Genomic DNA, 114,511 nt, shown 5'->3' on the forward strand with positions numbered 1-114,511 from the left:
GATCGTCGACCTCGATGAGCAGCGCGCTGAGCAGCTCGCGCAGGACCTCGCCGAACGGCACGCGACTGCAGCAGGCGGACCCCGCATCCGAGGCGGGAGCGTGGGCGCACTGCCAGAGCTGCTCTCGACGGCAGATGGAGTCGTGCACTGCACACCCGTCGGGATGCACGACCACCCCGGGATCCCCTTCCCCGCCGAGCTGCTCCGACCCGAGCTCTGGGTGGCCGACATCGTCTATCGCCCGCTCGAGACGCAGCTGATCCTCGCGGCGCGAGCACTCGGGTGCCGCACGCTCGACGGCGGCGCTATGGCCGTCGGCCAGGCGGTCGACACCTTCAGCCTCGTGACGGGCAGGGATGCAGACGCCACCCGGATGCACCAGCACTTCCAGAGCCTCGTCAACGACGAAGAGGCACGATCCGAGACATGGAGGTCTCAGAAATGACCGAAACCACGACCGCCAAGCGGACCCCCGTGAAAGCTGCCGCGGCCAGCTTCATGGGCAGCGCCGTCGAGTACTACGACTTCTTCATCTTCGGATCCGCGGCCGCGCTGATCTTCCCGATCATCTTCTTCCCGGACGACGACAACGCCGCACTCGTGATGTCGCTCGCCACGTTCGGCTTCGCCTACATCGCGCGCCCGATCGGCGCCGTGGTGCTCGGCCACTTCGGTGACCGGATAGGACGCCAGCGGGTCCTCATGTTCACGCTCGTGCTCATGGGCCTGTCGACGTTCATCATCGGCTGCCTGCCGACCTTCGACCAGATCGGCTGGTTCGCGCCAGCCCTGCTGGTGCTCTGCCGCCTCATGCAGGGGCTCTCCGCCGCAGGCGAGCAGGCCGGCGCTGCGTCGCTTTCACTCGAGCACGCTCCCGACAACCGCCGCTCGTTCTTCACCTCGTGGACGCTCACCGGAACCCAGGGTGGACAGATCCTCGCCGCCCTCGTGTTCATCCCGGTCCTGAGCCTCCCCGACGAGATCAAGTACAGCTGGGGCTGGCGCGTCCCGTTCTGGCTGAGCGCCGTCGTCGTCATCGTCGCGTTCTTCATCCGTCGCACCCTCCATGAGACGCCGACGTTCCAGGATGCGAAGGCGCAGGGCGAGATCGCCCGGATCCCGCTCATCCCGCTCATGCGCGACCACTGGCGCGACGTCCTGCGCGTCATCTTCTGCGCGTTCATCGCCGCCGTATCGACCGTGTTCGGCAACCTCGCGCTCGCCTACGGCAAGGAAGTCGGGCTGGCGGAGAACCTGACGCTCTGGCTGGTGGTGGTCGCCAACATCGTGGCCCTGGGCACGCAACCGCTCTTCGCGATCCTCGCCGACCGGATCGGACGCAAGCCCGTCTTCGTCTACGGCGCGATCTCGTCCGCCGTGGTCATGCCGTTCTACATGCTCTCCATGTCGTCGGGGAACACCCTGCTCACCTTCGGGCTCGCCATCCTCGTGTTCTCGTTCGGCTACGCAGCCGCCAACGCCGTCTGGCCCTCCTTCTACGGAGAGATGTTCAGCGCCCGCGTCCGCTTCTCTGGCATGGCGATCGGCACCCAGCTCGGCTTCCTGATGGCCGGCTTCGCCCCCTCGATCGTTGCGGCCCTCGGCGGCGTGCAGGAGGGCGGCTGGGTCGTGATCTCGGCGTTCACCGGCGTCATCTGCCTCATCGCCGCGATCTCGGCGCTCACCGCGAAGGAGACGAAGAGCGTGCCGACGGACACCCTCGGCATCCGCGTCGTGGCATAGGCGCTGCCCCCGGAGCGGCTCAGATTCTCGCGAACACACCTTGACCACAGTCTCACGACGTACGGTCACGGAACCAGCGAGGTCCGGGCACGCTCCGGGCGCCGCACTCTGAAGGAGGGAACTGACATGCACAAGGAAGTGCAGACCGAGCCGAGGCCCGAAGCCAGGGGAGCCGGGCTCATCGCAGAGCCGACAGTGCCTGGCGAGACCTTCTCGAGGGTCGCATTCACCCAGGACGCGGTCGACATGATCTCATCGCTCGGGCGCCGCCACGGTCCGCTCATGTTCCACCAGTCCGGCGGCTGCTGCGACGGCTCATCGCCGATGTGCTACCCGGCGGGCGACTTCCTCACGGGCGACGCCGACGTGCTCCTCGGCACGACCGAGATCCCGGATGCGGGCAACGTGGAGTTCTGGATGTCGCGAGAGCAGTTCAGCTACTGGCGGCACACGCGCCTGACGATCGACATCGTCCCAGGACGGGGCTCGGGCTTCTCGCTGGAGGCACCGGAGGGCAAGAGGTTCCTCATCCGGTCCCAGCTCATGAACGAGGACGGCAGCGACGCGACCTCGCTGGCGGCGTCCTGATCCGAACTCGCCAGGGAGCACAGGCGGCGACTCGCCGCGAAACTCGGGGGAACTCGCCGCGCGCGGCACTTGCCTCCGCTTGACCTTGCCGACTAGGCTGACAGAGCACTTTTCTGTGTGCACGTATCCGTATTCCCGGATGAACCCCGTTGCCCTTGGCTTCACGCCCCGAGCAGCGCATCCGGGCCGACTTATAGCCCACCTGGAGCATTACCTACATGACCACCACCACGACCGAAAAGGCAACCAAGCAGGTCGCCATCAACGACATCGGATCTGCTGAGGACTTTCTTGCCGCGGTCGAAGAGACGCTGAAGTTCTTCAACGACGGGGACCTCATCGAGGGCACCGTCGTTCGCATCGACCGCGACGAGGTCCTCCTCGACGTCGGTTACAAGACCGAGGGTGTCATCCCCTCGCGCGAGCTTTCGATCAAGCACGACGTCGACCCCACCGAGGTCGTTCAGGTCGGCGACACCGTTGAGGCACTCGTTCTCCAGAAGGAGGACAAGGAAGGCCGTCTGATCCTGTCCAAGAAGCGTGCTCAGTACGAGCGCGCTTGGGGCGACGTGGAGAAGATCAAGGAAGAAGACGGCGTCGTCACCGGCACCGTCATCGAGGTCGTCAAGGGCGGTCTCATCGTCGACATCGGCCTCCGCGGCTTCCTCCCGGCCTCGCTCATCGAGCTCCGCCGTGTCCGCGACCTCACGCCGTACCTCGGTCAGGAACTCGAGGCCAAGGTCCTCGAGCTCGACAAGAACCGCAACAACGTCGTCCTGTCGCGTCGCGCTCTCCTCGAGCAGACGCAGTCCGAGACCCGCTCGAACTTCCTCAACAACCTCCAGAAGGGCCAGGTCCGCAAGGGTGTGGTCTCCTCGATCGTCAACTTCGGTGCGTTCGTCGACCTGGGTGGCGTTGACGGCCTCGTGCACGTCTCCGAGCTCAGCTGGAAGCACATCGAGCACGCTTCCGAGGTCGTCGAGGTTGGCCAGGAGGTCACCGTCGAGATCCTCGAAGTCGACCTCGACCGCGAGCGTGTCTCGCTGTCGCTGAAGGCAACGCAGGAAGACCCGTGGCAGGTGCTTGCTCGCACGCACGCCATCGGCCAGATCGCACCGGGCAAGGTCACGAAGCTCGTTCCGTTCGGCGCGTTCGTCCGCGTCGCAGACGGCATCGAGGGCCTCGTGCACATCTCGGAGCTCTCCAGCGGACACGTCGAGCTCGCCGAGCAGGTCGTGTCGGTCGGCCAGGAGCTGTTCGTCAAGATCATCGACATCGACCTCGACCGTCGCCGCATCTCGCTCTCGCTCAAGCAGGCGAACGATGGCGTCGACCCCGAGGGCACCGAATTCGATGCTGCGCTCTACGGCATGGTCTCCGAGTACGACGCCGAGGGGAACTACACGTACCCCGAGGGCTTCGACCCCGAGACCAACGAGTGGAAGGAAGGCTTCGACACGCAGCGCGAAGCCTGGGAGCAGGAGTACGCTCTCGCCCAGACTCGCTGGGAAGCGCACAAGAAGCAGGTCGCCTCGGCAGCCGAGATCGAGCAGAACGTCAGCGCAGTCGCGCCGTCGAGCTCCTCGAACTCGTTCACGAGCGAAGCAGCTGGCGCAGGAACGCTTGCCGACGACGAGTCGCTTGCAGCCCTCCGCGAGAAGCTCGCAGGGAACTAGTTCCCAGCAGCCTCACTGCACCGAAGGCCGGTCCCATCTCTGGGGCCGGCCTTCGGCCGTTCCGGCGGCGCCGCGACGTCGGCTTCGTCGTGCTGCGCAGAGACCTCTGGCCCGGCTGGTTCTCCAGCCGGGCCAGAGGTCTCTGCGAGCGTCAGGCAGAGAGGCCAGGGGCCGGGGGAACTGGGGGAGCGGCTGGCCTGGTCCGCGCGGCGCGCGCATCCCGGACTCGTTTGAAGCTGCGGAAGAGCACCCAGGCCAGCACGCCGATCAAGGCGAGCATGACCACGACGAACAGCGGCACGAGGATCGCGGAGAACAGCAGCCCGACGCTGAGGGCGTCCTCGCCGACGCTGAGCACCGGTGCGGCGGCTCCCGCGGTGACGACATTCGCAGCGGCTCTCGTGCCGCTCTTCGTGAGGTGGGTCACCAGCGCCACCCCGATGCCGATGACCACGGGAACCCACGCATTGCTCGTGAAGAACGATGCAGGGTCCTGGATGGCAGCGGTGGAGCTCGCAGTGCCTGCACCGAAGACGATCCCGCCGGAGGTGGGGCGGATGACCGTCTGGATCCAGTCGTTGACGTGGTCGAGTGCCGGGACCTTGTCGGCGACGAGCTCCAGCACCAGGAGCACGCCCACGATGATGAGCACCCAGTCATTGCTGAGCCACGCCCAGCCCGCCGGCAGCGCGATGAGGTCGGTGAATCGGGCGAGGAGCCCGATTCCCAGGAGCGGGATGAACGCGTTCAGTCCGCTGGCCGTCGCGAGCCCGAGACCGGTCAGAATTTCAAGCATGATGTGAGTGCCTCCTGGCCCTCAGTCTGGCATGCGGATGGGTCGAGCGCGGCTTGGGGAGAGCGCACTGCGCTCGCTGCCTCAGCGCAGTAGCGTTGGCTTCACGGCAATGCCCGCAGCGGGTATCCGCAGATGAGAGGACGGCACATCATGGTCACCATCGCTCTGACCGGAGGCATCGGCTCGGGAAAGACGACCATCGCCAAGCGCCTCGAGGAGCTCGGCGGCGTGATCCTCGATGCGGACGTGTTCGCGAGGGAAGCCGTGGCGATCGGCTCGCCGGCGCTCCGACAGATCGAGGCTCGCTTCGGACACGGTGTCATCCTCGACGATGGTGCCCTCGACCGCCCTGCCCTCGGCGCGCTCGTCTTCGGCGACGACGAGGCCCGCGGCGCCCTCAACGACATCGTGCACCCGGAGGTCCGTCGCCTCACCGGCGAGCGACTCGAGGAGGTGCTGCGCGATGACCCCGCCGCTCTGGTCGTCCACGTCATCCCACTGCTCGTGGAGTCGACGAGCAACTACGACTACGAGGAGATCTGGGTCGCGGATGCCCCCGCGGCTGTTCGAGAGGAGCGGCTGGTCGAGAGCAGGGGGATGTCCCTTGCCGAAGCCAGGGCGCGCATCGCCTCGCAGGCGAGCGACGAGGAGCGGCGGAAGATCGCCGACGTGCTCATCGACACGAGTGCGCCGCTCGATCAGACGCTCGAGCAGGTCGACGAGGAGTGGAGACGCCTCGCCGCCGTCGCGCTGCGCGCACCGGAGACGCAGACCTACGGGGTCTGATGCGCTGACGAGACAGGGCGGGATGCGGTCCCGGATGCCCCCGTCGTCGGTGCCTCAGCTCAGGTCGACCCATTCGGTGCCGAGCGGGACGAGCGTGCCCTCACCAGCGGTGATCGAAGCGACCTCGGAGGCGAGGCCGCGTCTCGCATCCGCCGCGTCGGGAACGGCGAGGCTCAGCAGTGCCGTCGACCCCGCATACTCCGTTCCCGTGACGAGCACTCCGCGAGTTCGGAGCTCGTTCTCCCACCGGCCAGCGGTGGCGTGCGGCGCCTCGAGCCCGAAGATCGCCCTCGATTCGCGCTTCGCGAGCGGAGCCAGCTCGAGCGTGGAGGACACGGACTCCGAGTAGGCGCGCACGAGCCCGCCGGCCCCCAGCAGCACACCTCCGAAGTACCGCGTGACGACAGCCACGACGTCACTCAGGTCCGCTGAATCGACCTCGCCGCGCACTCGCTCGTGGAGCACGAGGGCTTCGAGCATGGGGACGCCCGCTGTTCCCGAGGGCTCACCGTCGTCGTTGGATCGCTGCACGCCTCGGCGGGCGCCGAGCACAAAAGCGCTGCAGTGGTGGCGGGCAAGACGATGCGCGGAGCGACGGTCGGCGATGACCTGCCTGGCCTGCTCTTCGCTCTCGACGCGCTCGAGGCGGCAGATGAACCTGGACCGACGGATCTCGATCTCGTGGTCGATGGGAGTCCGTGCCGCGAGGACCCCGTAGCTCGGTGCAGCCGAGGAACCCAGCTCGTGCAGCTGGGTGCCCTCGGACTCTTCGCGGCGCATCGGGGCAGTCTACGTCCGTCCTTTCGCCGACCCGCACGTCTTCCGACCAAACGTTCAGACCGGGCTGACAGTGTTGAGCATCCCGCAACGAACGGGACTCACTGATCGGGAGACGCGCGACGCGCTCCCAAGAGAGGACTGACATGACCACGACAGCCTCAAGCCAGCACACCGAGAACGGCGAGTACACGGTTCCCGGACTCTCGCTCGACAAGGGACACGAGATCGGCGAGCTGCTCCAGCTCCGCCTCCACGCGCTGAACGACCTGCACCTGACGCTCAAGCACGCGCACTGGAACGTCATCGGGCGCGACTTCATCGGCGTGCACGAGATGCTCGACCCCCAGATCGAGCTGGTCCGCGGCTACGCTGACGAACTCGCAGAGCGCATGGCAGCTCTGGGCGTCCCCCCGAACGGGCTCCCCGGAGCACTCGTCGAGGCCCGCACCTGGGGCGACTACGAGGTCTTCAGGGCCGGCACGCGCCAGCACCTCGAGGCGCTCGACCACGTCTACGTCGGCGTCATCACCGACCATCGCGAGGCGATCAAGCGGCTGGACGACCTCGACCTCGTGACGCAGGACCTCGTCATCGGCCAGGTCTCCGAGCTCGAGAAGTTCCAGTGGTTCATCCGGGCGCACCTCGAGAACACGCAGGGCGTGCTCTCGAGCGAGGACTAGTCCGCGCCGGCTGCACCTCGCTTCGGGGCCTCCGTGATCGCGCAGAGCGCATCACGGAGGCCCCGAAATGTCGCAGCCGCCACGTACACTTGTTCTATGCAAGCAACACGCAGCGTACGTCCCTTCGAAGTCGTCAGCGAGTACACCCCAAGCGGCGACCAGCCGAAGGCGATCGCAGAGCTTGCCAGCCGCATCAACGCGGGCGAGCCCGACGTCGTGCTCCTGGGCGCCACGGGAACCGGAAAATCGGCAACGACGGCCTGGCTCATCGAGAAGCTCCAGCGCCCCGCGCTCGTCCTGGCCCACAACAAGACGCTCGCCGCGCAGCTCGCCACCGAGTTCCGCGAGCTCATGCCGAACAATGCAGTCGAGTACTTCGTCTCGTACTACGACTACTACCAGCCGGAGGCGTACGTCCCCCAGACCGACACCTTCATCGAGAAGGACAGCTCCGTCAACGAGGAAGTCGAGCGCCTGCGCCACTCGACCACCAACTCGCTGCTGAGCCGACGCGACGTCATCGTCGTCTCGACGGTCTCCTGCATCTACGGACTCGGCAAGCCTGAGGAGTACTTCAACTCCATGCTCGCCCTGCACGTCGGCGACCGCATCCCGCGGCAGGAGCTGATCCGCCGCTTCGTGACGATGCAGTACCAGCGCAACGACGTCGCGTTCCAGCGCGGCACCTTCCGCGTCCGCGGCGACACGATCGAGATCATCCCCGTCTACGAGGAGCTCGCGATTCGGATCGAGATGTTCGGCGACGAGATCGAGGCCCTGACAGCGCTCAACCCCCTCACGGGTGACGTCGTCAGGTCCATGGACTCCGTGAGCGTCTTCCCGGGTTCGCACTATGTCGCGGGAGCCGACGCCATGCAGCGCGCCATGGGCCAGATCCGCGACGAGCTCGATGACCGCCTCGGCGTCTTCGAGCGCGAGCAGAAGCTCCTCGAGGCGCAGCGGCTCCGCATGCGCACCTCATTCGACCTCGAGATGATGGAGCAGATCGGCTTCTGCTCCGGCATCGAGAACTACTCGCGCCATATGGACGGCAGGGCGCCGGGTGAGGCTCCCCACTGCCTCATCGACTACTTCCCCGACGACTTCATCACGGTGATCGACGAGTCCCACGTCACGGTGCCGCAGATCGGCGCGATGTACGAGGGCGACGCCTCGCGCAAGCGCACCCTCGTCGACCACGGCTTCCGCCTGCCGAGCGCTCTCGACAACCGCCCCCTCCGCTGGGACGAGTTCAGCGACCGGGTCGGCCAGACCGTCTACCTCTCGGCGACTCCCGGCAAGTACGAGCTCGCTCAGGCGGACGGCTTCGTCGAGCAGATCATCCGCCCGACGGGTCTCGTCGACCCGCAGATCGTCGTGAAGCCCTCGAAGGGTCAGATCGACGACCTCCTCGAGGAGATCCGCCTCCGCGCGGATCGCGACGAGCGTGTCCTCGTCACGACGCTGACCAAGAAGATGGCAGAGGAGCTCACCGACTTCCTCGGCGAGAACGGCGTTCGCGTGCGCTACCTGCACGCAGACGTCGACACGCTGCGACGAGTCGAGCTGCTCTCGGAGCTGCGCGCCGGGCTCTACGACGTCCTCGTCGGCATCAACCTGCTGCGTGAGGGACTCGACCTGCCAGAGGTGTCGCTCGTCGCGATCCTCGATGCAGACAAGGAGGGGTTCCTGCGCTCCAGCACGTCCCTCATCCAGACCATCGGCCGCGCCGCCCGAAACGTGACGGGCGAAGTGCACATGTACGCCGACCGCATCACCGACAGCATGGCGAAGGCGATCGAGGAGACCGACAGGCGCCGAGACCGGCAGCTCGCCTACAACGCGGAGCACGGCATCGATCCGACGCCGCTTCGCAAGAAGATCGCCGACATCACCGAATCCCTCATGCGCGAGGGGCAGGACACCGAGAAGCTCCTCGCCTCCCGCGGCAAGGGAGACAACAAGCGTCAGACGACACCTAAACTCAAGCGCGAGGGCCTGGCCGCCTCCGGCGCCCGGGAGCTCGAGAACCTCATCTCGGACCTCAACGCGCAGATGCTCGATGCGGCCTCAGAGCTCAAGTTCGAGCTCGCGGCGCGTCTGCGCGACGAGCTCTCAGCGCTGAAGCAGGACCTGCGAACCATGGAACGTGCCGGTCACGTCACCAAGGGCTGAGCACGGCCGCCCGCCGATGACGGGCGCACAGAGCATCCACACGAAGAGAGAACCCGAAAGAGCTATGGCCGTCCTTCCTCCCACTTCGCAGCTGCGCGTTCAAGGCGCACGCGTGCACAACCTCAAGAACGTCGACCTCGAGATCCCGCGCAACAGCCTTGTCGTGTTCACGGGCCTCTCCGGTTCGGGCAAGTCCTCGCTCGCCTTCGACACGATCTTCGCCGAGGGACAGCGACGCTACGTCGAGTCCCTTTCCGCGTACGCGCGCCAGTTCCTCGGTCAGGTCGACCGGCCGGACGTCGACTTCATCGAGGGCCTGAGCCCTGCGGTCTCCATCGACCAGAAGTCGACCAACCGCAATCCGCGGTCCACCGTCGGCACGATCACCGAGATCTACGACTACCTGCGACTGCTCTGGGCACGCATCGGCGTCCCCCATTGCCCCGTCTGCGGCGAGGTCATCCAGCGACAGACGGTCCAGCAGATCGCCGACCACCTCATGGAGCTCGAGGAGGGCACGAGGTACCAGGTGCTCGCGCCCGTCGTGCAGCAGAAGAAGGGCGAGTTCGTCGACCTCTTCCAGTCGCTGTCCGGACAGGGCTACGCTCGGGCGATGGTCGACGGAGAGCGCGTCCAGCTCACCGAACCGCCGAAGCTCAAGAAGTCGTTCAAGCACGACATCTCGGTCATCGTCGACCGTCTGGTCGCGGCCGAGGACGTGCTCGGTCGACTCACCGACTCGCTCGAGACCGCCCTGCGCCTCGCCGATGGTCTTGTGCAGATCAACTTCGTGGATGCGGAGGGAGACGACGCCTGGACCACCTTCTCCGAGCAGCTCTCCTGCCCCAACAACCACCCGATCGCGCTCACGGAGATCGAGCCGAGGACGTTCTCGTTCAACGCCCCGTTCGGCGCCTGCCAGACCTGCGACGGCCTCGGCACGCGCATGTCCGTCGACCGTGAGCTCCTGATCGGAGACCCGCTCGCCTCGATCGCCGACGGGGTCATCCTGCCGTGGAGCTCGCAGGGCAAGAGCCTCTACCAGTACTACGAGCGGCTGCTGCTCGGCCTGTCCGAGCAGATCGAGTTCAAGCTCACGACGCCGTGGAAGAAGCTCCCGGAAGAGGTGCGCGAGGCCATCCTCGAGGGGCGCGAATACGAGGTCAGGGTCAAGTACCGCAACCGCTTCGGCCGCCAGATGACCTACAGCTCCGGCTTCGAGGGCGTCATGCCGTACATCGAGCGGCAGTACGCCGAGGCCGAGACCGACGCGACCCGGGCACGCTGGGCCCAGTACCTGCGCGAGATCCCCTGCTCGGCCTGCAACGGCGCGCGTCTGCGCCCTGAAGTGCTCGCCGTCAAGGTGCACGGTCGCTCGATCGCCGACGCGACGACGCTCAGCCTCGCCGACTGCCTCGACTTCATGAACACCGTCGAGCTCACCGACCGCGAGGCGAAGATCGCGGCGCAGGTGCTGCGCGAGATCCGGGCTCGGCTCGACTTCCTCATCGAGGTCGGCCTCAGCTACCTCGACCTCGCACGCGCGGCTGGCACGCTGTCCGGCGGCGAGGCTCAGCGCATCCGACTCGCGACGCAGATCGGATCCGGGCTCACCGGAGTGCTCTACGTGCTGGACGAGCCCTCGATCGGGCTCCACCAGCGTGACAACCGCAGGCTCATCGAGACGCTCGTGAAGCTGCGAGACCTCGGCAACACGCTCATCGTGGTCGAGCACGACGAAGACACCATCCGCACCTCGGACTGGATCGTCGACATCGGGCCAGGCGCAGGCGAGCACGGGGGAGAGGTCGTCCACAGCGGATCCGTCGCCGACCTCGAGAAGAACACCAGATCGATCACCGGCGACTACCTCTCGGGACGCATGGGCATCACCACACCCAAGAAGCGTCGCAAGTACGACAAGAAGCGCGAGCTGACGGTCGTGGGTGCCAGGGCCAACAACCTCAAGAACGTCCAGGTGAGCTTCCCGCTCGGCATCCTCACCGCAGTCACTGGCGTCAGCGGCTCCGGCAAGTCGTCCCTCGTGAACGACATCCTCTACCGCGTCCTCGCCGCCAAGCTCAACGGCGCACGCGCCGTCGCGGGCAAGCACACGCGCATCACCGGGGTCGACCAGCTCGACAAGGTCATCCACGTCGACCAGAACCCGATCGGCCGCACCCCGCGATCGAACCCCGCGACCTACACGGGCGTCTTCGACCGCATCCGCACCCTCTTCGCCGAGACGAGCGAGGCCAAGGCGCGCGGCTACCTCCCCGGTCGCTTCAGCTTCAACGTCAAGGGCGGCAGGTGCGAGGCCTGCTCTGGCGACGGCACGCTCAAGATCGAGATGAACTTCCTCCCCGACGTGTACGTCCTCTGCGAGGTGTGCGGCGGGTCCCGCTACAACCGGGAGACGCTCAGCGTGCACTACAAGGGCAAGAACATCGCAGAGGTCCTGCAGATGCCCATCTCGGAGGCGGCTGACTTCTTCGAGCCCATCACGGCCATCCACCGCTACCTCTCGACCCTCGTGGAGGTCGGCCTCGGCTACGTGCGGCTCGGGCAGTCCGCCACGACGCTCTCCGGTGGTGAGGCGCAGCGAGTGAAGCTCGCGACCGAGCTGCAGCGGCGCTCCAACGGGCGCAGCGTCTACGTGCTCGACGAGCCGACCACGGGCCTCCACTTCGAAGACGTCCGCAAGCTGCTCAAGGTCCTCGGCGGCCTCGTCGACAAGGGCAACACCGTCATTGTCATCGAGCACAACCTGGATGTCATCAAGTCCGCGGACTGGCTGATCGACATGGGCCCAGAAGGCGGCTCCGGCGGAGGAACCGTCGTCGGCGTCGGAACCCCGGAGAAGATCGCCGGTATCTCCGACAGCCACACGGGCCAGTACCTGAAGGAGATCTTCGAGCGGGAGGCAGCTGCGCGCTGATGGCGAACGTCCTGCCATATCGCCCCGCGACGGGCGACATCCCCACGAGCCCCGGGGTCTACAGATTCCTCGGGGACGACGACCGCGTGCTCTACGTCGGGAAGGCGAAGAACCTCCGCGCGCGGCTCAGCAACTACTTCGCACCGCTCGAGCGCCTGCACGAGCGAACACGGCACATGGTGACGACGGCGACCCGCGTCGAGTGGACCGTCGTCCGCACGGAGACCGAGGCCCTGCAGCTCGAGTACACCTGGATCCAGGAGTTCTCGCCGCCCTTCAACGTGAAGTTCAAGGACGACAAGAGCTACCCGTTCATGGCGGTGACGCTCGGCGACGAAGCGCCCCGCGTGCTCGTGACCCGGAACCCCCGCATCCGCGGGGCGCGCTACTTCGGGCCGTATCCCAAGGTCTGGGCGGTGAACGAGACCATCGACCTCATGGTCAAGGCCTTCCCGATCCGCACCTGCAACGACTCGAACTACAAGCGAGCCATGCAGAGCGGCCGACCCTGCTTCCCCGGGCAGATCGGCCGCTGCGGGGGACCCTGCAGCGGACGCGTCACGATCGACGAGCACCGTGTCATCGTCAACGAGTTCGTCCGCTTCATGGAGAGCTACGACCGCAGCCTCCTGACGACCCTGCAGGACGAGATGAAGCTCGCGGCCACCGAGATGAGGTTCGAGGACGCGGCGAAGCTCCGTGACCGAATCGGCGCGCTCGAGAACGTGCTCGAGAAGAGCGCCGTCGTGCTGCCCGACAACGTCGACCTCGACCTGTTCGGCATCGCCGAGGATGAGCTGAGCGCCTCCGTGCAGCAGTTCACCGTGCGGGGCGGACGCATTCGCGGAGTCCGCAACTGGGTGCTCGACAAGGAACTCGACACCGACATCGGCACGATCATCGACCAGACGATGCAGCGCGTGTACGGCAAGGATGGGCTCTTCCCGCCAGGCGAGATCATCGTGCCGGCTCTGCCAGAAGACGCGGACGCGCTCTCCGAGTGGCTCGAGTCCACACGGCAGGCCAGAGTCAAGCTGCGCACCGCGGTGCGGGGCCCGAAATCGGAACTGCTCAAGACCGCGACGATTAACGCCATGGGAGCACTCGCGCAGTACAAGCTCAAGCGCAGCAGCGACTACGTCGCGAGATCCGACGCGCTGACCGAGCTGCAGAACGCGCTCGGTCTCGGCGAGGCCCCCCTGCGAATCGAGTGCTACGACATCTCCCACCTCCAGGGCACCGGCATCGTCGGCTCCATGGTGGTCTTCGAGGACGGACTCGCACGCAAGTCGCACTACCGTCGCTTCAACATCGCCTCGTCGACCGACGACACCGATTCCATCCACCAGGTGCTCACGCGCCGACTGGCCTACCTCCGCGACGACGCCAGTCCCGCCGAGATCGTGGAAGACACTGCCCTCTCCGCGGGCCCCGTGAAGGCGGCCGCCCAGGAGTCCACTCGAGCCAAGTTCGCCTACCGGCCTCAGCTCCTGCTCATCGACGGCGGCGTCCCGCAGGTCAACGCCGCGCAGCGGGCCCTCGAGGAGTCGGGGGTTCGCGGCATCGCCGTCGTCGGCATCGCCAAGCGCCTCGAAGAGCTGTGGCTGCCAGACGACGACTTCCCGGTCATCCTCCCGCGCGGCTCTGAGGCGCTGTTCCTGGTGCAGCGACTCCGCGACGAGGCGCACAGGTTCGCGATCCGCCACCAGCGCTCGAAGCGCAAGGCAGACATCGGCACGGTGCTCGCGGACATCCCCGGCCTCGGGCCGACCCGGGTCGCCGCACTGCTCAAGAAGTTCGGCTCCGTCAAGCGGCTGCGCGCGGCGACCGTCGAGGAGCTCACGACCGTGCAGGGCATCGGCGAGGCGACGGCCGGTGCGATTTCGGAGCGGTTCGCACTCGATCAATCGACAGAAGCGTGAGAGACGCACGCTCGGGCTATGTAGGCTGGTGTTTTAGTCCATGGGAGGTGACCTGCGCATGAGTTCGGCGGAGATCGACGGCGAAGGACGCCAGCACATCATGATCGTCACGGGCATGTCCGGTGCAGGGCGATCGACAGCTTGCAAGGCGTTCGAAGACCTCGACTGGTTCGTGGTCGACAACCTTCCCCCGCAGATGATCCGGCCCCTCATCGAGGTTGCCGGCAAGGCTCGGGACTCCCTCCCGAAGCTCGCCGTCTCGGTCGATGTGCGCGGCGGTCACCTGCTCGAGGAGTTCACGGCTCTCGTCGGCGGACTGCGCGAGACGCACGAGGTCGACGTGCTCTTCCTCGATGCGACAGACGGCACCCTCGTCCGGCGGTTCGAGGCAGTGCGGCGCCCGCACCCGCTGCAGGGCAACGGGACGATCCTCGACGGAATCGCTCGAGAGCGCAGCCGCCTGCAGGACATCCGCGAGGCGAGCGACATCGTCATCGACACCTCGGAGCTGAACGGCCACCAGCTCGTGACCCGCATCGTGAAGCGATTCGGCGAAGCCGACCAGAACAAGGTCGCCGTGACCGTCCAGAGCTTCGGCTTCAAGTACGGCATCCCGACAGACGCAGATCTTGTCGTCGACATGCGCTTCCTCCCGAACCCGTTCTGGGAGCCGGAACTGCGCGCGTTCAACGGTCGCGACAAGCGGGTCTCCGACTACGTCTTCGACCAAGAAGGTGCGGACGAGTTCCTGACCCACTACATTGAGATGCTTGACCCCGTCCTGCGGGGCTACGAGCGGGAGAACAAGCGGCACGTGACGCTCGCCGTCGGATGCACCGGCGGCAAGCACCGCTCGGTCGCCATGACCGAGCGCATCGCGAGCCTGCTCCGCGAACGCGATGACACGATCATCAGCGTCCGGCACCGCGACCTCGGTCGCGAGTGACGCTCGTTCCATCTCGCACTCGCGACGACGATTCGTCGCGCCCACTCACTCTGATCCCTGGAGGTACCCCGGTGACGCTCACCGCCGATGTCAAGCACGAGCTTCTGCGCACTCGCGCGGCCACAACCCAAGCTCGTGCTGCCGAGGTCGCGTCGCTCCTGCGCTTCGCGGGCGGTCTGCAATTGATCTCCGGACGCATCGCGGTCGAGGCTCAGCTCGATTCGGAGATGCTCGCGCGTCGTCTGGGCCGCGAGCTCCTCGAGCTCTACGGCGTCCGGGCGAAGATCTCCATCGTCGCCGGCTCTGGGGCCCGCCCGGGGGAGAGCTACCTCCTCCGCGTGCTCGAGAACGGCGAGACGCTCGCCCGCCAGACTGGCCTCATGGATGCGCGCCGGCGAACCGTCCGCGGTCTCCCGAACCGTCTGACGACGGGCAGCCAGGACGACCTCACCGCCGTCTGGCGTGGCGCGTTCCTCGCCGCTGGCTCACTGACCGACCCGGGCCGGTCCGCGTCGCTCGACATCATCACGCCGAACTCGGAGACCGCGATGGCCCTCGTCGGAGCGGCCGGACGCCTCGGGGTGTCCTCCAAGGCCCGCGAGGTCCGCGGCGTGCACCGTGTCGTCATCCGAGACGGCGACGCCATCAGCGCGATGCTCACCGTCATCGGTGCCCACGCGACCGTGGAGAGCTGGGAGAGCCTCCGCCAGCGTCGTGAGACCCGCGCCACCGCCAACCGTCTCGTCAACTTCGACGACGCGAACCTGCGTCGTTCCGCCCAGGCCGCTGTCACGGCCTGCACCCGCGTCGAGCGTGCGCTCGAGATCCTCGGAGAGGGTGCGCCCGACCACCTCAAGTACGCCGGGCAGCTTCGCCTCGCGCACCGGGAAGCCTCACTCGACGAGCTCGGCCGCTACGCGGACCCGCCCATGACGAAGGATGCGGTCGCTGGCCGCATCCGTCGCCTGCTGGCTCTCGCCGACAAGCAGGCCTCTGACCGTGGCATCCCGGGCACGGAGTCCAATCTGCCCGTCCTCGACGAGCTCTGATCCCCACGCCGAACAGCTCACCCCATTTGGTCACCTGGGCGCACGCCCATGGGACTAGGCTGACGATGTTGAACGGGCTCGCCGAGCAGACCGTTCCCCCGAACTCGGTGCGATGGTGCACCCGGCCCTCCAAGGCCACACAGTCCTGTCAAATCGGAGAAACAACAGGAAAAAGGAGCATCACGTGACGAAAATCGCCATCAACGGTTTCGGACGCATCGGACGCAGCTACGCACGCGCACTGCTGCAGGATGACAACAACCTCGAGCTCGTTGCAATCAACGACCTCACCGACAACAAGACGCTTGCACACCTCCTCAAGTACGACTCCACGGGTGGCAAGCTGAAGAACGACATCTCGTTCGACGAAGACGCCATCTACGTCGACGGCAAGAAGATCACGGCGACCGCAGAGCGCGACCCCGCGAACCTGCCGTGGGCCGAGCTCGGTGTCGAGATCGTCATCGAGAGCACGGGTCACTTCACGGACCCCGACAAGGCTCGTGCGCACATCAGCGCAGGCGCCAAGAAGGTCATCCTCTCGGCACCGGCCTCCGGACCGGCACCGACCTTCGTCTTCGGCGTCAACCACACCGAGTACGACCCCGAGAATGACGACGTCATCTCGAACGCATCCTGCACCACGAACTGCCTCGCGCCGCTCGTGAAGGTCTTCAACGACAAGTTCGGCATCGAGTCGGGTCTCATGACCACGGTTCACGCCTACACGTCCGACCAGAACCTGCAGGACGGCCCCCACAAGGACCTCCGCCGTGCGCGCGCAGCAGCGCTCAGCATCATCCCCACCTCGACGGGTGCGGCGAAGGCCATCGGCCTCGTCATCCCCGAGCTGGCGGGCAAGCTCGACGGCTTCGCTCTGCGCGTCCCCACCGAGACTGGCTCGATCACCGACCTCACGGTCGTCTCCAAGACGCCTGTGACCGTCGAAGAGGTCAACGCCGCGTACAAGGAAGCTGCTGAAGGCGAGTTCAAGGGCCTCCTCATGTACAACGAGGAAGACATCGTGTCGCGCGACATCGTCGGGGAGAACCACTCCTCGATCTTCGACGCACCGCTCACGAAGGTCATCGGCAACCAGGTGAAGCTATCGTCCTGGTACGACAACGAGTGGGGCTACACGGTCCGTCTCGTCGACCTGACCGAGTACGTCGCAAGCAAGCTCTAACCACTTCGGCAAAAGAGGAAGGAACGCCAACATGGCGCTTCGCACAATCGAGACCCTTGGCTCCCTCACGGGAAAGAAGGTCATCGTTCGCTGCGACCTGAACGTGCCGCTCAAGGAGGGCGTGATCACCGACGATGGTCGGATTCGCGCCTCCCTCGGTACGCTCCGCCTCCTCCTCGACCAGGGTGCGCAGGTCATCGTGATCTCGCACCTTGGTCGGCCCAAGGGGGCACCAGAACCGCAGTACTCGCTCGCGCCGGCAGCTGCCAGGCTCGGCGAGCTGCTCGAGATCGATGCCCCGCTTGCAGCCGACACCGTCGGCGAGGATGCAGAACGCCGTGTTGCCGGGCTCGAGAACGGCCAGCTCGTCGTCCTCGAGAATCTGCGTTTCAACCCGGGGGAGACGAGCAAGGACGACGCTGAGCGCCGCGCCTTCGCAGAGCAGCTCGCGAACTTCGCGGACGCATTCGTCTCCGATGGCTTCGGGGTCGTGCATCGCAAGCAGGCTTCCGTCTACGACCTCCCACAGATCGTGCCGAGTGCCGCGGGACTCCTCGTGGCGAACGAGCTCGAGGTCCTCGAGCGGCTCACTTCCGCGGTCGAGCGCCCTTACGCGGTCGTGCTCGGCGGCTCGAAGGTGTCCGACAAGCTCGGCGTCATCGAGCACCTCCTGCCGAGGGTCGACTCGATCCTGATCGGCGGGGGAATGCTCTTCACGTTCCTCGCCGCTCAGGGACACAAGGTCGGCGCCTCCCTGCTCGAGGTCGACCAGCTCGACACTGTCCGTCGGTATCTGGCGGACGCCCAGGAGCGTGGCGTCTCGATCGTCCTCCCGACGGACATCGTGGTCGCCGCCTCGTTCTCGGCGGATGCCGATCACGAGGTCGTCCCCGCCGATGGCATCGAGGGCAGCGCGTTCGGCGCAGACGGAATCGGGCTCGACATCGGCCCGGAGACGGCCACGGCATTCGCCGCGGCCATCCGCGAGTCGAGCACCGTGTTCTGGAACGGCCCCATGGGCGTGTTCGAGTTCCCCGCATTCGCGGAAGGCACTCGCACCGTCGCTGAGGCACTCACCAAGGTTGACGGCCTCTCGGTCGTTGGCGGCGGTGACTCCGCGGCAGCCGTGCGCACGCTCGGCTTCGCTGATGACGAATTTGGCCACATCTCTACTGGTGGTGGTGCGAGCCTCGAGTTCCTCGAAGGCAAGCAGCTGCCCGGATTGCAGGTTCTCGGATGGTAACGACTCGCACCCCGCTCATGGCGGGCAACTGGAAGATGAACCTGGACCACCTCCAGGCCATCGCGTTCACGCAGAAGCTCGCTTGGGCGCTGAAGGACGCGAAGCACGACTTCGACGACGTCGAGGTCGCTGTCTTCCCGCCCTACACCGACCTCCGCAGCGTGCAGACGCTCGTGGACGCCGACAAGCTGTCGCTCAGCTACGGTGCCCAGGATGTCTCGGCGCACGACTCCGGTGCCTACACGGGGGAGATCTCGGGAGCTTTCCTGAGCGCTCTTGCCTGCAAGTACGTCATCATCGGTCACTCCGAGCGACGCACCCTGCACGCGGAGACCGATGAGATCGTCGGCAGCAAGGTCAAGGCGGCGATCAAGCACGGTCTCGTGCCAGTCCTGTGCGTCGGTGAGACGTCCGAGGACCTCGAGAAGTTCGGCGCGAGCGCCGTTCCCGTGGCTCAGCTCAAGGCAGCGTTGGAGGGCATCGAGGGAACACCTGACCTCGTCGTCGCCTACGAGCCGGTCTGGGCGATCGGTTCCGGCCAGGCGGCAACGCCCGAGCAGGCGCAGACCGTCGCGAACGCTCTCCGCGTCGCGCTCGAAGAGCTCCTGGGCGAGTCCGTGGCGTCAGCCACGCGCATCCTCTACGGCGGCTCGGTCAAGTCCGACAACATCGCCGGCTTCATGCGCGAGCCCGACGTCGACGGCGCACTCATCGGCGGCGCGAGCCTCAAGGTTGACGAGTTCAGCGCCATCGCGCGGTTCCGTCAGCACGTCGGTTCCTAGTCGCAAACGCGAACCATCTATACTCGGACGTGGCCTGTTCACTCAGGCCACGTCCGAGTCCGTTCATCTGAGAGGGATTCCGTGGATATTCTCCTCGTCATCCTGCAGGTCGTGCTGGCCATCACCAGCGTCCTGCTGATCCTGTTCATTCTGTTGCACCGCGGACGAGGCGGCGGACTCTCCGACATGTTCGGTGGCGGCATGGGCTCCAATCTGGGCGCTTCCGGCGTCGCGGAGAAGAACCTGAACCGCATCACGGTGACCCTCGCGGTCATCTGGCTGCTCGCTATCGTCGCTATGGGCATCATCACCCGCATTCAAACGGTTGTGGTGAGCTAATGGCCCAGGGGGGATCTGCGATCAGGGGATCGCGTGTCGGTGCCGGTCCTATGGGGGAGACAGATCACGGGGTGCACGCTGCGCGCGTGTCGATCTCGTACTGGGACGCGCACGGCAACGAGACCGTCAGGCACTACTCCGCGGAGATCGCGGAGGACGACATCCCCGATCTCATCGACTGCCCGATCTCCGGCCTTCCTGCCGGACGTGACCGGGAGAATCCGCCGGCAGCCGTAAAGGTCGCGCCGTACAAGACGCACCTGGCGTACGTCAAGGAACGACGCACGGCCGAGGAAGCGGAACGCCTCCTCGAGGAAGCCCTGTCGAAGCTGCGCGAGCGTCGCGGCAAGACGACTTCGAAGTCCTGAGCACCGCAGCTTCACACGGCTGAGCAACGAACAACGGCCCCGTCCGAGAGTCTCCTCTCGACCGGGGCCGTTGTTCGTGCGCCGAACTGGCGCCTAGCCGAGTGCCTCTGCGGCTGCGGCATCAAGCAGCAGCAGCGTCTCGAGGCGACCGGTCGCGGCGCCGAGTGGTGATTCCTTCGCGATGACTCCCTCGGTGGCGGCGAGGCGAACGGCGTCTGCCTTCTCGGCACCGGTGACCACGGCCCAGACACGCGCGGATTCGCGGATGGCCGGGAGGGTGAGCGTCACCCGTTCGGGAGGCGGCTTCGGCGAGTCACGGATACTGTCGACAAGCGCCGAGGTCTCCTCGAGTCCCTCCGTTCCGGGGAAGAGCGACGCGGTGTGTCCGTCTCCGCCAGCACCGAGCAGCACGAGGTCGAGCGACGGGATGCCGCCGGGGACCCCGTCTGCCGGCGGGACGAGTGCACGCAGCTCGGCCTCGTAGGCTGCGGCGGCATCCTCGAGGGACTCTCCGCTGTCGCTCGCGAGCGTCGCGTGCAGGCGTGCCTGCTCGAATCCGGCCGCGCCCTTCAGTGCCTCGGCGACCGCGACGACGTTCCGCTCGTCGTGGCCCGTCGGAACGAATCGCTCGTCGGCGAACCAGACGTGCACGCGCGACCAGTCGAGGCCCGCGCGCTCCACCGCGGCGACGAAAGCGGGGAGCACTTTCGTCGCGACGGAGCCGCCGCTCACGGCGATGTGGAGCTCCGCCGTCGTGGAACCCAGCAGCCGCGCGAAGCGCTGCGCCGTGTGCTCGGCAACCGCCGAGACGGAGGGCTCGACGTGCCTGCTTCGAGCGGCCTGTGTCATGCCTGCACTCCCTCGTTCTCCGCCGACTCGTCCGTCGTGGAAGCGGTCTCTGCGACCGCGAGCTCCCGGGCTTCCGTCTCGGCGGCCTCGGCGAGCACCTCGCCGAAGACGCGGTCGGGGCCGAGCGAGCGGAGCTCCTCTGCAAGGACATCCGGGAGGTCCCTCACGGGCATCGGGATCTTCTGCTCCGGCTGACCCGGCTGCGTGAGCACGACGGCGGAGTCGCTGACCCGCTCGAACGTGACCACGCCGCTCGGGCGGGTGAGCTTGATCGCACGGAGCTGAGCTCGGCCGAGCTCTCGCTCAGTTGCCTGGGCGAGCCGGACCGGGACCTGCAGCGCCAGCTGCAGCCAGGCCGCCATCAGGAGGGTCGACGTGTGCGAGGGACGCCCGATGACCTCGACTTCCTGGATGGGCTCGTACGGGGGCTGGTCGAGCACCGCGGCGATCTGCGCGCGCCAGCTGGTGAGCCTGGTCCACGCGAGGTCGCTGTCGCCGTCGCAGAAGCCCTCTGCGAGCTTCGTGACGGTCTCACCGCCGTTGCTGGCGCTGCCGGAGTCGACGATGCGCAGCTGGGCGATGCGACCGAGCGACGAGGCGCTCGGGGCGCCGAGCGCGGAGTCGGGCCACCAGGCGACCACCGGGGCGTCCGGCAGAAGCAGTGCCTGCACCAGGGTCTCGGGATCGTCCGCCGCGGGTCCGGAGACGTGCAGCACGATGACCTCACTGGCCCCGGCGTCTCCGCCGACTCGGATCTCCGCGTCCATGTTCGAGGTCTTCGCGGTGCGGTCGACGACGTGGATGACGATGACGCGCATGGGGTGCTCGCCTGAGGCGGAGTTGGCTGCGGCGATCGCGGCCTCGCCTCGCCGCTCGCCGGTCGAGATGACGAGCGTGAGCACGCGCCCGAGCGCGACTGCTCCGCCTTCTTCTCGCATCGACACGAGCCGCTTCGAGACGGCTGAGGTCGTGGTGTTGCCGAGTTCGATGATCACGGGCGCCTCCAGGTGCGGCCATCGCGGGCGAGGAGGGCCGTGGCCGAGGCCGGACCCCAGCTGCCGGGTTTGTAGAGTTCGGGTTGTCCCTGCGTCGCCCAGTACTCCTCGACGGGGTCGAGGATCTTCCAGGAGAGCTCGACCTCCTCGTGGCGCGGGAAGAGGGGCGGATCGCCGAGCAGCACGTCGAGGATGAGTCGCTCGTAGGCTTCCGGGCTCGACTCGGTGAACGCGTGGCCGTACCCGAAGTCCATGGTCACATCGCGGACGTGCATGCCGGACCCTGGAATCTTCGAGCCGAAGCGGATGGTGACGCCTTCGTCCGGCTGCACGCGGATCACGAGGGCATTCGGCCCGAGCGACGTCCGCTGCGCCTCCTCGAACAGGTACAGCGGACCCTGCTTGAAGGTGACGGCGATCTCCGTCACGCGGCGGCCAAGGCGCTTGCCCGTCCGAAGGTAGAACGGCACCCCGGCCCAGCGGCGGGAGTCGAGTTCCACGCGAAGGGCGGCGTAGGTCTCCGTGGTCGACTGCGGGTTCATGCCGTCTTCCTCGAGGAAGCCACGCACGAACTCGCCACCCTGCCATCCGGAGCCGTACTGGCCTCGGGCGGAGGCGAGCGACAGGTCGCGGGGGAGCCGGACCGCTGCGAGCGCCTTCTCCTTCTCCTGGCGGAGGTCCTTGGCGTTGAAGGAGAGCGGCTCTTCCATCGCGGTGAGCGCGAGCAGCTGCAGGAGGTGGTTCTGGATGACGTCGCGTGCGGCGCCCACTCCGTCGTAGTATCCGGCGCGACCGGACACGCCGATGTCCTCCGCCATGGTGATCTGCACGTGATCGACCGTGTTGGCGTTCCAGAGCGGCTCGAACATCGAGTTCGCGAAGCGCAGCGCGAGGATGTTCTGCACCGTCTCCTTGCCGAGGTAGTGGTCGATGCGGAAGATGGCGTCGCTCGAGAAGACCGACTCGACGATGCTGTTCAGCTCGCGAGCCGACGCGAGATCATGCCCGAAGGGCTTCTCGATGATGACTCGGCGCCAGGAGTCCTCTCGCTCATCCGCGAGTCCCGAGCGTCGCAGCTGGGTCGTGACCTCGGGGAAGGATCGCGGCGGGATCGACAGGTAGAAGGCGTGGTTGCCTCGCGTGCCCTGGTCCTCGTCGAGCTCGTCGAGCACTGACTTCAGCGAGTCGAAGGACTCATCGTTGTCGAACTCACCCGAGACGAAGCGCATGCCCTTCGCGAGCTGCGTCCAGACCTCCTCGTTGAACGGGGTCCTCGCGTGCTGCTCGACGTTCTCCTTGACGAACGCACGGAACTCGTCGTCCGACCAGGGCCGGCGCGCGAAGCCGACGAGTCCGAACGAGGGGGAGAGGAGTCCGCGGTTGGCCAGGTCGTAGACCGCTGGCAGGAGCTTCTTGCGGGACAGGTCGCCCGTTACTCCGAAGATGACGAGGCTCGACGGTCCCGCGATGCGGCGGAGTCGCCCGTCGTCGATGGACCTGAGGGGGTTGTTGTCAGCGCTGATGTCGACTGGCGTCACAGCGTCGCCTCCTTTTTTGTGTAGGCACGAGTGTTCTGTTCTCCGGGGAGACCCGGAGACGGGGCGGGGACGCGAGGGGTCTCGCATCCCCGCCCCGATGATCGATCAGCGCGAGATGGCTCCGAGGAGCGCGTCGAGCCCGTGTCCGCCTTGCCCGAGGTCGATCCGCAGGACTGGCTGCGAGTGCGACTCGAGCACGGAGGCGTCGCCGGCAGCCTGCGCGGAGATGAGCGTCCCGAAGGTGAAGGGGCGCTCTGGGATCTCCAGGTCCTGCGGCTCAGCCGAGGTGATCTGGAGGAACGCCCCGACCTTCGGGCCGCCCTTGTGGAACTGGCCGGTGGAGTGCAGGAAGCGAGGGCCCCAGCCGAAGGTCACGGGGCGGCCTGAACGCTGCGCGAGCTCGTCGCGCAGCGCCTCGAGTGCCCCGAAGCGGTTCCGATCGACGTAGGCCTGAACCGACAGGTAGCCGTCCGACGGGATGAGCTCCACGAGGGCGTCGATGGCGCCGCTCAGCGTGCTCTGCCCCTCGACGACGGACTGGGTGCCGCGCACCTCGACGCCGTCGACCGCGAAGGCCGCCGGAGTCGGCTCCGGCGTCGCCTCGAGCAGACCGCGTGCTGCGACCTTGGCCGATTCGACATCGGGCTGGTCGTACGGGTTGATCCCGATGACGGCTCCCGCGACGGCGACTGCCGTCTCCCACAGGACGAACTGGCCGCCGAGGGTGCCGGAGACGGCGATGTCGTCGCCGCCAGCCGGGGTCGCCTCGGCGTCGCCGACGACCCGAACGAGCTGCAGGTCAGCGGGGCGCGCGGCGACTTCCGGCGCGCGGGAGGTGAGGACCACGGGGAGGATCCCGAGGTCGTCTTTCCCCGTCGACTCGGCGATGAGCTGCTCGACCCAGTCGCCGAAGCCGACGATGGACGTGCCGTCGTCGAGGACGCCGAGGAATCGCTTGGCGGCGATCGCCGCGCCGAGGACGAGCGCGGGGTTGCTCTCGTCGTCGACCGAGACGACGGTCGCCGCGACGCCTGCGTCGTCCAGGAGGCCGGCGATGTCGACGCCCGCGAGCCCGGAGGGGACCAGGCCGAACGCGGTGAGTGCCGAGAAGCGGCCACCGACGTGAGGGTCGGCCAGGAACACCCGGTAGCCGGCCTCACGTGAGGCGGCTTCCATGGGCGAGCCCGGGTCGGTCACGATCACGATGCGGCTGGCCGGGTCGATGCCCGCCGCCTCGAAGGCGTGGGCGAACGTCCGGCGCTGCGAGTCGGTCTCGACCGTCGAGCCGGACTTCGAGGAGACGATGATGGCCGTCTTCTCGAGGCCATCCTCGACGGCGGCCCGGACCTGAGCCGGGTCGGTCGAATCGAGGACCACGAGCTCGACGCCGGCGGTGCGCGTGATGACCTCCGGAGCGAGCGACGATCCGCCCATTCCGCAGAGCACGAACCGCGTCACGCCGGCGTCCGCGAACTCGGCCTTGAGAGCCAGGATGCCCTCAACGAGGTCTCGGGAGACCTCGTGCGCGCGAGTCCAGCCGAGTCGAATCGCGGATTCGGCCTCAGCAGCGGCTCCCCACAGGGTCGCGTCCTGCGCGAACAGGCGGGAGGCGAAGCGATCGCCGACGAGAGCGCCGACCTTCTCGGCGGCGGCAGCGGAGGCCGCGCCCGAGGTGCTGACCTTGATGCCCACGGCCCGGACCTACGCCTTCGCCGCTGCAGCCTGGAGCTGCGAGTCGACGGTGGCCTTGAGCTCCTGCCAGGAGACGATGAACTTGTCGACGCCCTCGGTCTCGAGCTGCTCGGTCACCTCGACGTAGCTCACGCCGATCGACTCGAGCGCGTCCAGCGTCGTGTTCGCGGCGTGCGCGGTGCCGGCGACGGTGTCACCGGTGATGACGCCGTGGTCGGCGACAGCCTCGAGGGTCTTCTCCGGCATGGTGTTGACGGTGTCGGCCGCGACGAGCTCCGTGACGTAGAGGGTGTCGGGCAGCGCGGGGTCCTTGACACCGGTGGAGGCCCAGAGCGGGCGCTGCTTGTGCGCACCTTCCTCGAGCAGGAGCTTCGCGCGCTCGCTCGAGAATTCCTCCTCGAAGGCCGCGTAGGCGAGGCGTGCGTTCGCGAGAGCCGCGAGGCTCTTGAGCGCGATCGCGTCGTCGGTGCCGATCGCGACGAGACGCTTGTCGATCTCCGCGTCGACACGCGACACGAAGAAGGAGGCGACGGACCGGATCGTCGACAGGTCGTGTCCACGCTCACGCGCCTGCTCGAGCCCGGAGAGGTACGCGTTGACGACCTCCCGGTACCGGCTCAGGCTGAAGATGAGGGTGACGTTGACGCTGATGCCCGAGGCGATGACCTCGGTGATCGCGGGCAGGCCCTCGACGGTGGCCGGGATCTTGATCATGGCGTTCTTGCGGTCGACCGTGGCCCAGAGTCGCTTGGCCTCGTCGATGGTCGCGTCGGTGTCGCGAGCGAGCTCGGGGGAGACCTCGATCGAGACGCGCCCGTCGAGTCCGTTGCTCGCCTCGTAGATCGGCAGGAAGAGGTCGCAGGCCGAGCGCACATCGTCGGTCGTGATGTCGAAGATCGCCTCGTCGACGCTGGCACCGCGGGCCTGGAGCTCGGCGACCTGCGCGTCGTATGCCTCGCCCTTGCTGAGCGCGCCGGCGAAGATCGTCGGGTTCGTGGTCACGCCGACGATGCCCCGCTCGGCGATGAGACGCTCGAGGGCGCCCGACTCGAGGCTGGAGCGGGAGAGGTCGTCGAGCCAGATGCTGACGCCGGCCTCGGCGAGTGCTGCTGTTGGTGTTGAAGTCATTGCTGGTGTTCCTTCGCGTTGCTGGTGAAGAAGTGCTGGGTACCTCTGCATGGGCGAACGGTGTGCCGCCCGTGGACGGCTAGCGCGCGAGCGACTCGAGCGCCGCGTCGACGACGGCGTCCGCCGTAATGCCGTAGGCCTTGTAGAGCTCGGGCTGGTCAGCGGATGCGCCGAACGTCTCGATGGAGACGCTGCGGCCCTTGGGGCCGACGAACTGGAGCCAGGGGAGTGCGAGGCCTGCTTCGATGCTCACGCGAGCCTCGACGGCCGACGGCAGCACGTGCTCCCGGTAGGCGTCGTCTTGCTCGGCGAACCACTCGAAGCTCGGGACGGACACGACTCGCGTCGGGTGTCCCTGAGCCTGCAGGGTCTCGCGGGCCTCGAGTGCGTACTGCACCTCGGAACCGGTGGCGAGCACGATGACCTCAGGCGCTCCGCCGGCAGCCTCCGCGAGCACGTAGGCGCCGCGCTTCGTGCCAGCAGCCGAGCCGAACTCCTGCTCGTTGGCGTCGCCGGAACCGCGTGCGATGACGGGGAGGTCCTGACGCGAGAGGATGAGGCCGGTCGGGCCGCCTCGACGGCTCACGACCTCGAGCCAGGCGGCAGCCGTCTCCGGGCCGTCGGCTGGGCGAACGACCGCGAGGTTCGGGATCGCGCGGAGCGCGGTCAGCGACTCCACAGGCTGGTGCGTCGGCCCGTCGCCGCCGAGGGCGATCGAGTCGTGCGTCCAGACGAAGATCGACGGGATGTTCATGAGCGCGGCGAGACGCACCGAAGGGCGCATGTAGTCGCTGAACATGAGGAAGGTGCCGCCGAAGGCGCGCGTCTTGCCGTGCAGGGTGATCCCGTTGAGGATCGCGCCCATGGCGTGCTCGCGGATGCCGAAGTGCAGCACGCGGCCGTACGGGTTGCCCGTCCAGCTGGACGTCGAGAACTTCTCGGGGATGAACGACGCGGCCTTGCTGATGGTCGTGTTGTTCGAGCCGGCGAGGTCGGCGGAGCCACCCCACAGCTCCGGCAGGTGTGCCGCAAGCGCGTTGATCGCCTCACCGGAGGCCTTGCGGGTCGAGACCTTGGCGACGCCCGCGAAGTCGGGGAGCGCATCCGCGATGCCCTCTGGCAGCTCATCGGCGTCGAGGCGCTCGAGGAGCTGCGCGCGCTCCGGGTTGGCGCTCTTCCAAGCGTCGAAGCTCTGCTGCCACTCCGCACGAACGGGCGCGACGCGGTCGGCGAGACCGCGGGTGTAGGCCAGCACGTCGTCGGCGACCTCGAAGCTCTGCTTCGGGTCGAACCCGACGAGGCTCTTGACGGCCTCGAGCTCGGTCTCACCGAGCGCGGAGCCGTGGATGCCGCCCGTGTTCTGCTTGGTCGGGCTCGGCCAGCCGATGATGGTCCGGAGCACGATGATCGAGGGGCGGCCCGTCTCGGCCTGCGCCGCGAGCGTCGCGTCGTGGAGAGCCGCGAGGTCCTCGTGGTACTGCTCTCCAGCGGTCCAGTCGACCGTCTGCACGTGCCAGCCGTAGGCCTCGTAGCGCTTCGCGACGTCCTCGGTGAAGGCGATGTCGGTGTCGTCCTCGATGGAGATCTGGTTCGCGTCGTAGAACACGATGAGGTTGCCGAGCTCCTGGTGTCCGGCAAGCGAGGATGCCTCGCTCGTGACACCTTCCTGGAGGTCGCCGTCGCTCGCGATGACGTAGACGCGGTGATCGAACGGGCTCTCCCCGACCGCGGTCTCTGGGTCGAACAGTCCGCGCTCGAAGCGCTGCGCGTAAGCGAACCCGACGGCGGATGCGAGTCCCTGGCCAAGTGGGCCGGTCGTCATCTCGACGTGGTCGGTGTGCCCGAACTCGGGGTGCCCAGGCGTCTTCGAGCCGAACTGGCGAAGCTGCTTGAGGTCATCGAGCTCGAGGCCGAAGCCGCCCAGGTACAGCTGGCAGTACTGCGTCAGCGAGGAATGCCCTGCGGACAGGATGAAGCGGTCTCGACCGATCCAGTGCGGGTCCTTCGGATCGACCCGCATCACGTGCTGGTAGAGCAGCGTCGCGAGGGGAGCAAGGCTCATCGCCGTGCCGGGGTGTCCACCCTTCGCCTTCTCAACTGCGTCTGCCGCCAAGATCCTTGCTGTGTCGACTGCACGTCGATCGAGCTCGGACCACTCAAAATTCGTCACACTGCGTCCCGTCGTCGTTGGGAAAGGGCCGCCTCACAGCTTATCGCCACGACGGGTCCGCGCGGGGGGAACGTCGTTCAGTTCTCGGTCATGTTTCTCCGTGCGACGAGCCTCACAGCGCTTTCAGCCGGGTGTGAGGCTGGCCGCACCCAGGAAACGGGACGGCTTCTGGGCAAGAGCAGATAGAATTGCCAGCAGATTTCGAGCGAAGAGGAATTGGTGGCTTTGTCTGTCGATGAACTAGTGGCCGTGGCACCCCCGGAGCGGAAGCCTTTCGGGCGCAAGGTACGGGCCTACGTGGCGCTGACGAAACCTCGAATCATCGAGCTGCTCCTCATCACGACGGTCCCGACGATGTTCCTCGCCCACGGTGGCGTCCCGAACCTGTGGCTCGTCCTCGGCGTGGTCCTCGGCGGAGCGATGTCCGCGGGCAGCGCGAGCGCCTTCAACTGCTACATCGACCGCGATATCGACCGCCTGATGAAGCGCACCGCCAAGCGTCCGCTCGTCACGGGCGAGCTCTCAGACCGAGAGGCTCTCGTCTTCTCGTTCGCCCTCGGCATCCTGTCGATCGTCGTGCTCTGGCTCGTCGCGAACCCGCTGACTGCAGCGCTCTCGCTCGGCGCGATCCTGCTCTACGTCGTCTTCTACACGATCGTGCTCAAGCGCCGCACGGAGCAGAACATCATCTGGGGTGGCGTGGCTGGCTGCATGCCCGTCCTCATCGGCTGGGCCGGCGTCACCAACTCGCTCAGCTGGGCGCCGTTCGTGCTCTTCGCGATCATCTTCCTGTGGACTCCGGCCCACTACTGGCCGCTCTCGGTGAAGTACCGAGACGACTACGCCAAGGCGAGCGTGCCGATGCTGTCCGTCACGGAGGGCGAGCTCTCGGTCTCGCTGCAGACCGTCCTCTACGCGTGGGCGACGGTCATCTGCTCGCTCCTGCTCGTGCCGGTCGCGGGGATGGGCTGGCTCTACACCTCGGTCGCGCTGCTGTCGGGCGGCTGGTTCCTCTACGAGGCTCACGTGCTCTACTACCGCACGATCACCGGCAAGGGCGGCAAGCCCATGAAGGTCTTCCACCTCTCGATCACGTACCTGACGCTCGTCTTCGTCGCGGTCGGCATCGACCCGCTGATCTCCTAGATCACGGTTGGCCGCGAGGTCAACACCCAGCCCGAGGTCAACACTCAGATCGCTCGCGACCGCGTGCGATCGCGCAGGAAGCGACCACGGCGAGCAGGCCGGGTTCTCGCGGTGGTCGCAACACCGTGGTGCATCAGATCGATTCCAGCAGGCGCCCGGCTTGGAGTCTCCCCACCGCCGGTGGGAACTGGTCGCCCTCGCTCCTCGTCCAACGAGCCTCGCCCTCGACCCACCCCTCTCGGGACACCCACGCATCCCGCCCTACCGCCCTACCGCCCTTCATCCGCTCGCCCAAAGCGGAGTTGTGGTCGTGAAGACTTGCTCAAAGCAACCACAACTCAGCTCTCGACCGACTGCTGGGGTGCGGGCGCGGGCCCGGGCCCGGGCCCGGGCCCGGGTGCGGGCGCAGGGTTGTGGCCAGGTGTTGTTGCCACTTGCCCCGACCGCGTTTCGCCACAACTCTGCGCGCTCCCGCCGGGTTTGGAGGCGCGCCCGCGGGGTGCACGGCGCGGCGCGGCGGGCAGCTTGCGGGCGGCGGGGACATGCAGCGGGGACATGCAGCGGCCCCGGCGAGCAGTGCTCGCCGGGGCCGCTGCATCAGCCGATCCCGATCAGACGCGCACTGGGCGTCCTTCGCGACGGATGGTGGCGACGGCGGTCGTGGCGACGGCGATGGTCGTGACCGAGAGCACCATATGGACGATGACGAGCGTGATGGGAAGTCCGGTGCGCGCCTGCCAGATGCCGACGGCCGCTTGCGCGACGATGAGGCACAGCAGGCCGATCGAGACTCGCCGCGTCGCCGCGAAGCCCCGAACCGAGGCGACCACGACGAAGATGAGCGAGCAGGCGAGCAGGATGTAGGCCGGCCAGGAGTGCACGTGCTGCATGATGACCGGATCGAGGCCGTTCCGCGAGGCGGCCGAGTCTCCGGCGTGGGGCCCAGAGCCAGTCGTGAGTGCGCCGACGAAGACCGTCACCCACACCCAAACGTTGACGACGACGCTGATCGTGAGCACGAGGCCGGCGCGGCTGACATCGAGCCGGGTCCCCACCTCGGGGACGGGCTCGCCGCTTCGCACGCGGAACAGCAGCACCGCTGCGATGGCGCAGATGAGGCCGGAGATGAGGAAGTGGAGGCCGACGATGTCGGGGTTGAGCCCCGTGAGCACCGTGATGCCGCCCACGATCGCCTGCAGGATGATGAGGAGACCGATCGAGAACGCGGGGACGGCGAGGCGCATGCCGCGGGGGCGCACGCGCAGCACGGCGAGGAACAGCAGCAGGGCGATGATGCAGAGGATGCCCGTCAGCAGGCGGTTGCCGAACTCGATGACGCCGTGGATGCCCATCTCGGGCGTGTTGATGAGCGACCCCTCCGTGCAGTACGGCCAGGTCGGGCAGCCGAGGCCGGAGCCGGTGAGTCGCACGAGTCCGCCCGTGCCGACGATGGCGATGTTCGCGACCAGGCTCGCCCACGCCAGGAAGCGCGTGTACCGGGTGATGCTGGTCGGCAGCAATCGCGCGCGGAGGTCATCCGCTCGTGAGGGACGGACGGGAGCGACTTGCGCGGTCACGAGTTCCTTTCAGACGCCTGGCATGTCTGGCGTAGGATAGAAGTTGTTGTCTTCGCTCGGGACGTGCGCCCGAATCGCGGCGCAGGGAACAATGGAGGCCCCTCGCGGGTTCCATTCTACGAGAGGTAGACGCACGCCGTCTGCCCGAGCGACCGCGGGCCCACCGGCCGAAGACCCCACACGCGAGACGATCGACGGCGACAGGCCCCAGAAGCAGCCGCGTGTGGAGAACGACTTCAGAGATGAGAGAGACGAGGCAGACATGTCAGATGTCCTGATCGATCGCCCAGAACTCGAGGGCCTCGGCCGCTATGAGTTCGGCTGGTCCGACTCCGATGTTGCGGGATCGTCCGCGAAGCGAGGCATCAGCGATGCCGTCGTCGCCGACATCTCGCAGCTGAAAGACGAACCCGAATGGATGCTGAAGACGCGTCTCAAGGGCTACAAGATGTTCGAGCGCAAGCCGATGCCGAACTGGGGAGCTGACCTCTCCGGCATCGACTTCGACAACATCAAGTACTTCGTGCGCTCGACGGAGAAGCAGGCGCAGACCTGGGAAGACCTCCCGGACGACATCAAGAACACGTACGAGAAGCTCGGCATCCCCGACGCAGAGCGCCAGCGCCTCGTCGCGGGCGTCGCCGCGCAGTATGAGTCCGAGGTCGTGTACCACCAGATCAACGAGGAGCTCGAGAAGCAGGGTGTCATCTTCATGGACACCGACACGGCGCTTCGCGAGCACCCGGAGTTCTTCGAGGAGTACTTCGGCACCGTCATCCCCTCTGGCGACAACAAGTTCGCCGCGCTCAACACCGCCGTGTGGTCGGGTGGCTCCTTCGTGTACGTCCCCAAGGGCGTCCACGTCGAGATCCCGCTGCAGGCCTACTTCCGCATCAACACGGAGAACATGGGCCAGTTCGAGCGGACGCTCATCATCGCCGACGAGGGCAGCTACGTGCACTACATCGAGGGCTGCACGGCTCCCATCTACAAGTCGGACTCGCTGCACTCCGCGGTCGTCGAGATCATCGTCAAGAAGAACGCGCGAGTCCGCTACACGACCATCCAGAACTGGTCGAACAACGTCTACAACCTCGTCACGAAGCGCGCAATCGCCGAAGAGGGCGCCACCATGGAGTGGGTCGACGGCAACATCGGGTCCAAGGTCACGATGAAGTACCCGTCGATCTACCTCGTCGGCGAGCACGCCAAGGGCGAGACCATGTCCGTCGCGTTCGCAGGCCCTGGCCAGCACCAGGATGCCGGCGCGAAGATGATCCACATGGCGCCGTACACGCAGTCGTCGATCACGTCGAAGTCCATCGCGAGGGGCGGCGGTCGAGCCGGTTACCGCGGCGAAGTGCGCATCGACGCGAAGGCGCACCATTCCTCGAACAGCGTCGTCTGCGACGCGCTGCTCGTCGACACGCAGTCGCGCTCCGACACGTACCCCGCGATCGACATCCGCGTCGACGACGTGCAGCTCGGCCACGAGGCCACGGTCACGAAGGTGTCCGAGGAGCAGCTGTTCTACCTCATGAGCCGCGGGCTCCCGGAGACCGAGGCGATGGCCATGATCGTGCGCGGCTTCATCGAGCCCATCGCGCGCGAGCTGCCGATGGAGTACGCGCTGGAACTCAACAAGCTCATCGAGATGAGCATGGAAGGATCGGTCGGCTAGATGACGACGCAGGTGACGAGCGAGCAGATCAACCCGCTCGGTCTCAACAAGCACAGCCACGGGCCTGGGTCCGAGGTGCCGGTGCAGACGAGGTCGGAGCGGTTCACCTCCTTCGACTTCGCCGACTTCGCGCCGCTGAGCGGTCGCGAGATCGAGTGGAAGTACACCCCCGTCGCGAAGCTCGATGGTCTCATCAACGGCGAGCTCACGGGCTCCCGTTCCGAGCTCGAGTTCTCGGAGACCGAGGGTGTCGCAGTCAGCTGGATCCCTCGCTCGGATGCGCGGATCGGATCCGCGGGCAAGCCGGAGGACCGTGCCTCGGCGAACGCCTGGTCGAACTTCGAGGAGGCGCTGCTCGTCGAGGTCTCCGGTGAAGACGACAAGCAGTTCGTCCTGGACCGCAAGGGCTTCGGCAGTGCTGCTGTCGCCGCCCACGTCGTGGTCGACATCAAGCCGCACGCCAGGGGCCTCATCATCCTGCGCCACACCGGCGCGGCGACGGTCGCGGAGAACGTGGAGATCCTCGTCGGCGACGGGGCGAACGTCACGATCGTCTCCATGCAGGAGTGGGAGGACTCGGCGCAGCACCTCTCGTCGCACTTCCTGTCTGTCGGGCGCGACGCCTTCATCAAGCACATCGTGGTCTCGCTCGGCGGCGGCATCGTCCGCCTCAACCCGACGCTGCAGCTCAACGCGCAGGGCGCTGACGGCGAACTGTACGGCCTCTACTACTCGGACGCGGGCCAGCACCTCGAGCACCAGGTGTTCGTCGACCACAACGCGCCGCACACGCGCAGCCGCGTCAACTACAAGGGCGCACTGCAGGGCGAAGGCGCGCGTGCCGTGTGGATCGGCGATGTCCTCATCCGCCGGAACGCACCGGGCACCGACTCTTACGAGCAGAACCGCAACCTCGTCCTCTCCGAGGGCACACGCGCCGACTCGGTCCCGAACCTCGAGATCGAGACGGGCGACATCGAGGGCGCCGGCCACGCTTCGGCTACCGGACGCTTCGACGACGAGCAGCTCTTCTACCTGATGAGCCGAGGCGTCTCCGAAGCCATGAGCCGCCGCCTCGTGGTCCACGGCTTCCTCAACGAGATCGTCCAGCAGATCGGCAACGAGGAGATCGCCACCCACCTGCGGGATGCGCTCGAACGCGAGCTCAACGAGGGCGCAAGCCCCCTGCTCGTCGCCGAGCGATGACCTCGGTGCGTCTCTGCGCGGCAGATGACGTGAAGGTCGAGTCGCCGCAGCGCTTCGAGATCGAGGGCCAGGCCATCTGTCTGGTCCGAGACTCGGCCGGTGAGCTCTTCGCTCTCGGCGACCGGTGCTCGCACGGAGACATCTCGCTCGCCGAGGGCTTCGTGGAGGACGACTCGATCGAGTGCTGGGCGCACGGCTCCCAGTTCTCGCTCAGGACCGGCTGGCCACGCACCCTCCCCGCCTACGAACCAGTGCCCGTGTACCGCATCCAGGTGCAAGCGGGCGACATCTACATCGACCCCACTCCAATCTTCGAGGAGAAGAGCTAGCACATGTCCACGCTGCAGATATCCGACCTCCACGTCACGGTCGAGACCGACCAGGGCACCAAGGAAATCCTCCGCGGTGTCGACCTGACGATCAACAAGGGCGAGATCCACGCCATCATGGGGCCGAACGGCTCTGGCAAGTCGACCCTCGCCTACACGATCGCGGGCCACCCCAAGTACGAGGTGACCAGCGGCTCGATCACGCTCGACGGCGAGGACGTCCTCGAGATGTCCGTCGACGAGCGCGCCAAGGCTGGCCTCTTCCTCGCGATGCAGTACCCGGTGGAGATCCCCGGCGTGACGGTCGCGAACTTCCTGCGTACCGCCAAGACAGCGGTCGCCGGCGAGGCTCCGCCCCTGCGCCCGTGGCTCAAGGAGGTCAAGGCCTCCATGGCGGCGCTCCGCATGGACCCCGTGTTCTCCGAGCGCAACGTCAACGAGGGCTTCTCCGGTGGAGAGAAGAAGCGCAACGAGATCCTCCAGCTCGAGCTCCTCAAGCCCAAGTTCGCCGTGCTCGACGAGACCGACTCTGGCCTCGACGTGGACGCGCTCCGCATCGTGTCGGAGGGTGTCAACCGCGTCAAGGAGAACACCGGCCTCGGTGTGCTGCTCATCACGCACTACACGCGCATCCTGCGCTACATCAAGCCTGACTTCGTGCACGTCTTCGTTGCGGGCAAGGTCGCAGACCAGGGTGGACCCGAGCTCGCCGATCGCCTGGAGAACGAGGGCTACGACCGCTACCTCGCCCAGCAGGTCGAGGCGTAGGATCTCGCCATGGCACTGACGACACTCGAAGCGACACGCTACGACGAGATCGAGGAAGCGCTCAAGGAGGTCGTTGACCCGGAGCTCGGCGTGAACATCGTCGACCTCGGGCTCATCTACGACCTCAACTGGGACGACGACTCCGACGCGCTCGTGATCTCGATGACGCTCACCTCGGCGGGCTGCCCGCTGACCGACGTCATCGAGTCCGAGACCGCCGAGGCACTCGAGGGTGCTGTCGAGCGCTTCGTCATCAACTGGGTCTGGATGCCGCCGTGGGGTCCTGAGAAGATCACGGACGACGGCCGCGACATGATGCGCGCGCTCGGGTTCAACATCTGAGCTCGGTCCCGCAGTGAAGAGCCCCGCCCCGGCGGGGCTCTTTCGCGCCTCGTCTAGACTGGGCAGGTTGTCGGCTATGGGGCCAGGCTCGGTTCACGCCGCGACCTGGCCCCGCACCGTTTCCCGACAGACCACACGACTCACCCCGAACGCCCGCACTTCACCGAATGGAATCACTTCTTGCTCGCCGTACATGACCTCGAAATCACCATGGGTGCCCGCACCCTCATGTCGGGAGTCGACTTTCGTGTTGCCGCTGGCGACAAGATCGGCCTCGTCGGCCGCAACGGCGCGGGCAAGACGACGCTGACGAAGATCCTTGCGGGCGACACGCTCCCGACGGCCGGTCGGATCGAGCGTCGCGGCGAGATCGGCTACCTGCCGCAGGACCCGCGGAGCGGCGACCCCACGCAGACTGCCCGCACCCGCATCCTGGACGCCCGCGGGCTCGGCGAGCTGCGTCTCGGCATCGACGAGGCGACCATGGCGATGGCCGAGGGCACCCCTGCTGAGCAGGAGTCCGCGATGAAGAAGTACTCGCGCCTCGATGACCGCTTCCTGGCGCTCGGCGGCTATGCCGCAGAAGCCGAGGCGGCGGCCATCGCCAGCAACCTCAAGCTGCCTGACCGGATCCTCGACCAGGAGCTGCAGACGCTCTCCGGAGGACAGCGCCGACGCATCGAGCTCGCCCGCATCCTCTTCTCGGGTGCCGAGACCATGCTGCTCGACGAGCCCACGAACCACCTCGACATCGACTCCGTCATCTGGCTGCGCGAGTTCCTCAAGGGGTACGCGGGCGGACTCATCGTCATCTCCCACGACGTGGAGCTCGTGGGGGACACCGTCAACCGGGTCTTCTACCTCGACGCGAACCGCCAGGTCATCGACGTCTACAACATGGGCTGGAAGCACTACCTCCGCCAGCGCGAGGCAGACCAGGAGCGCCGCAAGAAGGAGCGCGCGAACATCGAGAAGAAGGCCTCCGTCCTGCAGCAGCAGGCGGCGAAGTTCGGCGCCAAGGCGACGAAGGCCACAGCGGCGCATCAGATGGCCAGGCGCGCCGAGAAGATGCTCTCGGGTCTCGAGGAGGTCCGAGTCGCGGATCGCGTCGCGAAGCTGCGCTTCCCGACGCCCGCGGCGTGCGGAAAGACGCCGCTCCGCGCATCCAACCTCTCGAAGTCGTACGGCTCGCTCGAGATCTTCACCGCCGTCGACCTGGCTATCGACCGCGGGTCCCGTGTTGTCATCCTCGGCCTCAACGGTGCAGGCAAGACGACGCTGCTGCGGATGCTCGCCGGCGTCGACGAGCCCGACACCGGCGCGCTCGAGCCCGGGCACGGCCTCAAGATCGGCTACTACGCGCAGGAGCACGAGACCCTCGACGTCGCGCGCAGCGTGCTGCAGAACATGGTGAGCGTGTCCAGCCATCTCACCGAGACCGAGGCACGCAAGGTGCTCGGCTCGTTCCTGTTCTCCGGCGACGACGTGCACAAGCCAGCCGGTGTGCTCTCCGGCGGCGAGAAGACCCGCCTCGCGCTTGCGATGCTGGTCGTGTCGAGCGCCAACGTGCTGCTGCTCGACGAGCCCACGAACAACCTCGACCCGCTCAGCCGCGAGCAGATCCTCGACGCGCTCGCGCACTACGAAGGCTCTGTCGTGCTGGTCAGTCACGACGAGGGGGCCGTCGAGGCGCTCAACCCCGAGCGCGTGCTCATCATGCCGGACGGCGTGGAGGACCACTGGACGCCCGATTACTTCGACCTCATCACGATGAACTAGGCAGGCGTCCCAGCAGCAGGGTCGCTCGCTGCAAGGAAGAGCGCATGCTCCCAGCCGGGGGCATGCGCTCTTCGTGTTTGCGGATCCTTCGGCGATCAGCCGCCGGCGCGATCGAGGATCTCGTCCTCGATCTCGGCGTCGGTCTTGCGGCGTCGTCCAGCGCGCTCTCGCTCGCGCGAGATGGCCTCGCGCACCTTCGGGTCGTCCGGGTTGCGGTCGCGGTACTCGGCCCGCAGGCCGAAGATGAGGCCGAGGAGCGCGATGATGGCGAAGATGATCCACTGGAACGCGTACGAGAGGTGGTTGCCCTCGCTCAGCGCGGGCTTCGTCGTGAGCGCGCCCGTCTCAGCGTTGGGCCGCTCCGCCGAGAGGAGTCCGTACGCGCCCGTGTAGACGCGGTCGGTGCCGAGCTCGTCGGCGAATTGCGGCAGGTGGATGGTCGCGATCTGTCCCGCGGGCGCCGTTCGTCCGGGGATCTCGGGTTCGCCGGGCTTGAGGCGAGCGACGATCGTCGCCTCGCCTTCGGGGGCAGCCGGGATGTGGTCGGGGGAGTCCTGCGCGTCACCCGTCGGAATCCAGCCGCGGTTGACGATGAACACCCGCCCGTCGTCGGTCTCGAATGGCGTGAGGATCTCGAATCCCGGCAACCCGTTGTGGGGCCGCGACCTCGCGAGCAGCTGCTCGTCGGTGAGGTACCGGCCCTGCAGGAGCACGGGAGTCCACTCCTGGTCGATCGAGAAGTCGTCGAGCGCCGGGATCTCGCTCTCGAGGGGAACCGGCTCCCGGTCGAAGTTGCCGGTGATCCGCGCGTTCTCAGAGACCCGCTCGTCGCGCCGCTCGAACTGCCAGTGGCTCAGGAAGCCGCACGCGATCGCGAAGACGATCAGCAGGCCGAGGTAGCCGAGCCAGCGCTTCGAGAAGGCGAAGCGCCAGCGACGCTCGCCGCTCACGCGCGCCCGTCCACATCGTCGTCGAGCTGCCGGGCCGAGATGGCCGTGGCTGTCACCGGGAAGTCACGCTGGCGGAGGAAGTCTGCGAGGTAGCCGGCGTGCTCGTCGCAGGCGAGCCAGATCTTGCGACGCGCCTCGTCGTGGATGCGCGGATTCCGCCACACGATCCGGGTCGTCGCGTCGGAGCTGCACCCGGCCCGCGAGCATCGTGGCTCGGCTTCGGCGGCATCGAGCCCGCCGTTCTGGAGCGCGCCGAGCAGGTCGAATCCCTCACGCATCCGGCTTGCCTCGTCGCTGCAGGAAGCTCGGCCGTTCCACCTTCCGCGTGCGCCGCTGCGTGGCAGCGTTCGCGATGACGACAGCGAAGTAGGGGAGGAAGATCGCTCCGGCCGCGAAGACGAACATCCACGGTCCGCGCACCCAGATGAGCGCGACGAAGCAGGCCACCCTGATGAGCATCATGATGGTGTACTTCCTCATGCGGGCAGCGCGCTCGTCGTACTCGCTGTCCCCCATGGAGGTGACGTTCGTGGTGTGTGATCGCACGGTGGCAAGTGCTCCTCTCGGCGATCTGCTCAGCTTACTCCTCGCCCCTAGACTGGAGCGAACCGTCTCAAGGGAGCAGCATGACCCAAAGAACCGTCCTCGTCACGGGAGGAAACCGCGGCATCGGCTACGCCATCGCCGCACACTTCGTCAGCCTGGGCCACCGCGTCGCGGTGACCTCGCGCTCGGGGGAGGGCGGCCCTGAGGGCGCTCTCACCGTTCGGGCGGACGTCACCGACGCTGCGAGCGTCGACGCGGCCTTCACAGCCGTGGAGGAGCAGCTCGGGGCCGTCGAGGTGCTCATCGCGAACGCCGGCATCACGAAGGACAACCTCCTGCTCCGCATGTCGGAGGACGACTTCCAGCAGGTCATCGACACGAACCTGACCGGCGTCTTCCGCGTCCTCAAGCGCTCCTCGAAGGGGATGCTCAAGGCTCGCTTCGGCCGGGTCGTCTTCATCTCGAGCGTCGTCGGGCTCTTCGGCTCGCCCGGCCAGATCAACTACTCGTCCGCGAAGGCCGGCCTTGTCGGCATGGCCCGCTCCCTCACCCGCGAGCTCGGCTCGCGGGGCATCACCGCGAACGTCATCGCCCCGGGGTTCATCGAGACCGAGATGACGGCGGTGCTTCCCGAGGAAACCAAGAAGGAATACCTGTCTCAGATCCCGGCTGCCCGCTACGGAAGCGTCGACGAGATCGCCAAGACCGCCGCCTGGCTCGCCAGCGATGACGCCGGGTACATCTCAGGCGCCGTCATCCCGGTCGATGGCGGCCTCGGCATGGGGCACTAGCAGCACGTCGTCGGCCCGACGCCGAGAGACCATCGAGCAAAGCGGGCCGAGCGGATCTGAATCCGCTCGGCCCGCTTTGCTCGTGGGTGTCTCTGCACTCGGTAGTCGCCCTGTTCGGTCGTCAGCCCTCGAGGCCAAGGGCTGCGAGCACCTGCCGCATGTCGCGATCGGGGAGGCTGACGTGCGCCTGTTCCCGGACAACCGGCTTCGCGTCGAACGCGATCGAGAGACCAGCAGCCGACATCATGCCGAGATCGTTGGCACCGTCGCCGATCGCGACCGTGCGGGACGGGTCGATGCCGAGCTCGTGAGCCCACTCGAGCAGCGTCTCGCGCTTCGCCTCGCTCCCGATGATGGGCCCGGACACCTTGCCCGTGAGCTTGCCGTCGACGACCTCGAAGCGGTTCGCGCGCCAGCGGTCGAGGCCGAGCCGCTCTGCGAGCTCGTCGAGGATCTCGTGGAAGCCTCCCGACACGGCCGCGATGGAGCCGCCGGCCGCGTGCACGCCGTCGATGAGCTCTGGGACGCCGTCCGTGACGACGACCCGATCCACCACCGACGCGACATCCGCCGAGGAGACACCCTCGAGGAGCGCAACGCGGTGGCGCAGGCTCTCCTCGAAGTTCAGCTCACCCGCCATGGCTCGCCCGGTGACCTCGGCAACCTCATCGGTCACCCCGGCGTAGTCGGCGATCAGCTCGATGACCTCGTCTTCGATGAGGGTCGAGTCGACGTCGAGGACGACCAGGAAGGGGGACCGGGGGGACGTGCCCGAGGTCACGGCTCGACGATCCCGAACTTCTCCACGACCGTGAGGCCAGAGTCGGTGACCGTGAAGCCGCGTCGGAGGTCGTGCTCACGGTCGACGCCGACTGAGGCGCCTTCCTTGACGATGACGTTCTTGTCCAGGATCGCGCGACGCACGACAGCACCAGCCTGCACGTTGACTCGGTCGAAGAGGATGGAGTCGACGACTGCGGCTCCGGACTCGACGTTGTCCCACGGACCGAGCACGCTCCGCTCGATGTGCGCACCGGAGATCACCGAGCCGAGCGAGATGATCGAGTCGATCATCGTGCCCGTGGACCCGCGGCTGTCCCGCACGAACTTGGCCGGGGGAGAGTTCAGCTGCTGCGCGAAGATCGGCCACTTCTCGTTGTAGAGGTTGAAGATCGGCAGCGTGGAGATGAGGTCCATGTGAGCGTCGTAGAACGAGTCGATCGTTCCCACGTCGCGCCAGTAGTCGCGATCGCGTTCCGTCGACCCTGGGACGATGTTGTCCTTGAGGTCGTAGACCCCGCAGTCGCCCTGATCGACGAAGCTCGGGATGATGTCTCCACCCATGTCGTGCTTGGAGTCCTCGAGCGTCGAGTCGCGGATGACGGCTTCGACCAGCTTGTCGGCCGTGAAGACGTAGTTTCCCATCGAGGCGAGGATCTCGCCCGGGCTGTCCGGCAGCCCCTGAGCGTCTTCCGGCTTCTCGAGGAACTCGCGGATCAGCGTTCGGTCGTCCGGGTCGACGTCGATGACGCCGAACTGGTCCGAGAGCGAGATCGGCTGGCGGATCGCGGCGACCGTCGCGCTGCGCCCGGAGGCGATGTGCGCCTCGATCATCTGGGAGAAGTCCATGCGGTAGACGTGGTCCGCGCCGACGACGACCACGATGTCCGGGGACTCGTCGTTGATGAGGTTCAGGCTCTGCCGGATGGCATCTGCCGAGCCAGAGAACCACCGCTTGCCGAGTCGCTGCTGCGCTGGCACGGAGGCGACGTAGGAGTTGAGCATCGCGGGGAGACGCCACGTGTGCGACACGTGACGGTCGAGAGAGTGGGACTTGTACTGCGTCAGGACGACGATCTTGTGGAGCCCGGAATTCACCAGGTTCGAAAGCGCGAAGTCGATGAGTCGATACTGGCCTGCGAAGGGCACAGCGGGCTTTGCCCGGTCTGCGGTGAGCGGCATGAGCCGCTTCCCCTCACCACCAGCGAGAACGATGCCGAACACCTTTGCCTGTGACATGACTCGAGCTTAGGGGTTCCCAGCCCCGCTGTACTACCGTGGAGACCGTGAGAGTTGATCTGGTAACACGCGAGTATCCACCGGCCGTCTACGGCGGGGCCGGAGTCCACGTCACCGAGCTCGTCAAGGCGATGAGACGCGACATCGACGTCAACGTCCGCTGCTTCGGAGAGGCGCGCGACGAGCAGCAGACCTATGCGTACAACACGCCCCCTGCCCTCCGATCCGCGAACCCGGCTCTCGGCTTCCTCGGCACCGACCTCGAGATCGCGAACGACATCGCGGGTGCCGACCTCGTGCACTCGCACACCTGGTACGCGAACGCAGCGGGCCACGTCGCGAAGCTGCTGCACGACATCCCGCACGTCATCACTGCGCACAGCCTCGAGCCGCTCCGCCCCTGGAAGGCGGAGCAGCTCGGAGGCGGCTACTGCCTCTCCAGCTGGATCGAGCAGGTCTCCTACGAGCACGCCGACCGCATCATCGCCGTGAGCCACGGGATGCGCGCCGACATCCTCCGCGCCTACCCGAACCTCGACCCGGAGAAGGTCGAGGTCGTCTACAACGGCATCGACCTCGAGACCTGGCAGCGCGTCGAGGACCCTGAGGCTGCACGGGCCCTCGGCATCGACCCCGACCGCCCCGCTGTCGTCTTCGTCGGCCGCATCACTCGGCAGAAGGGTCTCCCGTACTTCCTGCGCGCCGTGCGCGAGCTGCCACCTGAGGTGCAGGTCATCCTGTGCGCCGGCGCCCCGGATACCCCCGAGATCGAGGCAGAGGTCGCAGGTCTCGTCGAGCAGCTGCAGACCGAGCGCGATGGCGTCCTCTGGCTCGCGCGCCACCTCAGCAAGCGCGAGATCATGACCGCGCTCTCGGCATCGACGGTCTTCGCCTGCCCCTCGATCTACGAGCCGCTCGGCATCGTGAACCTCGAGGCCATGGCCTGCGGCACAGCCGTGGTCGGCACGGCGACCGGCGGCATCCCCGAGGTCGTCGACGACGGGGTGACCGGACGCCTCGTGCCGATCGAGCAGGCAACGGACGGCACGGGAACCCCGCTCGACCCAGACAAGTTCGTCGCCGACCTCGCACGAGTGCTCACCGAGGTCGTCAGCGACCCCGAGACGGCCGCTCGCTACGGCAAGGCGGGGCGCGAGCGCGCCGAGCGCGAGTTCACCTGGCGCCGCATCAGCGACGAGACGATCTCCATCTACGAGCAGCTCGTTGGCTGACGCGGTGCGCCGCCGAAGCCAGCGCACGAGCCGCGTCTAGGCTGGGGCATATGGCAACGGTTCTCGAATTCAACGACGCTACGGTCGTTCGCAACGGTCGTCCGATCCTCGACCATGTCACCTGGTCCGTCGACGAGACGCAGCGCTGGGCGGTGCTCGGCCCGAACGGTGCCGGGAAGTCGACGCTCCTCTCGCTCGCCTCGGCGACGCAGCACCCCACGTCAGGAGAGGTCGACGTGCTCGGGGAGCGCCTCGGCCGGACCAACGTCTTCGACCTTCGTCCTCGCATCGGCGTCGCGTCGAGCGCGATGGCGAGGCGCATCCCCGAAGACGAGCGAGTCATCGACGTCGCGCTGACCGCCTCCTACGCGGTCACGGGCCGATGGAACGAGGCCTACGAGGAGATCGACGAGCGCCGGGCGCAGCGTGTCCTCGAGGAATGGAACCTCGGCGAGTTCGCTGAGCGCGACTTCGGCACGCTCAGCGACGGCGAGCAGAAGCGAACGCTCATCGCACGGGCGATCATGACCGACCCCGAGCTGCTCCTCCTGGACGAGCCCAGCGCGTCCCTCGATCTCGGAGCTCGCGAGAACCTCCTCGCTGCGCTCTCCAGCTTCGCGCAGAGCGAGTTCGCGCCCGCGATCGTCATGGTCACGCACCACGTCGAGGAGATCCCAGTGGGGATCACCCACGTGCTCCTGCTCCGCGAAGGCAAGGTCGTCGCGGCTGGCCCGATCTCCGAGGTGCTCACGAGCTCGAACCTCGAGACGACCTTCGGGCTTCCCCTCCACGTCACCAACGCCCAGGGCCGGTACGCCGCCCGCGCGTCGAACTGACACCCACGGGCTCCTATCTGCTAAAGTTGTCCTTTGGCTCAGGACCCGTGGTCCGATTCTGCTCACCAAACTCGTTGAAGGAACCCTTATGAAGGCTGACGTCCACCCCACCTACAACACGGTGGTGTTCAACGACCTCGCATCGGGGGAGAAGTTCCTCACCCGTTCCACGGTCTCGAGCGCCAAGACGATCGAATGGGAAGACGGCAACACGTACCCAGTCATCGACGTCGAGATCTCCAGCGCCTCGCACCCGTTCTACACGGGCAAGCAGCGCATCATGGACTCCGCAGGTCGTGTTGAGAAGTTCAAGAACCGCTACGCCAAGTTCGGCGGCGGCAGCAAGTAGTCCATTGCTCCACGAAAGGGCGGCACCGTTTCGGTGCCGCCCTTTCGCGCGTCTGCTGGGTGCCTCACCGAGGCCCGTCGCCGGTCAGGGAGCGCTGCGCACCGGCCACGCGCCGTCGGCGGTGAAGTCCGGGTCTCGATTGGCGCGCATGTACGCCTCGAAGTCCCTGGCCTGGTCCGCCGCCCACGTGACCTGCTTCGTGTGCAGCTCCTGGAGCGGCAGCCCGAGTTCCGCGGGATACTTGGCCGCCAGTGCGAGCGCAAGCTGGCCCGCGGCGACGGCGTCGTCACCCGCGGAGTGCGCGTCGATCAGTTCCACGCCATAGAAGAGGGCGGTGTCGGTGAGCGTGCGCTTGCCCTTGCGGTACTTGTCGAGCGCCCGGTCGATGACGAGCGGGTCGACGACCTGCTCGGCGAAGACGATCTGCTCTAGGCCGTGACGCGCGCACTCCCGAGCGAACAGGGTGAGATCGTACGGCGCGTTGTAGATGACCAGCGGAACACGGTGCCGGGCGATCCAGTCGAGCGCAGCCCGAAGCTCCCCGACGACCTCGCCTGCCGGCCGCCCCTCGGACTGGGCGATCTCCGTGGTGATGCCGTGCACAGCCGCCGCGCGCTCGGGGATGGGGACGCCCGGGTCCGCCAGCCAATCCGTGCCGCGCTCGATCGTGCCATCGCCATCGATGAGCCCGACGAACGCCGTCACGATCCGGTCGTTCTCGACATCGATGCCGGTCGTCTCGAGATCGAACACCGCGATCCGCTTCGTCCACTCGGTCATTGCTTCCTCATCCCGCCTCGGCGTCCTCTTGCAGGCACTTCCACCGCGCATCGCACGGGAGCGCCTGAGCACGGCTTCCCGCCCTGCTCGGTACACTCTTGCACGATGCCTTCCTCCGCTCTTGCAGCCACTCCCGAGTCCCCGTCGCTCGCCCGCACAGCGCGTGTCCTGGGCTCCGAATGCGCCTGGTGGGAGATCGGCCCATTGGCCGGCGACGCCCGCGCGACGGTTGTGCTGGTCCACGGCTTCCGCGGCACCCACCACGGGCTGCTCCCCGTCGTGGAACGGCTCCCGGACGTTCGCTTCCTCGCACCCGACCTGCCGGGTTTCGGGGAGTCGCGGCCACTCGCAAGCGGACACACGCTCGACGACTACTCGGCCTGGCTCGAGGCGTTCCTCCATGAGGTCGACCCGAACGGGACCGCCATCGTCCTCGGCCACTCGTTCGGCTCGCTCGTGATCGCCCGGCGCCCCGCCGCGATCGGCGATCGGCGCCTCGTGCTCGTCAACCCCATCGCCGCGCCCGCCCTGGAAGGCCAGCAGGCGATCCTCACGAAGCTCGCGATCTTCTACTACTGGCTCGGCTCGAAGCTGCCAGAGTCGGCGGGCAGGATGCTGCTCTCGCATCCGCTCATCACACGCGTCATGAGCGAGGTCATGGCCAAGACCACCTCGAAGCCGCTCCGAGCCTGGATCCACGCCGAGCATGAACGGCACTTCTCGGACTTCTCCGACCGCGACACGCTCCTCGCCGCGTTCCGTGCATCCGTCTCCGACTCGGTTCTCGCCCATGCACACGAACTGCCAGCGTCCACCGCGCTCATCGCTGGCGCGCTCGACGACATCGCGCCGCTCGAAGCCCAGCTCGAACTCGCGAGGCTCGCCGAGCTGCCGCTGCACGTGATCGCCGGCACGGGACACCTCGTGCACTACGAGACGCCGATCGCAGCCGCCCGCCTGCTCTCCGAGTTCATCGACGAGAACTCCACACCCGACGATGCGGAGCGCAGCCGGTGAAACTGCTCTTCGACTGCAGGTACGTTCGGATCGACCGCCACGACGGCATCTCGCGGTACTCGGCTGAGCTCGTGCGTGCGCTCTCCGAACTGCACCCGGTCACCATGCTCATCTCCGACGAACGACAGCTGCCCATGCTGCCGGACCTTCCGCACGCGCTCATCAGCGCGCCGACGTCGCCAGCGGAGCCGTTCGTCGCTCGCCAGATCAACGCGCTGCGCCCCGAAGTGGTCGTGAGCCCCATGCAGACGATGGGCTCGCTCGGGCGGCACTACGGGCTCATCCTCACGATCCACGACCTCATCTACTACGAGCACCCGAAGCCCCCGCAGTTCCTCCCCTGGTACGTGCGCGCGCTGTGGCGGGTCTACCACCTGTCCTTCTGGCCGCAGCGGCTCCTCCTCGCCGGTGCGGACCAGGTCGCGGTGGTCTCGGCGACGACCCGCGGGCTGCTCGAGTCCAAGAAGCTCACCCGCCGCCCCATCCCGCTCGTGCCCAACGCGCCAGATCGCGCGTTCGTCGCGCCGGCGAGGACCGAGCCGCCGAGCGAGCCCAATCTCGTCTACATGGGCTCCTTCATGCCGTACAAGAACGTCGAGACGCTGGCGCGCGCCATGCGCGACCTGCCTGGCTGGCGACTCCACCTCTGCTCGAAGGCGGATGCGCGCACCCTGGCGGCGCTCGAGGATCTCGCCCCCACGGGTTCGATCGTCGCCCACCAGGGCGTGAGCGATGAGGAGTACCGCGCGCTGCTCGCCAACGCCACCGCCCTCGTGACCGCGTCGAAGAGCGAGGGCTTCGGGCTGCCGCTCGTGGAAGCCATGTCCGCAGGCACACCCGTTCTCGTGAGCGACACCCCGATCTTCCGCGAGGTCGGGGGAGCAGCAGCCGGGTACTTCCCGGCCGATGACGCGGCGCTGCTCGCGACGAAGGCGAGGCAGCTCGACGGCAGCGCGCAGGCGTGGGCCGCCGCCTCAGCTGCTGGCGTGGCGAGGGCCGCCGAGTACGCGTGGGAGCGATCCGCCGCCTCGCTGCTCAGCGCCTGCCAAGAGGTGGCAGAGCAGCGACAGCGCTGACGGCTTCCGGCCGGCCTCGGGGTTCTGGGTCGGCCTAGGAATCCGACGTGAGCCGGGCCGCGAGGTCGGCGAGCGACTCGGAGGTGCCGCCGTCGACGTAGACGAAGGCCAGGTGCTCGATCGCGGCCCCGCCGCGGTTGAACAGCACGACCGGCTTGCCAGCTGCCACGGCGCGATGCACGAGCCTGCGTCCAGTGTTGACGACCAGGGACGTACCGGCGACCAGGAGCGCGTCGGACCCGTCGACGAGGTTGCGGGCACGCTCGGCGACCTCGGGACGAACGACGTCACCGAACATCACGACGTCCGGTTGCAGGATGCCCCCGCAGACCGGGCAGCTCGGGAGCTCCTCGATCTCCGCGCCGCTCGCCTCGGCGTCACCGTCTGGGCGGCTGCTCGCGTCGGCCGCCAGCTCGGCGATGCCGGGGGAGGACTCGATGATGTCGGCGAGCAGCGAGGCCCGTGAGACCTCGTGCCCGCACTGCGTGCAGCTCGCGGTGCGCATGCTGCCGTGGAGCTCGACGACGTTGCGGCTGCCTGCGCGGAGGTGGAGGCCATCCACGTTCTGCGTGGCGACCCCCGTCGTGGCGCCGTGTCGCTCGAGCTCGGCGAGTGCCAGGTGGCCCGCGTTGGGCTCCGCTCCGGAGAACCGTGCCGCACCGAGCGCGGCGCCGGCCCAGTAGCGCCTGCGCGTCGCCTCGTCGGACATGAACTGCTGGATCGTCATGGGCGAGATCCTCGGCGCCTTGCCGTCCCCGCGGTAGTCGGGGATGCCCGAGTCCGTCGAGAGCCCGGCTCCGGTGAGCACCGCGAACGCCCGATCCGCCAGCACATCCGCGGCACGTGCAAGACCCTCAGCTCGCGACCGCTCCGCCATGGCACCGCCCGCTTCTGACAGGATTGCCTCCATGCGCCTGACCCCTCTCCAATCGACCGATTGGCCACGTGCGGCCCCATCCGTCCGTTCACTCGAACAGTCTGGACTCGACGACTATTCCCGCCTGACCGACGTGGCCCTCCGCCGTCGCCTCGAGCCGGAAGGTGGCCTCTACCTCGCCGAGTCGCCGAAGGTCATCGAGCGGGCGCTGCGAGCCGGCCACACGCCCCGTTCCCTCCTCCTCATGGAGCAGTGGCTCCCAACCGTCGAGCCACTGCTCGAGGCGTTCCCCGACGTGCCCGTGTACGTCGGTTCCAGCGAGCAGCTCGAGCAGCTGACCGGCTTCCGCATGCACCGGGGAGCCCTGGCCTCGATGCACAGGCCCCCGCTGCTCGACCCCGCAGACCTGCTCGCGACGGCGAAGACCGTCGTGGTGCTCGAGGATCTCGTGGATCACACGAACGTCGGCGCGGTGTTCCGGGCTGCTGCCGGTCTCGGGGCCGACGCGGTGCTCGTCACCCAGGAATGCGCCGATCCCCTCTACCGGCGCAGTGTGCGGGTCAGCATGGGCACCGTCTTCCAGGTGCCGTGGACCCGGCTGCCGGTGTGGCGGGAGGCAGCCACGCTGTTCGCAGACGCCGGCTTCGACGTCGCAGCGCTCGCCCTGGACGACGACGCCGTCTCGCTCCGGGACTACGCCGCGGACCGTCCCGAGCGCGTCGCGATCCTGCTCGGCACGGAGGGGGACGGCCTGAGTCGCGGCGCCCTCAGCGCTGCGACGACGACCGTCACGATTCCGATGCTCCACGGCGTCGACTCGCTCAACGTCGCTGCGGCGAGTGCCGTCGCGCTCTACGCGCTCACCGGGTAGGGCTCTGCGCGCTCACCCGAGAGGGGAGTCGATGTCGGTGCCGAAAGAGAAGGGCTCGGCGAACGGACGCTTCGCGATCACGTTGTCGCCCGATGACTCGTTCCTGAGGCGACGCAGCACCCACGGAACGAGGTGCTCTCTCGCCCACACCATGTCCTGCGCGCGGGCCTCGCGCCACCGAGAGGGACGGGCCGGTGCAGGCTGCATCGCCACGAGCTCGTTCTCGACGTTCAACGCGGCGAGCACCATGCGAGCCACCTCGTGGTGCCCGTAGGCGTTGAGGTGCAGGCGGTCGCTGACCCACATGCTGGGGCGCTGGATGGAGCGAAGCGCCCACTGGTCGGCGACGATGCAGTCGTGGTACTCGGCGATCCCGCGGATGTGCTCGTTGTAGATGGCGATCTTGCCGCGCATCGATGAGAATACCGGCGCGAACTTCGTGTCCACCCCGGTGAACACCACGACGGTGGCGCCGCTGGCACGCAGCGAGCCGACGAGTCGCGAGAACCGCGCGGCGATCGCGTCCGGGTCCGCGCCCGGGCGGATGATGTCGTTCCCACCAGCGGAGACCGTCACGAGGTCGGGCTTCAGCTCGAGCGCCGGCCCGAGCTGCTCCTCGGCGATCTGATCCAGCAGTCGGCCGCGGATGGCCAGGTTCGCGTAGGCGAAGTCGGAGCGGTGTGCGGCGAGTTCCTCTGCCACACGATCGGCCCAGCCGCGGAGACCGCCTGGAGCGGTCGGCTCAGGGTCGCCGACGCCCTCGGTGAAGGAATCGCCGATCGCCACGTAGCGGCTCCAGGGTATGAGTTCGGGTTCTGACATCTCGCCGTTTCTCTCCTCGATCGGAACTGAAGACTAGACCGTCACAGACGCTGACGTGGTCATCGAGGTCGAAGCCGTGACGAGTACCGTGGTGGACATGCCAGCTTCAGACCCGAGATCCATTTTGGCCGATGACCTGCTCGAGGTGCTCAATCAGCGCGCGAGCCGCCACGACGCGGAGAACTCCTTCCCCGCGGACGACCTCGAGGCGCTCCGCGAGATCGGCTACCTGCGGCTGCTGGTTCCTCGCGACTTCGGCGGCACGGGAGCATCCCTCGAGCAGGCCGTGCGATGCCAGGCACGTCTCGCGGCCGCGGCTCCAGCGACGGCCCTCGCCGTGAACATGCACCACGTGGTCGCCGGCATCGCCCGCGCGAGGCACGAGGCGGGCGAAGGGGCCCTCGACTGGATGCTGCGCGAGATCGTCGCGGGGGAGACCTACGCGCTCGCCATCTCCGAGATCGGCAACGACGCCGTCCTCTACGACTCGAATGTCCGTGCCGAGCCGGAGGCCGACGGCGGCTACCGGCTGCACGGCATGAAGATCTTCACCTCGCTCTCTCCCGTCTGGACGAGCCTCGTGACCTTCGGCCGCGACGACACCGGAGCGGAGCCGGCTCTCGTCCACGGAGTGCTGCGACGCGGCGACGACGGCGTGCGCATCCACGATGACTGGGACACGCTCGGCATGCGGGGGACGCAGAGCTGCTCCACCTCCCTGGACGGTGCCCGTATCCCCGCCGAGCGCGTCATCGCTCGGCTCCCGGTCGGACCGAGCAGCGAACCGCACATCTTCGCCGTTCACTCGAACTTCCTCCTCCTCGTCGCCTCGTGCTACGTCGGGATCGGCGACCGCGCGCTCGAGCTGGCGATCGAGGCCGCCGAGCACCGGACGAGCTCGACGCAGGGCGGGATCCGTCTCGCCGACGACGTGCAGGTTCGAGAGGAAATCGCCAGGATGAGCATTCGACAGCTCGCAGCGCGTACCCTCGTTGAGTCCATCGCTCGCGATGTCGACGAGGGGGTGCCTCACGGCGACGCCTGGTTCGCGCGCCTGACGATGGCGAAGTACGAGGCGGTGGCCGCCGCGGCGACCACGACGCAGGACGCGCTCGGGATTGTCGGCGGCAGCGGCTACCGTTCCGGACATGAGCTCGCGCGACTGCTGCGCGACGTGCTCGCAGGCGGTTTGCACCCGTCGAACGAGCGAGCCGTGCGCCGGCTGCACGCCAGCCACCGACTCGGACCAATCCAAGACCCACCCGCACGGCGCTGACCGGGCGACTGCCCTGAGAGGAACTCGACGCAGCCATGACCGAACGCGAAGCCGTCCAGGAAGCTCATCCCTCCAGCCACGACGGCTCACGCTACGGTCACCAGGTCGGCACCTTCGCTGCCGAGCACCTCTCCCCGTCGTTCCCGCAGCGAGCGCCGTGGGGCACCGCCGGGAGGCTGCGTGCCTGGCAGGCTGAGGCGCTCGACGTCTACTTCGAGTCCGAGCCTCGAGACTTCCTCGCCTCCGCGACGCCAGGCGCTGGCAAGACGACCTTCGCCCTGCGACTCGCCACCGAGCTCCTCCAGCGCCGCTCCGTCGATCGCATCACGATCGTCGCGCCGACCGACCACCTCAAGACGCAGTGGGCGGAGGCTGCCGCTCGAGTCGGCCTTCGCATCGACCCGCGCTACGGCAACAACCAGGGCATCCACTCACGTCAGTTCCACGGCGTGGCCGTGACCTACGCGCAGGTCGCGATGAAGCCGAGCGTGCACAGCCACCTGACGGCCTCCGGACGCACGCTCGTCATCCTCGACGAGGTGCACCATGGCGGAGACGCGCTGAGCTGGGGAGACGCGATCCGCGAGGCCTTCGGACACGCCGACCGCCGACTCTCGCTCACGGGAACGCCCTTCCGCTCCGACTCCGCGCCGATCCCGTTCGTCACCTACGCCCCGAATGAGGACGGCATCCGCACATCCCTCACCGACTACTCCTACGGGTACGGCCGTGCGCTCGAGGACGGCGTCGTGCGCCCAGTGCTCTTCATGTCCTACGCCGGCAACGTGCGGTGGCGCGACACGCAGGGGGAGGAGATGTCAGCGGGCCTCGCGGAGGACAACACGAAGGACATCGTCTCCCAGGCGTGGCGCACCGCCCTCGACCACGAAGGGCAGTGGATCCCCCAGGTCCTGCAGGCGGCCGACCAGCGCCTCAGCGAGGTCCGCCAGGAAGTCCCGGATGCCGGCGGCCTCGTCATCGCCACCGACCACGCGGCGGCAAAGGGCTACGCGGCGATCCTGAAGACCATCACGGGAACCAAGCCCGCGCTCATCCTCTCCGACGACAAGGGCGCGTCCGACCGCATCACCGAGTTCTCCGCGAGCGACGAGCGGTGGATGGTCGCCGTCCGCATGGTGTCGGAGGGCGTCGACGTGCCTCGGCTCGCTGTGGGCGTCTACGCAACCAACGCGTCGACGCCGATGTTCTTCGCACAGGCCATCGGCCGCTTTGTGCGCGCCCGCAAGAAGGGCGAGACCGCGACGGTCTTCGTGCCGAGCGTGCCGCAGCTCACGAAGCTCGCGCACGCGCTGGAGATGGAGCGCAACCACGCGCTCGATCGGCTCGCTGACGCCGACGACTCCCGCGCTCCGGAAGAAGACATGATGGCCGCCGCCGAGCGGCCGGACAAGACCTCGGACGAGCTCGGGAAGTTCACGTTCGAGGCGATCTCGAGCGAGGCGCTGTTCGACAAGGTCCTCTACGACGGCGGCGATTTCGGCTACGCGGCCGAAGTCGGCAGCGAGGAGGAGCTGGAGTTCCTCGGGCTGCCCGGGATCCTCGACGCCGACCAGGTGCGGTCGGTGCTGTCCCAGCGCCAGGCGAAGCAGGGGCGCATCCAGGAGTCGCGCGTGAAGGCAGGCCCACCGGCTCCCGCGCCGCCCCAGGCGCTCCACCGAACCCTGAAGGAGCAGCGAACGCTGCTCAACAGCCTCGTCTCGGTCTACGCGAAGCAGTCGGGGGAGCCGCACGGCATCGTGCACGCGGAGCTGCGACGCAGCTGCGGGGGGCCAGCGGTGGGACAGGCGACCGTGTCGCAGATCCAGGCGCGTATCGACGTGCTCCGGCGGCGCATGCGCTCCTGAGCCGTCAGCCGACCTGAGCGCGCGCGCCTTCAGGCCGAGTGGCCGCCGCGGTGCACCCGCCCGCGGATCTTCACGACCAGGAACCAGATGATCGCGCCTCCCACGAGGGCGTACACGAGGTACTTGAGCGCGTCTGCGTAGATGAGGATCTGCTCCCAGGAGTCGCCGAGCAGGTAGCCGGCCATCACGAACACGGTGTTCCAGATCGCGGAGCCGGCGAGCGTCAGCAGGCCGAACTGGAGTGCGGGCATCCGCTCGATGCCGGCCGGTATCGAGATCAGACTCCGGAAGATCGGCAGGAACCGGCCGAAGAAGACGGCCTTCTTGCCGTGCTTCTTGAACCAGTTGGTCGTCTTGACGACGTCGGCCGCGTCGACGAGAGGGATCTTCCGAGCGAGCCACACCATGCGGTTGTGTCCGAGCCAGCGACCGAGCCAGTACAGGGCATAGGCGCCGACCACCGAGCCGATCGTGGTCCAGATGATGGCCTCGAGCACGGAGAACTTGCCCTGGTGCGCTGCCAAGCCCGCCAGCGGAAGGATGATCTCGGACGGGATAGGCGGGAAGAGGTTCTCCAGCGCGACGGCGATGCCGGCGCCAGGAGCCCCGATGGTTCCCATGATCTCGATCGCCCAATCGGAGATGACCCCGAAGATGCCGCCGGTCGCCTCATCGACGGCGCTCCCTCCTGAGCTGGCGGCGTGGAGGAGTGTCGTGGCGAGGCCAGGCATGGTTCGAGGAGGTCCTTCTCGGTCTGGGAGCGTGGAGGCAGTTCATGCGCCAATCGCTCGTCACAGTGCTGCGCTCCCAAACTACCCGACCGCTCCACGGCCCCCTCTCAGCTGTGCGGGGCGCCGAGCTTTCGCCACACGCGATTGCGGTAGACGACCCCGTCGTCCTCCAGCGGGGCGCCAGCGCTCCCATCCCTGGCCTCGACGATGTCCAGGACGACAAGAACCGCGCCGTCCACGTCGAGCGTGCTGCGGACGCTGCCACGCGCCCAGCGCGTGACGGCCCTGTAGTGCGGTTCTCCGCTCGGCAGATAGCCCCAGCTGTCTCGGTCTGCGAAGCGGTCGATACCGCTCGTGGCGGCCACCTGGGCCACCGCGAGCGACGCCTCGTCGATGAAGTGCACGAGCACGCTGGACGATCCCAGGATTCCGGGCGTCGCCGACGAGGCCTTCGACAGCGAGAAGGCGACAAGCGCGGGGGAAGCGTTGACCGACGTGAGCGAAGTGATCGTCATCGCGACCGGACCGGCTTCGCTCTCGGCCGTGAGCACCGCGACACCCGAGGGGTGCTGGCGGAACAGCGAGCGGAAGCTCTCGGAGAGCTCGGTCTGATCGATCTGCGTGTGGTTCGCGAGCGACGTGGTTTCAGCGGGCACTGGTGCACTCCTGGGATGACGGTGGATGGGCCTCATCGAGCGTCACCCGCAGAGCGTGTCCTGGCAAGCCAACGTTGCCGAGTGTTTCCCTCCGCGCCGTCTCACTACGCAGTGCGTCAGGAAGCGAATCGCAGATGACCTGAGGGACGAAACAGGAAGCTGCGGCAGGGAACACGAAAGGCCCGGGAGAAAACTCCCGGGCCTTTCAACCTGTGCGCGAGGGGGGACTTGAACCCCCACGCCCTAATACGGGCACTAGCACCTCAAGCTAGCGCGTCTGCCATTTCCGCCACCCGCGCAGGTTGTGCTGTTGAGCACGAGGAGAAACATTACCAGGATTCCGGCGAAACGCTAATCGAGGCCGAAAAGCGTGCATCCCGGGCGCGTCGCAGGGACTATCTGGGGGACTCCGCGGCGGTAGCGTTGGGGCATGGCTGACTCCCTCGAACTCGATCCGACCGTCACGACGACCCAGGACCTCATCCGCCTCGACACCACGAACTACGGCGAAGGCCGCTCCAAGGGCGAGACCGAGGCTGCGCAGTACCTGGAGGCGCGGCTCCAGGCTCTCGGTCTGGACGTCACGACGATCGAGGCGGCCCCAGGACGCCCGAGCATCTTCACGCGCATCCCGGGGCGCAACCCGGAGAAGCCGGCGCTCGTCGTGCACGGACACACTGATGTCGTCCCGGCGGAAGCTGGCAACTGGAGCGTCGACCCATTCGCCGGCGTCATCAAGGACGGCCTCCTGTGGGGGCGCGGTGCCGTCGACATGAAGAACATGGACGCCATGATCCTGACCGCCGTCGAGGAGATCCTCGGCGCGGGCGAGCTGCCGGAGCGCGAGCTGGTCCTCGCGTTCTTCGCCGACGAGGAGAACGGCGGCCAGTTCGGATCCGAGCCCATCGCCCGCGACCATCCGGAGCTCTTCGCTGGCGCGACGCAGGCGATCTCCGAGGTCGGCGGCTACTCGATCACGGTCGGCGGCAAACGCGCCTACCTGCTGCAGACGGGGGAGAAGGCGCTCCTGTGGCTGCGGCTCCACGCCAAGGGGAGGGCGGCTCACGGCTCACGGGTCATCCCTGCTGAGGAGAACGCCGTGACGCGCCTGGCCCAGGCCATCGCGAAGCTCGGCTCCCACGAGTGGCCGGTGCTCCTCAACGACACGACCTCCTCGATGATCACGGAGCTCGCTCGCCTCCTCGAGGTCGACCCGCAGGAGACCACGCCGGGTGCAATCGTCCTCGCGACCGGCAGCGCGTCTGGGTTCCTCACGGCCAGCCTCCGCTCGACGACGAACCCAACGATGCTGAACGCCGGCTACAAGCACAACGTCATCCCGGAGTCGGCGAGCGTCGCCATCGACGCGCGGCCCTTCCCCGGAGCCGAGGACGAGCTCCTCGCGGAGATCCAGGCCATCGTCGGCGACGACATCGAGATCGAGACCGTGTTCCGAGGCATCGGCACGCAGGCTCCCGTCTCGGGCCCGATCGTCGACGCGGCGACGGCGGCCCTGCAGCGGCACGACCCCGAAGCCGTCGTCGTGCCGTACTTCCTCTCCGGCGGAACCGACAACAAGGCGCTCGCGACGCTCGGCATCGAGGGCTACGGCTTCGCCCCGCTCCGCCTCCCTGAGGGCATCGACTTCCCCGCGATGTTCCACGGCGTCGACGAGCGCGTGCCGCTCGAGTCGCTGGTCTTCGGACGCAAGGTGCTCGGGGACTTCCTGCGCAGCTACTGAGCGCTCGGTGGGCGTGCTCGATCCGGGCACGCCCGCTCTCCGCATCCATTCGGCTCCGGGGTGCCATCCGCGCCTGACTGCCGGATTCGTGTTAGCGTGCGCCGGGCCCGACGTGACCTCGACCGCGGCCGCAGCAGGAAATCTCTCTCGAAAAGGCAGTGGCAATGAACTGGTTTGACGCCGTCATCCTCGGACTCGTGCAGGCGCTCACTGAGTTCCTCCCGATCTCCTCGAGCGCGCACATCCGCATCGTCGGCGAGTGGATCGGCGTGCAGGACCCTGGGGCGACGTTCACCGCCATCATCCAGCTGGGCACCGAGGCCGCCGTCCTGGTCTACTTCTGGGGCGACATCAAGCGCATCATCTCGCGCTGGTTCGGCTCGCTTCGCGGCAGCGTTCCGCGGAGCGACCCAGATGCGCGCATGGGCTGGCTCATCATCTTCGGCTCGATCCCGATCGTCGTCCTCGGCTTCCTGCTGCAGAGCCTGATCCGGGACCAGTTCAGGTCGCTCTGGATCGTGGCGTTCACGCTCATCATCTTCGGCGTCATCCTCGGCCTCGCCGACATCTTCGGGAAGCGCGCGAAGGCGCTGCAGGACCTCAACACGAGGGACGGCATCGTCTACGGGTTCGCTCAGGCGCTCGCCCTCATCCCCGGCGTCTCCCGCTCTGGCGGCACGATCACGGCCGGACGCATCATGGGCTACGACCGCCCGTCGGCCGCCCGCTACAGCTTCCTCCTGGCCGTGCCAGCCGTCTTCGGCTCCGGCTTCTACGAGCTCGTCTCCGCGTTCGGGGAGACGGAGGGCGCGCAGGCGCCCGTCGTCGGAACGATCATCGCGACGATCATCTCGTTCGTGGTCGGCCTCGTGGTCATCAAGTACCTCATGGCGTACCTCAACAAGGGCAGCTTCCTGCCCTTCGTGGTGTACCGCATCGCGCTCGGCACGCTCATCATCATCCTGCTGTCGTTCGGGCTCATGGACCCGACGAGCGGTGCCGCCTGACGCTGACACGCGGTGGGGAGTCCCACTCGACGGTCAAGGCTGGGGCGCGACATAGGATGTCCCGGTGCGAACCGTTCCCTCGTGGCCCATCCCTGCAGTCCCCTCGGTAGCCGGCAACGGCGGTGGTCCGATCAGGGTCTTCGACTCGGCGAGCGGACGTGTGCAGGACACCGTCACCCCCGATGGGATCGCGACCCTCTATGTCTGCGGGATCACCCCATACGACGCGACGCACCTCGGCCACGCGGCCACGTATCTCGCGTTCGACACCCTCGGACGCGCCTGGCGCGATGCGGGTCTCGAGGTCAGGTACGCGCAGAACATCACGGACGTCGACGACCCGCTCCTCGAGCGCGCCGCCAAGACGGGGCGCGACTGGCAGGAGATCGCGACCTCGCAGACCGACCTCTTCCGCTCGGACATGGCCGCGCTTCGTGTGCTGCCGCCCGACGCGTACGTGCGGGTGCAGGACAGCATCGCCGAGACGGGCGAGGCCATCGCGAAGCTCATCGACGCGGGACTCGCCTACCGGGTTGCCGTCGCGAGCGACGCGGCTCCCGCTGCCGTCACCGAGCTCGGCGACGTGTACTACGACGTCGCGGCCGCCGAGACCGCCAGCAGCTGGACGATGGGCGACGTCTCCGGGTACACCCCAGCCGAGATGGAAGCCGCCTTCCTCGAGTTCGGGGGAGACCCGGACCGTGAAGGCAAGCACGGCCCCTTCGATCCGCTGCTCTGGCGCAGCGCGCGCGACGGCGAGCCCGCCTTCGAGAGCGCCGTGGGACTCGGTCGTCCCGGTTGGCACATCGAGTGCTCCGTCATCGCGACGCGCACGCTCGGGGCCCCGATCTCGGTGCAGGGCGGCGGCCGCGACCTTCGCTTCCCCCACCACGAGCTCTCGGCCGCGCACGCCATCTCGCTGACCTCGGCTGACTCGAACGGCTCGGCCGACGACTTCGCCCGCGCGTACGCGCATGCTGGCCTCATCGCCTACGACGGAACCAAGATGTCGAAGTCCCTCGGCAACCTCGTGCTCGTCTCGAGGCTCACCGCCGATGGGGTCGATCCCATGGCGATCAGGCTCGCGATGCTCTCCCACCACTACCGGAGCGACTGGGAGTGGACCGACGCGGAACTCGAGCGCTCGAGTGAGCGCCTGTCTGCCTGGCGTGAGCGAGCACGGCGGTCGATCGCCGGAGGAGTCCCGTCCGAGCAGAGCAGCTTCGTCACGCGGATGCGGGCGGCGATCGCCGAGGATCTGAACACCCCAGCGGTCGTCGAGATCGTCGACGAGTGGGTGCAGGCGCCTCCGGCCGCCGGAGACGGCGACGTCGTCAGGCTCGTCGACGCCCTCCTGGGTGTGAGCCTCACCAGCGAGTAGCTCCGAGCGGGTCCCGGCCCGGGACCAGCTCCTTGGCTGGGTCAGTCCTCGGAGTCCTCGGGTGCCTCGGCCTCCTCCGCGGCAGGAGACTCCGACTCGGCGGCGTCCGCATCCTGATCGTCACCCTCGGGCGCCACTCGGCGATCGCCTCCCATGGGCCGCTGCGCGGTCCCGGAGAGATCCGTCGGGAACGCTCCTGGCCCCGGCTGCGGCTTCTTCCCGGCCGCCTGCTCGAGGAAGCGCTCGAACTCCTGCGCGATCGCCTCACCGGACGCCTCAGGCGCCTCGACCATGTCGCGCGTGCGCTCGAGGTAGCCGACGTACTGCGCGATCTCCTCGTCCTGCGCAGTCGCCTCCGTCACCTCCGCCTCCCATTCCGCGGACTCGGTGACGAGTTCGCCGTGGGGAATCGAGACATCGACGATCTCGGTGAGACGGTCGACGAGGGCGAGCGTGGCCTTCGGCGAGGGCGAGTGGTGCGCGTAGTGGGGAACGGAAGCCCAGAGCGAGAGCACCAGCATGCCGCGCGAACGCGCTTCCTCGCCGATCGCCGACAGCACTCCCGTCGGACCCTCGTACTCGCTGCGGTCGATGTCGAGCTCCTCGCGGACCGCCGCGTCGTCGCTCGACATGAAGATCGTGATGGGTCTGGTGTGCGGCACGTCAGCGAGGAGCGCCCCGACGAGCACGACGCGCGTGATGCCCTCCCGCTCGCACAGGTCGACGACGTGCTTCGTGAAGCTCCGCCACCGCAGCGTCGGCTCGGGCCCGATGAGCACGAAGACGTTCTCACCGTTGTCGGAGCTCACCGAGAGCCCCGCATCTGCTGCGAGCTCGGTGGTCTCGGCCGGGGCGTCCGTCGCCGAGGCCTCACGCAGCGGGATGCCGCTGAAGGCGACGCTCGGCCATTGGATCTTCCGGATCCCCTCCACACCAGCCTTCATGACCGGGCGGTGGATCGAGTAGTCGAAGAAAGACTCGTCGTCGATGTCCTCGATGAGGCGGTCCGCGCCGATAGCCTCCTGCAGCGATCGGACGGCGCTCGATGCCGCGTCGCCCGCGTCGTTCCAGCCGAGCAGGGCGACCACCAGCAGTCTGCCTCGCGCAAATGGTGTGGTGGCCTCGCTGTGATCCGTCACCGTGCTCCTCGCCATGGATGGACTGTCGTCCAAGGATACGCGGCGGGGCGTCGGCAGCCGCCCTGCCGCCCCGTAGACTGTCGCCCCGTGGCTCCTTCGAAACTTCCCGCCGCCGTCCTGTGGGACATGGACGGCACCATCGTCGACACCGAGCAGTACTGGCAGACCGCTCAGCTGAACCTCCTCAGCGACCACGGCCTGCCCCCGCTCACCGAAGAGCAGGAGCTGGGGATGGTCGGCTCGAGCATGGCCGACGCGTCCGAGTTCTTCGCTCGCCTCGGCGTCAGGCTCGAGCCGCAGGAGATCGTGGACCACATGAACTCGACGGTCATGGCGAGCATCCTCAGGGAGCTCGACTGGCGGCCCGGCGCTCTGGAGCTGCTGACGGACCTGCACGCTGCAGGCATCCCGAACGCGCTCGTGACGAACTCGACGCGCATCCTCGCCGACGCAGTCGTCTCGACGCTCGACGCCCCGCTGTTCACGATCGTGATCGCAGGCGACGAGGTCGACAACGGCAAGCCGCACCCCGAACCGTATCTCCGCGCGGCAGAGCAGCTGGGCGTCGCCCCGGAGAGCTGCATCGCGGTCGAGGACTCACGCCGCGGCCTCGAGGCCGCTCGGGCCGCCGGATGCGCGACGATCGGCATCCCGCACGGCCAGACGCTCGAGGCGCACCACGCGCATCTCGTGACGCACACACTCGAGGGCATCACCCTCGATGAGCTCGGCGAACTCGTCGAGCGCGTCGCAAGCGCAACGGCGACGGGACAGGACGCACAGACGGCACACGACGCCGCCAACCGAGAAAGCGAAGCACAGCTATGACCCAGACCGACATCGGCGGACCCTTCCGCGCTGGAGACCGCGTGCAGCTGACCGGCCCGAAGGGACGCGTCAGCACCCTCTACCTGGAGCCGGGCAAGCGCTACTTCATGCACAAGGGCATGATCGACCACGACACGATCATCGGCGTCGATGAGGGCTCGGTCATCGCCGCGACCGACGGCGGCCAGTACCTCGCGCTGCGTCCGCTGCTCGAGGACATCGTCATGTCCATGCCGCGCGGTGCCGCCATCATCTACCCGAAGGATGCCGCGGCGATCCTCGCGAAGGCCGATATCCGCCCCGGTGCACGCGTCATCGAAGCCGGCGTCGGCTCAGGCGCGCTCTCGCTGTGGATCCTGCGCATGCTCGGGGGGACGGGCTCGCTCACGTCCTTCGAACGCCGGGAGGAATTCGCCCAGGTCGCGGAGGGCAACGTCATCAGCGTCATGGGCGAGAAGCCGGACAACTGGAACCTCGTGCTCGGCGACCTCGCCGAAGCGCTGCCCGAGCAGCACGCCGACGGGACCGCCGACCGGGCCGTGCTCGACATGCTCGCCCCCTGGGAGTGCCTCGAGGTCGTCGCGGACGCCCTCAAGCCCGGCGGAGTGCTCGTCTGCTACGTGGCCACGGTCACCCAGCTGTCCCGCGTCGCCGAGGCCATCCGCGCGACCGGCCTCTTCACCGATCCGAACGCCGACGAGACGATGGTCCGCGGGTGGCACGTCGAGGGCCTCGCTGTGCGTCCCGACCACCGCATGATCGGCCACACCGGCTTCCTGCTCACGGCCCGCCGCCTCGCGGACGGCGCCGTCCTGCCGAACCTCAAGCGCCGAGCCTCGAAATCTGACTTCAGCGACGAGGACGTGGAGATCTGGACGCCGGGATCGCTGGGTGACCGACAGGTGAGCGACAAGGTGCTCCGCAAGCGCGCCAGACTCGCGCAGCGCGGCGCCGCCATCACCTCAGGACAGGGCAGCGAGCCGGAGCCCTCCGAAACGCAGCAGGACGACACCGACGCGCAGAGCACCGGACCAGAGGGAGAGAGCGAATGAATCGCACAGGAATCCGACTCGTGGGGGCCGCGATGACCGCGTCCGCCGTCGCGATCGCCCTCACGGGCTGCGTCACCTGGCCGGAGAGCGAGCTCGACGTCGCGGCGTGCGAGCTGCCCGGCGTCGAGGGCACCGCTTCGACGAGCATCACTGCCGACGGCGCGTTCGGCGAACTCAGCGGCGCGACCCTGCCGCATCCCCTCTCGGTGACTGCTCTCGAGACCACGCGTGACGGCGTCGGAACCGGCGACCCGGTCACGCCGTCCGGAGTCGTGCGCGCGAACTTCGAGCTGCTCGACGGCGCCGGCGGCGAGGTCCTCGTGCCCTACAGCCCGACGGTCGCGGATGAGTCCGGTGCCTCCGCGCCGACGAGCGTGGCGACGATCGCGAACACCTTCCCCGGACTCGCGGAGGCCATCGAGTGCTCGCAGACCGGCGAGCGCGTCGTCGCCGTCATGCCCGCGAGCGTCCTGTTCGGCGAGGCGGCGGCATCGACGGGGGTCGACCCGGCCATGACGATCGTCGCCATCGCCGATGTGCTCGACGTGTACCCATCGAGTGCCGGTGGGCGCATCGCCGCCCCCGAAGACGGCATCCCGGCCGTCGTCACGGCACCGAACGGCACCCCTGGTGTCACCATGCCAGCCCAGGACCCGCCCGCAGCCCCGAAGCGACACGTGCGCATCGACGGCTACGGTGCCCCGGTCGCCGAAGGCCAGGCCGTGACGATGCAGCTCTCTGCCTTCGACTGGACGACCGGTGAGCAGGTCGCATCCACGTGGACCCCCGGCAACAACGTGCTCCAGCTCACCATGGCACCCACCGACGGCCTCTTCGGTCTGAGCCAGGAGATCGTGGGCACCCCCGTGGGCTCGCAGCTCGTCGTCGTGCTTCCCCCCGAGCGTCTCGCGTCCCAGCCAGGGCCGTTGAACGCCACGGCCACGCAGGGACGCACGCTGGTCTTCGTGATCGACATCCTGGCCGCCGAGTAGCGACCAGGCTGACTTCCCACCTCCCTCTCGATTCCACGCAAGGCGGATCAATGCAACGACGTCTCCCCGCGATCGCCGCGGCCCTCCTCCTCTCGCTCGGCCTGGCCTCGTGCGCCGGCAGCTCGACCCCCGCAGCGAGCGGAGACGCGCTCAACGGCGTCGAGGTCAGCGGCGAGTACGGCGCAGCACCGACCGTCGAGATCGGCGATGTCGCAGGTCTCGGCGAGGAGATGGAGCGCCGCGTCGAGATCGAGGGTGACGGCGAGGAGATCACCCTCGATTCCACGGTCGCCGCGAACCTGACGGTGTACGACGCTGGCACGAAGGCCGAGGAGAGCCCGTACGCACCGCTCGGGCAGGTCCTCGACCTCGACGCCGAGGGCATCCCGGGCTACCTCACGGGGCTCTTCGACGGCGTGACCTCCGGTTCGCGCGTCGTCGCCCTCATCCCCGCGGCCCTGCTCCTGGAGGGAACCGCCAACGCGGGAGCAACGGACACGCCTCCCGCGCTTGTCGTCGCCGACGTGATCGAGGTGCCCGAGACGCGGGCAACCGGAGCCGAGCAGGCGTCCACGCAGTCGCTCGTCACGGTCACGGATGCGGCCGAGGGCGCCCCGCAGGTCACGATCGTCGAAGGTGCGACTGCGCCGGACGAGCTGGTCCTCGAGACACGCAAGCTCGGCACCGGCCCAGTCGTGGCAGAGGGCAGCTCCGTCGTCGTCCAGTACACCGGCGTCCTCTTCGCGACGGGGGAGACGTTCGACAGCTCCTGGGACCGCGGCACCCCCGCCCAGTTCTCCACCACCGGCGTCGTCGACGGCTTCGCGCAGGCTCTGGTCGGACAGACGGTGGGCTCGCAGGTCATCGCCGTCATCCCGCCAGCCCTCGGCTATGGCGACCAGGCGAGCGAGGCGATTCCCGCGGGATCAACCCTGGTCTTCGTCGTCGACATCCTCGGCACGATCTAACATCGAGGCGTGGCAAGCGAGCGAACACCCCGAGCCAAGGCGCCCTCCGCTGCGGAGCGCCAGTTCTCGCTGGTCCTCGCGCTCCTGACGACCGAGCGAGGACTCACGAAGAGCGACATCTTCGAGACCGTCCACGGGTACTCGGGCGACAGCGGCGGGAGTGCGGCTACCGCGCGCGAGAAGCGATTCGAGCGCGACAAGACCGAGCTGAGAGACCTCGGTGTTCCCGTCGAGGTCATCGACGACCCGTCGGCGCCCGGCAACAACCAGCTCGCTCGCTACCGGGTGCCTCGAGGCGGGTTCTCCATGCCAGCAGGACTGGAATTCGATGCCGAGGAGACGGCCCTGCTCGCACTGGCCGCCCAGGTCTGGCGCGAGGGCTCCGTCTCGCAGGAGTCGAGGCGCGGCCTCATGAAGCTGAAGGCGCTGGGGGAGAGCACCAGCGAGGATCTCGTCGGCGTCGCACCGCGTCTCCGGGCGCGTGACGCGGCCTTCGAGCCCCTCTCGACAGCCATCGAGGAGGGTCGACTCGTCTCATTCTCGTACGCGAAGCCCGGCGAGGAAGCTGCGCGGGTTCGCCGGGTCGAACCGCTTGCTCTGGTGTTCGCCGACGCGAACTGGCTGCTCGTCTCCTACGATCTCGACCGAGCCAGCGAGCGCATGTTCCTCCTGGCACGCATCGTCTCGACGCCGAGGCCGCTCGGCGCCGTCGACACGACGCGCTACCCGGGGGTGACCCCAGAGCAGCACGCAGCACGAGCGCTCGACACGCTGGCGGAACTCGCACGCAGGCAGCGCGCGAGACTCGAGGTCCGTGAGGGCTCGGACGCCGAGGTCAGGCTCCGCTCCGTCGCGTCCACAGCTGACACCCCCTGGCGTGAGATCGAGCTCGGCTACACCGACGTGGACCTCCTCGCGAATCGCCTCGCGTCCTTCGGCTCGGAGGTCCGTGTGCTCGAGCCGGAACAGCTCGCCAGGCTCGTCGAGGCGCGCCTGACCGAGGTCGTCTCCGACCACAGCGAGGTCGCCCCGTGAGCCCCTTCGTCTCCGCCGACCGTCTCGCGCTCCTCGTGTCGCTCGTGCCGTACCTGCGCCAACAGGAAGCAGCGGTGCCCGTCGAGACCGCAGCAAGCCACTTCGGCGTGAGCGCGACGCAGGTCCGGGATGCGGTCCGACTCATCGCCGTGTCCGGCACTCCCGGCGATGCGGGGGTCTACAGCCACCTCGACCTCTTCGACATCAACTGGGATGCCTTCGAAGCGCAGGACCTCATCGAGGTGACCCACTTCGTCGCCCTGGAGGAAGCACCGCGCATGTCGAATCGAGAAGCGGCAGCCGTGATCGCCGGCCTCGGGTTCCTGCGCAGCCTCCCTCGACTCGTCGATGAGAACCGCATCGACGATCTCCTCCGGAAGCTCGGCGCGAGCGGCGCGGCGCCCCACTTCGCCTTCGGCTCGATAGCGGAGGCTCCGGCCGCCCGCGACGCGGTCTCAGCCGCTCTCGCCACGAGGCGGCGCCTGCGCTTCCGCTACCGGCGCGAAGACGGCGACGAGAGCGTGCGCCACGTGGATCCCTTCACGCTCGAGACCCTGGGCGGGGACCTGTTCCTGCGCGGATGGTGCCTGGAGCGCGACGCCGAGCGCGTGTTCCGGCTCGACCGGATGCGCGAGGCGGTGGTCACGGATGTTTCTGCCGAGTCTCATCCTGCGGCCGCGACATCCCGCCCGATCTTCACGCCGAGCGAGGAACACGTCCTGGTGACGATCGAGGCTGGGGCCGCCGTCCTGCCGCTCCTGCGCGATTACCTACCGCCGGGGCAGCCCGCGCCGACTGTCGACGACCGTGGACGCGCCACCGTGCAGGTCCGGATGGCCTCGATGCGGCATCTTTCCCGTCTTGTCGCCGGGAATGCGGGGGAGATGCGCGTCCTGGCGCCCGCGTCCGCGCGTGCCGCCGTCGCCGATTGGGCCGCCACCGCGCTCCGCGAGCACCACGAGCGCTGAAGCTCGACGGCGAGCCACCGGCGGGTGACTGGCGATTCAGCTCAGACCAGGTATCGTTGGAGTCACTATGCCGTGGTGGAGTTGGGTTCTCATCTGGGTGGGCCTCGTGCTCATCCTGCTTGGCGTGCTCGGTGCACTGGGCTACTGGCTCTTCAAGAAGGTCGTCCTGCTGCAGGGCGAGCTGGCGGGCCTCGAGGTTCTCCTCGAGGCGTTCGAGAAGCGTGCGCAAACGCTCGTCTCGTTCACGCCTCCACGGAGCAATGCGATCGTTCGCGGTCTCCGCGAGGTCCAAGTCGAGCGAGGTGCGCTGAAAGAAGCGCTCGACGAAACCAAAGAGCAGCGTCACGAGCAGCGCCTGGAGCGTGGCCGTGAGCTGACGACCGCAGACCCGTTTCAATATGAACACCTTGTGAAAGGCAACTGACACCATGCCGAATCTGACTGGCCCACACCTCATCATCATCCTGGTGATCGTCCTGTTGCTCTTCGGCGCCCCGAAGCTCCCGGGCCTCGCGAAGAGCATCGGACAGTCGATGCGCATATTCCGCGGCGAGGTCAAGAACATGAAGAAGGACGACGAGGTCGACGCCACGCCGTCCACGGACGTGTACTCGCAACCTGCCGCCGCTGCGCCACAGGCACCCGCAGCCCCGCAGGCACCCGTCACGCCTCCCGTCCAGAACTCCGCTCCGGCAGCGCCGGCTCCTGAGGCCCCCGCGGCCCCGAGCTCCGATGCCAGGGGCACCGCTGGTCCTTCCAACTGACGTGACCCTCCAGCCAAGCGAGGGGCCGTCTCCGGCAGGAGTGCCGAAGACGACGCCGAAGAGAGCGAAGAAGGACCGCAAGCGCGATCCTGACGGGCGCATGCGCCTCGCCGAGCACCTCATCGAGTTCCGCAACCGGCTCATCATCTCCGCGATCGGCATCGTGCTCGGCATGGTGGGTGGCTTCCTGCTCACGGACTGGGTCTTCAACCTGATGTCCGCGCCGATCCACGACATCGCCGTGTCGCAGGGTCGAACGGCGGACCTGAACTTCCAGAGCATCACGGGCGCCTTCGACCTACGGCTGCAGATCTCCCTCGCTCTCGGTGTGATCCTGTCCTCGCCTGTCTGGCTCTACCAGATCTGGATGTTCGTCGTCCCCGGGCTCAAGAAGAACGAGCGCTGGTACGCCATCGGCTTCGTCGGGACGGCGATCCCGCTGTTCCTCGCGGGCGTCTGGGTCGCGTGGCTGCTGATGCCCCGCATCGTCGAGGTCATGGTGAGCTTCGCGCCCTCGGACAGCTCGAGCCTCATCAACGCGGGCGACTACTACAAGCTCATCATGACGCTCTGCATCGCGGTGGGCATCGCCTTCGTACTCCCGGTCATCCTCGTCATGCTGAACTTCGCGGGCGTCATCACGGGTTCCGCGATTCTCAAGGGATGGCGAACTGCCGTGCTGCTCGTTGCGCTCTTCGCGGCGATGGCGACGCCATCGGCTGACGTCCTCTCCATGTTCTTCCTGATGGCCCCGATGCTCGGCCTGTACTTCCTCGCTGTCGGCATCGCCATGATCAACGACCGACGGCGCGCGAAGAAGCACAAGAAGTTCGAGGCCGAGCTGGCGGCAGCCGAAGCGTCGGCTGCATGACCCCGAGCCCGTCCGAGCGCTTCGCGGCCAGCAGGTCCCGCGCTCAGCTGCAGCAGTTCGAGCTGTTCCGTCGCGAACTCAGCTTCGACCTCGACGAGTTCCAGATCGCGTCGTGCGCGAGCGTCGAGGCCGGCAAGAGCGTGCTCGTCGCGGCGCCGACGGGCGCTGGCAAGACCGTCGTCGCCGAGTTCGGCGTCTTCCTGGCCATGCGCCAGCCGAATGCCAAGATCTTCTACACGGCGCCGATCAAGGCGCTGAGCAACCAGAAGTTCAGCGAGTTCGTGCGCCGCTACGGCGAGAGCGAAGTCGGCCTCCTCACGGGAGACGTCAACATCAACCCGCGCGCGCGGATCGTCGTCATGACCACCGAAGTGCTGCGGAACATGCTCTATGCGGGCAGCGATCTGCTCGACGACCTCGCGTACGTCATCATGGACGAGGTCCACTACCTCGCAGACCGGTTCAGGGGCGCCGTCTGGGAAGAGGTGATCATCCACCTTCCCAGCGAGGTGCGACTCATCTCGCTGTCGGCGACGGTCTCGAACGCCGAGGAGTTCGGCGACTGGCTGCAGACCGTACGCGGCGACACCGACGTCATCGTCTCCGAGGAGCGCCCAACGCCGCTGTTCCAGCACGTGCTCGTTGGCCAGCGCCTCTACGACCTCTTCGAGACCCGTGACGGAGACATCGCCGACCGCGTGAATCCCGACCTCGTCCGGGCCACGCAGGGTGGCGGCGGGCGGCGCGAAGACGGCCGCGACCGCGACCGCGTCGGGCGCAGGGGCCGGGGGAGCAGCTGGAAGGAGCAGCGATTCCAGACGGCCCGGGCCGACCGAGCTGGCCTGACGCGCATGCTCGACGATGCCGACATGCTGCCCGCCATCAACTTCATCTTCAGCCGCAAGGGCTGCGACCAGGCCGTCTCCCAGGTGCTTCGCGCCGGCGTCTCGCTCACGACTCGCGAGGAACGCGACGAGATCCGCTGGATCGTCGAGGACCGCTGCCGCAACCTCCTCGATCAGGATCTCGCGGTCCTCGGCTACTACGAGTGGACAGAAGGCCTCGAGCGCGGCATCGCAGCCCACCATGCGGGGCTGCTGCCCGCGTTCAAGGAAGTCGTCGAGGAGCTCTTCCAGCGCAAGCTCGTGAAGCTCGTCTTCGCGACCGAGACGCTGGCGCTCGGCATCAACATGCCGGCTCGCACCGTCGTGCTGGAGAAGCTGGAGAAGTTCAACGGCGAATCGCGAGTGCCCATCACCCCAGGCGAGTACACGCAGCTGACCGGTCGAGCGGGCCGTCGTGGCATCGATGTCGAGGGCCACGCCGTCGTGCAATGGGTCGGCGGGATGCATCCCCAGGCGATCGCCTCGCTCGCCTCGCGTCGCTCCTACCCGATGAACTCGAGCTTCAAACCGACCTTCAACATGGCGGTCAACCTCATCGACCGGTTCGGCCGCGCGCGCACGCGCTCCGTGCTCGAGTCGTCATTCGCGCAGTTCCAGGCGGACAGAGCCGTCGTCGACCTCGCGAAGCGAGTGCGTCAGCAGGAGGAGGCCCTCGCGGGTTACGAGGAGGGCATGAACTGCCACCTCGGCGACTTCTTCGAGTACTCGCGCATCCGCCGCGAGCTCAACGATCTCGAGCGCAAGCGCATCCCCCACGACGAGGCGCACCAGCACGCCGCGCGCGAGCGCAGGCAGGCGAAGCTGACTCAGCTCCAGACCGCCCTCAAGCGTCACCCGTGCCATGTCTGCCCGGACCGGGAGCAGCACGCTCGCTGGGGTGAGCGCTACTGGAAGCTGAAGCACGACAACGACAAGCTGACCCGGCAGATCGAGTCGAGGACCGGGGCCGTCGCCCAGGTCTTCGACCGGATCACCGAGCTCCTGCTCGATCTCGGCTACCTCGCCCCCGCAGACAGCGGTGACAAGGACCTCGCCGTGACCGACCACGGGCGCACGCTCGCGCGCATCTACGGCGAGCGTGACCTGCTCATCGCCGAGTGCCTGCGCAGACAGGTGTGGAACGAGCTGAACCCGCAGCAGCTCGCCGCCATGGCTGCCGTCCTCGTGTACGAGCCGCGCCGCGAAGAGGAGACCCTCGAGGAGTACCAGCTGCCTCGCGGGGCCTTCCGCGGTGCCATGCAGACCACCGAGAAGCACTGGCAGTCGCTTGACGAGCTGGCCGAGAAGTACCGTGTACCGCGCTCGTCACGCCTGGCGACGAACCTCGCCCCCGCCATCTTCCACTGGGCGCACGGCGCGGAGCTCGAGCGTGTCCTCGAGGAGTCGAACCTCGCTGCCGGCGATTTCGTGCGCTGGTGCAAGCAGGTGCTCGACGTGCTCGACCAGATCGAGAAGGTCGCAGAGGGCAAGTTCGCGACGACCGCGCGGCAGGCATCCAGCAGCGTGCGTCGGGGCATCGTGGCGTATTCGGGGGTGGGGTGAGGTCCTTCTGGCTCTCCCTGCTCGCTGCCGTTGCCGGCGGCCTGCTGCTGAGGGCCGCCTTCCCAGGACCCGCGCTGTGGCCGCTCGCCTTCGTCGGCATCGGGCTGGTGCTCTGCTCCCTCATGCACCGTTCCGCCGGAGGGGCGTTCCTCGTGGGCCTCGCCTCCGGACTCGCCTACTACTTCCCGCTCATCGCCTGGGCCTCGCTGTTCCTCGGCCCCGTACCGTGGAGTGCGCTGAGCGTCCTCTCGTCACTGTTCTGGGCCGGGGGAGCGGTGCTCATCGCGCTCGCCTACCGTCGCCTCACGGCACGCTGGGAGAGCGGCGCGAGACGCGTGATCTTCGTCGCGGCGGCGATCGCGGGACTGTGGACGCTGCGCGAAGCGATCTACTCGGCGTGGCCGTACGGCGGCTTCGCCTGGGGGAGAGTCGCGCAGTCGCAGTCAGCGAGTCCGTTCGCGGAGCTCGTGTCCTGGCTGGGACTCTCGGGCATGGGCTTCGTCATGGTCTTCCTCGTGGCGCTGACCCTCGAGCTGGGCCGCGCCCGAGTCAGACCCCAGACCTGGGTTACGGCGGCTGCGGCCGTGCTCGTGGTCGCGGTCGTTCCCATCTACCCGACGAACGAGATCGGTTCCGCCCGGATCGCCGCGGTCCAGGGCGACACCCCGGAGGCCGCCTACTTCGTCGACGGAGACCCAGGAGACGTCTTCCTCGGCCATGTCGACGCGACCCTCACCATCCCGGATGACGCCGACGTCGACGCCATCCTGTGGCCGGAGGGCTCGATCGATCTCGACCCGAAGACGTCGACCGGGGTGCGCCGCACGCTCGACCAGCTGAGCGAGCAGTACGGTGCCCCGATCGTGGCGAACGCCGTGACGGTCGAGGAGGGCGCGAGCGCCGACGACGACCGGTTCTTCAATTCGCAGTTCGTCTGGGACGCGGAGAGCGGCTGGGGCGATCAGTACGACAAGAAGCACCCGATTCCGTTCGGCGAGTACGTCCCGGATCGTGAGTTCTGGTACTCGCTTGCCCCTGACCTGATCGGCCTGATCGGGCGCGGCTACTCGCCGGGGGAGCGGGACAGCATCCTCGAGGTCGGCGACATCAGGGCTGGCACCTACATCTGCTACGACATCGTCGATGACGTGCTGATCCGCGACGCGGTCCTCGAGGGGGCCACGGTGCTGTTCGCTCCGAGCAACAACGCCGACTTCGGGAAGACCGACGAGCCCGCCCAGCAGCTTGCGTTCGCACGGCTGCGCTCGATGGAGACGGGCCGCTCCATCGTGCAGGCGTCGACCGTCGGCCTGAGCGCCGTCTACTCGCCAGAGGGCAGAGTGCTCGCCGAGCTGCCCTGGTACGAGCCCGGTGTCATGATCGTGGATGTCCCGCTTGCCGACGGCCTCACCCCTGCGGTGCTCTTCGGGCGCGGCATCGAGGTCACGCTCGCTGCGCTCGGGCTGGGCCTGCTCATCGGCGCAGGAAGCTCCAAGACGCGGCGGATGAACACCGCGACCGTGCGCATCCCTCGACGCTAGCCGAGCCGGCCCAGTCCGAGACGGACCCGGCGGTGGCGCAGCGACCGGACACACGAAAGGGACGAAGCCAGAAGGCCTCGTCCCTTTCGACAGTCACGGTCGCTCGCTGAGCGACCTGCGGGGGTCAGACGTCTTTCGCGCCCTTGGTTCCGCGCCGTGAGCGCAGGAACGTGAGCCGCTCCTGGAGGACCTCTTCGAGCTCCTCCCGCGTACGACGCTCGAGCAGCATGTCCCAGTGAGTGCGCTGGTGCTTCTGCTCCGGCGCCTCGTAGGCGACCCGCTCGCCGCCCTCGTCGAGCAGACGACCCTCGTTGCCGCTCTTCGGCGACGCCCAGACCTCGGGCACCTCCGCTTCAGCGGCGAAGGTGACGGCAAAGCGCTCACCCAGCGTCGTCTCGTACGTTCGCACCTGGCGGTCGACAAGGACAACGCCCTCGTCACTCTGCAGGCTCTGTGCGCCGAGCCGCATTCCGCGCAGACTCCGATCAGCCATTGCTGACCTCCTCTCCTCGTCAGTGCGGTTCTACTTCTATCGTCCCAACGTCCTATTGTGCCGCGGTATTCCCGCGCGTTCCCCCTTTTCCTTCGAAACTCACACATTCCGGCGGCTTCGAACGACCTCGACGGCAAGATCCGCGCGGTCCGTCACGAGACCGTCGACGCCTCGCTCGAGGAGCTCCGCCATCTTCGACGGGTCGTTGATCGTCCAGACGTGCACTTCCGGCACGTGGCGGTGGAAGGCTCGCAGCCTCGTGGGGGAGAGCAGGTCGATCCGCGCGGCCCGCTCGGGAATCTGCACCGCTGAGACGCCCCGGAGCGCCCGACGCAGCATCCCACGCGACCGCAGCGACACGCCGACGAGCGCGGCCGCGATGGCGGAGCTCGCGGCCCCGCGGGCTGCCTCTGGAATGAGAGTCGCGGTCAGCTGCAGACGACGAGCTGAGAACGACGTGACGAGCACTCGTCGCTGCGCGTTCGTCCGTCGAACGGCGGCAGCGACGGCGTCGACGGCATCCGCTGATTTGACGTCGATGTTGAATCGAGCCTGCGGGAAGGCGTCGAGCGCCTCGTCGAGGGGGAGCAGCAGCGCCCCAGGAGTGCGCCCGGCCGACGTCAGCCGCGTCAGCTCGGCGATGGGGGAGCCGGCGAGGCTCCGATCGCTCCCGTCGAAGCCCTCGAGGGTCGCGTCGTGCCAGAGCACCGCGCGCCCGTCCCTGGATGCACGGGCATCCGTCTCGATGTGGGTGGCGCCGACGTCGAGGGCGGCGCGAAAGGCCTCGCTGGTGTTCTCCGTGGCCCGCAGCGCGAGCCCGCGGTGGGCGAGGACACGTGGGGGAGCGCCATCCAGGTACGGGTGCTGCATGCGTCCAACGGTAGTGCGCCCGGCTCTCGTCACGCCCAATAGAATCGAGCACATGGCTGAACAGATTCTCAACCCGCTGGCCGCCGGAGCACTCGAGGGCAAGCGTGCGCTTGTCACGGGTTCCTCCCGCGGCATCGGCGCGGACACCGTCAAGTTCCTCGCGCAGGCTGGCGCCAAGGTCGTCGTGAACTACCGCAACAAGGAAGCGCGGGCCGTCAAGCTCGTCGACGCGATCGCGGCCGACGGTGGTACCGCGATCGCCGTCGGTGCCGACCTCACCGACGCCGGGAGCCGCCAGGAGCTCTTCTCGACCATCGAGCGCGAGTATGGGGGCCTCGACGTGCTTGTCCTCAATGCCTCGGGCGGCATGGAGTCGGGCCTCGGAGAGGACTACGCGCTGAAGCTCAACCGCGACGCGCAGGTCGAAACGCTCACTGGCGCGCTCGAGCTCATGCGTGACGGGGGCCGTGTCGTCTTCGTGACGAGCCACCAGGCGCACTTCATCCGCACGACGCCCACGATGTCCGAGTACGAGGCAGTCGCCAGCTCGAAGCGGGCGGGGGAGGACGCGCTCCTCGAGCGAGTTCCGGAGCTCGCCGAGCGCGGCATCGAGTTCGTCGTCGTCTCCGGCGACATGATCGAGGGCACGATCACCGCGACGCTGCTCGACCGCCTCAACCCGGGCGCGATCGCCGCCCGTCGCGAAGAGGCCGGCAAGCTCTACAACGTGCAGGAGTTCGCGGCCGAGGTGACGAAGGCCGTCGTCGAGCCGGTTCCTGCCGACAACATCCGCCTCATCGGCGACACGTCGGGCTTCGCCGCCGAGGCCTAGACGCGGGGATTCTGCTGTCGCGAACGACGATGCCCGGACCAGGTGGTCCGGGCATCGTCGTTCTGACCAGCGTCGTCGTGAGCACCGCCGATGTTCGGCGATCAGCGGCGACGTCAGGCGTTCTTGAGCGAGTTCGTCGCGAGCTTCCGGCCGGGTCCATCCTCGAACAGCTCCTGGAGCTGGAGGAGGTGCTCACGCCAGCCATCGCGGTACTTGGCCACGTGGATCTCGGCGTAGTCACCGCGGGGGAACCCCTGCTCGAGGACTCGCACCTTGCTCTTCTTGTCGTTCTGCTGGACGACGACGAGCACAACATCGGTCTCGAACTCGCCGGATTTCGTCTTCCACGTGAAGTGGAGTTCCTCTGGCGCGTCGATCTTGGTAATGTTTCCCGTGGTGATACGGGGTTTCTTCTTGCCTGGCCGGAGCGATCGAGCCGTGATCTTCGCACCGCGCTTGATCTTGAACTCAGAATCGGCCCACCAGAGCTCGCGCAGGTCTTCATCGACCAGTGCCTGCCAGATGAGCTCAGCTGGAGCTTTGATCCGGACGCTGATGTCGATGCTGGGGGTGAACACCGCGCGGGAGGCTTCGGTCGCTACTTGCGGCTTTGTCCCACGAGCTGCCACGGAATGAAGAGCGCCAGCGAGTTCAGCAGGATGCCGGCGAGGAACACGAGAAGGCGAAGCGTGTCGCCGTCGACCTGGAATGCCAGGCCGTAGCACCAGAGTCCGGCGCCGAAGATGATGATGCAACCGATGGCAATCAGAACGCTCACGAGTGTCGGCTCCCAGGATCTCGATGTGGCTCAGGCCACGAAGTCTGCCACGGCAAAGTACTCACCGTGCACTCACAGCCTACTTGATCACCGAGGCAGAACCCGCGCAGTCCCGGCCGAGTTTCACGACATCCGATAATGCACATTATGACATTACGAGCAGACACCGGGCTTCCGCTGGTGCCCTGCGCCCGCGAGACGAGGCCTTTCGCCGCCTTACCGGTCTTTACGCCGCGTGACCCAGGCGCCATTCGAGCTCCCCGGCCAGCGGGATGCTGAGGACATCATGAGCGAGCCAGACACCCACCCCGTAGCCACCACCCGCAAGCGCCTCTCCTTCCTGGCCTTCGTCGAGCACACACGAGTGTCCTCGAACGCCTCGCTCGGACTCCAGGAGGGCCTCGAGCTCTTCGAGTACGCGGAAGACCTCGGCTACGACACCGGCTACGTGCGCCACCGTCACCTCGAGACGTACCTCTCCTCGCCGTTCACGTTCCTCGCGGCGGTCTCGCAGCGTGCGAAGCGCATCAGGATCGGAACGAGCGTCACTCCCCTGCGATTCGAGCAGCCAATAAGGCTCGCCGAGGACGCGGCGACGCTCGACCTGCTCTCGGAGGGCCGGCTCGAGCTGGGGCTGAGTTCCGGATACGCGGCCACGGAGTCGACGTTCTCGCAGGCATTCGGTGAGATCGAGGGCGATGACATCAGGGCGCTCGTCGACGCTCGACTCTCGAGCTTCCTCGCAGCGCTCGAGGGGCGCACGGTCGCGACGGCCGAGTCGGATCTCTCGTTTGCCAAGGCGGGTGCCGAGCTCACCGTGCAGCCGCACAGCCCGGGCCTGCGAGGCCGCGTGGCCTACGGCGCCGGTGGCGGCACCAGCGCGCAGAAGGCCGGCGCCCGCGGCCTCCGGCTCCAGCTGTCGACGCTCAACACGGAAATCGGCGAGCTCGGCTTCGAGGACACCCAGGCCCAGTCGATTCGCACGTACCGCGACGAACACGCCAAGGTGCGCTCATCCCCCGCCTCCCCCTCCTTCGCATCCGTGAGTCGCGCCATCGCGCCCTTCGACTCGGCAACCGAACGTGCTGAGCTGGAGTGGCTGCTCGAGCGCGACGCCGAGCGCGCAGCGAGTGTCGGCGAGGGGCCGCTGCCCTTCCAATTCGGGCGGGTCGCGCACGGATCTGGCGAGCAGATCGCCGAGGCGCTCATCGACGATGCCGGCATCCACGCGGCCGACGAGCTGGTCATCGCACTCCCCTTCGACTACCCGGCCGAGACGCAGCGGCGCATCCTGCGTCAGTTCGCGGAGGACGCCGCACCCCACCTCCCCTACCTGCGCTGACGGGAGTCCCCGCCTGGGCGCTGCCGGGTCGCGGCTGAGCGGCAGCATAGGCCCCGGGCCGGACCCGGGCGTGGCCCGGCGATCGGCCTTGCCGCTAGCCTGGGCGGGACCCCACACCACGAGGAGCGCCGTGTTCGCCAACGCCCTGCTGATCGCCGTCGCCATCCTCGCCGCCATCCTCGTTGGGCTCGTCGCCCGCCGGGTGCTCGGTGTGCCGATCGGCTACATCCGCTCGATCATCGTCGGCGCGCTCGTCGTGGTCGCCTCGATCCCGTTCGGCAACTGGATCATCCGCGAGACGGGCGTCGACCAGCTCGAAGACGGGGAGACCAACTTCACGGTCGTGGTCGTCGTCGTCCTCCTCGCCGTCTCGTGGATCTTCGCGCTTGGCGTGCTGATCCTCGTGGCCCTCGAGGCGACGATCCCGACGAGGGCCTTCCCCAACCCGATCGAGCTCGTGCGCTCCGCGATTCGCCGCCGGAGCCGCACGAGGCGGTACCTGCAGATCCTCACGATCGCCTCGCGCGACGGCGCAGGGTGGCTCCTGCACGGACGCCGGAGCCCTGCCAACGAGGGGCGCACGACCGCCCAGCAGCGAGCGGATGCGCTGGTCACGACGATCAACAACGCCGGCGTCACCTTCGTCAAGCTCGGCCAGGTGCTCTCGACGAGGCGAGACCTCGTGCCCGAGCCCTACCTGTCCGCCCTCGCACGGCTGCAGTCGAACGCCACGACCGTGCCATGGCCCGAGATCGAAGCGGTGCTCAAGAGCGAGCTCGGGGTGCCGCTGGACACCGTGTTCGGGGAGATCGACTCCACTCCCCTGGCCGCGGCCTCGGTCGCCCAGGTGCACCGCGCCCGGCTGGTCGACGGCACACCCGTGGTCGTCAAGGTCCAGCGACCTGACGCGCGGGCGCAGGTCGAGGCCGACGTCGACATCATCGGGCGCCTCGCGGACCGGGCGGAGACCCACACGGCACTCGGCAGGGAGATGCGCCTCTCCGCGATGGCCGCCGGCTTCACGACCACGCTCGCGGAGGAGCTGGACTACCGGGTCGAGGCCCGCAACGTGCACATGATCGAGAGCACGATGCGCGACATCCACGCGGGGTCGCCGAGGCTCCAGAAGATCGCCATCCCGTCCGTCTACTCCGCGGCGAGCACCCGCAGGGTGCTGACTATGGATGTCATGGACGGCAGCCCGCTGAGCTCAGCGGACGAGCGCCTCGGAGCGATCGGCCCGGAAGCACGACACGACCTCGCGCAGACGCTCATGGAGACGGTGATCGAGCAGATCCTCGTCTACGGCGTGTTCCACGCGGATCTGCATCCTGGGAACGTGTTCATCCGGGACGACGGCTCGCTCGGCCTGATCGACTTCGGGGCGATCGGGATCGTCCAGCGAAGCCAGCGCGAACATCTTGCGGCGTTCCTCCTCTCCGCGGCGAGCGACGACGATGTCTCCGCGGCCGATGCGCTCCTGCTCATCGTGGACGCGCCGGAGGACCTCGACGTCGACGCGTTCCGTCACGACATCGGGATAGCGCTCACCTCGGTCCAGCACTGGCCGCGCGGAGAGGGGTCGATCTTCACGATGATGCTCGACGTCATCCGGAAGCACCACCTGGCGCTCCCCTCCACCCTGGCATCCGCCTTCCGCAGCTTCGCGACGCTCGAGGGGTGCCTTCGAGTGATCGAGCCCGACTTCGACTTCGTGCAGCGGGCGCTGCCGTTCGTGCCGGAGCTGCTGAAGCAGCTGCTCGCCCTCAAGCGGGTCATCGGCACCGCTCAGGCGAAGGCCGCGGTCGCTGCCGCGTACGCGGCGCGCATGCCGAACCGCATCGACACGATCGTCTCGAAGCTCGAGGACGGCGAGTTGAGCGTGCGAGTGAGCCCGTTCTCCGACCGCCAGGACCGCAGCTGGCTCGGCGGGCTGGTGAGCCGGGGAATCGACACCGCGGTCGCGCTGACTGCGGTGATCCTCGCGATCGTGCTTGTGGTCGCCGGAGGCGGCCCGACCCTGGCTCCTGGCCTGGAGCTCTTCAACCTCCTCGGCGCAGTGATCGGCCTCCTCGGGTTCTTCGGGATCCTCCGCTCGATGCTGAGGTCCATCGTCGGCGCGCGCGGTCAGGCCTTCTCCGACTGAGACGGTGAGCGCTCCTCCGCTCTGGCGCGCTCGACCCGCTTGCTGACCACGAACCGCCACATCAGCCCGAGGCCGAGGAACCAGAAGGGCAGGACGATGAGGCCCGCACGTGTGTCCTCCCCCAGGAACAGCGCGACCAGGATGAAGCCGAAGAAGACCAGCACGACCCACGGCATGAAGCGTCCACCCGGCATCTTGAACTTCGAGGCCGCATGGAGCTCGGGACGCTTCTTCCGGAACATGACGTAGCTGACCAGGATGAACGTCCAGGTCGCGATGAAGTTCAGCGAGCTCACCGAGGTCACCACGGTGAACGCCGCCATGACGTTGTCGCCGAGAGCCAGCACCGGGAGGGCCGCGAACAGGAACGCCGTCGTGAAGAAGACGCCCTGCGTCGGCACGCCGCGTGCGTTCAGGAGCCCGAAGCGCCTCGTGGCCTGGCCGTCCTTCGCGAGGCCGTAGAGCATCCGCGTGGACGAGTAGAAGCCGGAGTTGGCGCTCGAGGCGGCAGACGTGAGCACCACCAGGTTCACGACGATCGCCGCGGCCGGGAAGCCGATGAGCTCGAACATGGAGGTGAAGGGACTCACCCCGGGCTCGATCAGGTTCCACGGAGTGACCGACATGATGATGACCAGGGCGCCGACGTAGAAGACGAGGATGCGAACGACCACCGAGTTGATGGCCTTCGGCAGGTTTTTCTCCGGGTCCTCAGCCTCGGCTGACGCCGTTCCGACGAGCTCGATGCCGACGAAGGCGAAGACCCCCATCTGGAACCCCAGGATGAAGCCGCTGATCCCGAACGGGAACATGCCGCCCTGATCCCAGAGGTGGGAGACGGACGCCGTCACACCGTCCGCGCTCGTGAACCCGGTCACGAGCAGGACGATGCCGACGGCGATCAGGGCGAGGATCGCGACGACTTTGATGATCGCGAACCAGAACTCCGTCTCGCCGAACGCCTTCACGGGCTGCAGGTTGAGGAGGAGCAGGCCGATGGCCGTCGCGATCGCCGGCACCCAGGCGGGGATGCCGTCGTTGAAGAACGCCACGTACCCGGTGATCGCCACGATGTCCGCGATGACCGTGATGACCCACGCCAGCCAGTACGTCCAGGCGACCACGTACCCGGCCCAGGGCCCGATGAGGTCAGCCGCGACATCCCCGAAGGTCTTGTAGCCGAGGTTGGAGAGCAGCAGCTCCCCCAGCGCGCGCATCACGAAGAAGAGCGCGAACCCGACGATCGCGTACACGAAGATGATCGAGGGGCCCGCGAGACTGATCGTCGTCCCCGAGCCGAGGAAGAGCCCCGTTCCGATCGCCCCGCCGATGGCGAGCAGCTGCAGGTGGCGGGACTTGAGCCCACGCCGGAGGCCGCCGTCGCCCGTCTCATCGCCACGTGGATGCTGCGCTTCGGTCTGGATAGCCCTGCTGGTCACCGGAACCCCCTCGATACTGGTCGATGCCGAACCCACGAATTCTAGTGGTGGCTCAGGAAGCTCGACTCCCGGGTCTACATTGGTCGCATGCACGATCTGCGCACTGCGCGACCCGAGGCCGCCGCCGCCTCTCACCCCCGCACAAGCGGCACCCTCCTCGCCCGCTCGGCGGTCGGCGTCGCCGCCATCGGCATCGTCTTCGGCGACATCGGCACGAGCCCCCTGTACGCACTGCGGGCGGTGTTCTCGGAGCACGATGGCGTCGTGCAGCCCAGCATCGCGCACGTGTACGGACTCATCTCGCTCATCATCTGGGCCGTGACGCTGCTCGTGACCGTCAAGTACGTGCTCTTCGTGCTCCGGGCCGACCACGAGGGCGAGGGCGGCATCCTCGCCCTCTCGACCCTGATCGGGCGCCGGCTCCGTGGGTCCAGGCGAGCCATGGCCGCGACGACCCTCGTCGGCATCATCGGCGCCGCCCTGTTCTTCGGGGACAGCGTCATCACCCCGGCCGTCTCTGTCCTCTCCGCAGTCGAAGGACTCGAGATCGCGCTTCCCGGCACCGAGGCGCTCGTCGTTCCCATCGCGCTCGTCGTGCTCGTCGGGCTCTTCGCGCTGCAGCGGTTCGGCACGGGCGGCATCGGTCGCCTCTTCGGGCCGATCATGCTGATCTGGTTCATCACCCTCGCGTGCCTCGGCATCCCCCACATCCTGGCGCATCCCGAGATCCTGGCGGCGTTCTCCCCGCACCACGCCATCGCCTTCATCATCGGCGAACCGCTCATCGCCGGCGTCGCCCTCGGCGCTGTCGTGCTGGCTGTCACCGGAGCGGAGGCGCTGTACGCGGACCTCGGCCACTTCGGCCGCTCCCCCATCTCGAAGGCCTGGCTCTTCGTCGTCTTCCCGGCCCTGACGATCTGCTATCTCGGGCAGGGCGCCCTCGTGATCGAGGATCCGTCGGCCATCGACAACCCGTTCTTCCGGATGGCGCCCACCTGGGCCGTGTTCCCGCTCATCGGCCTCGCGACGCTCGCGACGGTCATCGCGTCGCAGTCCGTCATCTCCGGCACCTTCTCGGTCGCGAGGCAGGCCATGCGGCTCGGCTTCCTCCCGAATCTCACGGTCAAGCACACGTCCCGAGCGTCCATCGGCCAGATCTACATCCCGGTCGTCTCACTGCTCCTGCTCGTGCTGATCATCGGCGTCGTCCTCGGGTTCCGGAACTCGGAGAACCTGGCGGCCGCCTACGGCCTGGCGGTCACCACGACGTTCCTGCTCACCTCCTCGCTGTTCATCGTGTACCTGCGCCTCGTGTGGGAGTGGCCCTGGTACCGAGTGCTCCTCGTGACGGTCCCCATCGTCGTCCTCGAGCTCGCCTTCTTCGTGTCGGGGCTCGTGAAGTTCTTCGCAGGCGGCTGGTTGCCGCTCGTCCTTGCCGGCGCCCTCATCCTGACCATGCTCACCTGGAAACGGGGTCGCGAGATCGTCACCGGACGACGGGAGCGCCTCGAGGGGACCCTGCAGGAGCTCATGCGCCGCCTGGTCCTGGACCAGCCGACCCGCGTGCCGGGATGGGCCGTCTATCCGCACGGCGGGGCACGCACGGCTCCCCTGGCGCTTCGGCTCAACACCCGCGTCAACCACGCCCTCCACGAGCACGTGCTGCTCGTGCGAGTCGCGACCGCGGACGTGCCCCACATCCCGGAGCGCCGGCGCTGCACCATCGACGACATCGGGCCGGCCCCGGAGGGCCTCGTGCACATCACGCTGACGTACGGGTTCCTCGACCGGCGCGATGTCCCCCTCTCCCTCCGCGACGCGCGGCTCGCCGGCACCGTGTCGCAGTTCGACAACGAGAGCGCGATCTTCTTCCTGTCGCGGATCGCCCTCAGGCCGGGGCACGCGAGCGGTATGGCCACGTGGCGCGCCAAGCTCTTCGTGCTCATGTCCCGCGGAGCCTCTTCCCCTGCCGCGCAGTTCGGGCTTCCCCCCGAGCAGACGGTCGAGATCTCCCCGCAGGTGCTGCTCTAGGAGCGGTCGGCCTCCGCCTTCGCGAAGCCGGTCAGGTATGCGGGGACCAGCACGGACGCCGTGAACAGGAGCGTGAGCACGAAGGTGCAGGTCATGACCGTGAGCAGGTCGTAGGCGCCACCGGAGATCCAGAAGCTGCAGAACGTCGCACCGGCTGCCGCGAGGATCGAATGGCCGATCGCGAGCGGCAGCACTCTCCGACGCGTGTACGAACGCAGCCCGGTCGACACTCCCCGCTCAGCGGCGAGCGCCGCGACTGCACCCAGGATGCACAGCAGGAGCATCGCCAGCCAGCCGAGGAGCAGCGGCAGGAAGCCGCGCTGATCGAGCTGCACTCGACCGACCTCGGTCAGCAGCGCATAGCCGAAGAACATGACGAGGCCAACAGCCCCGAGGGTCGGGACGAGTCGGCTGAGCACCTCGCGCTGGCTGGGCCGGAACGCGGCAAGGGAGATCGACGGGGAATCTTCGAGGGGGGCGGCGCTCACGCGGGTCAGTGTATCCGCCGCAGACGACGAGACGGGGCGGCCCGTCGGGGCCGCCCCGTCTCGGGAACGGTGCTGCGTGTCTCGCGGTCGATCAGACCCCGGGAGTCGTGTCGCTCGTCGCGCCGGTCGGGTTCATGCCGCCCTGCTTCGAGAACGAGCCGACCAGCTGCTGCAGGTCGATGCCCGTGAGGGTCTTGAGCACCTCGGTGCCCTCGCCAAGCACGGAGCCGACCGTCTTCGTGACGGCGCTGGCGCCGTCCGTCGAGATGACGGTGAGCTTCTCGATGTTGCTGATGGGGTCGGCCGCGGCGCGGACGATCTCCGGGAGGCGGGAGATGATCTCCTGCGCGATGGCAGCCTCGCCGTACTTCTGCAGCGCCTGCGCCTTGGCGTCGGTCGCTGCAGCCTCGGCGAGACCCTCAGCCTGGATCGCAGCGGCGCGAGCGTCACCCTCGGCGCGGATACCTGCTGCGAGCGCGATCTGGCGGTCACGGTCGGCTTCACCGGAGTACCGCACGGCAGCGGCGGCTGCCTCGGCGTCCTGGACGGCGGCGACCTTGTTGGCCTCTGCCGTGCGCGTGCGCTTGTAGACCTCGGCGTCGGTCGCCGCGTTCTCGGTGTCGCGGATGGCGTTGGCCTGCTGGACCTTCGCGTAGGCGTCGGCCTCGGCAGGCTTGCGGATCTCGATGTCGAGTCGCTCCTGGGTCACGAGGGCCTGTTCGATGAGCGCCTCGCGCTCCTGCTGGGCGACGAGTCGGTCCTGCTCGGCGCGAGCGAACTGACCGGCCGCTTCAGCCTCTGCGTTCGCTCGGTCGGTCTCGGCCTTGATCGATGCCTGGCGCAGTCGGAGTTCCTTCTCGCGTTCCGCGATGCGCTCGGACGCCTCGATCTTGGCGAACTCGGAGACCCGAGCGGCCTCCGCCTCGCTGACCTCAGCGACCTGGCGCGCACGAGCGGACTCGGAACGCCCGAGGTTCTGCAGGTAGTCGCTGCCTGGGGTCGAGATGTCGGAGATGTTGAGGAGGTCGACCTGCAGGCCCTGCTCGATGAGGTCGGCCTTCGTCTCCGACACGACTCGGTCGGAGAGGCTCTTGCGGTCGGAGATGATTTGCTCGATCGTCATGTCTCCGACGATGGAGCGCAGCGAGCCCTCGAGCGACTCGCGGATGATATCCGTGAGGGCCTCCTGCTGGTCGAGGAAGCGCTGGGCCGCGCGGCGAACACCTTCCTCGGTACCGGACACCTTGAAGTTGATGGAGGCCTTGATGGCGATCTTGATGCGGTTCTTGTCGACGCCCTCGACCTGGATGCCGATCTGACGCTGCTCGAGCGAGAGGGCGAAGCCCTGCTGCAGGATGGGCCACACGAAGGTGCGGCCGCCGATGACGACGCGCTGCCCCGTCATGTCGCTCTGCGCCTTCTGGCCGGCGCCGCGACCGACGATGATGAGCGCCTCGTTCGGCGGGACGCGCCGGATGCGCGACGCGATGAACACTCCGAGGGCGAGCAGCGCGATGATGATCGCGATGACGCCGATCACAGTGACGTTGGCAGTTATCAAGTCCATATGGTCGATTTCCTGTCGTGGAGGTCGTGGGTGGTCATGCTGTGGTCATGAGGCGCCCGACGGCGCAGGGAGTCGGCCAGCTGGGCGTCTCCCGATCAGATGGATTCGCGTTCGACTTTGACGCGCGAACCGAGGTGCTGCACGACGCGGATGCGCGCGCCCTGCTCGATCTCACCGTCGGCGAACGCGAGGCGCCGCTCGATCTCGTGGGACCCATCGAGCGCGACCTCTCCGCTTGAGATCGTGATCTTGGACATCGCCGTGCCGGTGTCTCCCGTGACGTCCCGCGGCACGCCGTCGCTGCTTCTCGACAGGTTGCGCACGAGCAGCGACGAACCGACGTAGGCGATGAGGCCGATGACGATCGCGACGATGTAGGCCCAGAACTGCGGCAGGCCCATGCTGTCGGTGATGGCACCCGAGGCGCCGAAGACGACGAGCGCGACGGCCAGGCCGGGAACGGAGAGCAGCCCGCCAGCATCGACGTCGAGGACTTCCCCGAAGAAGAGCGAGAAGACCAGAAGCCCCAGGCCGATCGCTCCGATGATGATGAAGACGGTCATGACGGTGAGCTCCCTGGTGGCCGCGTGCGGCGGGGTGTCCCGCCGCCTCGCGTTGATTCTACCGAAGGCTGAGACACCGCGGCGCGGAGACCTCTCCGGCGCGGCGGCGCCTCAGCCTGAATTCTGACGGAGATCAGGCTTCTCCGAAGCCGGAGCTGATGAGCGCCGCGATCTCGGTGACGGCCTGCTCGGCCTCCGCGCCCGTTGCCGAGACCTCGATCTCCTGCCCCTTCGAGGCCCCAAGAGAGATGATCCGGAGCAGACTCTCCGCGTCGGCCCCGCCGATCGTGATCTGCGCATCGAACTTCCCTGCCACCGAGACCAGCTGGGCCGCCGGCCGTGCGTGCAGCCCCTGCTCGTTGACGATCCTGACCTTGGTGCTCGCGCGGGGAGCCGCGGCCTCATCCGCTGCCGACGGTGCCGACGCTGCCGACTGCTCGGCTCCTGACGCATCCTGCGCGGCGCCGTCCCTCTGCCACGCCGACTCCCCCGCCCGTGACACAGCGTCCAGCGACGCCCCTCCGGCCGCCGCGACAGCGGCAGCCACCGTGCCCTCGACGAGCGGCGCGTCCACGAGGCGCACGTCCCCGGCGTCATCGTCGAGCATCTCGAGCACGGTCTCGGCAGTGAGGACGGCGGAGCCGAGGTCGGTGAAGACGGCGACTCCCTCGCCGGACTGCGCCGTCGCGACGGCGCGCTCGATGAGCTCGAAGCTCGTGCCGATTCGGCCGTCCTCGGTGCCGCCAGCAGGGACGATCGTCACGTCCTCCGCCATCTGACCCGCGAGCTCGACGAGACCCTCCGCGATCCGTGCAGAGTGCGATACGACGACGATGCCGACCGTCATGAAGCCGCCTCGACAGCGGCACCAAGGAGGTAGGCGGTCGACTGCGCGCCCGGATCCCGGTGCCCGGCGCTGCGCTCGCCCAGGTAGCTCGCTCGGCCCTTCCTGGCGATGAGCGGCTCCGTCGCGGCAGCGCCCTCCACTGCCGCGAACGCCGCGGCCCGGAGCACAGCGGCGCCGTCGTCGCCAGCGGCGGCCGCCTTGCTCGCGGCGGAAGCCGCGGGAGCCCAGGCGTCGACCATGGTCTTGTCGCCCGGCTGCGCCTTGCCACGCTGCTGCAGCCCTGCCGAGGCCGCCTCCACGAAGGCCGCCACGTCCGCGGGCTCCAGCTCGGGCTTGCCCTTGAGCGCGACGGCACCCTTCAGGAACGCCGTCCCATACAGCGGGCCCGCCGCTCCACCGACCGTGGAGATCAACGTCGTCGCGAGCAGCTTCAGCACGTCGGCCGGCGTCGCATCAGCCTCCAGTGAGGAGAGCTTCCCGAGCGCGGCCTGGAATCCGCGATCCATGTTCTCCCCGTGGTCGCCATCGCCGATGTTGCGATCCAGGTGGATGAGCTCAGTGCGGTTCTCGGCCATCGAGGTGGCAGAGAGCTCCACCCAACGCCTCGCCCAGTTTCCGTCGAGTGTCATGTTCTACCTTCCCCACCGAAGTGCCGCTGTGTGCACCGGTGCATCCCACAATGCCGTGAGTTCGTCGTCGAGCCTGAGAACGGTGATCGAGCAGCCCTGCATCTCGAGCGATGTCGTGAAATTCCCGACGAGGTGCCTGGTTACTGTAATTCCGTGTTCCTTCAGCACCTGCGCGGCGCGACGGAACACGATGTAGAGCTCGATTTCGGGGGTGCCGCCCATTCCATTGACAAACAGCAGCACATTATCGCCGGAGGCAAATGGCAGATCCTCGAGAATCGGGGTGAGCAGGCGGTCGACAATCGCATCAGCAGGCTCGATCGCGATTCGCGCGCGACCCGGCTCTCCGTGAATGCCGATCCCGATCTCGATCTCGTCCTCGGCGAGATCGAAACTCGGCTCGCCAGCGTGCGGCACGGTGCAGGCCGAGAGGGCGACGCCCATGGACCTCGTGTTCGCGTTGACCCTGGTCGCGAGTTCGGCGACGGCGTCGAGGTCGTCTCCACGCTCTGCCGCTGCTCCGGCGATCTTCTCCACGAGCACCGTGCCGGCAACTCCCCGCCGACCGGCCGTGTAGAGCGAGTCCTTCACGGCGACGTCGTCGTCGACGAGCACCGTTCGCACCTCGATGTCCTCAGCCAGCGCAAGGTCGGAGGCCGTCTCGAAGTTGAGGACGTCGCCGGTGTAGTTCTTGACGATGTGGAGCACACCCCGACCGGCGTCCACGGCCTTCGTGGCCTCGAGGATGGGGTCAGGCGTCGGTGAGGTGAAGACCGGCCCTGGGACTGCCGCGTCGAGCATCCCGTAGCCGACCAGCCCGCCGTGCATGGGTTCGTGCCCTGAGCCGCCGCCGGAGACGATCCCGACCTTGCCCTCCACCGGTGCATCGTTTCGCACGAGGAATGCGGGCTCCGGGGCGACCCGGAGAATATCCGCATGGGCGAGCGCCATACCCTCGAGCGCTTCCTTGACAACGTCCTTCGGATCGTTGATCAGCTTCTTCACGATCATCCTCTCGACGAGATTTCGGCAGCAGCATTGCAGCCACGCTCAGCCTAGTGCCGATGGCGGGTCACAATTCGGGAAACTCGCTCGTAACACGCGCGTCGGAGTTGTTCCTGTGCCTATGGTGAGGAACCGCTCAATCGCGGCACGGGCTCGCCCCGTATCGAACTTCCCAGAAAGGCAATCCCGTGGATCTAGGATCGATCTTCTTGGCCGAGCTGGTGGGCACCGCAGTGCTCGTCCTCCTCGGTTGCGGTGTCGTCGCCAACGTCGTCCTCAAGGACACGAAGGGCAACGGCGGCGGCTGGCTGCTCATCAACTTCGGCTGGGGCTTCGCCGTCTTCATCGGCGTGCTCTCGTCAGCGGCGTCAGGCGGCCACCTCAACCCAGCAGTGACGCTGGGACTCGCGGCCAACACCGTCGTCACCGGCGGCTCTGTGGACGTCGCCGAGGTGGGGCTGCGCATCGTCGCTCAGCTCATCGGCGCCATCCTCGGTGCCGTCGTCGTCTGGCTCGCCTACAAGCTCCACTTCGACGACGAACCGGATGCGGGTTCGAAGCTCGCGGTCTTCGCGACGGGTCCGGCCAAGCGCAGCCTCGGCTGGAACACCGTGACCGAGATCATCGCGACGTTCGTCCTGGTGCTTGCCGTCATCGCGTTCCAGAACTTCCCGGCCTTCTCGATGGCGAACACGGACTCGACCGCGCCCGACATGGGCAGCCTCGGAAACCTCGCGCCGCTCGCCGTCGCGATCGTCGTGGTGGCCATCGGCGCGAGCCTCGGTGGGCCGACCGGCTACGCCATCAACCCAGCGCGTGACCTCGGACCGCGCCTCGCGCACGCCTTCCTCCCCATCAAGGGCAAGGGCGGCAGCGACTGGAGCTACTCCTGGGTTCCGATCGTCGGACCGATCATCGGCGGTGTCCTCGCCGGCCTCGTCGGCACGGCGATCCTGCCCGCCGCAGCTTCCGCCTTCGGCGCCTAGCACCCACAGGGCGACCTCGACGCTTTCAGGGCCGGAGTCTTCACAGTTCCGGCCCCGAAACTGTCTGCAGGACACCACCAGCGATGCTCGCGCCAGTCCAGCATCGCGTTTTTCACCGCTGGCACATCAGCACCTCTGACAAGGGAGTCACTCCGTGAGCAAGTACGTCATCGCCATCGACCAGGGAACCACCTCCTCGCGAGCCATCGTCTTCGACCACTCCGGGTCGATCGTGTCGACCGGGCAGCTCGAGCACGAGCAGATCTTCCCCAAGGCCGGCTGGGTCGAGCACGACCCCAAGGAGATCTGGAACAACACGCGAGAGGTCATCGGCCAGGCGCTCTCGAAGGCGAACATCACCAGGCACGACATCGCGACGATCGGCATCACGAACCAGCGCGAGACCGCCGTCGTCTGGGACAAGACCACCGGGGAACCCGTCTACAACGCCATCGTGTGGCAGGACACGCGCACGCAGCCCATCGTCGACCGGCTCGCGGCCGATGGCGGCGTCGAGCGCTTCAAGGACACCGTCGGGCTTCCCCTCGCCACCTACTTCTCCGGAACGAAGATCGTCTGGATCCTGGAGAACGTCGAGGGTGCACGGGAGCGCGCCGAGGCCGGCGACCTCATCTTCGGCACGACTGACAGCTGGGTGCTCTGGAACCTCACCGGCGGCGTCGACGGAGGCGTCCACGTCACCGACGTCACGAATGCCTCCCGCACGCTCTTCATGGACCTCGAGACGCTCGCCTGGGATCAGTCGATCCTCGACGCGTTCGGGGTGCCTGCATCGATGCTCCCGGAGATCAAGTCCTCCTCCGAGGTGTACGGCCACGCCAGCACGCAGTCACTGCTGCGCGAGGTGCCCATCTCCGGCATCCTCGGCGACCAGCAGGCGGCCACCTTCGGCCAGACGGCCTTCTCCTCGGGCGAGGCGAAGAACACGTACGGCACGGGATCGTTCCTCATCTACAACACCGGCGAGAAGATCGTGAAGTCCGAGAACGGACTCCTCACGACGCTCTGCTACAAGCTCGGCGACGCGGCTCCCGTCTACGCGCTCGAGGGCTCGATCGCCGTGACCGGGTCGCTCGTGCAGTGGCTGCGCGACAACCTGGGCCTCATCAACTCGGCTCCGGAGATCGAAGAGCTGGCCAGCAAGGTCGAGGACAACGGAGGCACCTACATCGTCCCGGCCTTCTCCGGGCTCTTCGCCCCGTATTGGCGACCGGATGCACGCGGCGCCATCGTCGGCCTCACGCGCTTCGTCAACAAGAACCACATCGCTCGTGCGGCCCTCGAATCCACGGCATACCAGACCCGCGATGTCCTCGAGGCATCCAACGCGGACTCCGGCGTGCCCCTCGCGGAGCTGAAGGTCGATGGCGGCATGGTCGCGAACGACACGCTCATGCAGTTCCAGGCAGACATCCTGAACACGGACGTGGTGCGCCCCGTCGTCACGGAGACGACCGCGCTCGGTGCGGCCTACGCCGCCGGGCTCGCAGTCGGATTCTGGAAGGACCTGGACGAGGTGTCCGCCAACTGGCAGGAGGACAAGCGCTGGACGCCGCAGATGCCGGAGGAAGAGCGCGAGCGTCTCTACCGGAACTGGAAGAAGGCCGTCTCGAAGACCCTCGACTGGGTTGACGAGGACGTCAAGTAGCGCGCTGCGCGCTTCCCGACGACCGAGGCCCTCAGCAGCTTGCTGCTGAGGGCCTCGGTCTGTCCTGGTGCGGCGTCGTCGCGTTGCTCACTCTGCCGTCCAGCTGCGCCGATCGGCGACTGGCTTCACGCCGAACGAGTCGCTGCCACCCACGCATCCAGCGTCTCGATCGCGCGGCCGGAGTCGATGCTGGACGCTGCGTCAGCGATGCGCGCCGCGAGGCGCTCTCGGAGGGGTCGCTCTGCCGCTTCCGGGGTCACAGCGAGGTCGTAGGCGACGAGGCCTGCGGCCGCGTTGAGCAGCACGATGTCTCGAACGGCGCCATGCTGCTTCCCGGACAGCACGGCGCGGGCGATGGCCGCGTTCTCCTCCGGCAGACCGCCGAGGAGCTCCTGCATGTCGTAGGTGCCGAGGCCCACATCCCGTGGGTGGAGATCGTGTTCGGTGATCGCACCGTTCGACACCTCCCAGATGTGGCTGTAGCCGGTGACGCTCAGCTCGTCGAGCCCGTCGTCGCCCCGGAAGACCAGAGCGGTGGCGCCGCGGGTGCGGAAGACCCCGGTGATCAGCGGAATGGCGGCCTGTCGGGCGACCCCGACGGCCGATGCCTCGGGGCGAGCGGGATTCGTGAGGGGGCCGAGTAGGTTGAAGACCGTGGGAACCCCGAGCTCACCGCGCACCTTCTTGGCGTGGCGGAACCCCGGGTGGAACTGCGCGGCGTAGACGAAGGTGAGTCCGACCTCCTCGAAGATGCGTCCCACTCGAACAGGGTCGGCCGTGTGGACTGCGCCAAGAGCCGAGAGCACGTCGCTGGACCCGGACTTCGCGCTCGACGCCCCGCCCCCGTGCTTCACGACGGGGACCCCCGCACCGGCGCAGACCATCGACGCCATCGTCGAGACGTTCACGGTCCCGACCATGTCGCCGCCGGTACCGACGATGTCCAGCGCCAGGGGCGGCACCTCGAGCGGCACGGCGTGCTCGAGGATCGCGTCGCGGAACCCGACAACCTCCTCGACCGTCTCGCCCTTCGCGCGGAGGGCGACCAGGAAGGCAGCCAGACGTGCTTCGCTGACGTCGCCGCTCATGACCTGGCGCATGGCCCACGTGGCCTGCGCGACGCTGAGGTCATCACCGCCAAGGAGCTTCTCGAGCAATCCGGGCCAGGTCTCGGTCGATGTCATGCAGGAAACGATAGCCGTCCACCACCCAGGCACACCTAATCGGACGCGACCCGCCGGTCAGCCGTGCGTTGTCTCGGGAACCTGGGAAATCGGTCATAATGGTCAGGTGACTGCTGCAACCACCGCTCAGGCCGTGCACACGGTCCATCGCCCCAATACGACTGCCATCGGCGTCATCGTTTGGCTCGGTAGTGAGGTGATGTTCTTCGCTGGGCTCTTCGCGATCTTCTTCACTCTGCGCTCTATGGCGCCAGAGCAGTTCGCCGAAGGCCACAGTGCGCTGAACGTGCCCTTCGCCACCATCAACACGCTGATCCTCGTCAGCTCGTCGTTCACGTGCCAGTTCGGCACGTTCGCGGCTGAGCGCGAGCAGGCCCGCGCCACCGGCAAGAGCCCCAAGAACTGGGGCGCGATCGAGTGGTTCTACCTCACCGTCCTGCTCGGAGGCATCTTCGTCGCCGGCCAGGTCTGGGAGTACGCCACGTTCGTCAGCGAGGGCTATGTCCTCAACCTGAACGCGTTCACGAGCGCCTTCTACATGACGACCGGCTTCCACGGCCTGCACGTGACCGGCGGACTCGTCACGTTCCTCCTCGTGATCGGCCGCATGTACTCTGCCCGCCGCATGGGAACTCGCGAGGTCAGCAGCGCGCTGGGCATTTCCTACTACTGGCACTTCGTCGACGTGGTCTGGGTTGCGCTCTTCTTCGTCATCTACCTGCTGCCCTACTTCTCGTAGCCCGATCCTGGAGAACACACCAATGTTCCGAACGACCAAACCACGGACTGCGAAGACGGCGACCCGCAAGACGGCTCGCCGCCGCACCCCCCTCGCCACCGCGGCTCTCCTCGGCGCAGGCCTCCTGCTGACCGGCGGCGCGTACACCGCGATCGACACCGCAACCACGGCTGCTGCAGCCGAGGACGTGGCCCCCGCCAGCGCCGCAGACATCGAGAACGGCGCCGCGCTCTTCGGCGCCAACTGCGCCACCTGCCACGGCATGAACGCAGCGGGCACCGAGAACGGCCCGAGCCTCATCGGTGTCGGTGCCGCCGCCGTCGACTTCCAGGTCGGCACCGGCCGCATGCCCATGCAGGCCAACGCCGCCCAGGCCCCCGCCAAGCCCGTCCAGTTCGACGAGCAGGGCATCTCGGACCTCGGCGACTACATCGCTTCGCTGGCCCCCGGTCCCGCCGTCCCCGACGAGAAGTACCTGCAGGCCGATGGCGACGCAGCACGTGGAGCAGAGCTGTTCCGCATCAACTGCGCCATGTGCCACAACGTCGCAGGTGCTGGCGGTGCCCTCACCGAGGGGAAGTTCGCACCCGAGCTCATGACGGTCGAACCCGTCCACCTCTACGAGGCGATGATCACGGGCCCGCAGAACATGCCCGTCTTCAACGACGCGAACCTCACCCCCCAGGACAAGGCCGACATCATCACGGCGATTCGCTGGCAGACCGAGGTCACCGGCACGATCGGCGGCAACAGCCTCGGATCGCTCGGTCCGGTCTCCGAGGGCCTCTTCATCTGGATCTTCGGAATCGGCGCAGGCGTCGCGATGGCGGTCTGGATCGCCACTCGACCGAACTAGTGCCGGAAGCAACCCGGCCCGGGTCCAAACGACTTACTGCAGCTGAACAGACACACCCAGAAAGGGATCACCATGGCTGATGGCGAACACGGCGGAGAGCTTCGCACTGCTCCTTCGTCGGAGCGGGCGCCTCACATCGGGACCGCGATCCTTCCCAAGGACGGCTTCGAGAACCCTGGCATGCCGGCGCACCGCGACCGGATCACGGACGCGGACCCCGCGCAGGCGAAGCGCACTGAGCGCCTCCTCGTCGCGCTGTTCGTGTTCTCGGCACTCGCCAGCATCTTCGCTGTCGTGGCCTACTTCGTGTGGCCGATCAGCCGCGAGGACATCTCGACCGTCCGCCTGAACAACATGTTCCTCGGCATCGGCATCGCGCTCGCGATGCTCGCCATCGGCATCGGCACGGTCGCCTGGTCCAAGTACCTCATGGCCGACCACGAGATGGCCGAGGCCCGCCACCCGGGCAAGGGCTCCCCCGCCACTCGTTCGCGAGCGGTCGAGGTCTTCGCGCAGGCGAACGAGGAGTCGGGCTTCAGCCGCCGCAAGCTGTTCCGCAACTCCCTCATCGGAGCCCTCGTCGCCATGCCGCTTCCCGGCATCGTCCTCTTCCGCGACCTCTACAACGGCAACAACCCGGACCCGGTCGAGTCGCTCTCCCACACCATGTGGGAAGAGGGAACTCGCCTCGTCCGCGACCCCACGGGAACGCCGATCCGCGCCGCGGACGTCACCTACGGTTCTGCCTTCCACGTCATCCCCGACGGCCTGATCGACCTCGAGCACCACCTGCTCGAGGAGAAGGCCAAGGCAGTTGTCCTGCTCATGCGCTTGCCCGCTGACCAGCTCAACGAGCGCGAGGACCGTGCCGGATGGTCCTACGACGGAATCGTCGCCTACTCCAAGGTCTGCACGCACGTCGGTTGCCCGGTCGCTCTCTACGAGCAGCAGACGCACCACCTGCTCTGCCCGTGCCACCAGTCGCAGTTCGACGTCAAGAACCACTGCGAGGTCATCTTCGGACCGGCGGGACGCCCGCTCCCGCAGCTGCCGATCGCTGTCGACGACGAGGGCTACCTCATCGCGCAGAGCGACTTCACCGAACCTGTCGGACCGAGCTTCTGGGAGCGACGCCATGACTACAACGTATAAAGCTCCGGTACGCGAGGGCGGGTTCATCGCCGGCGCCGCCAACTACCTCGACGAGCGCACCACCATCTCCGGTGCGGTCAAGGAGTTCGGACGCAAGATCTTCCCGGACCACTGGTCCTTCATGCTCGGTGAGATCGCGCTCTACAGCTTCGTCGTCATCCTGCTCTCCGGAACCTTCCTGACGTTCTTCTTCGACCCGTCGATGGCCCACGTCGAGTACGAAGGCTCCTACCTCCCGCTCAAGGGCATGGGCATGTCGGCCGCTATGGCGTCGACGCTGGACATCTCCTTCGACATCCGCGGGGGACTGCTCATGCGCCAGGTGCACCACTGGGCAGCGCTGCTGTTCGTGGCGTCCATCGGGCTCCACATGCTGCGCGTCTTCTTCACCGGAGCGTTCCGCAAGCCCCGCGAGCTCAACTGGGTCGTCGGCTTCGTGCTCTTCATCCTCGCGATGGCAGAGGGCTTCACCGGCTACTCGCTCCCCGATGACCTGCTCTCCGGCAACGGCCTGCGCATCATCGACGGAATCATGAAGGGCATCCCGCTCGTCGGAACCTGGGTCTCCTTCCTGTTCTTCGGCGGCGAGTTCCCCGGTACCGAGATCGTCGGGCGCCTCTACTCGCTGCACATCATGATCCTGCCCGCGATGGTCATCCTGTTCATCGCGTTGCACCTGGCCCTCATGGTGATCAACAAGCACACGCAGTGGCCCGGACCCGGCCGCACGAACGGCAACGTCGTGGGAAACCCGGTCCTCCCGGTGTTCGCCGGCAAGGCAGGCGGATTCTTCTTCCTGATCTTCGGCCTCATCTTCCTCATCGCGTCGTTCTTCTCGATCAACCCGGTCTGGAACTACGGCCCGTACGACCCCTCCCCCGTCTCCGCCGGTACCCAGCCTGACTGGTACATCGGCTTCGCCGACGGCATGCTGCGACTCATCCCGCCCGGCTGGGAGGTGTACTGGTTCAACCACACGTGGTCGTTCGCGATCCTGACCCCGCTGATCCTTATCGGAATCTTCATCGTGCTGGTTGTCGTCTACCCCTTCATCGAGGCGTGGATCACGGGTGACAAGCGCGAGCACCACCTGCTCGACCGCCCACGCAACGCCCCCACCCGCACCGCGATCGGCGCAGCCGGCGTCACGTTCTACGCCGTCATGTGGGCTGCAGCAAGCTCCGACCTCATGGCAACGCACTTCCACCTCGCCATGGAGCACGTCATCCACTTCCTGCAGGTGATGCTGATCCTCGGACCGGTCATCGCGTACATCGCAACGAAGCGGATCTGCCTCGGGCTCCAGAAGCGCGATCGTTCGCTTGCGCTGCACGGTGTCGAGTCGGGACGTGTTCTTCGACTCCCCCACGGCGAGTTCGTCGAGGTCGAGGTTCCGCTCGACAAGTACGACCGATGGGAGCTCGTCTCCTACAACGAGCAGGCGCCGATCATGCTCCGTCCGAACGAGGACGGAAAGATCACGGCTCCCATGCGCCTGCGCGCCGCTCTGTCGCGCTGGTTCTTCGAGGACCGCGTCGAGCCCGTCACGAAGACGGAGATCGAACAGGCACACCACGGCCACCACTAGGCCGTAGCAACTCCCTGAGCCTTCGGGCACACAAGAGGGGCTGTCATTCCGCATCAGCGGACTGACAGCCCCTCTTGTCGTCGGCGGTCCCTCCTGCGAGGGGGCGGGGGCAGCGGCGACCGGCTCCCCGTGGAGTCAGGAGCGGAGACCGCGCAGCCAGTCCCCCAGACCCCCAGCCCGCCAGCCCGCCAGCCCGCCAGCCGAGGACGCTCGGCCGAGACGGGATCTCGCCGAGCGCTGTGGCTTCTCGCCCTCGGGAGCCCACGCCGGCACGCGGAGTCGCGCGAGGGCACGGAGACCCCAGGAGCCGAGGGCAAGAGCAGGAGCCGGCAGCGTTGCCGATCCCCGCGAGGTCCACCACCAGTCGAGGTGGTGTCCGGTCACGGGGCCAACGGCACAGATACTCCCGCACGGGCTCCACAGCCCACGGTCGCGGCCCCATGGACGTGAGACGGGAGGGAGCTCGCCGTTTCCACTGCACTGCCCACGCTTGGCGCGCACCGAATGCAGGCGGGTAGGGGTCGGACTCAAGAAAGCGGCGCTCTTGCTCCGCCCGCGTCCGAGCGGGCTCCGAACGTGCGGGCATCCGGGAGAGGCAGAGGCAGAGTCCTCACGGCCCGAGGTGCGCGTGCTCCCTCAGCGCGCTCTGGGACCCTCAGGTCCTCTCCGGGTGTACGAACACGCACCCTCGACTCAGGGAGCGCCACAGGGGCATGTGGGGCTACCAGAGTGGCGCCGAGCCTCGTCGGCGGAGAACGGCAAAAGGCCCGCCCCTCTTGTGAGGGACGGGCCGGAAGCCTGCAGACGACGCCTAGTGGGCGTAGCGTCCGCGGTAGTACTCGAACACCCAGCCGACGATGGCGATGATGAACAGCGGCGCCGCGAAGTACGCGAACCACCATCCGCCGATCGACAGGCCGAGGAAGATCAGCCCGACGGCAAGGGCCAGCACGAACGGCCACCAGCTCTGCGGCGGGAAGAAGCCGAGCTCAGGATCAGCGTCAGCGATCTCGCCGTCGAGCCTGTCCTCGGGAAGGACGTGCACTCGGAACGGCTTCGCCGAGCTGCCGAGATAGAACGCGACGAAGGCGACGAAGATGCCGGACAGCGCCAGTGCGACGATGCCAACCCACTCGTAGTGGCCGAGGGCCGCATGAGTCCAGAGGGTGTAGACGACGGTCACGACCGCGTAGAAGACGGCGAGGACCCAGAGGAGGCGTGCTGAAGTCTTCACTCTCGTTCTCCGATCTTGTCGTTGACTGGCGTCAGGTCGCGGTAGCCATGCGGTGCGACCTCGGGGTGGTTGAGATCGAACGCCGGACGCTCCGAGCGGATGCGCGGGATGGACGTGAAGTTGTGACGCGGCGGCGGGCAGCTGGTCGCCCACTCGAGCGAGGAGCCGTAGCCCCACGGGTCGTCGACGGTCACCTTCGGTGCGTTGCGGGCCGTGATGAAGACGTTCAGGAAGAACGGCAGCAGCGAGATCGCGAGCACGAAGGCGCCGAACGTCGAGAGCTGGTTCATCCACGTGAAGTTGTCTTCGGGCTGGTACGTCGCGTAACGACGCGGCATGCCCATGACGCCGAGCCAGTGCTGGATGAGGAACGTCATGTGGAAGCCGATGAACAGCAGCCAGAACTGGATCTTGCCGAGGCGCTCGTTGAGCATCTTCCCCGTCCACTTCGGCCACCAGAAGAAGAAGCCGGCGAACATGGCGAAGACGATCGTTCCGAAGATCACGTAGTGGAAGTGAGCCACGACGAAGTACGTGTCAGACACGTGGAAGTCGAGCATCGGCGAGGCCAAGATGACACCCGTCAGGCCACCGAAGACGAAGGTGACGAGGAAGCCGAGCGAGAACAGCATGGGCGTCTCGAACGTGACCGAGCCACGCCAGAGCGTTCCCAGCCAGTTGAAGATCTTCACACCGGTCGGCACCGCGATGAGCATCGTCATGAGCGCGAAGAACGGGAGGAGCACGGTGCCCGTCACGTACATGTGGTGAGCCCACACGGAGGCGGAGAGCGCCGCGATGGCGATCGTCGCGTAGACGAGGGTCTTGTAGCCGAAGATCGGTTTTCGGCTGAAGGCCGGGAAGATCTCGGACACGATCCCGAAGAACGGCAGCGCGAGGACGTAGACCTCCGGGTGGCCGAAGAACCAGAACAGGTGCTGGTAGAGGATCGCTCCCCCGGCCTCGACGTCGTAGATGTGCGTCAGGAACACGCGGTCCATGAGCAGGCCGAACCAGGCAGCCGCGAGAACGGGGAACGCGAACAGCACGAGGATCGACGTGATCATCGCGTTCCAGGTGAAGATCGGCATGCGCCACATCGTCATGCCAGGTGCGCGCATCGTGATGATCGTCGTGATGAAGTTCACGGCGCCGAAGATCGTCGCGAATCCTGTCGCCGCGAGCCCGGCAACCCAGAGGTTGCCTCCGACTCCCGGAGAGTAGGTCATCGTCGACAAGGGGACGTAGGCCGTCCAGCCGAAGGATGCCGCACCTCCCGGCGTGAGGAAGCCACCGACCGCGATGAGCGCGCCGAAGGTGAAGAGCCAGAAAGCGAACGCGTTCAGTCGCGGGAACGCGACGTCGGCCGTGCCGATCTGCAAGGGCACGAGCACGTTCGCGAAGCCGGAGAAGAGCGGCGTTCCGAACATGAGCAGCATGATCGTGCCGTGCATCGTGAACAGCTGGTTGTACTGCTCTTTGGTGTCGATGATCTCCATGCCCGGCTCGAAGAGCTGGGTGCGGATGACCAGTGCCATGACTCCGCCGATGCAGAACCAGACAAAGCTCGAGATCAGGTACATGTACCCGATGGTCTTGTGGTCCGTCGAGGTGATCCAGGTGACGAGGACGTTGCCCTTGCGCTCGACAGAGCGGCTCGGAGCCGTGGTCGCCTCAGAGACCGGGGTGATGCCTGGACGGTTCAGCGTTGACGTCATTTTCGTCGCCCCTATTCCGACTCGTGGTTGAACTCGGGAACATCAGTGCCCGGAAGGTTCTGGTTGCGGTTGTAGTCGTCGCCGTGGGCGCCGACGTTGCCCGCCGCGCGCAGCTCGGCGATGTAGGCGTTGTACTCGGCCTGCGAGACGACCTCGACCTGGAAGAGCATCATCGAGTGGTACTCGCCGCACAGCTCGGCGCACTTGCCCATGTAGGTGCCTTCGCGTTCTGGCACGAACGACATGGTGTTGGTGTGGCCGGGGATGTTGTCGATCTTGTAGTGGAAGTCGACGACCCAGAAGGAATGGATGACGTCGCGCGACTTGATGTCGAGCGTGACGTTCGCGCCGACCGGGAGGACGAGCTTGGGCAGCGCTGCCTCGTCGATGGTTCCGGTCGCAGCTCCGCGCTCTCCGTCGACAGACGGCTCGCGGTCTTCCTGCGCCTGGATGCCCTCGTAGTAGACGCCCGAGTCATACGCGGTGTTGCTGGTCGGCAGGTAGTTGAAGTCCCATGCCCACTGCTTGCCGTAGACCTCGATCTTCACGTCCTGCTCTTCTTCGGCGAAGTTCGAGACGACAGGAGCCTCTTCTCGCACCGTGAAGGCGAAGAAGCCGGCGACGAGGATGATCGGGACCACGGTGAAGAGGATCTCGATGGGCATGTGGTAGCGCAGCTGAGCTGGCAGGCCCTTTTCGCCCTTGCGGCGGCGGTACATCACGGATGCCCAGATGATGAGCCCCCACGTGATGCCGCCCACGACAAGCAGAATGATCCAGGAGTTGACCCAGAAGTTCGTAAAGGCGTCGGAATGGTTGGTGACGCCGGGGTCACCGGGCATGTAGCCCCGTAGTTCTTGCGACGTGCAGCCAGCCAGAATCAGAATCAGGGCTGCTGCAATCGGAGCGGCGAACCACTTCACGCGGCGGGTGTCTCGCACGGCAAACCTTTCGAGGTGACGCATACAGGTTGCTGTCAGTCTAGTGGGAATCTCGCGGGCGAACGACTCGGGGCGCGCGGAGACGACGAAACGGCGCGGTCAAAGACCACGCCGTTTCGGGTGTGTCGCGGGGCGCCGCCCCGCGTGTCGGGTCAGTGGAACGAATCGCCACAGGCACAGGATCCCTGCGCGCTCGGGTTGTCGATCGTGAAGCCCTGCTTCTGGATCGTGTCTTCGAAGTCGATCTTCGCGCTGTCAAGGTAGGGGACGCTCATCGGATCGACGATGACTTCCACTCCGTCGAAGTCGACGGTCGCGTCGCCGTCGAGGATGCGCTCGTCGAAGAACAGCTGGTAGATCAGCCCGGAGCAGCCACCAGGCTGCACGGCGATGCGGAGGCGGAGCCCGCCCTCGCTCTCCTGGCCGATGAGGTTCTTGATCTTGTCGAGGGCCGCCTGCGTGAGGGTCACGGAGTGCGTGGCCTCGCTCACGGTGATGCCTTCAAGAACTGCGCTCATTGATTCTCCTCGTGCTGCTCGGCGGGACGACGTGCTCCCGCGCTCTTCACGTCGATAACGGCGTATGAGCCAAGGATATTCCTCCCACGCACGAATCGCATCACCGGATGTCCGCGTCAGGGCGCGCGAAGCGGTGCAGGAACAGCGCCTCAGCCGAGATCGCCCGGCGGAGCACCCCGAGGTCCTGCGACTCGTTCGGGCTGTGTGCCATCGTCGCCGGATCCTCGACTCCGGTCACCAGGATCTCCGCCTCCGGGTACACCTCGGCGAGCGCGGCGATGAAGGGGATCGATCCCCCGATGCCCGTCTCCGCCGGCTGGGCGCCCCATCCGTCCTCCATCGCGGTCTTCATGAGACCGACGGCTGGTCCGGCCGTGTCGACGAGGAACGGCTGCCCCAGGTCCGGCTGGGTGATCTCGATGTGCGCCCCGAACGGCGCATGCTCGCGAAGGTGGCGCTCGATGGCCTCGAACGCGCGCGCGGCGTCGTCGCCAGGCGCGATGCGGGCGGACAGGCGCACCGAGACCGCTGGGAGGAGCGTGTTCGAGGCCTCGTCGACGCTCGGCGCGTCGATGCCCGTGATCGTGATCGCTGGCTGGTTCCAGAGCCGGTCGTGGACCGTGCCGGTGCCGATCGTGGTGACGCCCTCGAGCAGTTCCGCGTCACGGCGCACGTCGGACTCATCGCCCCCGGAGGGTCCGTCGGCACGCGAGCCGAGCCCGGTGACCGCGACGGCTCCGCGCTCGTCCCAGAGGGAGTCGAGGAGCCGGACGGTCGCGAGCATCGCATCCGGCACCGCTCCCCCCAGCATGCCGGAGTGCGAGGCGTGGCCGAGCGTTCTCACGGTCACCTTCATCGTCACGTTGCCGCGCAGCGAGACGGTCAGGCCGGGGATGCTCGTGGACGGGTTGTCGCTGTCCGCGACGATGATGGCGTCAGCGCCGAGGGCCGCCTTGTGCTTCTCGAGGAAGTCGGCGAAGCTCCGCGAGCCGTTCTCCTCCTCGCCCTCGATGAACACCGAGATGCCGATCTTGGGTCGGCCGGCTGTCGCCGCGCTGAGCGCCTCGACAGCCGCGATGTGGGCCATGACCCCTGCCTTGTCGTCGCTTGCGCCACGGCCGTAGAGGCGGCCGTCCCGCAGCGTGGGCTCGAACGGCGGGGTCCGCCAGTCGTCGGCGCTGCCCTGCGGCTGCACGTCGTGGTGCGCGTAGAGGAGAACCGTCGGCTGGCCGGGCTCCGCCGCCCGCGTTGCGATCACCGCGGGCTGCCCTGCATAACCGTCGGCGGTCTCGACGCCGTCGATGTCCACGGATTCGAACACCCCCGTCTCGCGGAGCAGCTCGGCGGTGCGCTCGGCACTGCGTCGCACGTGGACTCGATCGAACGCATCCCAGGACACCGATGGAATGCGGACGAGCCCGGCGAGCCGCGCGATCGTGGTCGGAAAGCGGTCCTCCACAGCTCGGAGGAGGGCCTGTTCCTGGTCATGTGCATCGAGTGGGGCATCGGAGAGTGTCATAGCGGTTAGGCTAAATCACCCAGAGTTCTTGAGAGGCATCATGTCGAAGCACGAGTCCAAGAGCGCCGAGACAGTGTCGCTTCCCGCGAAGAGTCCGGCCAAGAAGCAGCAGCCGACCCCCACGAGGCGCGAGCGCGAGGCGCAGAACCTGCGTCCCCTCGTCCCCGAAGACCGCAAACAGGCCAAGCGCGAGATGCAGGCGAAGGTGCGCATCGAGCAGGCCAAGGCACGTGAGGGGCTCGCCAAGGGCGACGACCGCTACCTCCGTCCCACCGAGCGCGGCCCGCAGAAGCGCTTCATGCGCAACTACATCGATGCGCGGTACTCGATCGGCGAGCTCCTGCTCCCGATGATGTTCCTCGTCATCTTCGCCACCTTCATCCCGAGCCAGTCCGTCGGCATCTGGGCCATGAGCTTCATCTGGGCCTTCCTCGCCGTCTGCGTGCTCGAGGCCGTCATGATCGCGAACATCATCAAGCGACGCATCGCCGCGGTCGTCGGCAAGGACAAGGTCGAGAAGGGCATCATGATCGGCACGATCGCCCGGAGCCTGCAGCTTCGCGTCATGCGCATGCCGAAGTCGCAGGTCAAGCGCGGCGCGAAGATCGAGTTCACGGGCAAGTAGCCCTCGCCGGGACGGGCCTGCTCGTCTGCAGGACTCAGAAACCACAAGAACTCGACCCCGCAGAACCTCGACACCGCAGAAACTCGAAGGCCCGAACGGTATTCCGCTCGGGCCTTCGCTGTTTCACAATCTAGACCTGCTCGGGGCCCAGCAGGTGTCAGCTGCCTGAGAATCGCGAAGACGGCACGATCTGCGAGCAGCGAGGCCCGGGCTCAGCGCCTCAGGCGCGCGAGCCCCCTGTTGATGCTGGCTGCCCAGCCGGGGCCGGCATAGAGGAACTCCGTGTACCCCTGCACGAGCGTCGCGCCGGCGTCGAGACGCCGCTGCACTTCGGCGGCGTCGGCGACACCTCCGACGGAGATGATGCAGAGGCGGTCCCCCGCCGTCTCTTTGACGGTGCGCAGCACCTCGAAGGAGCGTTCCGTGAGCGGGCGTCCAGAGAGGCCTCCTGCGCCGAACGCCTCGACGACCCGCGAGGATGTGCGCAGCCCCGCCCTCGAGATCGTCGTGTTCGCGGCGATGACGCCAGCGAGCCCCTCGTCGATGGCCAGCTGCGTCACTTCGCGGATCTCGCCGTCCGTGAGGTCTGGTGCGATCTTGACCAGCAGCGGCACGTCTGGCGCAGCCTCACGGGCTGCCCGCAGGATGGGCGTGAGGGACTCGAGCGACTGCAGGCTGCGCAGGCCTGGCGTGTTCGGCGATGAGACGTTGACGACCAGGTAGTCGGCGACGTCCTTCACCGCCGATGCGGCTGCGGCGTAGTCGAGGTGCGCATCCTCTGCTTCGGTGGTCTTGTTCTTGCCGATGTTGACGCCGACGATGACGGTGCGGTTTCGGCGAGCCGCGATGTTCGCCGCCGCGAGCTCGGCGCCCCGGTTGTTGAAGCCCATGCGGTTGATGAGCGCGCCATCTGCGACGAGCCTGAAGAGGCGCGGGCCGGGATTCCCCGGCTGTGGGCGCGGCGTGACCGTGCCGACCTCGACGTGCCCGAAACCGAGGGCCGCAAGCCCGTCGATGTCTTCCGCGTCCTTGTCGAATCCTGCTGCGAGACCGAACGGCGATGCGAAGCGAAGTCCCATCGTCTCGACCGCCAGCGACTCGCCGGGGGCCGTGAACGTCGACGTCACCCTGGCCGGGATGCGACGCCCGAGAGTCCTGATGACGCCCGACGCGAGGGCGTGGGCACGCTCCGTGTCCATCTTCGACAGCACGTGGGTGAAGAGCAGGCGGTACGCGGCGTTCATCTGACCTCTTCCTCGATGGTGGGCTCGCCGTCGGCAGACTCCGTGGCGTACTGCGCCCTGATGCCGTCCTCGTGCATCTGCTCGATGGCGGCTCGGAAGTCATCGAGGCTAGCGAAGCCCTGGTAGACGCTCGCGAACCTCAGGTACGCGACATCGTCGAGCTCGCGCAGCGGTGGCAGGATCGCGAGCCCGATGTCGTTGGCCTCGATCTGGGATGCCCCCGTCGACCTGATGCTCTCCTCGACCCGCTGGGCCAGCAGAGCGAGATCGGTGTCGGTGACAGGCCTCCCCTGGCATGCCTTGCGCACGCCGGCGACGACCTTGTCTCTCGAGAAAGACTCGACGACGCCATTGCGCTTGATCACCGCGAGGCTCGCCGTCTCGGTCGTCGAGAAACGGCGACCGCATTCGGGGCACTGCCGCCTGCGACGGATCGCGAAGCCGTCGTCGCTGGTCCGCGAGTCGATGACCCTCGAGTCGGGGTGCCGGCAGAATGGGCAATGCATCAGCTGAACCTCGCCGTCACTGCTTCGCCGTGCGCGGGCAGGTCCTCAGCTTCGGCGAGCGCCACGACGTGGCCGCTCACCGTCCGCAGGGCCTCTCGGTCATAGCGGATGACCTGCTGCGGCCGCAGGAACGTGTGTGCCCCGAGGCCGGGCGTGTGGGCGGCCTGCCCTCCCGTCGGGAGCACGTGGTTCGACCCAGCGAGGTAGTCGCCGAGGCTCACGGGCGAGTTCGCCCCCATGAAGATCGCACCGGCGTTGTGGAGCGTCGCGAGCACGGCCTCCGGCTCACGGGTCTGCACTTCGAGGTGCTCGGGTGCGTACGCGTTCGAGACCACGGCCCCCGCGGCGAGGTCGTCGACGAGGATGAGCGCGGACTGGCGTCCGCCGAGCGAGGTGCGGACCCGTTCGGCGTGCTTCGTGGACGCGGCTCTGGCGGCGACACGCTCGAGCACTCGTTCGGCCCACTCGGGGTCCGGCGTGACGAGGAGGGCCGAGGCGAGTTCGTCGTGCTCGGCCTGGCTGACGAGGTCGGCGGCGACGTGGTCGGGATCCGCCGAGTCGTCCGCGAGCACGAGGATCTCGGTGGGTCCGGCCTCGGAGTCGATGCCCACGAACGACTGCACGATGCGCTTCGCAGCCGCCACGTAGACGTTGCCAGGGCCCGTGATGACCTCGACGGGCTCGAGGCCGATGTCCGGGACGCCGTGTGCCAGCGCACCGATCGCGCCGGCCCCGCCCATGGCGTAGACCTCCGTGATGCCGAGCAGGCCAGCCGCACCGAGGATCGTCGGGTGGACGCTCCCGCCGAATTCGCGCTGAGGCGGCGACGCGATGGCGATGGATCTCACCCCGGCGGCCGCGGCCGCGCAGACGTTCATGACGACGCTCGACGGATACACGGCCTTGCCGCCTGGCACGTACAGGCCCACTCGGGCGACGGGGTGCCAGCGGAGCTCGACGATGGCGCCGTCGCCGAGCGTCGTCACACGCGGCGCGGGGACCTGGGCCGCGGATCCGGCTCGAACCCGCTCGATCATGGCCTCCAGGCCAGCGCGAACCCGAGGGTCGAGGCCAGCCGTCGCTTCGTCGATGGCCTCCTGGGGGACCCGCAGATGGGGTGGCTCGACGCCGTCGAGTCGAAGGGCCTGCTCCCGGAGGGCGGCCCCGCCCTCGTCACGGACCGCGGAGATGAGCTCCGCTGCCGTGCCGAGGGCGCGCGTCACGTCGAGCTCGGCACGAGGGAGGATGTTCCGAAGCTCGGAGGCGCTGAGCGCAGAACCACGCAGATCGATGAGTTGCATCATGGTTTCTCCATCGTAGTCAGGCAGGAGGGAGTGCCGTCGCGAGAGCAACGGCCGAGGTGGGCTCTACTCCAGGCAGCTCGGCCCGAGGAGCGCCTTGAGCTCCCCGTAGAGGTCCTGCGTGATGCGCACGCGGTGCGGCAGCTCGAAGCGGCGGATGACACCGGGAGTCCGAAGCCTGAGCCGCACCTCGCTCTCGCCCGAGTGCCGCCGCAGCACCTTTCCGAGTGCATCCACGACGGGCTCGGTGGCGCGCGTGTCCGGGATCGTGAGCGTCAGCGTGCCGGCATCCTCGGCCGCGGAGATCTTCGGCAGGGTCAGCCCCTGCGCGTGGAGGTTCATGCCGTCGTCTCTCTTCGAGACACGGCCCTTGACGGCCACGATCACGTCTCCCTGGAGCTGCGTCTGGAACTCCTGGTAGGTCTTGCCCATGAACATCACGGTCATGGTGCCGCCGAAGTCCTCGACCTCGATCATGCCGTATGGGTTGCCCGAGTTGCGGGCGACCCGGTGCTGCACGCTCGTGATGAGGCCAGCGATCGTCACCTGGGAGCCGTCTTCGAGGTTCTCGGCCTGCGTGAGGTCGAGGATGCTCGTCGTCGCGAGCTTCGCGAGGTCGCGCTCGAGACCCGCGAGCGGATGGTCGGACACGTAGAGCCCGAGCATGTCGCGCTCGAAGGCGAGCTTGTCTCTGCGGTTGAACTCGGGGCGGACGGGAACGTCGTCCTCCTCCGCCTCGAACTCGTCGAGTCCCGCGAACAGGTCGACCTGGCCGTGCGCCTCGTTCCGCTTCCGCGAGACCGCGACGTCGATGGCGTTCTCGTGGACCTCGACGAGCGCGCGGCGGGTGTTGCCGAGCGAGTCGAACGCGCCCGCCTTGATGAGCGACTCGACGGTGCGCTTGTTCGCCACCGTCGTCGGCACCTTCTTCAGGAAGTCGTGGAAGGACGTGAACGCCGTCTTCGACTCCCTGGCCTTCTGGATCTCCTCGACCACGTTCGCGCCCACGTTGCGGACGGCGCCGAGGCCGAAGCGGATGTCCTCGCCGACCGCCGAGAAGTTGACGAAGGACTCGTTGACGTCCGGTGCGAGCACGGTGATGCCCATGCGGCGGCATTCGTTGAGGTACATGGCGAGCTTGTCGCGGGAGTCGCCGACGCTGGTGAGGAGGGCGGCCATGTACTCAGCCGGGTAGTGCGCCTTGAGGTAGGCGGTCCAATAGGAGACCACCCCGTAGGCCGCGGAGTGCGCCTTGTTGAAGGCGTAGTCGGAGAAGGGCAGCAGGATGTCCCAGAGCATCTTGACCGCTTCGTCGGAGAAGCCGTTCGCGTGCATGCCGCCCTGGAAGCCAGCGAACTGCTTGTCCAGCTCCGACTTCTTCTTCTTGCCCATCGCTCGACGCAGGATGTCTGCCTGGCCGAGGGAGAACCCCGCGACCTTCTGCGCGATGGCCATGACCTGCTCCTGATAGATGATCAGGCCGTAGCTGGTGGAGAGGATCTCCTTGAGGGGCTCCTCGAGCTGCGGGTGGATCGGCGTGATCTCCTGCTCGCCGTTCTTGCGCAGCGCGTAGTTGATGTGCGAGTTCGCGCCCATGGGGCCCGGGCGGTACAGCGCGATGACGGCCGAGATGTCCTCGAAGTTGTCGGGCTTGAGCAGACGCAGGAGCGATCGCATCGGGCCACCGTCGAGCTGGAACACGCCGAGCGTGTCTCCGCGGGTCAGCAGCTCGTAGGCGCCGACGTCGTCGAGTTCGAGATCTTCCAGAACGAGGTCGATGTCGCGGTTCGCCTTGATGTTGACCAGCGCGTCGCTCACGATCGTGAGGTTGCGCAGGCCGAGGAAGTCCATCTTGATCAGACCGAGGGACTCGCTCGCCGGGTAGTCGAACTGCGTGACGATCTGGCCGTCCTGCTCCCGCTTCATGATCGGGATGATGTCGATCAGCGGATCGCTCGACATGATCACGCCAGCCGCGTGCACGCCCCACTGGCGCTTGAGGTTCTCGAGGCCACTCGCCGTGTCGAAGACCTTCTTCGCGTCCGGGTTGCTCTCGATGAAGGCGCGCATCTCGGAAGCCTCCGAGTAGCGCTTGTGCTCCTTGTCGAAGATGCCGCTGAGCGGGATGTCCTTGCCCATGACGGCCGCCGGCATCGCCTTCGTGAGCTGGTCGCCCATGGAGAACGGGTAGCCGAGCACGCGCGACGCGTCCTTCAGGGCCTGCTTCGCCTTGATGGTGCCGTACGTCACGATCTGCGCGACGCGCTCCGAGCCGTACTTCTCGGTGACGTACTTGATGACCTCGGACCTGCGGCGATCATCGAAGTCGACGTCGAAGTCGGGCATGGAGACGCGGTCAGGGTTGAGGAAGCGCTCGAAGATGAGGCCGTGGCGCAGCGGGTCGAGGTCGGTGATGCCCATAGCGTAGGCGGCCATGGACCCAGCACCGGATCCACGGCCGGGGCCGACGCGGATGCCGTTGTCCTTCGCCCAGTTGATGAAGTCGGCGACGACGAGGAAGTAGCCGGGGAAGCCCATCTGGTTGATGACGCCGATCTCGTAGTCGGCCTGCTTGCGCACGTCGCTCGGGATCCCACCCGGGTAGCGCTTGCCGAGGCCGGTGTCGACCTCCTTGATGAACCAGCTGCTCTCCGTCTCGCCCTCTGGCACGGGGAAGCGCGGCATGTAGTTGGCGCTCTCGTCGAACTCCGCGGAGCAGCGCTCGGCGATGAGCAGCGTGTTGTCGCACGCCTCAGGGTGGTCGCGGAAGATGGCGCGCATCTCGGCGGCCGACTTGAGGTAGTACCCCGTGCCGGAGAACTGGAAGCGGTTCGGGTCGTCCATGGTCGACCCGGACTGGACGCAGAGGAGCGCAGAGTGGCTGTCGGCATCGTGCGAGTGCGTGTAGTGGAGGTCGTTCGTCGCGACCAGCGGAAGGCCGAGGTCCTTCGCGAGCTTGAGCAGGTCGGGCATGACACGGCGCTCGATGTCGATGCCGTGGTCCATGATCTCGCAGAAGTAGTTCTCCGCGCCGAAGATGTCTCGGAACTCCGCGGCTGCGGCGCGAGCTTCGTTGTACTGCCCGAGACGCAGCCTCGTCTGCACCTCGCCGGAGGGGCATCCGGTCGTCGCGATGAGGCCCTTCGAGTACGTGTTGAGCAGCTCGCGGTCCATGCGCGGCTTGAAGTAGTACCCCTCCATGGACGCGCGGCTCGAGAGCCGGAAGAGGTTGTGCATGCCCTGCGTCGTCTCGCTGAGCATCGTGATGTGCGTGTAGGCACCGGAACCGGAGACGTCGTCTCCCCCGCCGTTGCCCCACTTCACCCGAGTCCGGTCGCCGCGGTGCGTCCCCGGCGTCAGATAGGCCTCCGTGCCGATGATCGGCTTGATGCCGTGCTCCTTGGCTGCCTTCGCGAACTCGTAGGCGCCGAACACGTTGCCGTGGTCGGTCATCGCCACCGCGGGCATGCCCTGCTCGACAGCGGCCTTCATGAGCTCGCCGATCCGGGCTGCCCCGTCGAGCATCGAGTACTCGCTGTGGACGTGGAGGTGGGCGAACGAGTCTGCTGAAGGCAATGTCTCTCCGGGAAGAAGGGTGGATCGGCGCACCCATCTTAGATCGCCGGAGCGGGTCCGCGAGCGTGCCTGTGGACTACAGCTCGCCCTCGCGCAGCACCTCGAGCGAGTGCGCCAGGTCGTCGGGGTACTCGGTCGTGAACCGCACGGGCTCACCTGTTCTGGGGTGCGCGAACCCGAGCTCCTTCGCGTGCAGCCACTGGCGCTTGAGGCCGAGCTTCGCGGCGAGGATCGGGTCGGATCCGTAGAGCGGGTCGCCGATGCAGGGATGGCGCTGTGCGGCCATGTGCACGCGGATCTGATGTGTGCGCCCCGTCTCGAGGTGCACCTCGAGGAGGGCTCCACGACGGAACGCCTCCGTGGTCTCGTAGTGCGTGACGGAGGGCTTGCCCTCGCTCGTCACGGCGAACTTCCACGAGGACCCCGGGTGGCGCCCGATGGGGGCATCGATCGTTCCGGAGAGCGGATCAGGGTGGCCCTGGACGACCGCGTGGTAGACCTTGTCGACCTCGCGGTCGTGGAAGGCCTTCTTGAGCTGCGCGTATGCCAGCTCGCTCTTCGCGACGACCATGAGTCCGCTGGTGCCCGCGTCGAGGCGATGCACGATGCCCTGGCGCTCGGATTGCCCGGACGTCGAGATCGTGAAGCCCGCCGCTGCGAGCGCACCAAGGACCGTCGGCCCATCCCATCCGATCGATGGATGGGCTGCCACGCCGACGGGCTTGTCGATCACGACGAAGTCGTCCTCATCGTGCACGATCTTGAGGTCGGGCACCGCGATGGGCACGACTTCGACCGGCCCAGCCTGCTGCCATTCGACGGAGATGACGGAACCCGCCATCATCCGGTCGGACTTGCCGACCTGCTTGCCGTCGATCGTGATGCCGCCGGCTGCGGCGATGTCGGCCACCTGCGTCCTGCTGAGCCCGAGCAGCTTCGAGACTCCCGCGTCGACGCGGGCCCCCTCGAGGCCGTCTGGGATCGGGATCGTCCTGGATTGCATCACGCGTCCTTCTTCGCCTTTGGTCGGCGCTTGCCGTCGAATCCGATGTCGAACAGGGTGAGCAGCACGAACGCCGACATCCCCACGACGATGCACATGTCCGCGACGTTGTAGATCGCCGGCAGCATCCAGGGCGTGTAGATGAAGTCGATGACGTGACCGACACCGAAGCCCGGCTCGCGGAAGAGCCGGTCCCAGAGGTTGCCGAGCGCCCCGCCGAGCACGAGCCCGAAGACGGCGGCCCACAGCTTCGAACCCAGCTTCCTGGCCACGACGACGATGACGATCACCATGATGGTCGAGACGCCCGTGAAGATCCACGTCGAACCTGCGGCGAAGGAGAAGGCCGCGCCGGGGTTCCTGACGAAATGCCATTGGAGGAATCCCCCGAGCACTTCGATGGTCTGGCCCTCGGTCATCGATCCGACGACGGCGGCCTTGCTGATCTGGTCGAGCGCAAACGCGCCGACGGCGACCGCGGCGAGCATCGCAAGAATGCGGATGCTCGGTCGCGATCGCCGTTCGGTGGTCTGCAGAGGTGTGTCCTCCACGTTCCGGTTGCTACTGGCCCGCTGGTGCGGAGCCTTCGAGGACGTCGCTGGCCTGACGGTTCAGGTCGTTGAGCTGTCCCTCGATGTAGGAGCGCAGGTTGTTGCGGTACTCGCGCTCGAAGATGCGGAGTTCTTCGATGCGAGCCTCGAGCTTCGTCTTGGTCTCCTCGAGGCGACCGAGGGTCTCGCGTTCCTTGGCCTCGGCCTCGGTGACGATCGTGCGGGCACGACCCTCGGACTCGGCCGTGATCTCGCGGGCACGCTTCTCGCTGTCGCCCTCGATCTGACGGGCGCGGGTCTCGGACTCGGCGACGATCTCTCGTGCACGGGTCTCGCCCGTTGCGATGATCTCGTCGCGCTTGCGGGTTCCCTCTTCGACGTGCTCGTCGTGGAGGCGACGGGCGAGCGCGATGAGCGAGCTGCTCGTCTCGGCCTCGTCTTCGCCCTGCGCGACGACGGGTGCGGGAGCTGCGGGCTGAGCGAGCGGAGCGATGGGCTCCGGCTCGGGCTCGGGCGCTGCCTCGACCTCGACGCTGGGCTCCTCGACCGGGGCGGGAGCGGCTGCAGCCGGCGCGTGATCGGCGCGGGCCTGTGCCTCTTCGAGCTGCTGACGAAGCTGCTCGTTCTCCCCCACGAGGCGGCGCATCTCTGCAACGACCTCGTCGAGGAAGTCGTCGACCTCATCTTGGTCGTACCCCTCGCGGAACTTGGTCTGCTGGAAGCGTTTGTTGATGACGTCCTCAGGAGTGAGTGCCATGTCGGCCACCTTTCGACTCTCTCTGCGATTGGTCTGTATCTGGTATAGACACTGAGTTTTACTTCAAGACTCTGGGCCTGACTTCAAGACATTGGATCTTGCTTCAAGACACTGGGTCTGACTTGACAACACTAGCGTTGCACAGGTGTGCGCGCAGAACGTTGCTGTGCTGCACAGCACATAGGTCACATTACGGCACTTGGGTCCCGCGCGTCACATTCTGCCGGGAAAGTCGGCATTGACCTCGTGGAATACGCCGATTCCGGCCATCCACGGGGCAGAACCGGGACCGGACGGCAGCCGCGCTCAGAGGAGACGGACGAGATTCGACGTGATGACGAGGGCGAACATCACGATGATCCAGGCGAGGTCGAGCGCGATGTTGCCGATGCGGAGCGGCGGGACGACCTTCCGAACCGCACGGAGGGGCGGGTCGGTCAGCGAGTACACGCCTTCGCAGAGCACGAGGACGAAGCCCTTCGGCTTCCAGCGCGGGGCGAACATGCGCGCGTAGTCGAGGATCAGCCGCCCCCACATCACCATGATGTAGAGGCCGATGATGAAGCCGAGGATCGCGCCGAGGATGTTCATTCGTTTCCTGAGATGTTGTCGCGCAGACACGGCGACGGTGCACCCACTGGATGCACCGTCTCACCGTTCGCGCGAATGCGGGCCGGTCCGCCTGGCGGCAGAGCCTGACTGGATGGGGCTACTGGAAGAACGAGGCTTCCTTCTCCGCCTCGAGCTTGCTCGACTCGCCGTGGACGGCGATGTGCTGCGGAGAGAGCAGGAAGACCCGGCTCGTCACGCGCTCGATCTTGCCATACAGGCCCTGAGAAAGTCCGCTCGCGAAGTCGATGAGGCGACGGGCTTCAGCCTCGTCCATCTCCGAGAGGTTCATGATGACCGGGACGCCATCGCGGAAGTTCTCGGCGATGACCTGCGCGTCTTTGTTGTAGGCCTTCGGGTGGACCGTGAGGATCTCGTTCATTTCCGCCATCGCCGGGGTCGAAGTGTGCTTGGGAGCTTTGGTGATCGGAGTCACTGGCGCCGGCTTGGGGCGCTCGGTGACCACCGGGGAGAGCTGCGGCGAGGGGGCCGCCGTGGGCGACTGCCTCTGCTGCTGCTGCGCCTGGGGCGTCTCGTCGTGCAGATTCTGCTCGTCTTCGTCAGCAAGGCCCAGGTAGACCATGGCATTGCGCAGCGGGTTGGCCATTGTGCTCCTCCGTGTGTTCGGCGTGCGTCCACGCTACGTCCGGTCGGGGCGCTTTCCCGTGATTGCCGCGCCGATCCTTAGGTGTGTCGCACCGTTTTCGATGGCTTCCCTGAAATCGTTCGACATGCCCATCGAGAGTGCGGTGGCAGCTGGCGCGAGCGCCTGGATGCGCTGGCCCAGCTCCCTGAGCTCGCCGAAGGATGCGCGCGGCTCCTCCCCCAGCGGGGCAACGCACATGAGGCCCTGCAGCTCGAGGGTCGGAGTGCGGAGCACGTGCTCGACGAGCGCGTCGAGCTCGTCGGGCTGGACGCCACCCCGGGTGGCGTCTGGCGTCATGTTGACCTGCACGAAGACGGGCAGCGGCCGCTCGCGCTCGATCGTCGACAGGGCGTCGACGAGGCCCGCGCGGTCGATCGAGTGCACGGCATCCGCGTACTGGGCGATCTGCCTGGCCTTCTTCGTCTGGATCTGACCGACGAAGTGCCACTCGAGCTCGGCGCGGCCGGCGAGCGCCTCGGCCTTGTCTCTCGCCTCCGGATGCCTGCTCTCCGCGAAGCGGCGCAGTCCGAGGTCGATGAGCTGGGCCACGAGCTCTGGACCGTGGAACTTGGTGACCGGGATGAGGGTGACCTCGGCGACGTCCCGGCCCGCGGCACTGCAGCTCTCGCCGATGGCCGCCTGGATCGCCGAGAGGCGCTCGGCCAGCGTCGAATGACCCTGGCCGAGCGCCTCCACTGCGTGCTCTGGCATGTGCGCCCTACTTGAGGAAGTCCGGGACGTCGAGGATGTCCTCGGCGTCGTCGTACGCCGCCTCTGGCTCGCGGCGCGGAGCGATCGTGGGAGCCTCAGCCGTCGACCAGGACGGGGCCTGCGCTACGGGGACCGGGGCCTGGACGGGCTCCCGTTCGATGGGCGCCGCGGGGGCCGATGCGACTGCGGCAGCAGCAGCGCCGAGCCCGATCGCTCCGGTATTCGCCTGCTGCACGGGAGCCGCGGCGACCGCCGGGGCCACCTGCTGCTCCTGGATCGTCTTGGGCTCGCCACCGGCGAAGCCTGCGGCGATGACCGTCACGCGCACCTCATCGCCGAGGGTGTCGTCGATGACGGCACCGAAGATGATGTTGGCCTCCTGGTGGACGGCCTCCTGCACGAGCTTGGCGGCGTCGTTGATCTCGAAGATGCCGAGGTTGGAGCCACCCTGGATCGACAGCAGGACGCCGTGGGCACCCTCGATGCTCGCCTCGAGCAGAGGTGAGGCCACGGCGAGCTCTGCGGCCTTGATGGCACGGTCCGCGCCTCGGGAGGAGCCGATGCCCATGAGGGCGGAGCCGGCACCCTGCATGACCGACTTCACGTCGGCGAAGTCGAGGTTGATGAGGCCAGGAGTCGTGATGAGGTCGGTGATGCCCTGCACACCGGCGAGCAGCACCTGGTCTGCCGTGGAGAACGCCTCGATCATCGAGATTCCGCGGTCGCTGATCTCCAGGAGACGGTCGTTGGGCACGACGATGAGGGTGTCGACCTCTTCCTTCAGGGTCGCAACGCCCTGCTCGGCCTGCTGCATGCGGCGGCGACCCTCGAAGCTGAAGGGCTTCGTGACGACACCGATCGTGAGGGCGCCGATGGACTTGGCTATGCGGGCGACGACCGGAGCGCCACCCGTTCCGGTGCCTCCGCCTTCTCCCGCGGTCACGAAGACCATGTCGGCGCCGGCGAGCGCCTGCTCGATCTCCTCGGCGTGGTCCTCGGCGGCACGGCGTCCGACCTCTGGGTCGGCTCCCGCTCCGAGCCCACGGGTGAGCTCGCGGCCCACGTCCAGCTTGACGTCGGCGTCGCTCATGAGCAGCGCCTGAGCATCGGTGTTGATCGCGATGAACTCGACGCCACGAAGGCCGAGCTCGATCATGCGGTTGACTGCATTGACGCCGCCGCCGCCGATGCCGACGACCTTGATGACGGCGAGGTAGTTGTTGGTGTTCGACACGTGTCCGGCCCCTCGTTGGCGTGTGGTGTGGATGAAGTACGGAGTGCACACCTCGGCGAGAAGCCCGAGAGCTTCAACCTCTACTTGAAGCTCAGAGATATGCGGTTTCCTGATTGCTTGCTTCGACGCTAGGTCGCGAAGCCCGCACGATCCGTGCAGTCCGCAGGTGTGTTGCGTTTTGCGCGGCGAATGACCGTGAGTCGCTTCAACCCCCACTTGAAGGTTTCCCCGTGACCGCCACCGCGGGCTCGCATCAGCGGGTGACGGGTGTCTCCGGACTCGACACGTCGTAGCTCGAGATGGACTGCTCGGCTGTCGCCGCGACGAGAGCCGCGAGCACCTCGGCCTTGCGGTCGGACTCCTCGGCGCTCCCCCAGACGACCTCCGCGCCGCTTCGCATCGTGAGGCGGACGTCGTCGATGCTCTTGGCCGTGACCGCAGCCACTCCGGAGCGGAACTCGACGGGAAGCGCGAGCGAGACCGCGGCTGCCGACGCGAACGCCTCGGAGTCGACTCCCTGCCCGTCGAGCTCGAGGGTGGGAATGTCGGCGGCGGGTTCCGGCTGCGTCCACAGCACGACTCCCGCTGCGTCCATGACGTCGTAGCCTGCCGGCACCTGGACGGTACCGATCGGGGAGCGCTCGACGATCGTCACGACGAGCCTGCTCGGAGGTTCGACTCGAATCGAGTAGCTCTGCACCAGCACGTAGGACTGCAACCGGGTCTCAACGTCCTCGTTCGTGACGAGGGCGAGCGGCTGGCCGTTGAGATCGGCGAGGGATGCGTCGACCTGCGCCTTGTCGACGCGCTCGGCGCCGGACACCACGATCTCCCGCACGGACATGATGGGGCTGTAGACGGCGACCGCCACGAACGCCACGAGGGCGGCGAGGGCCGCCGCGATCCAGAGCAGGATGCGACGACGCCGTCGCGCGCGCCAGGTGAATCGGCGCGCCTCGTCGCCGAGCACGCTCACGACTGGCCTTGCTCCTTCGCGCCGAGCGCGTCGAGGAGCTGGGGCACGATGAGGTTGACGTCGCCGCAGCCGAAGGTGATCACGAAGTCGCCGTCGCGGGAGATCTGGGCCACAGTGTCGGCAGCATCCTGCCAGTCGGGGCGATAGGCGACCTTGCTCTGGTCGACGAAGGCGTTCTCCACCAGGGCCCCGGTGACGCCCTCGATCGGGTCCTCCCGAGCTCCGCACACGTCGAGCACGACGGTCTCGTCGGCGAGGCGCTCGTAGACCTCGGCGAACACGTCGCTCATCGCCAGCGTGCGCGAGTAGAGGTGGGGCTGGTGGACGGCGATGAGGCGGCCGGAGCCGACGACGGTGCGAGCCGCGGAGAGCGCTGCCTCGACTTCGGCCGGGTGGTGGGCGTAGTCGTCGTAGACGCTGACACCGTTCACCGTGCCGTGCAGCTCGAAACGGCGCTTGGTGCCTCCGAACTCCGAGAGCGCGTCGAGGACGGCGGCGGGCTCGAAGCCGAGCTGCACGAGGACGACGAACGCGCCGGTCGCGTTCAGCGCGTTGTGGACGCCGGGCACGTGCAGGAGCGCCGGGTAGTCGACGCCCTGCCAGGTGACGGTGAACCGGGTCTCCCCGCCCTCGGACGCGATGTCGGAGACGCGCGCGTCGGCCGACGGAGCCTGGCCGAAGGTCAGGATGCGGTCGTGGGAGAGCTTCCCGGTCAGCTCGACGGCGAGCGGGTCGTCGCTCGAGATGACGACGGCCTCGGTGGCGGCGTCTGCGAACTGGACGAACGCGGCCTCGAAGGCCTCGACGGTGCCGTAATGGTCGAGGTGGTCGTTGTCGACGTTCGTGATGAGCGCGATCGCCGTGTCGTAGAACAGGAAGGAACCGTCGGACTCGTCCGCCTCGACGACGAACGCCTCACCGGAGCCCACCGCGGAGCTCGTGCCGAGCGCCGAGATGATGCCGCCGTTCACGAAGCTCGGGGAGGCATCGAGCGCGTCCAACGCCGTGACGAC

Annotated in this window: 107 protein-coding genes and 1 tRNA gene (2 of these 108 only partly in view); 57 read left to right on the forward strand and 51 right to left on the reverse strand. The window is 67.5% G+C overall.

All coding sequences use genetic code 11. The features are described from left to right. The 4 genes from C5E05_RS02990 to rpsA form a co-directional block, all read left to right on the forward strand. A protein-coding gene (locus C5E05_RS02990; RefSeq protein WP_104341068.1) for a shikimate dehydrogenase crosses the window boundary here: on the forward strand, nucleotides 1-445 show its final stretch. It extends 467 nt beyond the left edge of the window; the window shows 445 of its 912 coding nt (coding positions 468-912); its start codon lies beyond the left edge, outside the window; it ends in the stop codon at nucleotides 443-445. Beyond that, the gene (locus C5E05_RS02995) at nucleotides 442-1,743 is read left to right on the forward strand and encodes an MFS transporter (RefSeq protein WP_104241231.1); all 1,302 of its coding nucleotides are present in this window, start codon (nucleotides 442-444) and stop codon (nucleotides 1,741-1,743) included. The genes C5E05_RS02990 and C5E05_RS02995 overlap by 4 nt, the downstream gene beginning before the upstream one ends. Before the next feature lie 126 nt (nucleotides 1,744-1,869). Further along, complete coding sequence (locus tag C5E05_RS03000; protein WP_104306614.1) at nucleotides 1,870-2,331, forward strand: DUF779 domain-containing protein; 462 nt, start codon at nucleotides 1,870-1,872, stop codon at nucleotides 2,329-2,331. Nucleotides 2,332-2,549: 218 nt separating this feature from the next. Continuing rightward, complete coding sequence (gene rpsA / locus C5E05_RS03005) at nucleotides 2,550-4,007, forward strand: 30S ribosomal protein S1 (protein WP_104241229.1); 1,458 nt, start codon at nucleotides 2,550-2,552, stop codon at nucleotides 4,005-4,007. Nucleotides 4,008-4,158: 151 nt separating this feature from the next. Here rpsA and C5E05_RS03010 read toward each other — a convergent pair whose 3' ends face one another. Continuing rightward, on the reverse strand, nucleotides 4,159-4,803 hold the full coding sequence (locus C5E05_RS03010) for a DUF4126 domain-containing protein (protein ID WP_104341069.1): 645 nt from the start codon (nucleotides 4,801-4,803) through the stop codon (nucleotides 4,159-4,161). Nucleotides 4,804-4,953: 150 nt separating this feature from the next. Here C5E05_RS03010 and coaE point away from each other — a divergent pair, with 150 nt between their 5' ends. Next, complete coding sequence (coaE, locus tag C5E05_RS03015) at nucleotides 4,954-5,589, forward strand: dephospho-CoA kinase (RefSeq protein WP_104306612.1); 636 nt, start codon at nucleotides 4,954-4,956, stop codon at nucleotides 5,587-5,589. Nucleotides 5,590-5,643: 54 nt separating this feature from the next. Here the strand turns inward: coaE and C5E05_RS03020 are convergent, their stop codons facing one another. Then, nucleotides 5,644-6,369 (reverse strand): YigZ family protein, encoded by a 726-nt coding sequence (locus C5E05_RS03020; RefSeq protein ID WP_104341070.1) that lies wholly within the window; start codon nucleotides 6,367-6,369, stop codon nucleotides 5,644-5,646. 143 nt (nucleotides 6,370-6,512) lie between these two features. Here C5E05_RS03020 and C5E05_RS03025 point away from each other — a divergent pair, with 143 nt between their 5' ends. The 11 genes from C5E05_RS03025 to C5E05_RS03075 all read left to right on the forward strand — a co-directional run bounded on the left by C5E05_RS03025 (nucleotide 6,513) and on the right by C5E05_RS03075 (nucleotide 19,997). After that, on the forward strand, nucleotides 6,513-7,049 hold the full coding sequence (locus tag C5E05_RS03025) for a Dps family protein (RefSeq protein WP_104241225.1): 537 nt from the start codon (nucleotides 6,513-6,515) through the stop codon (nucleotides 7,047-7,049). 96 nt (nucleotides 7,050-7,145) lie between these two features. Then, entirely contained in the window at nucleotides 7,146-9,224 is a 2,079-nt protein-coding gene (gene uvrB / locus C5E05_RS03030; protein WP_104241224.1) for an excinuclease ABC subunit UvrB, read from the forward strand. A gap of 64 nt (nucleotides 9,225-9,288) precedes the next feature. Continuing rightward, nucleotides 9,289-12,162, forward strand: a complete 2,874-nt coding sequence (gene uvrA / locus C5E05_RS03035) for an excinuclease ABC subunit UvrA (protein ID WP_104241223.1) — start codon at nucleotides 9,289-9,291, stop codon at nucleotides 12,160-12,162. After that, on the forward strand, nucleotides 12,162-14,084 hold the full coding sequence (uvrC, locus tag C5E05_RS03040; RefSeq protein ID WP_104341071.1) for an excinuclease ABC subunit UvrC: 1,923 nt from the start codon (nucleotides 12,162-12,164) through the stop codon (nucleotides 14,082-14,084). Before uvrA ends, uvrC begins: the two co-directional genes overlap by 1 nt. 58 nt (nucleotides 14,085-14,142) lie before the next feature. Next, a complete protein-coding gene (rapZ, locus tag C5E05_RS03045; RefSeq protein WP_104242040.1) occupies nucleotides 14,143-15,030 on the forward strand; it encodes an RNase adapter RapZ in 888 nt (295 codons plus the stop codon). A 71-nt stretch (nucleotides 15,031-15,101) separates the two neighbouring features. Beyond that, the gene (gene whiA, locus C5E05_RS03050; RefSeq protein ID WP_068481866.1) at nucleotides 15,102-16,079 is read left to right on the forward strand and encodes a DNA-binding protein WhiA; all 978 of its coding nucleotides are present in this window, start codon (nucleotides 15,102-15,104) and stop codon (nucleotides 16,077-16,079) included. A 184-nt stretch (nucleotides 16,080-16,263) separates the two neighbouring features. Further along, nucleotides 16,264-17,265 carry a type I glyceraldehyde-3-phosphate dehydrogenase gene (gene gap, locus C5E05_RS03055; RefSeq protein ID WP_236558411.1) on the forward strand — a complete coding sequence of 334 codons (1,002 nt, stop codon included), beginning with the start codon at nucleotides 16,264-16,266 and terminating at the stop codon, nucleotides 17,263-17,265. A 31-nt stretch (nucleotides 17,266-17,296) separates the two neighbouring features. Then, entirely contained in the window at nucleotides 17,297-18,508 is a 1,212-nt protein-coding gene (locus C5E05_RS03060; RefSeq protein ID WP_104306609.1) for a phosphoglycerate kinase, read from the forward strand. Continuing rightward, nucleotides 18,502-19,290: a triose-phosphate isomerase gene (gene tpiA, locus C5E05_RS03065; protein WP_104341072.1), complete on the forward strand. Its 789-nt coding sequence runs from the start codon at nucleotides 18,502-18,504 to the stop codon at nucleotides 19,288-19,290. Before C5E05_RS03060 ends, tpiA begins: the two co-directional genes overlap by 7 nt. 81 nt (nucleotides 19,291-19,371) lie before the next feature. Further along, nucleotides 19,372-19,629, forward strand: coding sequence for a preprotein translocase subunit SecG (gene secG, locus C5E05_RS03070; RefSeq protein WP_104241218.1), 258 nt, complete (start codon nucleotides 19,372-19,374; stop codon nucleotides 19,627-19,629). Continuing rightward, nucleotides 19,629-19,997 (forward strand): RNA polymerase-binding protein RbpA, encoded by a 369-nt coding sequence (locus C5E05_RS03075; protein ID WP_104241217.1) that lies wholly within the window; start codon nucleotides 19,629-19,631, stop codon nucleotides 19,995-19,997. The genes secG and C5E05_RS03075 overlap by 1 nt, the downstream gene beginning before the upstream one ends. 93 nt (nucleotides 19,998-20,090) lie before the next feature. Here C5E05_RS03075 and pgl read toward each other — a convergent pair whose 3' ends face one another. From pgl to tkt, 6 genes are all read right to left on the reverse strand, one after another. Further along, nucleotides 20,091-20,846: a 6-phosphogluconolactonase gene (gene pgl, locus C5E05_RS03080; RefSeq protein WP_104341073.1), complete on the reverse strand. Its 756-nt coding sequence runs from the start codon at nucleotides 20,844-20,846 to the stop codon at nucleotides 20,091-20,093. Beyond that, entirely contained in the window at nucleotides 20,843-21,841 is a 999-nt protein-coding gene (locus C5E05_RS03085; RefSeq protein ID WP_104241215.1) for a glucose-6-phosphate dehydrogenase assembly protein OpcA, read from the reverse strand. The genes pgl and C5E05_RS03085 overlap by 4 nt, the downstream gene beginning before the upstream one ends. Further along, the gene (gene zwf, locus C5E05_RS03090) at nucleotides 21,838-23,379 is read right to left on the reverse strand and encodes a glucose-6-phosphate dehydrogenase (protein ID WP_236558410.1); all 1,542 of its coding nucleotides are present in this window, start codon (nucleotides 23,377-23,379) and stop codon (nucleotides 21,838-21,840) included. The genes C5E05_RS03085 and zwf overlap by 4 nt, the downstream gene beginning before the upstream one ends. A gap of 105 nt (nucleotides 23,380-23,484) precedes the next feature. Continuing rightward, nucleotides 23,485-25,071 (reverse strand): glucose-6-phosphate isomerase, encoded by a 1,587-nt coding sequence (locus C5E05_RS03095; RefSeq protein WP_104341074.1) that lies wholly within the window; start codon nucleotides 25,069-25,071, stop codon nucleotides 23,485-23,487. 9 nt (nucleotides 25,072-25,080) lie between these two features. Next, complete coding sequence (tal, locus tag C5E05_RS03100) at nucleotides 25,081-26,199, reverse strand: transaldolase (protein ID WP_104299029.1); 1,119 nt, start codon at nucleotides 26,197-26,199, stop codon at nucleotides 25,081-25,083. A 79-nt stretch (nucleotides 26,200-26,278) separates the two neighbouring features. After that, nucleotides 26,279-28,369, reverse strand: coding sequence for a transketolase (tkt, locus tag C5E05_RS03105; protein WP_104341075.1), 2,091 nt, complete (start codon nucleotides 28,367-28,369; stop codon nucleotides 26,279-26,281). A 243-nt stretch (nucleotides 28,370-28,612) separates the two neighbouring features. Between tkt and C5E05_RS03110 the strand changes: the two genes are divergently transcribed. Beyond that, nucleotides 28,613-29,515: a heme o synthase gene (locus C5E05_RS03110; protein ID WP_236558549.1), complete on the forward strand. Its 903-nt coding sequence runs from the start codon at nucleotides 28,613-28,615 to the stop codon at nucleotides 29,513-29,515. A gap of 611 nt (nucleotides 29,516-30,126) precedes the next feature. Here the strand turns inward: C5E05_RS03110 and C5E05_RS03115 are convergent. Next, entirely contained in the window at nucleotides 30,127-31,092 is a 966-nt protein-coding gene (locus C5E05_RS03115) for a heme A synthase (protein WP_104341076.1), read from the reverse strand. A gap of 262 nt (nucleotides 31,093-31,354) precedes the next feature. Here C5E05_RS03115 and sufB point away from each other — a divergent pair, with 262 nt between their 5' ends. The 6 genes from sufB (at nucleotide 31,355) to C5E05_RS03145 (ending at nucleotide 37,197) form a co-directional block, all read left to right on the forward strand. Continuing rightward, nucleotides 31,355-32,773, forward strand: a complete 1,419-nt coding sequence (gene sufB / locus C5E05_RS03120; RefSeq protein WP_104242038.1) for a Fe-S cluster assembly protein SufB — start codon at nucleotides 31,355-31,357, stop codon at nucleotides 32,771-32,773. Further along, complete coding sequence (gene sufD, locus C5E05_RS03125; RefSeq protein WP_104341077.1) at nucleotides 32,774-33,979, forward strand: Fe-S cluster assembly protein SufD; 1,206 nt, start codon at nucleotides 32,774-32,776, stop codon at nucleotides 33,977-33,979. Further along, nucleotides 33,976-34,308: a non-heme iron oxygenase ferredoxin subunit gene (locus C5E05_RS03130; protein ID WP_104241207.1), complete on the forward strand. Its 333-nt coding sequence runs from the start codon at nucleotides 33,976-33,978 to the stop codon at nucleotides 34,306-34,308. The genes sufD and C5E05_RS03130 overlap by 4 nt, the downstream gene beginning before the upstream one ends. Before the next feature lie 3 nt (nucleotides 34,309-34,311). After that, nucleotides 34,312-35,076, forward strand: coding sequence for a Fe-S cluster assembly ATPase SufC (gene sufC, locus C5E05_RS03135; RefSeq protein WP_068481926.1), 765 nt, complete (start codon nucleotides 34,312-34,314; stop codon nucleotides 35,074-35,076). 9 nt (nucleotides 35,077-35,085) lie between these two features. Beyond that, on the forward strand, nucleotides 35,086-35,418 hold the full coding sequence (locus C5E05_RS03140; RefSeq protein WP_104241206.1) for a metal-sulfur cluster assembly factor: 333 nt from the start codon (nucleotides 35,086-35,088) through the stop codon (nucleotides 35,416-35,418). Between the two features lie 180 nt (nucleotides 35,419-35,598). After that, nucleotides 35,599-37,197 (forward strand): ABC-F family ATP-binding cassette domain-containing protein, encoded by a 1,599-nt coding sequence (locus C5E05_RS03145; protein ID WP_104241205.1) that lies wholly within the window; start codon nucleotides 35,599-35,601, stop codon nucleotides 37,195-37,197. Nucleotides 37,198-37,292: 95 nt separating this feature from the next. Here C5E05_RS03145 and C5E05_RS03150 read toward each other — a convergent pair whose 3' ends face one another. The 3 genes from C5E05_RS03150 to C5E05_RS03160 are packed head-to-tail and all read right to left on the reverse strand — an operon-like array spanning nucleotide 37,293 to nucleotide 38,693. Further along, entirely contained in the window at nucleotides 37,293-38,147 is an 855-nt protein-coding gene (locus tag C5E05_RS03150) for an SURF1 family protein (RefSeq protein WP_104341078.1), read from the reverse strand. Further along, the gene (locus C5E05_RS03155; RefSeq protein ID WP_258064744.1) at nucleotides 38,144-38,425 is read right to left on the reverse strand and encodes an acetone carboxylase; all 282 of its coding nucleotides are present in this window, start codon (nucleotides 38,423-38,425) and stop codon (nucleotides 38,144-38,146) included. Before C5E05_RS03155 ends, C5E05_RS03150 begins: the two co-directional genes overlap by 4 nt. After that, nucleotides 38,418-38,693 (reverse strand): DUF3099 domain-containing protein, encoded by a 276-nt coding sequence (locus C5E05_RS03160; protein ID WP_146080201.1) that lies wholly within the window; start codon nucleotides 38,691-38,693, stop codon nucleotides 38,418-38,420. Before C5E05_RS03160 ends, C5E05_RS03155 begins: the two co-directional genes overlap by 8 nt. Before the next feature lie 80 nt (nucleotides 38,694-38,773). Here C5E05_RS03160 and fabG point away from each other — a divergent pair, with 80 nt between their 5' ends. After that, complete coding sequence (gene fabG, locus C5E05_RS03165) at nucleotides 38,774-39,484, forward strand: 3-oxoacyl-ACP reductase FabG (protein WP_104241202.1); 711 nt, start codon at nucleotides 38,774-38,776, stop codon at nucleotides 39,482-39,484. 121 nt (nucleotides 39,485-39,605) lie between these two features. Here fabG and serB read toward each other — a convergent pair whose 3' ends face one another. Further along, nucleotides 39,606-40,265, reverse strand: a complete 660-nt coding sequence (gene serB / locus C5E05_RS03170; RefSeq protein ID WP_104341079.1) for a phosphoserine phosphatase SerB — start codon at nucleotides 40,263-40,265, stop codon at nucleotides 39,606-39,608. Continuing rightward, on the reverse strand, nucleotides 40,262-41,503 hold the full coding sequence (locus C5E05_RS03175) for a glucose-1-phosphate adenylyltransferase (protein ID WP_104241200.1): 1,242 nt from the start codon (nucleotides 41,501-41,503) through the stop codon (nucleotides 40,262-40,264). The genes serB and C5E05_RS03175 overlap by 4 nt, the downstream gene beginning before the upstream one ends. 47 nt (nucleotides 41,504-41,550) lie before the next feature. On the opposite strand from C5E05_RS03175, the gene glgA reads away from it, so the two are divergent. The 3 genes from glgA to C5E05_RS03190 all read left to right on the forward strand — a co-directional run bounded on the left by glgA (nucleotide 41,551) and on the right by C5E05_RS03190 (nucleotide 43,920). Then, the gene (gene glgA, locus C5E05_RS03180; protein WP_104341201.1) at nucleotides 41,551-42,735 is read left to right on the forward strand and encodes a glycogen synthase; all 1,185 of its coding nucleotides are present in this window, start codon (nucleotides 41,551-41,553) and stop codon (nucleotides 42,733-42,735) included. 50 nt (nucleotides 42,736-42,785) lie between these two features. Continuing rightward, on the forward strand, nucleotides 42,786-43,571 hold the full coding sequence (locus C5E05_RS03185) for an ABC transporter ATP-binding protein (RefSeq protein WP_104241199.1): 786 nt from the start codon (nucleotides 42,786-42,788) through the stop codon (nucleotides 43,569-43,571). An 88-nt stretch (nucleotides 43,572-43,659) separates the two neighbouring features. Beyond that, nucleotides 43,660-43,920 (forward strand): type B 50S ribosomal protein L31, encoded by a 261-nt coding sequence (locus tag C5E05_RS03190; protein ID WP_068481959.1) that lies wholly within the window; start codon nucleotides 43,660-43,662, stop codon nucleotides 43,918-43,920. An 84-nt stretch (nucleotides 43,921-44,004) separates the two neighbouring features. On the opposite strand, the gene C5E05_RS03195 is transcribed toward C5E05_RS03190, so the two are convergent. Beyond that, nucleotides 44,005-44,700, reverse strand: coding sequence for an exonuclease domain-containing protein (locus C5E05_RS03195; RefSeq protein ID WP_104241198.1), 696 nt, complete (start codon nucleotides 44,698-44,700; stop codon nucleotides 44,005-44,007). A 105-nt stretch (nucleotides 44,701-44,805) separates the two neighbouring features. On the opposite strand from C5E05_RS03195, the gene C5E05_RS03200 reads away from it, so the two are divergent. Both C5E05_RS03200 and C5E05_RS03205 read left to right on the forward strand, forming a co-directional pair. Next, nucleotides 44,806-45,717 carry an alpha/beta fold hydrolase gene (locus C5E05_RS03200; protein WP_104341080.1) on the forward strand — a complete coding sequence of 304 codons (912 nt, stop codon included), beginning with the start codon at nucleotides 44,806-44,808 and terminating at the stop codon, nucleotides 45,715-45,717. Beyond that, the gene (locus tag C5E05_RS03205; RefSeq protein ID WP_104341081.1) at nucleotides 45,714-46,793 is read left to right on the forward strand and encodes a glycosyltransferase family 1 protein; all 1,080 of its coding nucleotides are present in this window, start codon (nucleotides 45,714-45,716) and stop codon (nucleotides 46,791-46,793) included. Before C5E05_RS03200 ends, C5E05_RS03205 begins: the two co-directional genes overlap by 4 nt. 34 nt (nucleotides 46,794-46,827) lie before the next feature. Here C5E05_RS03205 and C5E05_RS03210 read toward each other — a convergent pair whose 3' ends face one another. Continuing rightward, nucleotides 46,828-47,703, reverse strand: coding sequence for a Sir2 family NAD-dependent protein deacetylase (locus C5E05_RS03210; protein ID WP_228496561.1), 876 nt, complete (start codon nucleotides 47,701-47,703; stop codon nucleotides 46,828-46,830). On the opposite strand from C5E05_RS03210, the gene C5E05_RS03215 reads away from it, so the two are divergent. Continuing rightward, nucleotides 47,702-48,541 carry an RNA methyltransferase gene (locus C5E05_RS03215; RefSeq protein ID WP_104241194.1) on the forward strand — a complete coding sequence of 280 codons (840 nt, stop codon included), beginning with the start codon at nucleotides 47,702-47,704 and terminating at the stop codon, nucleotides 48,539-48,541. The two genes, C5E05_RS03210 and C5E05_RS03215, sit on opposite strands and share 2 nt — an antisense overlap. 12 nt (nucleotides 48,542-48,553) lie before the next feature. On the opposite strand, the gene C5E05_RS03220 is transcribed toward C5E05_RS03215, so the two are convergent. Next, complete coding sequence (locus C5E05_RS03220; protein WP_104341082.1) at nucleotides 48,554-49,363, reverse strand: SGNH/GDSL hydrolase family protein; 810 nt, start codon at nucleotides 49,361-49,363, stop codon at nucleotides 48,554-48,556. A 97-nt stretch (nucleotides 49,364-49,460) separates the two neighbouring features. Between C5E05_RS03220 and C5E05_RS03225 the strand changes: the two genes are divergently transcribed. Next, nucleotides 49,461-50,639, forward strand: a complete 1,179-nt coding sequence (locus C5E05_RS03225; protein WP_104341203.1) for an acyl-CoA dehydrogenase family protein — start codon at nucleotides 49,461-49,463, stop codon at nucleotides 50,637-50,639. Nucleotides 50,640-50,674: 35 nt separating this feature from the next. Continuing rightward, nucleotides 50,675-52,504, forward strand: coding sequence for a DEAD/DEAH box helicase (locus tag C5E05_RS03230; protein WP_104241192.1), 1,830 nt, complete (start codon nucleotides 50,675-50,677; stop codon nucleotides 52,502-52,504). A 29-nt stretch (nucleotides 52,505-52,533) separates the two neighbouring features. Here C5E05_RS03230 and C5E05_RS03235 read toward each other — a convergent pair whose 3' ends face one another. From C5E05_RS03235 to C5E05_RS03245, 3 genes are all read right to left on the reverse strand, one after another. Next, nucleotides 52,534-53,235 carry a DedA family protein gene (locus tag C5E05_RS03235; RefSeq protein WP_104341083.1) on the reverse strand — a complete coding sequence of 234 codons (702 nt, stop codon included), beginning with the start codon at nucleotides 53,233-53,235 and terminating at the stop codon, nucleotides 52,534-52,536. A 107-nt stretch (nucleotides 53,236-53,342) separates the two neighbouring features. Then, entirely contained in the window at nucleotides 53,343-53,891 is a 549-nt protein-coding gene (locus C5E05_RS03240) for a flavin reductase family protein (RefSeq protein ID WP_181059330.1), read from the reverse strand. 213 nt (nucleotides 53,892-54,104) lie between these two features. Continuing rightward, a tRNA-Leu gene (locus C5E05_RS03245) sits at nucleotides 54,105-54,190 on the reverse strand. Nucleotides 54,191-54,321: 131 nt separating this feature from the next. On the opposite strand from C5E05_RS03245, the gene C5E05_RS03250 reads away from it, so the two are divergent. The 3 genes from C5E05_RS03250 to mshC all read left to right on the forward strand — a co-directional run bounded on the left by C5E05_RS03250 (nucleotide 54,322) and on the right by mshC (nucleotide 58,020). Then, complete coding sequence (locus tag C5E05_RS03250; RefSeq protein ID WP_104341084.1) at nucleotides 54,322-55,632, forward strand: M20/M25/M40 family metallo-hydrolase; 1,311 nt, start codon at nucleotides 54,322-54,324, stop codon at nucleotides 55,630-55,632. Between the two features lie 164 nt (nucleotides 55,633-55,796). Further along, complete coding sequence (locus C5E05_RS03255; protein WP_104241188.1) at nucleotides 55,797-56,639, forward strand: undecaprenyl-diphosphate phosphatase; 843 nt, start codon at nucleotides 55,797-55,799, stop codon at nucleotides 56,637-56,639. 64 nt (nucleotides 56,640-56,703) lie between these two features. Then, nucleotides 56,704-58,020 (forward strand): cysteine--1-D-myo-inosityl 2-amino-2-deoxy-alpha-D-glucopyranoside ligase, encoded by a 1,317-nt coding sequence (gene mshC / locus C5E05_RS03260; RefSeq protein WP_104341085.1) that lies wholly within the window; start codon nucleotides 56,704-56,706, stop codon nucleotides 58,018-58,020. 41 nt (nucleotides 58,021-58,061) lie between these two features. Here mshC and C5E05_RS03265 read toward each other — a convergent pair whose 3' ends face one another. Continuing rightward, complete coding sequence (locus C5E05_RS03265; protein WP_258064745.1) at nucleotides 58,062-59,159, reverse strand: proteasome assembly chaperone family protein; 1,098 nt, start codon at nucleotides 59,157-59,159, stop codon at nucleotides 58,062-58,064. 87 nt (nucleotides 59,160-59,246) lie between these two features. Here C5E05_RS03265 and C5E05_RS03270 point away from each other — a divergent pair, with 87 nt between their 5' ends. The 11 genes from C5E05_RS03270 to lnt all read left to right on the forward strand — a co-directional run bounded on the left by C5E05_RS03270 (nucleotide 59,247) and on the right by lnt (nucleotide 70,625). Further along, nucleotides 59,247-59,987, forward strand: coding sequence for an HAD family phosphatase (locus tag C5E05_RS03270; RefSeq protein ID WP_146081017.1), 741 nt, complete (start codon nucleotides 59,247-59,249; stop codon nucleotides 59,985-59,987). Continuing rightward, nucleotides 59,984-61,039: a tRNA (adenine-N1)-methyltransferase gene (locus C5E05_RS03275; RefSeq protein ID WP_104341087.1), complete on the forward strand. Its 1,056-nt coding sequence runs from the start codon at nucleotides 59,984-59,986 to the stop codon at nucleotides 61,037-61,039. The genes C5E05_RS03270 and C5E05_RS03275 overlap by 4 nt, the downstream gene beginning before the upstream one ends. Next, nucleotides 61,036-62,031 carry a hypothetical protein gene (locus tag C5E05_RS03280; RefSeq protein WP_146080544.1) on the forward strand — a complete coding sequence of 332 codons (996 nt, stop codon included), beginning with the start codon at nucleotides 61,036-61,038 and terminating at the stop codon, nucleotides 62,029-62,031. Before C5E05_RS03275 ends, C5E05_RS03280 begins: the two co-directional genes overlap by 4 nt. A 50-nt stretch (nucleotides 62,032-62,081) precedes the next feature. Beyond that, on the forward strand, nucleotides 62,082-62,999 hold the full coding sequence (locus C5E05_RS03285) for an FKBP-type peptidyl-prolyl cis-trans isomerase (RefSeq protein ID WP_104241182.1): 918 nt from the start codon (nucleotides 62,082-62,084) through the stop codon (nucleotides 62,997-62,999). A 9-nt stretch (nucleotides 63,000-63,008) separates the two neighbouring features. Beyond that, nucleotides 63,009-64,034 carry a YafY family protein gene (locus C5E05_RS03290; protein WP_104341088.1) on the forward strand — a complete coding sequence of 342 codons (1,026 nt, stop codon included), beginning with the start codon at nucleotides 63,009-63,011 and terminating at the stop codon, nucleotides 64,032-64,034. After that, nucleotides 64,031-65,002 (forward strand): YafY family protein, encoded by a 972-nt coding sequence (locus C5E05_RS03295; RefSeq protein WP_104341089.1) that lies wholly within the window; start codon nucleotides 64,031-64,033, stop codon nucleotides 65,000-65,002. Before C5E05_RS03290 ends, C5E05_RS03295 begins: the two co-directional genes overlap by 4 nt. Before the next feature lie 106 nt (nucleotides 65,003-65,108). After that, complete coding sequence (locus C5E05_RS03300; RefSeq protein WP_146080545.1) at nucleotides 65,109-65,426, forward strand: hypothetical protein; 318 nt, start codon at nucleotides 65,109-65,111, stop codon at nucleotides 65,424-65,426. Between the two features lie 4 nt (nucleotides 65,427-65,430). Then, entirely contained in the window at nucleotides 65,431-65,766 is a 336-nt protein-coding gene (tatA, locus tag C5E05_RS03305; RefSeq protein WP_104299047.1) for a Sec-independent protein translocase subunit TatA, read from the forward strand. Between the two features lies 1 nt (nucleotide 65,767). Then, the gene (gene tatC, locus C5E05_RS03310) at nucleotides 65,768-66,637 is read left to right on the forward strand and encodes a twin-arginine translocase subunit TatC (RefSeq protein WP_308471359.1); all 870 of its coding nucleotides are present in this window, start codon (nucleotides 65,768-65,770) and stop codon (nucleotides 66,635-66,637) included. Continuing rightward, nucleotides 66,634-69,084 (forward strand): RNA helicase, encoded by a 2,451-nt coding sequence (locus C5E05_RS03315; RefSeq protein WP_104241177.1) that lies wholly within the window; start codon nucleotides 66,634-66,636, stop codon nucleotides 69,082-69,084. The genes tatC and C5E05_RS03315 overlap by 4 nt, the downstream gene beginning before the upstream one ends. After that, nucleotides 69,081-70,625, forward strand: a complete 1,545-nt coding sequence (gene lnt, locus C5E05_RS03320; RefSeq protein ID WP_104299048.1) for an apolipoprotein N-acyltransferase — start codon at nucleotides 69,081-69,083, stop codon at nucleotides 70,623-70,625. The genes C5E05_RS03315 and lnt overlap by 4 nt, the downstream gene beginning before the upstream one ends. A 124-nt stretch (nucleotides 70,626-70,749) precedes the next feature. Here lnt and C5E05_RS03325 read toward each other — a convergent pair whose 3' ends face one another. Next, a complete protein-coding gene (locus tag C5E05_RS03325; protein ID WP_104341090.1) occupies nucleotides 70,750-71,118 on the reverse strand; it encodes an RNA polymerase-binding protein RbpA in 369 nt (122 codons plus the stop codon). 99 nt (nucleotides 71,119-71,217) lie between these two features. Beyond that, complete coding sequence (locus tag C5E05_RS03330) at nucleotides 71,218-71,988, reverse strand: glycerophosphodiester phosphodiesterase family protein (RefSeq protein WP_181059333.1); 771 nt, start codon at nucleotides 71,986-71,988, stop codon at nucleotides 71,218-71,220. Nucleotides 71,989-72,040: 52 nt separating this feature from the next. Here C5E05_RS03330 and C5E05_RS03335 point away from each other — a divergent pair, with 52 nt between their 5' ends. After that, nucleotides 72,041-72,820 (forward strand): SDR family oxidoreductase, encoded by a 780-nt coding sequence (locus C5E05_RS03335; RefSeq protein WP_258064746.1) that lies wholly within the window; start codon nucleotides 72,041-72,043, stop codon nucleotides 72,818-72,820. 113 nt (nucleotides 72,821-72,933) lie between these two features. Here C5E05_RS03335 and C5E05_RS03340 read toward each other — a convergent pair whose 3' ends face one another. Next, a complete protein-coding gene (locus C5E05_RS03340) occupies nucleotides 72,934-73,398 on the reverse strand; it encodes an SRPBCC domain-containing protein (RefSeq protein ID WP_181057882.1) in 465 nt (154 codons plus the stop codon). A 20-nt stretch (nucleotides 73,399-73,418) separates the two neighbouring features. Then, on the reverse strand, nucleotides 73,419-73,598 hold the full coding sequence (locus C5E05_RS20020) for a hypothetical protein (protein ID WP_160071711.1): 180 nt from the start codon (nucleotides 73,596-73,598) through the stop codon (nucleotides 73,419-73,421). Nucleotides 73,599-73,833: 235 nt separating this feature from the next. Between C5E05_RS20020 and C5E05_RS03345 the strand changes: the two genes are divergently transcribed. Then, the gene (locus C5E05_RS03345) at nucleotides 73,834-74,940 is read left to right on the forward strand and encodes an LLM class flavin-dependent oxidoreductase (RefSeq protein ID WP_104341093.1); all 1,107 of its coding nucleotides are present in this window, start codon (nucleotides 73,834-73,836) and stop codon (nucleotides 74,938-74,940) included. A gap of 130 nt (nucleotides 74,941-75,070) precedes the next feature. Further along, nucleotides 75,071-77,086 (forward strand): AarF/ABC1/UbiB kinase family protein, encoded by a 2,016-nt coding sequence (locus tag C5E05_RS03350; RefSeq protein ID WP_181059335.1) that lies wholly within the window; start codon nucleotides 75,071-75,073, stop codon nucleotides 77,084-77,086. On the opposite strand, the gene C5E05_RS03355 is transcribed toward C5E05_RS03350, so the two are convergent. Further along, complete coding sequence (locus C5E05_RS03355; RefSeq protein WP_258064747.1) at nucleotides 77,068-78,525, reverse strand: amino acid permease; 1,458 nt, start codon at nucleotides 78,523-78,525, stop codon at nucleotides 77,068-77,070. The genes C5E05_RS03350 and C5E05_RS03355 overlap by 19 nt on opposite strands. Nucleotides 78,526-78,612: 87 nt before the next feature. On the opposite strand from C5E05_RS03355, the gene C5E05_RS03360 reads away from it, so the two are divergent. After that, a complete protein-coding gene (locus C5E05_RS03360) occupies nucleotides 78,613-80,556 on the forward strand; it encodes a potassium transporter Kup (RefSeq protein WP_104341095.1) in 1,944 nt (647 codons plus the stop codon). On the opposite strand, the gene C5E05_RS03365 is transcribed toward C5E05_RS03360, so the two are convergent. From C5E05_RS03365 to dhaK, 6 genes are all read right to left on the reverse strand, one after another. Further along, a complete protein-coding gene (locus C5E05_RS03365) occupies nucleotides 80,553-81,044 on the reverse strand; it encodes a hypothetical protein (RefSeq protein ID WP_104241171.1) in 492 nt (163 codons plus the stop codon). The two genes, C5E05_RS03360 and C5E05_RS03365, sit on opposite strands and share 4 nt — an antisense overlap. Nucleotides 81,045-81,135: 91 nt before the next feature. Continuing rightward, a complete protein-coding gene (locus C5E05_RS03370; RefSeq protein ID WP_104241170.1) occupies nucleotides 81,136-82,611 on the reverse strand; it encodes a flotillin family protein in 1,476 nt (491 codons plus the stop codon). 95 nt (nucleotides 82,612-82,706) lie between these two features. Continuing rightward, nucleotides 82,707-83,174: an NfeD family protein gene (locus C5E05_RS03375; protein WP_104241169.1), complete on the reverse strand. Its 468-nt coding sequence runs from the start codon at nucleotides 83,172-83,174 to the stop codon at nucleotides 82,707-82,709. Nucleotides 83,175-83,307: 133 nt separating this feature from the next. Beyond that, nucleotides 83,308-84,021 (reverse strand): dihydroxyacetone kinase phosphoryl donor subunit DhaM, encoded by a 714-nt coding sequence (dhaM, locus tag C5E05_RS03380; protein WP_104341096.1) that lies wholly within the window; start codon nucleotides 84,019-84,021, stop codon nucleotides 83,308-83,310. Further along, complete coding sequence (gene dhaL, locus C5E05_RS03385) at nucleotides 84,018-84,650, reverse strand: dihydroxyacetone kinase subunit DhaL (RefSeq protein WP_104241167.1); 633 nt, start codon at nucleotides 84,648-84,650, stop codon at nucleotides 84,018-84,020. Before dhaL ends, dhaM begins: the two co-directional genes overlap by 4 nt. A gap of 3 nt (nucleotides 84,651-84,653) precedes the next feature. Next, the gene (gene dhaK / locus C5E05_RS03390; protein WP_104307257.1) at nucleotides 84,654-85,655 is read right to left on the reverse strand and encodes a dihydroxyacetone kinase subunit DhaK; all 1,002 of its coding nucleotides are present in this window, start codon (nucleotides 85,653-85,655) and stop codon (nucleotides 84,654-84,656) included. A gap of 188 nt (nucleotides 85,656-85,843) precedes the next feature. Here dhaK and C5E05_RS03395 point away from each other — a divergent pair, with 188 nt between their 5' ends. Further along, nucleotides 85,844-86,641, forward strand: a complete 798-nt coding sequence (locus tag C5E05_RS03395) for an MIP/aquaporin family protein (RefSeq protein ID WP_104241166.1) — start codon at nucleotides 85,844-85,846, stop codon at nucleotides 86,639-86,641. A gap of 154 nt (nucleotides 86,642-86,795) precedes the next feature. Then, entirely contained in the window at nucleotides 86,796-88,310 is a 1,515-nt protein-coding gene (gene glpK / locus C5E05_RS03400; RefSeq protein ID WP_104306589.1) for a glycerol kinase GlpK, read from the forward strand. 125 nt (nucleotides 88,311-88,435) lie between these two features. On the opposite strand, the gene trpD is transcribed toward glpK, so the two are convergent. After that, complete coding sequence (trpD, locus tag C5E05_RS03405) at nucleotides 88,436-89,494, reverse strand: anthranilate phosphoribosyltransferase (protein ID WP_104241164.1); 1,059 nt, start codon at nucleotides 89,492-89,494, stop codon at nucleotides 88,436-88,438. Between the two features lie 106 nt (nucleotides 89,495-89,600). Here trpD and C5E05_RS03410 point away from each other — a divergent pair, with 106 nt between their 5' ends. From C5E05_RS03410 to C5E05_RS03425, 4 genes are all read left to right on the forward strand, one after another. Next, the gene (locus C5E05_RS03410; protein WP_236558405.1) at nucleotides 89,601-90,233 is read left to right on the forward strand and encodes a heme-copper oxidase subunit III; all 633 of its coding nucleotides are present in this window, start codon (nucleotides 89,601-89,603) and stop codon (nucleotides 90,231-90,233) included. A gap of 22 nt (nucleotides 90,234-90,255) precedes the next feature. Beyond that, the gene (locus C5E05_RS03415; RefSeq protein WP_104241162.1) at nucleotides 90,256-91,089 is read left to right on the forward strand and encodes a c-type cytochrome; all 834 of its coding nucleotides are present in this window, start codon (nucleotides 90,256-90,258) and stop codon (nucleotides 91,087-91,089) included. 72 nt (nucleotides 91,090-91,161) lie between these two features. Beyond that, complete coding sequence (locus C5E05_RS03420; protein WP_104241161.1) at nucleotides 91,162-92,241, forward strand: ubiquinol-cytochrome c reductase iron-sulfur subunit; 1,080 nt, start codon at nucleotides 91,162-91,164, stop codon at nucleotides 92,239-92,241. Beyond that, nucleotides 92,225-93,829 carry a cytochrome bc complex cytochrome b subunit gene (locus C5E05_RS03425; protein ID WP_104241160.1) on the forward strand — a complete coding sequence of 535 codons (1,605 nt, stop codon included), beginning with the start codon at nucleotides 92,225-92,227 and terminating at the stop codon, nucleotides 93,827-93,829. The genes C5E05_RS03420 and C5E05_RS03425 overlap by 17 nt, the downstream gene beginning before the upstream one ends. Nucleotides 93,830-94,640: 811 nt before the next feature. Here C5E05_RS03425 and C5E05_RS03430 read toward each other — a convergent pair. From C5E05_RS03430 to C5E05_RS03450, 5 genes are all read right to left on the reverse strand, one after another. After that, on the reverse strand, nucleotides 94,641-95,063 hold the full coding sequence (locus tag C5E05_RS03430) for a cytochrome c oxidase subunit 4 (RefSeq protein ID WP_104241158.1): 423 nt from the start codon (nucleotides 95,061-95,063) through the stop codon (nucleotides 94,641-94,643). Further along, entirely contained in the window at nucleotides 95,060-96,781 is a 1,722-nt protein-coding gene (gene ctaD / locus C5E05_RS03435; protein WP_104241157.1) for a cytochrome c oxidase subunit I, read from the reverse strand. The genes C5E05_RS03430 and ctaD overlap by 4 nt, the downstream gene beginning before the upstream one ends. Before the next feature lie 11 nt (nucleotides 96,782-96,792). Beyond that, a complete protein-coding gene (gene coxB / locus C5E05_RS03440) occupies nucleotides 96,793-97,746 on the reverse strand; it encodes a cytochrome c oxidase subunit II (protein ID WP_104241156.1) in 954 nt (317 codons plus the stop codon). Between the two features lie 128 nt (nucleotides 97,747-97,874). After that, nucleotides 97,875-98,240 (reverse strand): iron-sulfur cluster assembly accessory protein, encoded by a 366-nt coding sequence (locus C5E05_RS03445; RefSeq protein ID WP_104241155.1) that lies wholly within the window; start codon nucleotides 98,238-98,240, stop codon nucleotides 97,875-97,877. Nucleotides 98,241-98,340: 100 nt separating this feature from the next. After that, on the reverse strand, nucleotides 98,341-99,759 hold the full coding sequence (locus C5E05_RS03450) for a dipeptidase (RefSeq protein ID WP_104341097.1): 1,419 nt from the start codon (nucleotides 99,757-99,759) through the stop codon (nucleotides 98,341-98,343). A gap of 40 nt (nucleotides 99,760-99,799) precedes the next feature. Between C5E05_RS03450 and C5E05_RS03455 the strand changes: the two genes are divergently transcribed. Further along, a complete protein-coding gene (locus tag C5E05_RS03455; protein ID WP_181059337.1) occupies nucleotides 99,800-100,384 on the forward strand; it encodes a DUF3043 domain-containing protein in 585 nt (194 codons plus the stop codon). 212 nt (nucleotides 100,385-100,596) lie between these two features. On the opposite strand, the gene C5E05_RS03460 is transcribed toward C5E05_RS03455, so the two are convergent. From C5E05_RS03460 to murC, 13 genes are all read right to left on the reverse strand, one after another. Beyond that, nucleotides 100,597-101,628: a quinone-dependent dihydroorotate dehydrogenase gene (locus C5E05_RS03460; protein ID WP_104341098.1), complete on the reverse strand. Its 1,032-nt coding sequence runs from the start codon at nucleotides 101,626-101,628 to the stop codon at nucleotides 100,597-100,599. Continuing rightward, nucleotides 101,625-102,134, reverse strand: coding sequence for a transcriptional regulator NrdR (gene nrdR, locus C5E05_RS03465; protein ID WP_104241151.1), 510 nt, complete (start codon nucleotides 102,132-102,134; stop codon nucleotides 101,625-101,627). The genes C5E05_RS03460 and nrdR overlap by 4 nt, the downstream gene beginning before the upstream one ends. Beyond that, nucleotides 102,134-103,438: a histidinol dehydrogenase gene (hisD, locus tag C5E05_RS03470; protein ID WP_104241150.1), complete on the reverse strand. Its 1,305-nt coding sequence runs from the start codon at nucleotides 103,436-103,438 to the stop codon at nucleotides 102,134-102,136. The genes nrdR and hisD overlap by 1 nt, the downstream gene beginning before the upstream one ends. Nucleotides 103,439-103,501: 63 nt before the next feature. Next, nucleotides 103,502-107,011 carry a DNA polymerase III subunit alpha gene (dnaE, locus tag C5E05_RS03475; protein WP_104241149.1) on the reverse strand — a complete coding sequence of 1,170 codons (3,510 nt, stop codon included), beginning with the start codon at nucleotides 107,009-107,011 and terminating at the stop codon, nucleotides 103,502-103,504. Between the two features lie 76 nt (nucleotides 107,012-107,087). Beyond that, nucleotides 107,088-108,014 carry an RluA family pseudouridine synthase gene (locus tag C5E05_RS03480; protein ID WP_104241148.1) on the reverse strand — a complete coding sequence of 309 codons (927 nt, stop codon included), beginning with the start codon at nucleotides 108,012-108,014 and terminating at the stop codon, nucleotides 107,088-107,090. Beyond that, the gene (gene lspA / locus C5E05_RS03485) at nucleotides 108,014-108,565 is read right to left on the reverse strand and encodes a signal peptidase II (RefSeq protein ID WP_258063115.1); all 552 of its coding nucleotides are present in this window, start codon (nucleotides 108,563-108,565) and stop codon (nucleotides 108,014-108,016) included. The genes C5E05_RS03480 and lspA overlap by 1 nt, the downstream gene beginning before the upstream one ends. Nucleotides 108,566-108,575: 10 nt before the next feature. Continuing rightward, nucleotides 108,576-109,322 (reverse strand): DivIVA domain-containing protein, encoded by a 747-nt coding sequence (locus C5E05_RS03490; protein ID WP_104241147.1) that lies wholly within the window; start codon nucleotides 109,320-109,322, stop codon nucleotides 108,576-108,578. Nucleotides 109,323-109,628: 306 nt separating this feature from the next. Further along, entirely contained in the window at nucleotides 109,629-109,913 is a 285-nt protein-coding gene (locus C5E05_RS03495; RefSeq protein ID WP_104241146.1) for a YggT family protein, read from the reverse strand. Between the two features lie 118 nt (nucleotides 109,914-110,031). Beyond that, nucleotides 110,032-110,538: a cell division protein SepF gene (locus C5E05_RS03500; RefSeq protein ID WP_104241145.1), complete on the reverse strand. Its 507-nt coding sequence runs from the start codon at nucleotides 110,536-110,538 to the stop codon at nucleotides 110,032-110,034. Nucleotides 110,539-110,571: 33 nt separating this feature from the next. After that, a complete protein-coding gene (locus C5E05_RS03505; RefSeq protein WP_104306583.1) occupies nucleotides 110,572-111,288 on the reverse strand; it encodes a YggS family pyridoxal phosphate-dependent enzyme in 717 nt (238 codons plus the stop codon). Nucleotides 111,289-111,295: 7 nt separating this feature from the next. Next, on the reverse strand, nucleotides 111,296-112,522 hold the full coding sequence (gene ftsZ / locus C5E05_RS03510) for a cell division protein FtsZ (protein WP_104306582.1): 1,227 nt from the start codon (nucleotides 112,520-112,522) through the stop codon (nucleotides 111,296-111,298). A 253-nt stretch (nucleotides 112,523-112,775) separates the two neighbouring features. Further along, entirely contained in the window at nucleotides 112,776-113,498 is a 723-nt protein-coding gene (locus C5E05_RS03515) for an FtsQ-type POTRA domain-containing protein (RefSeq protein WP_104299061.1), read from the reverse strand. Beyond that, nucleotides 113,495-114,511, reverse strand: the 3' portion of a protein-coding gene (gene murC / locus C5E05_RS03520) for a UDP-N-acetylmuramate--L-alanine ligase (protein ID WP_104241141.1). Its footprint extends 393 nt past the window's final position; only the last 1,017 of its 1,410 coding nucleotides appear in the window; the start codon falls outside the window, past its right edge; its stop codon occupies nucleotides 113,495-113,497. Before murC ends, C5E05_RS03515 begins: the two co-directional genes overlap by 4 nt.

Origin of the sequence: Pseudoclavibacter sp. AY1H1, assembly GCF_002931055.1 — a bacterium.
Lineage (GTDB): Bacteria > Actinomycetota > Actinomycetes > Actinomycetales > Microbacteriaceae > Pseudoclavibacter.

Bases quoted from the DNA above. Each gene is read 5' to 3' on its own strand.
- hisD (WP_104241150.1), bottom strand. From the start codon at position 103,438: ATGATGCAACTCATCGATCTGCGTGGTTCTGCGCTCAGCGCCTCCGAG.
- C5E05_RS03235 (WP_104341083.1), bottom strand. From the start codon at position 53,235: ATGCCTGGCCTCGCCACGACACTCCTCCACGCCGCCAGCTCAGGAGGG.
- tal (WP_104299029.1), bottom strand. From the start codon at position 26,199: ATGACTTCAACACCAACAGCAGCACTCGCCGAGGCCGGCGTCAGCATC.
- C5E05_RS03190 (WP_068481959.1), top strand. From the start codon at position 43,660: ATGAAGGCTGACGTCCACCCCACCTACAACACGGTGGTGTTCAACGAC.
- trpD (WP_104241164.1), bottom strand. From the start codon at position 89,494: ATGACATCGACCGAGACCTGGCCCGGATTGCTCGAGAAGCTCCTTGGC.
- C5E05_RS03075 (WP_104241217.1), top strand. From the start codon at position 19,629: ATGGCCCAGGGGGGATCTGCGATCAGGGGATCGCGTGTCGGTGCCGGT.
- C5E05_RS03185 (WP_104241199.1), top strand. From the start codon at position 42,786: ATGGCAACGGTTCTCGAATTCAACGACGCTACGGTCGTTCGCAACGGT.
- C5E05_RS03315 (WP_104241177.1), top strand. From the start codon at position 66,634: ATGACCCCGAGCCCGTCCGAGCGCTTCGCGGCCAGCAGGTCCCGCGCT.
- sufD (WP_104341077.1), top strand. From the start codon at position 32,774: ATGACGACGCAGGTGACGAGCGAGCAGATCAACCCGCTCGGTCTCAAC.
- C5E05_RS03460 (WP_104341098.1), bottom strand. From the start codon at position 101,628: ATGAACGCCGCGTACCGCCTGCTCTTCACCCACGTGCTGTCGAAGATG.
- C5E05_RS02995 (WP_104241231.1), top strand. From the start codon at position 442: ATGACCGAAACCACGACCGCCAAGCGGACCCCCGTGAAAGCTGCCGCG.
- uvrB (WP_104241224.1), top strand. From the start codon at position 7,146: ATGCAAGCAACACGCAGCGTACGTCCCTTCGAAGTCGTCAGCGAGTAC.
- C5E05_RS03200 (WP_104341080.1), top strand. From the start codon at position 44,806: ATGCCTTCCTCCGCTCTTGCAGCCACTCCCGAGTCCCCGTCGCTCGCC.
- C5E05_RS03505 (WP_104306583.1), bottom strand. From the start codon at position 111,288: ATGCCAGAGCACGCAGTGGAGGCGCTCGGCCAGGGTCATTCGACGCTG.
- C5E05_RS03280 (WP_146080544.1), top strand. From the start codon at position 61,036: ATGAATCGCACAGGAATCCGACTCGTGGGGGCCGCGATGACCGCGTCC.
- C5E05_RS03490 (WP_104241147.1), bottom strand. From the start codon at position 109,322: ATGGCACTCACTCCTGAGGACGTCATCAACAAACGCTTCCAGCAGACC.
- C5E05_RS03495 (WP_104241146.1), bottom strand. From the start codon at position 109,913: ATGAACATCCTCGGCGCGATCCTCGGCTTCATCATCGGCCTCTACATC.
- C5E05_RS03250 (WP_104341084.1), top strand. From the start codon at position 54,322: ATGGCTGACTCCCTCGAACTCGATCCGACCGTCACGACGACCCAGGAC.
- dhaM (WP_104341096.1), bottom strand. From the start codon at position 84,021: ATGACGGTCGGCATCGTCGTCGTATCGCACTCTGCACGGATCGCGGAG.
- C5E05_RS03220 (WP_104341082.1), bottom strand. From the start codon at position 49,363: ATGTCAGAACCCGAACTCATACCCTGGAGCCGCTACGTGGCGATCGGC.
- C5E05_RS03225 (WP_104341203.1), top strand. From the start codon at position 49,461: ATGCCAGCTTCAGACCCGAGATCCATTTTGGCCGATGACCTGCTCGAG.
- C5E05_RS03425 (WP_104241160.1), top strand. From the start codon at position 92,225: ATGACTACAACGTATAAAGCTCCGGTACGCGAGGGCGGGTTCATCGCC.
- uvrC (WP_104341071.1), top strand. From the start codon at position 12,162: ATGGCGAACGTCCTGCCATATCGCCCCGCGACGGGCGACATCCCCACG.
- C5E05_RS03230 (WP_104241192.1), top strand. From the start codon at position 50,675: ATGACCGAACGCGAAGCCGTCCAGGAAGCTCATCCCTCCAGCCACGAC.
- tpiA (WP_104341072.1), top strand. From the start codon at position 18,502: ATGGTAACGACTCGCACCCCGCTCATGGCGGGCAACTGGAAGATGAAC.
- C5E05_RS03255 (WP_104241188.1), top strand. From the start codon at position 55,797: ATGAACTGGTTTGACGCCGTCATCCTCGGACTCGTGCAGGCGCTCACT.
- C5E05_RS03000 (WP_104306614.1), top strand. From the start codon at position 1,870: ATGCACAAGGAAGTGCAGACCGAGCCGAGGCCCGAAGCCAGGGGAGCC.
- ctaD (WP_104241157.1), bottom strand. From the start codon at position 96,781: ATGACGTCAACGCTGAACCGTCCAGGCATCACCCCGGTCTCTGAGGCG.
- rapZ (WP_104242040.1), top strand. From the start codon at position 14,143: ATGAGTTCGGCGGAGATCGACGGCGAAGGACGCCAGCACATCATGATC.
- C5E05_RS03415 (WP_104241162.1), top strand. From the start codon at position 90,256: ATGTTCCGAACGACCAAACCACGGACTGCGAAGACGGCGACCCGCAAG.
- sufB (WP_104242038.1), top strand. From the start codon at position 31,355: ATGTCAGATGTCCTGATCGATCGCCCAGAACTCGAGGGCCTCGGCCGC.
- C5E05_RS03210 (WP_228496561.1), bottom strand. From the start codon at position 47,703: ATGGAGGCAATCCTGTCAGAAGCGGGCGGTGCCATGGCGGAGCGGTCG.
- nrdR (WP_104241151.1), bottom strand. From the start codon at position 102,134: ATGCATTGCCCATTCTGCCGGCACCCCGACTCGAGGGTCATCGACTCG.
- fabG (WP_104241202.1), top strand. From the start codon at position 38,774: ATGACCCAAAGAACCGTCCTCGTCACGGGAGGAAACCGCGGCATCGGC.
- C5E05_RS03060 (WP_104306609.1), top strand. From the start codon at position 17,297: ATGGCGCTTCGCACAATCGAGACCCTTGGCTCCCTCACGGGAAAGAAG.
- C5E05_RS03195 (WP_104241198.1), bottom strand. From the start codon at position 44,700: ATGACCGAGTGGACGAAGCGGATCGCGGTGTTCGATCTCGAGACGACC.
- rpsA (WP_104241229.1), top strand. From the start codon at position 2,550: ATGACCACCACCACGACCGAAAAGGCAACCAAGCAGGTCGCCATCAAC.
- C5E05_RS03010 (WP_104341069.1), bottom strand. From the start codon at position 4,803: ATGCTTGAAATTCTGACCGGTCTCGGGCTCGCGACGGCCAGCGGACTG.
- C5E05_RS03455 (WP_181059337.1), top strand. From the start codon at position 99,800: ATGTCGAAGCACGAGTCCAAGAGCGCCGAGACAGTGTCGCTTCCCGCG.
- dhaL (WP_104241167.1), bottom strand. From the start codon at position 84,650: ATGACACTCGACGGAAACTGGGCGAGGCGTTGGGTGGAGCTCTCTGCC.
- C5E05_RS03275 (WP_104341087.1), top strand. From the start codon at position 59,984: ATGACCCAGACCGACATCGGCGGACCCTTCCGCGCTGGAGACCGCGTG.
- C5E05_RS03480 (WP_104241148.1), bottom strand. From the start codon at position 108,014: ATGCAATCCAGGACGATCCCGATCCCAGACGGCCTCGAGGGGGCCCGC.
- C5E05_RS03360 (WP_104341095.1), top strand. From the start codon at position 78,613: ATGCACGATCTGCGCACTGCGCGACCCGAGGCCGCCGCCGCCTCTCAC.
- C5E05_RS03450 (WP_104341097.1), bottom strand. From the start codon at position 99,759: ATGACACTCTCCGATGCCCCACTCGATGCACATGACCAGGAACAGGCC.
- C5E05_RS03335 (WP_258064746.1), top strand. From the start codon at position 72,041: ATGGCTGAACAGATTCTCAACCCGCTGGCCGCCGGAGCACTCGAGGGC.
- tatA (WP_104299047.1), top strand. From the start codon at position 65,431: ATGCCGAATCTGACTGGCCCACACCTCATCATCATCCTGGTGATCGTC.
- C5E05_RS03370 (WP_104241170.1), bottom strand. From the start codon at position 82,611: ATGGACTTGATAACTGCCAACGTCACTGTGATCGGCGTCATCGCGATC.
- coxB (WP_104241156.1), bottom strand. From the start codon at position 97,746: ATGCGTCACCTCGAAAGGTTTGCCGTGCGAGACACCCGCCGCGTGAAG.
- C5E05_RS03140 (WP_104241206.1), top strand. From the start codon at position 35,086: ATGGCACTGACGACACTCGAAGCGACACGCTACGACGAGATCGAGGAA.
- C5E05_RS03155 (WP_258064744.1), bottom strand. From the start codon at position 38,425: ATGCGTGAGGGATTCGACCTGCTCGGCGCGCTCCAGAACGGCGGGCTC.
- C5E05_RS03020 (WP_104341070.1), bottom strand. From the start codon at position 6,369: ATGCGCCGCGAAGAGTCCGAGGGCACCCAGCTGCACGAGCTGGGTTCC.
- C5E05_RS03130 (WP_104241207.1), top strand. From the start codon at position 33,976: ATGACCTCGGTGCGTCTCTGCGCGGCAGATGACGTGAAGGTCGAGTCG.
- C5E05_RS03500 (WP_104241145.1), bottom strand. From the start codon at position 110,538: ATGGCCAACCCGCTGCGCAATGCCATGGTCTACCTGGGCCTTGCTGAC.
- uvrA (WP_104241223.1), top strand. From the start codon at position 9,289: ATGGCCGTCCTTCCTCCCACTTCGCAGCTGCGCGTTCAAGGCGCACGC.
- C5E05_RS03330 (WP_181059333.1), bottom strand. From the start codon at position 71,988: ATGCAGCACCCGTACCTGGATGGCGCTCCCCCACGTGTCCTCGCCCAC.
- sufC (WP_068481926.1), top strand. From the start codon at position 34,312: ATGTCCACGCTGCAGATATCCGACCTCCACGTCACGGTCGAGACCGAC.
- pgl (WP_104341073.1), bottom strand. From the start codon at position 20,846: ATGACACAGGCCGCTCGAAGCAGGCACGTCGAGCCCTCCGTCTCGGCG.
- C5E05_RS03375 (WP_104241169.1), bottom strand. From the start codon at position 83,174: ATGACCGTCTTCATCATCATCGGAGCGATCGGCCTGGGGCTTCTGGTC.
- C5E05_RS03420 (WP_104241161.1), top strand. From the start codon at position 91,162: ATGGCTGATGGCGAACACGGCGGAGAGCTTCGCACTGCTCCTTCGTCG.
- C5E05_RS03025 (WP_104241225.1), top strand. From the start codon at position 6,513: ATGACCACGACAGCCTCAAGCCAGCACACCGAGAACGGCGAGTACACG.
- C5E05_RS03215 (WP_104241194.1), top strand. From the start codon at position 47,702: ATGCGCCTGACCCCTCTCCAATCGACCGATTGGCCACGTGCGGCCCCA.
- coaE (WP_104306612.1), top strand. From the start codon at position 4,954: ATGGTCACCATCGCTCTGACCGGAGGCATCGGCTCGGGAAAGACGACC.
- C5E05_RS03175 (WP_104241200.1), bottom strand. From the start codon at position 41,503: ATGTCACAGGCAAAGGTGTTCGGCATCGTTCTCGCTGGTGGTGAGGGG.
- C5E05_RS03325 (WP_104341090.1), bottom strand. From the start codon at position 71,118: ATGGCTGATCGGAGTCTGCGCGGAATGCGGCTCGGCGCACAGAGCCTG.
- C5E05_RS03285 (WP_104241182.1), top strand. From the start codon at position 62,082: ATGCAACGACGTCTCCCCGCGATCGCCGCGGCCCTCCTCCTCTCGCTC.
- C5E05_RS03445 (WP_104241155.1), bottom strand. From the start codon at position 98,240: ATGAGCGCAGTTCTTGAAGGCATCACCGTGAGCGAGGCCACGCACTCC.